This is a genomic window from Aquimarina sp. MAR_2010_214 (genome assembly GCF_002846555.1).
Lineage (GTDB): Bacteria > Bacteroidota > Bacteroidia > Flavobacteriales > Flavobacteriaceae > Aquimarina.
The window spans coordinates 2,825,901-2,941,243 of sequence record NZ_PJMS01000001.1; the positions used below are offsets into that span (position 1 = coordinate 2,825,901).

The 115,343-nt window shown below is 32.1% G+C and carries 107 protein-coding genes (1 of these 107 only partly in view); 29 read left to right on the forward strand and 78 right to left on the reverse strand.

Annotated features, from left to right (window positions below):
- The first annotated feature begins 69 nt into the window (after nt 1-69).
- A complete protein-coding gene (locus ATE84_RS11950; RefSeq protein WP_101448176.1) occupies nt 70-306 on the forward strand; it encodes a hypothetical protein in 237 nt (78 codons plus the stop codon).
- A 13-nt stretch (nt 307-319) separates the two neighbouring features.
- Here ATE84_RS11950 and ATE84_RS11955 read toward each other — a convergent pair whose 3' ends face one another.
- The 3 genes from ATE84_RS11955 to ATE84_RS11965 form a co-directional block, all read right to left on the reverse strand.
- Nucleotides 320-1,789, reverse strand: coding sequence for a DASS family sodium-coupled anion symporter (locus ATE84_RS11955; protein ID WP_101448177.1), 1,470 nt, complete (start codon nt 1,787-1,789; stop codon nt 320-322).
- A gap of 191 nt (nt 1,790-1,980) precedes the next feature.
- On the reverse strand, nt 1,981-2,343 hold the full coding sequence (locus tag ATE84_RS11960; protein ID WP_101448178.1) for a hypothetical protein: 363 nt from the start codon (nt 2,341-2,343) through the stop codon (nt 1,981-1,983).
- Nucleotides 2,344-2,608: 265 nt separating this feature from the next.
- The gene (locus ATE84_RS11965) at nt 2,609-4,078 is read right to left on the reverse strand and encodes a M28 family peptidase (protein ID WP_101448179.1); all 1,470 of its coding nucleotides are present in this window, start codon (nt 4,076-4,078) and stop codon (nt 2,609-2,611) included.
- 210 nt (nt 4,079-4,288) lie between these two features.
- Here ATE84_RS11965 and ATE84_RS11970 point away from each other — a divergent pair, with 210 nt between their 5' ends.
- The 3 genes from ATE84_RS11970 to ATE84_RS11980 all read left to right on the forward strand — a co-directional run bounded on the left by ATE84_RS11970 (nt 4,289) and on the right by ATE84_RS11980 (nt 9,813).
- Nucleotides 4,289-5,419, forward strand: coding sequence for a VWA domain-containing protein (locus tag ATE84_RS11970; RefSeq protein ID WP_101448180.1), 1,131 nt, complete (start codon nt 4,289-4,291; stop codon nt 5,417-5,419).
- A gap of 45 nt (nt 5,420-5,464) precedes the next feature.
- Complete coding sequence (locus tag ATE84_RS11975) at nt 5,465-6,928, forward strand: sigma 54-interacting transcriptional regulator (protein WP_101448181.1); 1,464 nt, start codon at nt 5,465-5,467, stop codon at nt 6,926-6,928.
- A 230-nt stretch (nt 6,929-7,158) separates the two neighbouring features.
- The gene (locus tag ATE84_RS11980) at nt 7,159-9,813 is read left to right on the forward strand and encodes a T9SS type A sorting domain-containing protein (RefSeq protein ID WP_101448182.1); all 2,655 of its coding nucleotides are present in this window, start codon (nt 7,159-7,161) and stop codon (nt 9,811-9,813) included.
- Nucleotides 9,814-9,836: 23 nt separating this feature from the next.
- Here the strand turns inward: ATE84_RS11980 and ATE84_RS11985 are convergent, their stop codons facing one another.
- The 6 genes from ATE84_RS11985 to ATE84_RS12010 form a co-directional block, all read right to left on the reverse strand.
- A complete protein-coding gene (locus ATE84_RS11985; RefSeq protein WP_101448183.1) occupies nt 9,837-10,661 on the reverse strand; it encodes a DUF1853 family protein in 825 nt (274 codons plus the stop codon).
- Between the two features lie 7 nt (nt 10,662-10,668).
- Nucleotides 10,669-12,744: a transporter substrate-binding domain-containing protein gene (locus ATE84_RS11990; protein WP_101448184.1), complete on the reverse strand. Its 2,076-nt coding sequence runs from the start codon at nt 12,742-12,744 to the stop codon at nt 10,669-10,671.
- A 160-nt stretch (nt 12,745-12,904) separates the two neighbouring features.
- Nucleotides 12,905-14,971 carry a transporter substrate-binding domain-containing protein gene (locus ATE84_RS11995; RefSeq protein WP_101448185.1) on the reverse strand — a complete coding sequence of 689 codons (2,067 nt, stop codon included), beginning with the start codon at nt 14,969-14,971 and terminating at the stop codon, nt 12,905-12,907.
- Nucleotides 14,972-15,066: 95 nt separating this feature from the next.
- A complete protein-coding gene (locus ATE84_RS12000) occupies nt 15,067-16,077 on the reverse strand; it encodes a pirin family protein (RefSeq protein WP_101448186.1) in 1,011 nt (336 codons plus the stop codon).
- A 4-nt stretch (nt 16,078-16,081) separates the two neighbouring features.
- Nucleotides 16,082-17,578 carry a S10 family peptidase gene (locus ATE84_RS12005; RefSeq protein WP_101448187.1) on the reverse strand — a complete coding sequence of 499 codons (1,497 nt, stop codon included), beginning with the start codon at nt 17,576-17,578 and terminating at the stop codon, nt 16,082-16,084.
- A gap of 173 nt (nt 17,579-17,751) precedes the next feature.
- Complete coding sequence (locus ATE84_RS12010; RefSeq protein WP_101448188.1) at nt 17,752-18,327, reverse strand: YdeI family protein; 576 nt, start codon at nt 18,325-18,327, stop codon at nt 17,752-17,754.
- A gap of 132 nt (nt 18,328-18,459) precedes the next feature.
- On the opposite strand from ATE84_RS12010, the gene ATE84_RS12015 reads away from it, so the two are divergent.
- The 5 genes from ATE84_RS12015 to ATE84_RS12035 all read left to right on the forward strand — a co-directional run bounded on the left by ATE84_RS12015 (nt 18,460) and on the right by ATE84_RS12035 (nt 23,874).
- Nucleotides 18,460-20,097 (forward strand): ABC-F family ATP-binding cassette domain-containing protein, encoded by a 1,638-nt coding sequence (locus ATE84_RS12015; protein ID WP_101448189.1) that lies wholly within the window; start codon nt 18,460-18,462, stop codon nt 20,095-20,097.
- Nucleotides 20,098-20,273: 176 nt separating this feature from the next.
- Nucleotides 20,274-21,134 (forward strand): response regulator transcription factor, encoded by an 861-nt coding sequence (locus ATE84_RS12020; RefSeq protein WP_101448190.1) that lies wholly within the window; start codon nt 20,274-20,276, stop codon nt 21,132-21,134.
- Between the two features lie 147 nt (nt 21,135-21,281).
- Entirely contained in the window at nt 21,282-22,586 is a 1,305-nt protein-coding gene (locus ATE84_RS12025) for a hypothetical protein (protein ID WP_101448191.1), read from the forward strand.
- 89 nt (nt 22,587-22,675) lie between these two features.
- Nucleotides 22,676-23,017 (forward strand): VOC family protein, encoded by a 342-nt coding sequence (locus tag ATE84_RS12030; protein ID WP_101448192.1) that lies wholly within the window; start codon nt 22,676-22,678, stop codon nt 23,015-23,017.
- A gap of 227 nt (nt 23,018-23,244) precedes the next feature.
- Complete coding sequence (locus ATE84_RS12035; protein ID WP_101448193.1) at nt 23,245-23,874, forward strand: GyrI-like domain-containing protein; 630 nt, start codon at nt 23,245-23,247, stop codon at nt 23,872-23,874.
- Nucleotides 23,875-23,926: 52 nt separating this feature from the next.
- On the opposite strand, the gene ATE84_RS12040 is transcribed toward ATE84_RS12035, so the two are convergent.
- On the reverse strand, nt 23,927-24,694 hold the full coding sequence (locus ATE84_RS12040) for a hypothetical protein (protein ID WP_101448194.1): 768 nt from the start codon (nt 24,692-24,694) through the stop codon (nt 23,927-23,929).
- 292 nt (nt 24,695-24,986) lie between these two features.
- On the opposite strand from ATE84_RS12040, the gene ATE84_RS12045 reads away from it, so the two are divergent.
- Complete coding sequence (locus ATE84_RS12045) at nt 24,987-25,697, forward strand: DUF4386 domain-containing protein (protein WP_101448195.1); 711 nt, start codon at nt 24,987-24,989, stop codon at nt 25,695-25,697.
- A gap of 114 nt (nt 25,698-25,811) precedes the next feature.
- Here the strand turns inward: ATE84_RS12045 and ATE84_RS12050 are convergent, their stop codons facing one another.
- On the reverse strand, nt 25,812-26,222 hold the full coding sequence (locus ATE84_RS12050) for a hypothetical protein (RefSeq protein WP_101448196.1): 411 nt from the start codon (nt 26,220-26,222) through the stop codon (nt 25,812-25,814).
- Nucleotides 26,223-26,560: 338 nt separating this feature from the next.
- Between ATE84_RS12050 and ATE84_RS12055 the strand changes: the two genes are divergently transcribed.
- The gene (locus ATE84_RS12055; RefSeq protein ID WP_101448197.1) at nt 26,561-27,244 is read left to right on the forward strand and encodes a class I SAM-dependent methyltransferase; all 684 of its coding nucleotides are present in this window, start codon (nt 26,561-26,563) and stop codon (nt 27,242-27,244) included.
- A gap of 172 nt (nt 27,245-27,416) precedes the next feature.
- On the opposite strand, the gene ATE84_RS12060 is transcribed toward ATE84_RS12055, so the two are convergent.
- From ATE84_RS12060 to ATE84_RS12085, 7 genes are all read right to left on the reverse strand, one after another.
- The gene (locus tag ATE84_RS12060; RefSeq protein ID WP_233195792.1) at nt 27,417-28,142 is read right to left on the reverse strand and encodes an acetolactate decarboxylase; all 726 of its coding nucleotides are present in this window, start codon (nt 28,140-28,142) and stop codon (nt 27,417-27,419) included.
- 193 nt (nt 28,143-28,335) lie between these two features.
- Nucleotides 28,336-29,313 (reverse strand): permease, encoded by a 978-nt coding sequence (locus ATE84_RS12065; protein WP_101448198.1) that lies wholly within the window; start codon nt 29,311-29,313, stop codon nt 28,336-28,338.
- Nucleotides 29,306-29,458, reverse strand: a complete 153-nt coding sequence (locus tag ATE84_RS26570; protein ID WP_233195793.1) for a hypothetical protein — start codon at nt 29,456-29,458, stop codon at nt 29,306-29,308. The genes ATE84_RS12065 and ATE84_RS26570 overlap by 8 nt, the downstream gene beginning before the upstream one ends.
- Nucleotides 29,459-29,469: 11 nt before the next feature.
- Nucleotides 29,470-29,712, reverse strand: a complete 243-nt coding sequence (locus tag ATE84_RS12070) for a thioredoxin family protein (protein ID WP_369828517.1) — start codon at nt 29,710-29,712, stop codon at nt 29,470-29,472.
- A 295-nt stretch (nt 29,713-30,007) separates the two neighbouring features.
- Nucleotides 30,008-30,199: a hypothetical protein gene (locus tag ATE84_RS12075; RefSeq protein ID WP_101448199.1), complete on the reverse strand. Its 192-nt coding sequence runs from the start codon at nt 30,197-30,199 to the stop codon at nt 30,008-30,010.
- Nucleotides 30,200-30,273: 74 nt separating this feature from the next.
- The gene (locus ATE84_RS12080; RefSeq protein WP_101448200.1) at nt 30,274-30,675 is read right to left on the reverse strand and encodes a hypothetical protein; all 402 of its coding nucleotides are present in this window, start codon (nt 30,673-30,675) and stop codon (nt 30,274-30,276) included.
- Between the two features lie 13 nt (nt 30,676-30,688).
- Complete coding sequence (locus ATE84_RS12085; protein ID WP_101448201.1) at nt 30,689-31,552, reverse strand: alpha/beta fold hydrolase; 864 nt, start codon at nt 31,550-31,552, stop codon at nt 30,689-30,691.
- Between the two features lie 71 nt (nt 31,553-31,623).
- On the opposite strand from ATE84_RS12085, the gene ATE84_RS12090 reads away from it, so the two are divergent.
- Nucleotides 31,624-32,238 (forward strand): TetR/AcrR family transcriptional regulator, encoded by a 615-nt coding sequence (locus tag ATE84_RS12090; RefSeq protein WP_101448202.1) that lies wholly within the window; start codon nt 31,624-31,626, stop codon nt 32,236-32,238.
- 721 nt (nt 32,239-32,959) lie between these two features.
- On the opposite strand, the gene ATE84_RS12095 is transcribed toward ATE84_RS12090, so the two are convergent.
- From ATE84_RS12095 to ATE84_RS12140, 10 genes are all read right to left on the reverse strand, one after another.
- The gene (locus ATE84_RS12095) at nt 32,960-33,538 is read right to left on the reverse strand and encodes a hypothetical protein (protein WP_101448203.1); all 579 of its coding nucleotides are present in this window, start codon (nt 33,536-33,538) and stop codon (nt 32,960-32,962) included.
- A gap of 151 nt (nt 33,539-33,689) precedes the next feature.
- Nucleotides 33,690-34,295, reverse strand: a complete 606-nt coding sequence (locus ATE84_RS12100) for a hypothetical protein (RefSeq protein ID WP_101448204.1) — start codon at nt 34,293-34,295, stop codon at nt 33,690-33,692.
- Between the two features lie 185 nt (nt 34,296-34,480).
- Nucleotides 34,481-35,047 carry a hypothetical protein gene (locus ATE84_RS12105; RefSeq protein ID WP_101448205.1) on the reverse strand — a complete coding sequence of 189 codons (567 nt, stop codon included), beginning with the start codon at nt 35,045-35,047 and terminating at the stop codon, nt 34,481-34,483.
- 59 nt (nt 35,048-35,106) lie between these two features.
- A complete protein-coding gene (locus ATE84_RS12110) occupies nt 35,107-36,288 on the reverse strand; it encodes an integrase core domain-containing protein (RefSeq protein ID WP_101448206.1) in 1,182 nt (393 codons plus the stop codon).
- A 272-nt stretch (nt 36,289-36,560) separates the two neighbouring features.
- The gene (locus tag ATE84_RS12115) at nt 36,561-36,932 is read right to left on the reverse strand and encodes a hypothetical protein (protein ID WP_101448207.1); all 372 of its coding nucleotides are present in this window, start codon (nt 36,930-36,932) and stop codon (nt 36,561-36,563) included.
- Nucleotides 36,933-37,211 (reverse strand): barstar family protein, encoded by a 279-nt coding sequence (locus tag ATE84_RS12120; protein ID WP_101448208.1) that lies wholly within the window; start codon nt 37,209-37,211, stop codon nt 36,933-36,935.
- Nucleotides 37,212-37,377: 166 nt separating this feature from the next.
- The gene (locus ATE84_RS12125) at nt 37,378-37,959 is read right to left on the reverse strand and encodes a hypothetical protein (protein ID WP_101448209.1); all 582 of its coding nucleotides are present in this window, start codon (nt 37,957-37,959) and stop codon (nt 37,378-37,380) included.
- Between the two features lie 2 nt (nt 37,960-37,961).
- A complete protein-coding gene (locus ATE84_RS12130; RefSeq protein ID WP_158237239.1) occupies nt 37,962-38,456 on the reverse strand; it encodes an RNA polymerase sigma factor in 495 nt (164 codons plus the stop codon).
- On the reverse strand, nt 38,449-39,324 hold the full coding sequence (locus ATE84_RS12135; protein ID WP_101448211.1) for an alpha/beta fold hydrolase: 876 nt from the start codon (nt 39,322-39,324) through the stop codon (nt 38,449-38,451). The genes ATE84_RS12130 and ATE84_RS12135 overlap by 8 nt, the downstream gene beginning before the upstream one ends.
- A gap of 308 nt (nt 39,325-39,632) precedes the next feature.
- Nucleotides 39,633-40,397, reverse strand: a complete 765-nt coding sequence (locus ATE84_RS12140) for a hypothetical protein (RefSeq protein ID WP_143273616.1) — start codon at nt 40,395-40,397, stop codon at nt 39,633-39,635.
- 235 nt (nt 40,398-40,632) lie between these two features.
- Between ATE84_RS12140 and ATE84_RS12145 the strand changes: the two genes are divergently transcribed.
- From ATE84_RS12145 to ATE84_RS12155, 3 genes are read left to right on the forward strand one after another with little or no spacing between them, the layout of a single operon-like run.
- Nucleotides 40,633-41,370, forward strand: coding sequence for a DNA cytosine methyltransferase (locus ATE84_RS12145; protein ID WP_101448213.1), 738 nt, complete (start codon nt 40,633-40,635; stop codon nt 41,368-41,370).
- Nucleotides 41,360-41,749, forward strand: a complete 390-nt coding sequence (locus ATE84_RS12150) for a DNA cytosine methyltransferase (protein ID WP_101448214.1) — start codon at nt 41,360-41,362, stop codon at nt 41,747-41,749. The genes ATE84_RS12145 and ATE84_RS12150 overlap by 11 nt, the downstream gene beginning before the upstream one ends.
- A 2-nt stretch (nt 41,750-41,751) precedes the next feature.
- Nucleotides 41,752-42,780 (forward strand): XcyI family restriction endonuclease, encoded by a 1,029-nt coding sequence (locus tag ATE84_RS12155; protein WP_101448215.1) that lies wholly within the window; start codon nt 41,752-41,754, stop codon nt 42,778-42,780.
- Between the two features lie 108 nt (nt 42,781-42,888).
- On the opposite strand, the gene ATE84_RS12160 is transcribed toward ATE84_RS12155, so the two are convergent.
- Complete coding sequence (locus tag ATE84_RS12160; RefSeq protein WP_101448216.1) at nt 42,889-43,263, reverse strand: hypothetical protein; 375 nt, start codon at nt 43,261-43,263, stop codon at nt 42,889-42,891.
- Nucleotides 43,264-43,968: 705 nt separating this feature from the next.
- Here ATE84_RS12160 and ATE84_RS12165 point away from each other — a divergent pair.
- Nucleotides 43,969-44,667 carry a hypothetical protein gene (locus tag ATE84_RS12165; RefSeq protein WP_101448217.1) on the forward strand — a complete coding sequence of 233 codons (699 nt, stop codon included), beginning with the start codon at nt 43,969-43,971 and terminating at the stop codon, nt 44,665-44,667.
- 227 nt (nt 44,668-44,894) lie between these two features.
- On the opposite strand, the gene ATE84_RS12170 is transcribed toward ATE84_RS12165, so the two are convergent.
- The 24 genes from ATE84_RS12170 to ATE84_RS12280 all read right to left on the reverse strand — a co-directional run bounded on the left by ATE84_RS12170 (nt 44,895) and on the right by ATE84_RS12280 (nt 71,742).
- On the reverse strand, nt 44,895-46,016 hold the full coding sequence (locus ATE84_RS12170; RefSeq protein ID WP_101448218.1) for an aminotransferase class I/II-fold pyridoxal phosphate-dependent enzyme: 1,122 nt from the start codon (nt 46,014-46,016) through the stop codon (nt 44,895-44,897).
- Nucleotides 46,017-46,020: 4 nt separating this feature from the next.
- Nucleotides 46,021-46,977, reverse strand: a complete 957-nt coding sequence (locus ATE84_RS12175) for an NAD(P)-binding domain-containing protein (RefSeq protein WP_101448219.1) — start codon at nt 46,975-46,977, stop codon at nt 46,021-46,023.
- Nucleotides 46,961-47,920 (reverse strand): pyridoxal-phosphate dependent enzyme, encoded by a 960-nt coding sequence (locus tag ATE84_RS12180; protein ID WP_101448220.1) that lies wholly within the window; start codon nt 47,918-47,920, stop codon nt 46,961-46,963. The genes ATE84_RS12175 and ATE84_RS12180 overlap by 17 nt, the downstream gene beginning before the upstream one ends.
- 265 nt (nt 47,921-48,185) lie before the next feature.
- On the reverse strand, nt 48,186-48,623 hold the full coding sequence (locus ATE84_RS12185) for a hypothetical protein (RefSeq protein ID WP_101448221.1): 438 nt from the start codon (nt 48,621-48,623) through the stop codon (nt 48,186-48,188).
- A gap of 158 nt (nt 48,624-48,781) precedes the next feature.
- Nucleotides 48,782-49,558, reverse strand: a complete 777-nt coding sequence (gene speB / locus ATE84_RS12190; protein ID WP_101448222.1) for an agmatinase — start codon at nt 49,556-49,558, stop codon at nt 48,782-48,784.
- A 13-nt stretch (nt 49,559-49,571) separates the two neighbouring features.
- Nucleotides 49,572-50,444, reverse strand: a complete 873-nt coding sequence (locus ATE84_RS12195) for a ketopantoate reductase C-terminal domain-containing protein (RefSeq protein WP_101448223.1) — start codon at nt 50,442-50,444, stop codon at nt 49,572-49,574.
- Nucleotides 50,445-50,918: 474 nt separating this feature from the next.
- On the reverse strand, nt 50,919-51,524 hold the full coding sequence (locus tag ATE84_RS12200) for a hypothetical protein (RefSeq protein WP_101448224.1): 606 nt from the start codon (nt 51,522-51,524) through the stop codon (nt 50,919-50,921).
- Nucleotides 51,517-52,011 (reverse strand): RNA polymerase sigma factor, encoded by a 495-nt coding sequence (locus tag ATE84_RS12205; RefSeq protein ID WP_101448225.1) that lies wholly within the window; start codon nt 52,009-52,011, stop codon nt 51,517-51,519. The genes ATE84_RS12200 and ATE84_RS12205 overlap by 8 nt, the downstream gene beginning before the upstream one ends.
- Complete coding sequence (locus tag ATE84_RS12210; RefSeq protein ID WP_101448226.1) at nt 52,004-52,843, reverse strand: alpha/beta fold hydrolase; 840 nt, start codon at nt 52,841-52,843, stop codon at nt 52,004-52,006. The genes ATE84_RS12205 and ATE84_RS12210 overlap by 8 nt, the downstream gene beginning before the upstream one ends.
- A 187-nt stretch (nt 52,844-53,030) precedes the next feature.
- Nucleotides 53,031-53,486: a nuclear transport factor 2 family protein gene (locus tag ATE84_RS12215; RefSeq protein ID WP_101448227.1), complete on the reverse strand. Its 456-nt coding sequence runs from the start codon at nt 53,484-53,486 to the stop codon at nt 53,031-53,033.
- Between the two features lie 97 nt (nt 53,487-53,583).
- Nucleotides 53,584-54,690: a helix-turn-helix domain-containing protein gene (locus tag ATE84_RS12220; protein ID WP_101448228.1), complete on the reverse strand. Its 1,107-nt coding sequence runs from the start codon at nt 54,688-54,690 to the stop codon at nt 53,584-53,586.
- Between the two features lie 53 nt (nt 54,691-54,743).
- The gene (locus tag ATE84_RS12225) at nt 54,744-55,445 is read right to left on the reverse strand and encodes a hypothetical protein (RefSeq protein ID WP_101448229.1); all 702 of its coding nucleotides are present in this window, start codon (nt 55,443-55,445) and stop codon (nt 54,744-54,746) included.
- 231 nt (nt 55,446-55,676) lie between these two features.
- Nucleotides 55,677-56,030, reverse strand: a complete 354-nt coding sequence (locus tag ATE84_RS12230; protein WP_143273617.1) for a hypothetical protein — start codon at nt 56,028-56,030, stop codon at nt 55,677-55,679.
- A 108-nt stretch (nt 56,031-56,138) separates the two neighbouring features.
- Entirely contained in the window at nt 56,139-56,666 is a 528-nt protein-coding gene (locus ATE84_RS12235) for a GNAT family N-acetyltransferase (protein WP_101448231.1), read from the reverse strand.
- 157 nt (nt 56,667-56,823) lie between these two features.
- Nucleotides 56,824-56,997 (reverse strand): hypothetical protein, encoded by a 174-nt coding sequence (locus tag ATE84_RS26170; protein ID WP_158237240.1) that lies wholly within the window; start codon nt 56,995-56,997, stop codon nt 56,824-56,826.
- 144 nt (nt 56,998-57,141) lie between these two features.
- Nucleotides 57,142-57,867, reverse strand: coding sequence for a sulfite exporter TauE/SafE family protein (locus ATE84_RS12240; RefSeq protein ID WP_101448232.1), 726 nt, complete (start codon nt 57,865-57,867; stop codon nt 57,142-57,144).
- A 9-nt stretch (nt 57,868-57,876) separates the two neighbouring features.
- On the reverse strand, nt 57,877-59,499 hold the full coding sequence (locus ATE84_RS12245; protein ID WP_101448233.1) for a M1 family metallopeptidase: 1,623 nt from the start codon (nt 59,497-59,499) through the stop codon (nt 57,877-57,879).
- A gap of 123 nt (nt 59,500-59,622) precedes the next feature.
- Nucleotides 59,623-60,960: a M28 family peptidase gene (locus ATE84_RS12250; protein ID WP_101448234.1), complete on the reverse strand. Its 1,338-nt coding sequence runs from the start codon at nt 60,958-60,960 to the stop codon at nt 59,623-59,625.
- 80 nt (nt 60,961-61,040) lie between these two features.
- Nucleotides 61,041-62,570 carry a nuclear transport factor 2 family protein gene (locus tag ATE84_RS26465; protein ID WP_199176876.1) on the reverse strand — a complete coding sequence of 510 codons (1,530 nt, stop codon included), beginning with the start codon at nt 62,568-62,570 and terminating at the stop codon, nt 61,041-61,043.
- 407 nt (nt 62,571-62,977) lie between these two features.
- Nucleotides 62,978-64,354: a DUF4302 domain-containing protein gene (locus ATE84_RS12260; RefSeq protein ID WP_143273618.1), complete on the reverse strand. Its 1,377-nt coding sequence runs from the start codon at nt 64,352-64,354 to the stop codon at nt 62,978-62,980.
- A gap of 13 nt (nt 64,355-64,367) precedes the next feature.
- A complete protein-coding gene (locus ATE84_RS12265) occupies nt 64,368-65,216 on the reverse strand; it encodes a putative zinc-binding metallopeptidase (RefSeq protein ID WP_101448236.1) in 849 nt (282 codons plus the stop codon).
- Nucleotides 65,217-65,244: 28 nt separating this feature from the next.
- Complete coding sequence (locus tag ATE84_RS12270; RefSeq protein ID WP_101448237.1) at nt 65,245-66,732, reverse strand: RagB/SusD family nutrient uptake outer membrane protein; 1,488 nt, start codon at nt 66,730-66,732, stop codon at nt 65,245-65,247.
- 12 nt (nt 66,733-66,744) lie between these two features.
- The gene (locus tag ATE84_RS12275; RefSeq protein ID WP_233195796.1) at nt 66,745-70,449 is read right to left on the reverse strand and encodes a SusC/RagA family TonB-linked outer membrane protein; all 3,705 of its coding nucleotides are present in this window, start codon (nt 70,447-70,449) and stop codon (nt 66,745-66,747) included.
- Between the two features lie 123 nt (nt 70,450-70,572).
- Complete coding sequence (locus tag ATE84_RS12280) at nt 70,573-71,742, reverse strand: FecR family protein (protein ID WP_101448238.1); 1,170 nt, start codon at nt 71,740-71,742, stop codon at nt 70,573-70,575.
- Nucleotides 71,743-71,944: 202 nt separating this feature from the next.
- Between ATE84_RS12280 and ATE84_RS12285 the strand changes: the two genes are divergently transcribed.
- Nucleotides 71,945-72,415 carry an RNA polymerase sigma factor gene (locus ATE84_RS12285; RefSeq protein ID WP_255412055.1) on the forward strand — a complete coding sequence of 157 codons (471 nt, stop codon included), beginning with the start codon at nt 71,945-71,947 and terminating at the stop codon, nt 72,413-72,415.
- A gap of 37 nt (nt 72,416-72,452) precedes the next feature.
- Here ATE84_RS12285 and ATE84_RS12290 read toward each other — a convergent pair whose 3' ends face one another.
- Nucleotides 72,453-73,607 carry an MFS transporter gene (locus ATE84_RS12290; RefSeq protein ID WP_101448240.1) on the reverse strand — a complete coding sequence of 385 codons (1,155 nt, stop codon included), beginning with the start codon at nt 73,605-73,607 and terminating at the stop codon, nt 72,453-72,455.
- A 4-nt stretch (nt 73,608-73,611) separates the two neighbouring features.
- Nucleotides 73,612-74,406: a sugar-binding protein gene (locus ATE84_RS12295; protein WP_101450992.1), complete on the reverse strand. Its 795-nt coding sequence runs from the start codon at nt 74,404-74,406 to the stop codon at nt 73,612-73,614.
- A gap of 355 nt (nt 74,407-74,761) precedes the next feature.
- Here ATE84_RS12295 and ATE84_RS12300 point away from each other — a divergent pair, with 355 nt between their 5' ends.
- From ATE84_RS12300 to ATE84_RS12315, 4 genes are all read left to right on the forward strand, one after another.
- Nucleotides 74,762-75,217, forward strand: coding sequence for an OsmC family protein (locus ATE84_RS12300; RefSeq protein WP_101448241.1), 456 nt, complete (start codon nt 74,762-74,764; stop codon nt 75,215-75,217).
- Nucleotides 75,218-75,225: 8 nt separating this feature from the next.
- Entirely contained in the window at nt 75,226-75,618 is a 393-nt protein-coding gene (locus ATE84_RS12305; RefSeq protein WP_101448242.1) for an amino acid-binding ACT domain-containing protein, read from the forward strand.
- A gap of 11 nt (nt 75,619-75,629) precedes the next feature.
- A complete protein-coding gene (locus ATE84_RS12310) occupies nt 75,630-76,100 on the forward strand; it encodes a DinB family protein (protein ID WP_101448243.1) in 471 nt (156 codons plus the stop codon).
- 97 nt (nt 76,101-76,197) lie between these two features.
- On the forward strand, nt 76,198-76,887 hold the full coding sequence (locus ATE84_RS12315) for a helix-turn-helix transcriptional regulator (RefSeq protein WP_101448244.1): 690 nt from the start codon (nt 76,198-76,200) through the stop codon (nt 76,885-76,887).
- An 85-nt stretch (nt 76,888-76,972) separates the two neighbouring features.
- Here the strand turns inward: ATE84_RS12315 and ATE84_RS12320 are convergent, their stop codons facing one another.
- The 10 genes from ATE84_RS12320 to ATE84_RS12365 form a co-directional block, all read right to left on the reverse strand.
- Nucleotides 76,973-78,784: an acyl-CoA dehydrogenase family protein gene (locus ATE84_RS12320; RefSeq protein WP_101448245.1), complete on the reverse strand. Its 1,812-nt coding sequence runs from the start codon at nt 78,782-78,784 to the stop codon at nt 76,973-76,975.
- A 57-nt stretch (nt 78,785-78,841) separates the two neighbouring features.
- Complete coding sequence (locus tag ATE84_RS12325) at nt 78,842-79,201, reverse strand: four helix bundle protein (protein ID WP_101448246.1); 360 nt, start codon at nt 79,199-79,201, stop codon at nt 78,842-78,844.
- A gap of 41 nt (nt 79,202-79,242) precedes the next feature.
- On the reverse strand, nt 79,243-80,433 hold the full coding sequence (locus ATE84_RS12330; protein ID WP_024771023.1) for an acetyl-CoA C-acyltransferase: 1,191 nt from the start codon (nt 80,431-80,433) through the stop codon (nt 79,243-79,245).
- A gap of 40 nt (nt 80,434-80,473) precedes the next feature.
- The gene (locus ATE84_RS12335) at nt 80,474-80,821 is read right to left on the reverse strand and encodes a four helix bundle protein (RefSeq protein WP_101448247.1); all 348 of its coding nucleotides are present in this window, start codon (nt 80,819-80,821) and stop codon (nt 80,474-80,476) included.
- A 39-nt stretch (nt 80,822-80,860) separates the two neighbouring features.
- A complete protein-coding gene (locus ATE84_RS12340; protein WP_101448248.1) occupies nt 80,861-83,266 on the reverse strand; it encodes a 3-hydroxyacyl-CoA dehydrogenase/enoyl-CoA hydratase family protein in 2,406 nt (801 codons plus the stop codon).
- A 17-nt stretch (nt 83,267-83,283) separates the two neighbouring features.
- On the reverse strand, nt 83,284-83,739 hold the full coding sequence (locus ATE84_RS12345; protein WP_101448249.1) for a MarR family winged helix-turn-helix transcriptional regulator: 456 nt from the start codon (nt 83,737-83,739) through the stop codon (nt 83,284-83,286).
- Between the two features lie 194 nt (nt 83,740-83,933).
- Entirely contained in the window at nt 83,934-85,706 is a 1,773-nt protein-coding gene (locus tag ATE84_RS12350; protein WP_101448250.1) for a long-chain fatty acid--CoA ligase, read from the reverse strand.
- 335 nt (nt 85,707-86,041) lie between these two features.
- Nucleotides 86,042-86,599: an isochorismatase family protein gene (locus ATE84_RS12355; protein WP_101448251.1), complete on the reverse strand. Its 558-nt coding sequence runs from the start codon at nt 86,597-86,599 to the stop codon at nt 86,042-86,044.
- Nucleotides 86,596-90,270 carry a phosphoribosylformylglycinamidine synthase gene (gene purL / locus ATE84_RS12360; RefSeq protein ID WP_101448252.1) on the reverse strand — a complete coding sequence of 1,225 codons (3,675 nt, stop codon included), beginning with the start codon at nt 90,268-90,270 and terminating at the stop codon, nt 86,596-86,598. The genes ATE84_RS12355 and purL overlap by 4 nt, the downstream gene beginning before the upstream one ends.
- A gap of 251 nt (nt 90,271-90,521) precedes the next feature.
- On the reverse strand, nt 90,522-91,730 hold the full coding sequence (locus ATE84_RS12365) for an RsmB/NOP family class I SAM-dependent RNA methyltransferase (RefSeq protein WP_024771029.1): 1,209 nt from the start codon (nt 91,728-91,730) through the stop codon (nt 90,522-90,524).
- 84 nt (nt 91,731-91,814) lie between these two features.
- Between ATE84_RS12365 and ATE84_RS12370 the strand changes: the two genes are divergently transcribed.
- Nucleotides 91,815-92,879 (forward strand): oxidoreductase, encoded by a 1,065-nt coding sequence (locus tag ATE84_RS12370; protein ID WP_101448253.1) that lies wholly within the window; start codon nt 91,815-91,817, stop codon nt 92,877-92,879.
- A gap of 45 nt (nt 92,880-92,924) precedes the next feature.
- Here ATE84_RS12370 and ATE84_RS12375 read toward each other — a convergent pair whose 3' ends face one another.
- From ATE84_RS12375 to ATE84_RS12415, 9 genes are all read right to left on the reverse strand, one after another.
- Nucleotides 92,925-93,371, reverse strand: a complete 447-nt coding sequence (locus tag ATE84_RS12375; RefSeq protein WP_101448254.1) for a sensor of ECF-type sigma factor — start codon at nt 93,369-93,371, stop codon at nt 92,925-92,927.
- A 108-nt stretch (nt 93,372-93,479) separates the two neighbouring features.
- Nucleotides 93,480-94,004 (reverse strand): hypothetical protein, encoded by a 525-nt coding sequence (locus ATE84_RS12380; RefSeq protein ID WP_101448255.1) that lies wholly within the window; start codon nt 94,002-94,004, stop codon nt 93,480-93,482.
- 31 nt (nt 94,005-94,035) lie between these two features.
- Nucleotides 94,036-94,584, reverse strand: coding sequence for an RNA polymerase sigma factor (locus ATE84_RS12385; RefSeq protein ID WP_101448256.1), 549 nt, complete (start codon nt 94,582-94,584; stop codon nt 94,036-94,038).
- A 1,530-nt stretch (nt 94,585-96,114) separates the two neighbouring features.
- Nucleotides 96,115-98,673 (reverse strand): GEVED domain-containing protein, encoded by a 2,559-nt coding sequence (locus ATE84_RS12390; RefSeq protein WP_101448257.1) that lies wholly within the window; start codon nt 98,671-98,673, stop codon nt 96,115-96,117.
- 489 nt (nt 98,674-99,162) lie between these two features.
- The gene (locus tag ATE84_RS12395; RefSeq protein WP_101448258.1) at nt 99,163-100,989 is read right to left on the reverse strand and encodes an ABC transporter ATP-binding protein; all 1,827 of its coding nucleotides are present in this window, start codon (nt 100,987-100,989) and stop codon (nt 99,163-99,165) included.
- Nucleotides 100,990-101,020: 31 nt separating this feature from the next.
- On the reverse strand, nt 101,021-102,748 hold the full coding sequence (locus tag ATE84_RS12400) for a phospho-sugar mutase (RefSeq protein WP_101448259.1): 1,728 nt from the start codon (nt 102,746-102,748) through the stop codon (nt 101,021-101,023).
- A gap of 121 nt (nt 102,749-102,869) precedes the next feature.
- On the reverse strand, nt 102,870-103,817 hold the full coding sequence (locus ATE84_RS12405) for a glycosyltransferase family 2 protein (protein ID WP_101448260.1): 948 nt from the start codon (nt 103,815-103,817) through the stop codon (nt 102,870-102,872).
- Nucleotides 103,818-103,820: 3 nt separating this feature from the next.
- Nucleotides 103,821-104,342 (reverse strand): DUF4199 domain-containing protein, encoded by a 522-nt coding sequence (locus tag ATE84_RS12410; RefSeq protein ID WP_101448261.1) that lies wholly within the window; start codon nt 104,340-104,342, stop codon nt 103,821-103,823.
- Nucleotides 104,343-104,506: 164 nt separating this feature from the next.
- Nucleotides 104,507-105,034 (reverse strand): DUF4199 family protein, encoded by a 528-nt coding sequence (locus ATE84_RS12415; protein ID WP_101448262.1) that lies wholly within the window; start codon nt 105,032-105,034, stop codon nt 104,507-104,509.
- Between the two features lie 314 nt (nt 105,035-105,348).
- On the opposite strand from ATE84_RS12415, the gene ATE84_RS12420 reads away from it, so the two are divergent.
- The 3 genes from ATE84_RS12420 (at nt 105,349) to ATE84_RS12430 (ending at nt 108,192) form a co-directional block, all read left to right on the forward strand.
- The gene (locus ATE84_RS12420; protein WP_143273619.1) at nt 105,349-105,816 is read left to right on the forward strand and encodes a hypothetical protein; all 468 of its coding nucleotides are present in this window, start codon (nt 105,349-105,351) and stop codon (nt 105,814-105,816) included.
- A 134-nt stretch (nt 105,817-105,950) separates the two neighbouring features.
- The gene (locus ATE84_RS12425) at nt 105,951-106,202 is read left to right on the forward strand and encodes a type B 50S ribosomal protein L31 (RefSeq protein WP_024771186.1); all 252 of its coding nucleotides are present in this window, start codon (nt 105,951-105,953) and stop codon (nt 106,200-106,202) included.
- Nucleotides 106,203-107,010: 808 nt separating this feature from the next.
- On the forward strand, nt 107,011-108,192 hold the full coding sequence (locus ATE84_RS12430; protein WP_101448264.1) for a GlmU family protein: 1,182 nt from the start codon (nt 107,011-107,013) through the stop codon (nt 108,190-108,192).
- A 350-nt stretch (nt 108,193-108,542) separates the two neighbouring features.
- Here the strand turns inward: ATE84_RS12430 and ATE84_RS26175 are convergent, their stop codons facing one another.
- Nucleotides 108,543-108,707 (reverse strand): hypothetical protein, encoded by a 165-nt coding sequence (locus ATE84_RS26175; protein ID WP_158237241.1) that lies wholly within the window; start codon nt 108,705-108,707, stop codon nt 108,543-108,545.
- A 91-nt stretch (nt 108,708-108,798) separates the two neighbouring features.
- Nucleotides 108,799-110,388, reverse strand: coding sequence for an ABC transporter substrate-binding protein (locus ATE84_RS12440; RefSeq protein ID WP_233195911.1), 1,590 nt, complete (start codon nt 110,386-110,388; stop codon nt 108,799-108,801).
- Nucleotides 110,389-110,561: 173 nt separating this feature from the next.
- Here ATE84_RS12440 and mtaB point away from each other — a divergent pair, with 173 nt between their 5' ends.
- Nucleotides 110,562-111,875 carry a tRNA (N(6)-L-threonylcarbamoyladenosine(37)-C(2))-methylthiotransferase MtaB gene (gene mtaB / locus ATE84_RS12445; RefSeq protein WP_101448266.1) on the forward strand — a complete coding sequence of 438 codons (1,314 nt, stop codon included), beginning with the start codon at nt 110,562-110,564 and terminating at the stop codon, nt 111,873-111,875.
- 68 nt (nt 111,876-111,943) lie between these two features.
- On the opposite strand, the gene ATE84_RS12450 is transcribed toward mtaB, so the two are convergent.
- A complete protein-coding gene (locus tag ATE84_RS12450) occupies nt 111,944-112,246 on the reverse strand; it encodes a GNAT family N-acetyltransferase (RefSeq protein WP_199176877.1) in 303 nt (100 codons plus the stop codon).
- A 247-nt stretch (nt 112,247-112,493) separates the two neighbouring features.
- On the opposite strand from ATE84_RS12450, the gene ATE84_RS12455 reads away from it, so the two are divergent.
- The 3 genes from ATE84_RS12455 to ATE84_RS12465 all read left to right on the forward strand — a co-directional run bounded on the left by ATE84_RS12455 (nt 112,494) and on the right by ATE84_RS12465 (nt 114,822).
- Entirely contained in the window at nt 112,494-113,225 is a 732-nt protein-coding gene (locus tag ATE84_RS12455) for an alpha/beta hydrolase (protein ID WP_369828518.1), read from the forward strand.
- Between the two features lie 68 nt (nt 113,226-113,293).
- On the forward strand, nt 113,294-114,244 hold the full coding sequence (locus ATE84_RS12460) for a lytic transglycosylase domain-containing protein (RefSeq protein ID WP_101448269.1): 951 nt from the start codon (nt 113,294-113,296) through the stop codon (nt 114,242-114,244).
- Between the two features lie 209 nt (nt 114,245-114,453).
- Nucleotides 114,454-114,822: a sulfite exporter TauE/SafE family protein gene (locus ATE84_RS12465; RefSeq protein ID WP_101450996.1), complete on the forward strand. Its 369-nt coding sequence runs from the start codon at nt 114,454-114,456 to the stop codon at nt 114,820-114,822.
- Nucleotides 114,823-114,825: 3 nt separating this feature from the next.
- Here the strand turns inward: ATE84_RS12465 and ATE84_RS12470 are convergent, their stop codons facing one another.
- A protein-coding gene (locus ATE84_RS12470; protein WP_158237242.1) for a redoxin domain-containing protein crosses the window boundary here: on the reverse strand, nt 114,826-115,343 show its 3' portion. Its footprint extends 286 nt past the window's final position; the window shows 518 of its 804 coding nt (coding positions 287-804); the start codon falls outside the window, past its right edge — the gene reads right to left on this strand; its stop codon occupies nt 114,826-114,828.

A 115,343-nucleotide genomic window follows, 5' to 3' on the forward strand; every position in this document is an offset into this window, starting at 1 on the left:
GCTAAAGTCTTAAAGGCATGTTAAGGTAAAATAAAGTAGATTTGAAAAGTTTTAGAAAACGGATTTATAATGAAATTTATAGAACTTACACTTAAGAATCATACTATTCTTCATGGCTTTGATGCTAGAAATCGCGAAGTTACAGAGAAAGTAGAAGTAGAAGAAGCTTCAAAAAAAATAGTAGCGGTTAGTAGAATTTTATCGATCAGCGAAAAGTTTATTTTAATAAAATATGCGTATGATAGAATTATATATTGGGAATATATGGAGGACTATGAGACTATAAAAAAGATGCTTGTACAATAGACGGTAATTATGTTTATTTAAATTCCTGTGGAAAAAATGACGGATCAAAATTCCAGAAATAAGGAAGTAGATAATAAGTGATTACTATAATCAGGATAATGGATATGATATTTAACCAAAATCCTTTTTTCATCATATCAGGAATGGTTAAATAACCAGAACCAAATACCACTGCGTTAGGTGGAGTAGCTACTGGAAGCATAAATGCACATGATGCTGCAATTGTAGCACCTACCATAAGAATAAACGGATGTACATCAAGTGATAGCGCCATCGATGCCAAAACAGGCAATAACATTGACGTAGTGGCAACATTTGATGTAATTTCGGTTAAGAAATTTACAGCAGTAACAATAAAAGCTAAAAGAGTAATCAAATAAACTCCTTGCAGCAATGTCATTTGCGTACCTATCCATACTGCTAACCCTGATTCTTTAAAACCTGCAGCCAAAGCAAGACCACCACCAAAAAGTAAAAGTACACCCCATGGCAATTTTACTGCAGTTTTCCAGTTCATTAGTGGTTTCCCTTTTTCTCGACTAGGTAGAAGAAAAAGAAGTAATGCTGCAGTAATAGCAATAATGGTATCATCTATAGCCGAAAAAATAGGTTGTAATAAAAAAGACCTTGTGATCCAGGCAAAAGCAGTGAATATAAATACTGCAAGTACTAGTTTTTCTTCAAAAGATATCTTACCTAATTCTTTTAATTGCCTTTTTACTTCATTTTTACCCCCTGGGAATTCTTTTTGTTTAAAAGAAAAAGCTATTTGAACCAAATAACGCCAACAGATAAATAACATCACTACAGAAATGGGCAACCCTATAACAATCCAATTGGTAAATGTTATTTCAAAATCATAGATTTCTTTAACAATTCCTGCTAGAATAAGATTAGTAGGAGTCCCGATAAGCGAGGCAACGCCTCCAATAGATGCGCTATATGCAATAGCAAGCATTAGGGCTTTTCCGAAGATTTTATTTTCATCTTCAATAGTATTTGGATTATCGGTAAGTTGAGTGATTATGGCAATACCAATGGGTAACATCATTACAGATGTTGCGGTGTTAGAAATCCACATCGATAAAAATGCTGTAGCAATCATAAAGCCAAGGATCATCGTTTTAACATTGGTGCCAATAACATTTATAATGCTTAATGCAATACGTTTGTGCAAATTCCATCTCTCTATTCCGATAGCTAATATAAATCCACCGGCATATAAGAAAACATTATGATTGCCAAATGCAGCAGTTGTCGTTTTGATATCCAAACCACCAGATAACGGAAATAAAACAATGGGCAACAGTGAAGTGGCAGCAATGGGAATAGCTTCTGTAATCCACCATATAGCAACCCACAATGTACTAGCCAGTATAGCATTGGCTTCTTTACTTAAACCATCAGGGTGAAAAAATAATAATACAAGAAAAAAAATTGTAGGGCCAGATATAGCGCCTATTTTTTTAATACTTACATTCATGCGATGACATTATTAAGAAATCATAGGTTTAGTAAATGATTGATAAAAGTATAGATAAAAGAATTAAATCTTTATCTCAAAGCATAGAAATATTATTCCAAAGGTATAAGGTACTAACCCGAAGTGGTGTCAATAAGTTAAATAAAAGAAATGTTAGAAAGAAAAAGAGTTTATTTTTTAATCGTTTGTTGTTACGGTATCATAACCTTTGATTTGTCACTATTTCGTGCAGAAATAAGATGAAAGTTTTTATCAACTTTTACAATGATTATTTTACCGGTGTGTAAATTTACCATTTTCCATCTAAAACCATAAGACGTTTCGAAAATCGCAGATCTCGCTGTTTTTCGCAAATCAATTTCATCAATATTTTCGACAATTTGATTGGCCAAAAGATCAAGTCCTCTTTCTTTAACTTCTTCTGTAGAAAGTTTACGATCACGAGGGTTTTGATTTTGATCAATAATAATTTCGTATAAATACGATTCAATACTACTATTTGGAAATACTAAAAATGAAAAAAATAAGAATAGAAAGGGTATGTAATTTTTCATAATCTAACGATTTTTTGAATTACATACTATATCAATGAATAATATGTAATTACATTGGGTTTACGTATATTATCATATGTATTTGTTATAGTGCTTTAACCAATATCTTAAAAAAGGGGTATTGTAAAATTAATACTTAAATCCCCTTTTTGTGATATTATTATGTTAAAATAATTATAATATCTCTTAAAATTCTAATTTTTTATTCCTTTTTATTGTGAAATTATCAAATATGGGAGATTTTTATATGGAGATTATATTATTCTCATTTCTTATACAGTTTCTTACCAGCTTCATAATATTTATCTCCTTCTACCCAAAAAGGAGTTGTTGCATTATTAGCGATGTTTCTGCATGCTAAAACATAAGACTGAAAAAACTTAAGTAAATAGTTATAATCTAAAGTGTCAGGATTATCGGTAACCTGGTGGTAGTACTTTGTGATTTCTTCATCAAAAGCAGTGAATCCCATACTAAAAGTGGGTGCAGGGATCCCCTTTGCGGCAAAGTGCACATTATCAGACCGATCGAATAATCCTTGCTCGGGAGCAGGGTCATCAATTGCTTTTAGTCCAAATTGGGCAGCAGCGTCTTCAATATCTTTTTGTGCAGTTGTTCTACTTAAACCGATAATAGTTGCCAACGTTGTATCATTATAACCTCCATTATCACTATTAAAGCAATATACCATTTGATGTAAAGGAATTACCGGATGATTTACATACCACTTACTTCCTAATAACCCTTTTTCTTCTCCTGTAAAAAGGATAAAAAGCGCTGATCTTTTGGTTGGATATTTCGCAATGTTTTCTGCCGCAGAAAGTACAGTAACTGTACCTACAGCATTATCGCGAGCTCCATTGTATATAGAATCATTTTCAACAGCCTTACCAATACCTACGTGATCGTAGTGAGCAGAATAAATGATATATTCATTTTTAAGTTTGGGATCAGTACCTTCTACATAACCAACAACATTTTGTGAGGTAACGGCGCTTTTTTTAATTCCTTCAATAGTAAATTCAATATCAATCTCCTTATTCGTTACAAAGAGTTTACTAATATCTTCATTTTGGTCATTTATCCATGTATGAGAAAAGGAGCCAGAATCTTTGTTTTGATCTGCAATAACCATCTTTTCTCCATTTAGATAATGTTCTAATCTCATCCATGTTGGATCATCAAAATTAGCAACTTCTATAATACCAATAGCTCCATTTTGTTTGGCGAGCTCAATTTTTTCTTTTGCTTTAGAAAAGGCGGGTCTGATATTTTTATCGTCTTTGGTTCCTATAATTGCAATTACATATTTTCCTTTTACATCAATAGTATTATAATCTTCTTCAAGACCGTGATTTAAGAAAATAGCTTTTCCTTTATAATTAGCATTTCCTGGTGTTACTGTAGCTATTTTATTTAGAACTAAAGCTCCTGTTTTAAATTCGGTTTTTGTAGCTCCCGATGTTTTCTGTAGATCTACATTTTGAAAATAACTAGTTGTTTCAGGAATTGGTTTTACCCCATACCCTCGTAGCATATTTGCTAGATATTGCGCAGCAATTTTGTTTTCAGGACTTCCGGTTTGTCTACCTTTTAGTTCATCTGAAGCTAGAAAATAAATATGCCCTTCGATTTCATTTTTAGAAACAGTAGATTTTACTTTTTCGACATCATCCTGTGCCGAAATAGAGATTGTAAAAAGAAAAAGTAACGTGAGTATAATAGATTTTTTCATGAGTGAGAATGATATAATTGTGAGATCAAATTAATGATACAGAATGTTATTAAAAACAACTACCTTCCTTTCAAAGATAACAATTGTTTGTACTTTGTTACAATACAAGAAGTTGTTTTCTAATAAGAGTTCTCAAAAACAAATGTTAATTCTCGGTTCTTCGATAGGTAATATGTTAGTATCTTTTATAAATTACACTAACTTTATCTAATGAAAAAAGAAAAAAAAGTATTTAGAAAAGGCTTTGCATTCAAAGTTTTTGAGGCACCAGAACAGTCTCCGTTTGATAAGCTTTTTGATATTTTTCAGGAAGTTATCACCCATACTTCAGGAGATTTGGATGAAGCTTTAGACTGGATGAAAGAACTGGATAGAGAATATCAACTTACTGATGAGAATTATACGCTGGACGATTTTGTAGAGGATTTAAAAAAGAAAGGATACATTCGAGAGGAGATAAAACCAGACGGTAAAGGAGGAATGTCTATTACAGCCAAAACCGAACAAGCAATTCGAAAAAGAGCATTAGATCAAATTTTTGGAAAACTAAAACGAAGTGGAGCAGGTAATCACAGAACAAATTATATAGGTAAAGGAGATGAACATTCTGGGGAGTTTCGTAATTATCAATATGGAGATTCATTAGAACAAATATCGATAACAGAAAGTCTTAAAAATGCGCAAATCAATCATGGAATCGGTGATTTAAATTTAACCGAAGATGATCTTGTCGTCGAAGAAACCCAGTTTAAAGCACAAATGAGTACGGTATTGATGATTGATATTAGCCACAGTATGATTTTGTATGGAGAGGATCGTATTACTCCTGCCAAGAAAGTTGCAATGGCACTGGCAGAACTTATCATTACCAAATACCCTAAAGATACATTGGATATATTGGTTTTTGGTAATGATGCATGGCCTATTGCAATTAAAGATTTACCATATTTACAAGTAGGACCATATCATACAAATACTGTAGCGGGTTTACAACTGGCAATGGATATGTTACGAAGAAAACGTAATACAAACAAGCAGATTTTTATGATTACCGATGGTAAACCAAGTTGTTTAAGAATGCCAGATGGGCAATACTATAAAAACAGTAACGGATTAGACCGGTATATAGTAAGCAAATGTTATATGATGGCTCAACAGGCTAGAAAATTACATATACCTATAACCACTTTCATGATTGCACAAGATCCTTATTTAATGCAGTTTGTAAGAGAGTTTACCCATGCGAATCAAGGGAAAGCATTTTATACAGGTCTTAATGGACTAGGTGAAATGATTTTTGAAGATTATGAAGCCAATAGAAAAAAGAGAATACGAGGATAAATTGAATTCGGATTTAGAAATTAAATTGTTAGAACGAAAAGAAAAATGAACATTTCAACGATAAAAACATTAGGCCAGTTAAAAGAGTCAGGATATAAGAGTATTTCAATAAAAGATGAATTAAGGAATAATTTAAGAGCTAAAATTAGTAATAACGAAGATACTTTTACAGGAATTCATGGGTATGAAAATACGGTGATTCCCGAATTAGAAAGAGCAATTCTTTCTAGGCATAATATTAATTTATTAGGATTACGTGGCCAGGCAAAAACTCGTTTAGCACGGCAAATGATTAATTTGCTGGATGAATGGGTTCCTGTAGTAGAAGGCTCAGAAATTAATGATGATCCGTTTCATCCTATTTCGAGATATGCTACTAATTTAATAGCAGAAAAAGGTGATGATACTCCCATTAGTTGGTTGCATCGATCAGAACGTTTTGCAGAAAAATTGGCAACTCCAGATGTTACTGTGGCTGATATAATAGGAGATGTAGATCCAATTAAGGCAGCTAACCTAAAATTAAGTTATGCAGATGATCGTGTGATTCATTTTGGAATGATCCCAAGAGCAAACCGAAGTATTTTTGTAATTAATGAATTACCAGATTTACAGGCTCGTATCCAGGTAGCATTATTTAATATCTTACAGGAAGGCGATATCCAGATTAGAGGATTCAAGCTTCGATTACCATTAGATATACAATTTGTGTTTACAGCAAATCCAGAGGATTATACTAATCGCGGAAGTATTGTAACACCGTTAAAAGATAGAATAGGTTCACAGATCCTTACTCATTATCCCAAAACTATAGAAATAGCAAAAACGATTACTCAGCAAGAAGCTAAATTAGATTCAAGACAGGCTGATTTGGTTTATGTACCAGATATGGCAAAGGACTTGTTAGAACAAATTAGTTTTCAGGCTAGAGAAAGTGAGTTTATTGATCATAAAAGCGGTATAAGTGCAAGAATGAGTATTACGGCCTATGAAAATTTATTAAGTATGGCAGAATATCGAGCATTAAGATCTGATGATGATCAAACCCTATTGCGATTAAGTGATTTTACAGGAGTTATTCCTGCTATTACAGGTAAAGTAGAATTGGTATATGAAGGAGAGCAGGAGGGAGCTGCCTCTGTAGCACATTCTTTGATTTCTAATGCTATCAAGACTTTATTTCCCGAATACTTTCCGAAAATTGAAAAACTAGAAAAAGAAGGTTATGAAAGCCCATATCAGAATCTGATAAATTGGTTTTTTGAAGAGAGCGGATTCGAATTACTAGATGATATATCAGATAAAGAATATAAAGAAAAACTAGATACTGTTACTCCTCTCAAGAATCTGATTAAAGAATATCAACCAGAAGTTAGTACAGAAGATAGCTATTTTATGATGGAGTTCTTATTGTGGGGATTAGTAGAATATAAAAAATTAAGTAAACATAGACTATCTGAAGGATTTCGTTTTAATGATTTGTATGGGAGTTATATAAGCGGATTATAGTTTTATAAATTATTTCAAAAACTAAATCAGATAAATAAAAGTCTTTAGTGTTCTCTTTTTAGAATACTAAAGATTTTTTTTGTAGGAATATAATTTTATTAGTGAAAATAGCTGATAATGTGTTGTTTTATGTCATTTAGATATTTTTTTTTACATAACCCTCACCTATCCATATCTTGTTAAGTATTCATAAATAATATACAAATATTTATTCTTTTAAAACTTAACACATGAAACACAAACTTAAATTTTTACTCACTACATTTTTGCTGGTAAACTTTTTTGTTTATTCACAAACATTTGTTCGAAATTATAGTGGAGAAACAACAGAACACCAAATAAAAATGGATTTTACACCAAAGTCATGGGGAGACGTTTACCTTGTTATTGAGGTAAAAAACACAGGGCAAAATGATATTAGCGTTAGAAACTCTAAAGTTCAATTTTTATCGGATGCAATACCCAGTTTGGAGAATTTTATTCCTAATGGAAGTATCTCTTATCCGAAAACTGTAAAAATGAAACGATCTCCGAATGGAGATCAATATCTTAATACTATTGAAATAGAACTTGCTAATGGAGCTTGGGTAGATCATAAGTTGTCTTCTAACGAAAGTTTTAAAGCTAAGATTAATCTGAAAGCTGTAACATCATCTTATGAGAGTTTGGCAGATGCAGTTCGGTTTTATCCAGAAAACGGAGACCCTTCATTATTCACAAATGTAATTACCACTGTAACGGGTAATGATTCTAATGCTGTTGAGGTTACATATAAGAATCCTGCTTTTAATACTCAGGTAACCAAAACAATTACTACTACAGAGACTAGTTTATTGAGAGTTAATAAACAATATCAAATATGGGCAAATGATTTTATTTTGGGTACTACTATTTATAAAAGTAAGTATTCTAAGGCATCGCCGTTATCTTTTTTGCCATCAGAGACTAATAACGCAATTTCTGTACCCTATACTAAGTCAACTATTAAAACAGAAAACTTGATAGTTAATGTAAGTGGACTTCCTAATGGGGTTTCTACAACAATTGATTTAAAAAATAAGGATATAGATAATGTTACCAAGAATGAAAACATTGTAGAAGGTAGCAATACGATCACTAAAGTTATGGAAGGAAACTATTCTGTAACAATTTCTTCTTATACCGATACAGAGAAAGATATTATATATGTACCAAGATATGATGACAATATAACAATATCTGCAGGTGAGTCTAACCAACTAAATGTTTCCTTTAAAAATTACCCTGTTAAAGAATTTACAGTAAAAGGATTTCCTAAATATTTATCACATGGTACGGTAACTAATGCCGCTCCTGCTATTGATGAAGATTTAAAAAAAGCTCCATTAAGTGTGCTGTTTAAGTATTCTGGTTTAGATGGAGCAGGAGATAGAGGCAAAATTCCTGATATGACTGCTACTGTAAATACGATTGAGCAAGCACGACGATTAGAAACTAGTCAAGAAGGAAAAATAGTACTTCCGGTAATGGTTCATTATACAGCCAATGCTAGTGGAGGTGGATCAGGAGAAGCTATTAAGGATATGGCCGAGAATCAGAATTTATATTTTCATTATAGAAATTTGATTCAGGAAATTAAAGTAATGCTGAGTTATGAAGATGCAGATCACCCTAATCCAGGAGCCTTTGTCATAAGCCCTGACCTAATAGGTGCCATTCAACAAGACGTAGTTTTCGGGCATGATCAAAATATACAAACAATAAAGATTGATGTGAATCAAGACATAAAAAAAGCGTTTACAGATGAGAGCTTAAATGTCAATGATATTCCTTCTTTTTCAGATGATTTAAAAGGTTACTTTCAGTCAATTAATTTTTTGATTCATCATGTAGGAGAATGTAAAATTCCGTTTGGATATCAACAAAATGTTTGGTCTGCTGGATCAGCTCGTTGGGTATATAAAAACGCAAATGAATATAACGACCCTGTAAGTGAAGCTATAGAAGTAGCAGATTTCATGAATGATTTAGAATTATATACGGGAAACTGGAAACCAGATTTTATTGCTTTTGATAGATATGAACGTGATTGTTTCGGACCCGTTTCTATAGATAGTTACGCATGGACAGCAAAACATTGGGACAAATACTTGGTTTTTTGTAAAGAAATAGCAGAACGAATAGGAAATGCCCCCATAATGTTATGGCAAATCCCCGGTGGGCATATGCCTACTACAGATGAGAATATCATCAATTTTGATATTGCTAACCATTCCTCTGCTTCAGCTCCATACTTTTTCGGGGATAATAGAATAGGAACAGATATTAATAAAGTGCATCCAGATCTAAAAAAGATAGTGTTAACACAACCGCATTATGCAGCTAAAAATATTGGAGAGCATTTGAGCAATGATAATGGATATGATTGGAGTATGTCCAATATGCAAAGATTGGCTGATATGAATGTCTTTACCGTTTTATGGGGAGGAGGATCTACTACTGGAGTAGCGCCTATAGGTACTAATGGAGATGATGACCAATGGCTGGCTTCAAAAATAGCAGACTATTATAAGAAACCTGTTTATAAAACGGTTTCGATTACACCTTATCAAGATGCAACATATTGTCAAAATAGCGTATTATCTTCTACTCAAAAAGATATAGAAAAGACATTAGATATAAAAATATTCCCTAGTCCTGTAAAAGATCAATTACAGATAGAAAGCTCTGTTTTAGATAAAGAGTTTGTTGTAACTATATATAATATATACGGTAAAAAAATAGTAGGTTATAAAAATCAAAAACTATTAGATGTTTCTAATTTATCTAAAGGAGCGTATATTATTAAATTACAATATATGAATTCGTTAGATAAGAGTATCTCTAAAATATTTTATAAAAAATAGAATTTCAATTATAGTTTGTCCTGTTACCACCAAACTATAAAAAAACGGTCATAAGAATCTCCATTACTTTTCATCCAAAGTAATGGAGATTTTTTTTGAGATAATGATACCTGGACCTTTTCTGTTATATCATTAAAAGAAAACCAGGTGTCACAATATTTTGGGTCAGTAGCCCAATCTTTTTTCTTCGGAATATTAAAATGATAAGTGCCATATTGCTCTGAAGTAAAAGCTTCTGATGTTACCCAAAAACCGACAATACATTGATTATTAACAATAGGAAAAAGTTTGTTTTTCATAGAAACAGGAACAAAAAGATTCGCCATATAAGATACTTTTTGATGAATGCTTTTGGAGTTTATTTGTAAGTTTTTCAGGATAGGTAAGGTTTCGCTTCTGTAGAGTAAAGGCAATTGTTTTGTTTTTAATTTCTCTATTTTTTGAAGTAAAGTATCTTTACGATTTGGGCCAATCCATTGTTGAAGCTCACCCTCAATCGATGGGTCATGCAGATAAAATTTGTATACAATTTCAATATGTAAAGTTTTATTATCTCGATGATCTTTTATTAGAAAATCTAATTCTCCGATTGTAATTTTGTCTTGGTATATCTGGATATTCTTTGCTATAACCTCATAGTGATCAGAATTGATAATACAGTATTCAAAATAGTGTTCTATACGCTTACCTAATACTTCATTATCCCGAATATTAATCTCTAATGTATTAGGGGATATATCGGTTTCAAATAGCTCTTCTATATTAAATTGCGATAAATTAAAGAGAGTTTTGTTTTTCCATAACGGTTTACTGTTTATGAAACCTAAATATTCATTTTTGATTGACATTCAAATTTTATGTAAGTTTTGATTTTGAAAAAACAGAAAAGTATTTATTGATAATAGGCTTTAGTATTTTCCTATCTACGGGTTTAGAAACAAAATCATCACAACCTGCATCCAAAGCTTTTTGGATATCGTCTTCTGTAGAATACGCTGTTTGTGCTATGATAGGTAATCTGGGTCTTAATTTTTTTATCCTTTTAGTAGCTGTATAACCATCCATTATTGGCATTCTTATATCCATCAAAACCAAGTCGATATAATCATTTTTTTTGCAAATATCTACTGCTTCCTTACCATTTTCTGCACGATGAATAACAAATTTATACCCTTTCATTTTAAGTAGCACCGTTTTAAGGAATAAAAAATTCACATCTCCATCTTCTACAATTAAAATAACCTGTTTTATAGGAATGTCTTGAGTTTTTTCTTTAGCTAAGTGATTATCTACTTGTGGGGTGACAATGGGATGATATGGCACTGTTAATGTAAATATTGAACCTTTATTTACCATAGAAGCAAATGAAATATCGCCTCCAATTAATTTAGCATTTTTCTGAGCAATCGATAAGCCTAATCCAAGTCCATCATAGCTTTTTGTTACTTCCTTTTCAGATTGAGAAAAGTTTCTGAAAATTAATTCCTGATCTTTTGGTTTGATACCTATTCCTGTATCTCTTATTGTTATTATTAAAGAATCACCCTCAATTTCACAAGAAATTTCAATCATACCTTTGGTTGTGAACTTAATTGCATTATCAATAAGATTTTGTAAAATTTTATTGATTTTTAGCTTATCCATAAGTATGATACTTTGATCATCGGTTAATTTGTTATTAAGATGTATTGCAATATTCTTGCTAATGGCTTTGCTCTGAAAACTTGAAAACAAGAATTGTAATACTTCGTTCAGGTTTATTTCTTCAAAACGAACTTCGACTTGATTGGTTTCTAATTTAGAGATTTCAATAATATCATCTATGATATTGATTAATTGATTGCTACTGTCAATAATGATTTTTGAATATTCTTTTTGTTGATTTGGAGTAATTTCTGGATCATTAAGTAATTCAGAAAAACCTATAATTCCATTCATTGGGGTGCGCACTTCATGAGAAATATTATGAATAAATGCAGTTTTTAGTTTATTACTTTCTTCTGCACGTTCTTTAGCAATATTTAATTCTTTTGTTTTTTGTTTAATTAAGTATTTGAGATATCTGTTAAGAAGAAGAATGATAACTAGTGATAATAGTATAATCCCAGTAAGCGTAATCCAGAAACTTGTTTTTTTATAAAAAGGGACAATAGCCTGATACAACCAATTATCAAAAACAATTTCTTTTTCATGATCCGTAATACTGCTGGCAGTCTTAGAGATAATTTCGTTAAGCTTAGTATTCTTTTTCTGAACTGCAAGACTTGGAGCATATATATATTGAGTTTCTGAAACAATTTTAAGATTATCAAGATTTTCTGTTTTTATGAGGTAATTTGCTACAGCCTTTGGTCCTATATAAGCATGATATTTTCCAGAACTAACTTTTCTTAAACAACTTAAATCGTCTATTTCGGTAGAAATATTGAGATTTTTTTCATGTTCTTTCAAGATCTCATAAATTCCATAATCTTTTGGAACCGTAATTACTTTGCCTTTATAGTCTTTTAAGTTTGTACCGTAATCTATATTTTTTTGAGTTACAATAGCGTGCCTAGATTCAAAAAGTTGAGAGTAGAAATTAAGATAGGTATTCCTTTTATTGGTTTGTTGAATTTCTAAAACGATGTCAATTTTATTATTTTTTACATCATTTAATAGCTGTTCCCAATTGGTGTATAATTTTCTTTGAAATTTATGATCTAGCTTATTTTCGATAAGAGAGAGATAGTCGATTAGGATACCATCTACTTTATCATTTTCATTAATGAATTGATATGGGGCATAGTATGGAAAAAGTCCAACAGAAATGCTATCGTTGTTTTGTAACCAATCTTTCTCTTTGTCACTTAGAATCGTTGATTCTGAACAAGAAAAAGAATTTATCAATACAATAAGGAAACAGAAAATATACAGTAATTTTTTTGCCATAGCTTTTTACTAGTTATCCCTTACTTTTCTTGCTCCTTATTAATAAAGATACTATTTAATAGTAAGACTTTCAAGAAACACCTGCCTTATTTATAGATTGTATCGATTAATGTAATTTTGTGTGTTATGGTTTTTTTTCAACCTAATGTGTTGTGCTATTTTAGATAGAATATATAGGTAAATATTTTTTAATTACCTTTTTTACAGCTGTAGGATCAACAGGTTTTGAAATAAAATCATCGCATCCTGCAACAAAAGCATTGAGGATATCTTCTTTGGTAGCATATGCGGTTTGTGCAATTATGGGAAGCTCAGGATGCAATTGTTTTATAAACCTTGTAGCATCGTACCCATCCATTTCGGGCATCTTAATGTCCATAAACACCATATCAATTGTATTGTTTTCTTTGCAAAATGCTAGAGCTTCTTTTCCGTTTTTTGCTCGATGAATAACAAAATGATAATTTTCTGTTTTTAGTAAGATTGTTTTAAGTACTAAGAAATTAACTTCGCCATCCTCTGCAATCAATACTACGTGTTGCTTAGCTTTTGTTTCTTTTATGAAGGTCGATGAAGAAGCATTATGGTTATTTGAAACTGTAATCGGATTATAAGGTAGTACGATACGAAATGTAGACCCTTTTTCGGGAATAGAAGAAAAAGATAATTGACCTCCCATTAAGTTTGTGTATTCTTTACCTATAGTAAGCTCTAATCCTCCATAGTTTCTTGAAATTTGATATTCTGATTGAGAAAAACTCTTAAATAAAAGCTGTTGATCCTTAGGATCAATTCCTATTCCAGAGTCTCGTACATTAATAATCAAAGCATCTTTTTGTACCATAACCGAAACAAGGACAGCTCCTTTTTGGGTGTATTTAATTGCATTTTTAACTAGACTATTTATACTTTTAAGAAACTTAGATTTATCAATAAACACATAACGTTGATCATCTAGCAAGTTGTTATTAAGTATAAGGGAGATTCCTTTTTTCTTTGCTTTTGTTTCGAAAGTCGAAAAAATAACATCAAAAACTTCGTATAGATCAGTTTCTTCATGGGTGAGAATGACCTGCCTTGTTTGTAGTTTCGAAATTTCGAGTATGTTATCCATACAATCGATTAATTGTTTACTGCTTTTGACTATGATTTTTGTGTATTCTGCTTTTTCATTATCTGTTACTTTAGGTTCTTTTAGCAGTTGCGAAAAACCAACGATACCATTCATTGGTGTTCGGATTTCGTGGGATATATTATGAATAAATGCTGTTTTTAATTGATTATCCTTTTCAGCATTATCTTTAGCTATTCGTAGTGCTTTTGTTTTGTGTTTTACGATGTACCCCAAATAAAAATTGATTCCTAAAACAATGAGCAGACCCAACAATATGAACAAGACAAAAGGAATCAAAAAATTAGGGTTTTTATAAAATGGTTTTGTTTTAATGTAAAGCCAGTTTTCTACAATATTTTGTTTTTCACTATCAGAAATATTGCTAGTTGCTTTTTGAATGATTTTATTTAAAACGGTATTGTCTTTAGCAACAGCAATACTAGGAACATAAGAATATTTAGTTTCAGCTATGATTTTAAGGTTGTCAAAATTTTTGGATTTTATTAAAAAATTAGCCACAGTTTTTGGGCCAAAATACGCATCGTGTTCCCCTATCTGCACCTTTTGTAGAGCGATACTTTCGTTGAGATAGGTTTTAAGATTAATTTCGGGATGTTTTTTTCTTAAGTATTCTTCTGAAGAATACCCAAGAGGAACAGTTATAGTTTTAGTACTAAAATCTTTTAAAGTAAGTCCATCGGGAGTATCTTTTGAAGCCACAAGAACAAAAGGAGTGTCAAAGAATTCGGTATAAAAGTTTAGATATTGACTACGGTCCCAGGTTTGTTGAGCTTCCAGAATTATATCAATATTTTGACTTTTGGCATCCTTAACCAGTTCGGACCAATCAGAATAATATTTTCGTTTAAATTTATGTCCTATTTTATCTTCAATCAGATTAAAGTATTCAATAAAAATACCCTCAATAGTCGTATTATTATTTATAAATTGATATGGTGGGTAATACGGAAATAAAGCTATTGTAATAGAATCATTTTGTTTTAGCCAATCCGTTTCAGCATTCGTTAATATTTTTTCTTTTGAGCAAGAAAAAAATAAAATTGAACACAGAAAAAACAGAAGGGGTAAAAGAAATGTTTTTCGATTACACATTTAAATCAAATCTTCTAAGGTAATGATAATGATGTTGTTAATACATGTTAGAATTAAAGATAAGCATTATTTCCCCACTATTAAGATAGGCTATGTTACTTTTTTATTTCTGTACCATCAGGATATAGAGCAAACCTGCCTTTAGAAGGAGAATGAACATGATCGTAACTACCCCAGGGCCAGCCTCCAAATTCTGTTTGTTGATATTCTTGTATCGCCTCTCTGATTTCTATCTGGCTATTCATGACAAATGGCCCATGTTTCACTATAGGTTCATTCATTGGTTTACCTTGTAATAATAATATATGGGCTTCTGTATTGCCATTTTTTAAGATGAATTCCTGATCTGCATTTAGAATGATTTCATGATGTACAGGAATAGTATATCCTTCACTCATAACTTCGGCTCCTTTAAAGAAATATAACGACCTGTTTATCTCTGTAGATGCTTTAGGAAATGTAAATGTTGCATTGGGAGCCATTTTGATAGTCCATATCGCTATTTCATTATTTGGATCTGCTGCCCAGGAATCGGGAGCAGAAGAGGGAGCTGTTACATCATCTAATTTCCCTGCAATTAAAGTAACCTCAGTTGTATACCCATGCTTATCCTGTTTCTTTATTTTAGGAACCTCTTCACTCCAAAGCATTTTAAAATGTGGCTCTACCATTTTTTTGTCTCTCGGAAGATTAAGCCAAATCTGAAATAATAAAAAAGGATTTTCTTTTTCGGTATGTAATAAAGGAAACATTTCAGAATGTTGTACGCCTTTACCAGCGGTCATCCATTGTACATCACCATTACCAAAACGTCCTGCAGCTCCAAGTGAATCAGAATGGTCCACTAATCCTTTTTGGACAACTGTAACGGTTTCAAAACCTCGATGAGGATGTGCGGGGAAACCAGGTATTTTGGTTCCATGATACATTCGCCACCCATCTTTAAGAGTGAAATCCTGACCAAGATTACGACCCTCTAATGATGCATTGGGACCTAATTTTCCATTTCCTTTTGGATATTGATCCTCATGATATGCACAAAATAAAAATGGATCACTGGTTTCCCAAGGGAAGCCTAACGGTTTGATTTTAATAATAGCAGCCATAAGCTTAATATTTTGATCCTTTATTGATATTAACAGACGATTTGGTAATAAATGCTCTAATATCATCATTAGCCTTAATCAGATCTTCATTACGCAGATACATCATATGACCACTGCGATATCCTTTAAAATTAAGGCGATTTGTAAGTTTTCCATTTGCGTTGAGTTGCCACATTACATATTTAGCATTAAAATACGTAGTAGCACCATCATAATAACCCGATTGAATCATAGTATGAAGGTTGGCATTCATAGCCATAGCTCTTCTTAAGTTTTCACCTGTATTATTACCTTTGGTTCTATCCCATGGTCTTACCGGACCAAACATATTATATTTTAAGTCGGTTTTAAATTTTAATTCCTGGCTATAGTAATAATTGATAGCTGGTGTAAATGAATGAAGCCAGGAAGTTAGCTCACTATTATAATCAGGATTATCTCCTGCATCCTTTATATCCATTCCTTTATATCGAGAATCCAATCGGCCAATCGTATACCCTTCTTTATCTCGTAAAAGATCTTTCCAGAAATATGATTTGGGTACTTCAAGATTATGCTGTCGTATTGTTTTCTTAGAAAGTCCAGAGTAGTAAGCCATCTTATTGATAACTTCTTCTTTTTTGGTAGTATCCAGATATCCGCTTTTTACAATTGCAGGAAGCAGTTCATTGATCGTATAGTTCTCTACTTCTGGAAGTACTTCGAGTAAGTCTTTATTCTGTAGTTCTGGCGGTAGCATTTTATGATACCATGCTGCTGCTGCAAAATAAGGAAGTCGATTTGCTACTTCTACAGGGCCATCAAATTTAAAACCTATTTCGGTAGGAGAGACTAATATCACTCCGTTAAGATACATCCATTGGTTATTTTGTAACTCAAGAGCTAATCCAGAAACTCGTGTGGTTCCATAACTTTCTCCGATAAGATATTTTGGAGATCGCCAACGATTATTTCGGGTTACAAACGTATTGATCCAATTGGCCAGGTATTTTACATCTGCTTCTACCCCAAAGAATAACTTTTTATCAGGCATTTTTCCGTCTTTTCCGGGGATCATTCTAGAATACCCCGTGTTTACAGGATTTACAAAAACAATATCTGCTACATCCAACACCGAATTAGGATTGGCTTTGACTCCATAAGGTTGTACAGGAAATCCTTCATTATCAATCTTAAGAATGCGAGGACCTGTATAGGCGATATGCATCCAAACTGAAGCTGATCCGGGACCACCATTAAATGAAATGAGTAAAGGTCGGTTTTCATCATTTTTGATATCAGATCTTTTGTAATAGGTATAACATAAAGAAGCTATAGGTATTCCTGTTTCATCCCAAACAGGTTGAAATCCTACTGTTGCTTTATACGCAACGGTTTTCCCTTTTATAGTAGTTGTATGATTTGTAACGATAGTAGTATCGATAGGAACTTTAACGTTTTGAGCTGATAATGAGGTTGTTATTGTGGTGTAGAAAATAGCAAGTAGTAGATGTTTATACATGATGAGTGATTTATATGATCCGAAAATAATGATTTATCATATAAAATCTCTTAAAGTGGTGTTAAGGGAGATAGAGGAGTAGATTTAAGCACTTTTATTATTTATAAATAAAGTTGTTTTTCATCCCAAAGTTTGCATTACCATTACATAATGAAGGTATTTAAACTGTTTTTTTACCAATTATCGCGGGACTTGATATTTGCTTTACAGAATTTAATAATTTCTACAATGCGTTTATCACGGGTTTCCTGTCGTTTGGCTTGATGAATCCAGTAGAGGTAGCTCTTACGATACCCTCTCGCAAAGTTTTGGTAGTTTTCAAAAGCTAGAGGGTTTTGATCAAATGCATGTTGTAAATCTTTGGGAATGATACCATTTTCTACATCATCAAGAGCTATCCATGAACCATTCTTTTTAGCTAATTCGATACTCATCAAACCACTTTGATGCATAAGATCATTTTTAATAAGATCTATAATATGAGTTTTATTGACTTTGCTCCAAACACTTTTGGACTTACGAGGGCAGAAGTATTGTCTTCGGCGCTGATCATCTAGCCTTTTTACCGTAGAATCTATCCAACCATAGCATAATGCTACTTTTACAGCTTCTTCCCACCGCATACTAGGTTGTTTACTTTCTACTTTGTAAAGTATAAGGTATACTCCGTGAGATAGGTTATGATTCTCATGAAGCCAGGAACGCCATTCCTGATCAGTTTTAAAGTATAATTCGGGTTTGTCAGACATAAAAAAACACCTTAGTGAAATTACGTTTTCAAGGTAGTAATTTTTTGGAATACAATATATATTCAAAATATAATCAGATTTCTTTATGATGACCTGCTTTTTTTTAGTTTTGCATTCTCAAATTAGAAAGATATGATTTCTGTAGATGGAATTGCTGTAGAGTTTAGTGGTGAAACATTATTTAGTAATGTTTCTTTTGTTATCAATGAAAATGATAAAATTGCCTTAATGGGTAAGAATGGTGCTGGTAAATCCACTATGATGAAAATTATTGCAGGAGCACAGAAAGCAAACAGAGGGCATGTTAGATGTCCCAAAGAAGCAGTAATTGCATATTTACCACAACATCTATTAACAGATGATGATTGTACTGTATTTGAAGAAGCATTAAAAGCTTTTGGCGATATTTTGGGGATGCAGGAGGAGATGGATCGATTAAATAAAGAACTTGAAACTCGTACTGATTATGAATCCAGCGAGTATATGGCAATTATAGAAAAAGTAACTGATCTGGGAGAGAAGTTTTATGCTGTAGAAGAAGTGAATTATGATGCCGAAGTAGAGAAGGCGCTAAAAGGACTTGGGTTTAAGAGAGAAGATTTTACACGACCCACCAGTGAGTTTAGTGGTGGGTGGAGAATGCGTATAGAGCTTGCCAAAATCTTATTACAGAAACCAGATTTAATCCTTTTGGATGAGCCTACTAATCATGTAGATATAGAATCTGTAATCTGGCTAGAGGACTTTTTGATTAATAAAGCCAAGGCGGTTATCGTTATCTCTCATGATAAAACGTTTATCGATACAATCACCAATAGAACTATTGAGGTGACAATGGGAAGGATCTATGACTATAAAGCAAATTATTCGCATTATCTGCAACTACGAGAAGAAAGAAGAGCAAATCAAATAAAAGCATACCAGGAACAACAAAAATTTATTGCAGATACCAAAACATTTATCGAACGGTTTAAAGGTACGTACTCAAAAACCAATCAGGTAAATTCGAGAGAACGTATGTTAGAGAAGTTACAGATTATCGAGATTGATGAGATCGATACTTCATCCTTAAAACTCAGATTTCCATCATCAGTTCGATCGGGAGATTATCCCGTAATAGCAAAAGATTTATCAAAAAGCTATGATGAGCATGTAGTGTTTAAAAATGCAAATTTATCGATTTCCAGAGGAGAAAAAGTGTCATTTGTAGGACGTAATGGTGAAGGTAAATCCACGATGATCAAAGCGATTATGGGAGAGATTGAGTATGAGGGAACTTGTGATCTGGGGCATAATGTTAAAGTAGGATATTTTGCGCAAAACCAAGCGGCATTATTGGATCAGAACCTTACTGTATTTCAGACGGTTGATGAGGTAGCAGAAGGAGAGGTACGAACACAGATCAAGAATATTTTGGGACAGTTTATGTTTGGTGGTGATGATATCGATAAAAAAGTGAGTGTTCTTTCAGGAGGAGAACGAACACGACTGGCAATGGTTAAGTTACTTTTAGAGCCGGTTAATCTTTTAATTCTCGATGAGCCAACCAATCATTTGGATTTAAAGTCAAAAGATGTACTAAAAGAAGCTTTACTAAATTTTGATGGTACCTTGATTTTGGTTTCTCATGATCGTGATTTTTTACAAGGGTTATCACAAAAAGTATTTGAATTTAAAAACAAAAGAGTAATCGAACATTTTGAAACCATAGACGATTTTCTTTCGAGAAATAAGATTGAAAACCTAAAAGAAATTGATCTTAAATCATAATAGAAGACTACAGCTTCATTATATAGAATACTAATACATTGTTCTCATTTGGGTGCAATAAATAATATACGATCTATCAAAAAATCTGTTAGATTTGTAGATCAATAATCTAAATGTAATCAGAGAAGGTTATTTTTTTGAATGATAAGAATATCTATGTCTAAAGTATATAACGAATGGAAGTATTAGAAATCATCTTATTGATTTTAGCGTATTCCCTAATCATCATCGCATTATTTTTGGAAGTTATATGCTTTAAAAAAAATATTGAAACGCTTGAAACTATATACTTTACAATTTCACTGCTTCTGTTAATTCTTGCGTTAACGATTACCTATTTTTTTAGACCTTTTAGCCATTCTGATAGCACTAATGTTTTTATTTTATTAGCGATGATATTGGTTGCACTTACTACTCCTTTGCATATTCTTGAAGAGAGGCGCCATACTATAAAACCTATTTTTAAAAAATTACTAATTGCTTTTTCGGGGATGCTAATCATACTCGTGATTACAGGGCACTTTATCAGAATATTGGGTTTTTTACAGTATGTAGTAGCACTTTTTTTAGGGATTTCTGTCGTTTTGTCAATGATTCTGGTAAGGGTTACCAAACCCAAAGTAAACATAGTACATCGTGAAAAAATGGAACGGTATATTGCAATTGCCGTCCTTATTATGATTCCACTTTCTTTACTTACCAATTATGTTGCAGACCTAAATGGTATAAATACAAAAATTGGGTTTACGCTTCCATTGATTTTTATTGTACTTGCAGGAAGTAAATTATGGAGTGATATAGAGCGACTGTCTCTTTTTAGGCCTAAAAATACTGTGAAAGAGCAAAACCTGATTAATTATTCCTTGACCAATAGAGAAAAGGAAATCGCCTTACTTCTTATTAAAGGAAATACATATAAACAAATATCAGAACAGTTATTCATATCAATTCCTACGGTAAAAACACATGTTTCCAATATTTACAGAAAATGTAAGATAAATAATAGGATAGAGCTTATTTCGTTGCTGTCTAACTGATTAATCTTATTTTTTATGCTTAAAACAAGTATCATACTTTTGTATGATATTTAGAATATTCTGCTTTATAGTACAAATTCCGTATTGCCACCGTCTCTTTTGTTATCCATTTTTGCGGTATTATTTTCATAACGTAATACTAAGATAATGAGACAAATTTTTCTAGTGGCTTTCGCCCTGTTCTATTCACTTAATGTATCTGCGCAAAGAGATACACTACCCGCTACAGGTAAAAAAAGATTAGATTTTGCCAAAACCTATTTTGAATTGGGAGCAAATTTGCTCCCATCATTTACAGGAAAACGACTTTCTGGAAATGAACTTATTAGTTTTAAGCATCCAGAAACTTTAAATACGACCTTATATTGGGGTGGTTTTCATTTTTGGGGGCATGCAGAATTCTATGTATCCTTTCCTTTAAAACAGTTTAATCTTAAATCGAATGACGAAACAGATGTAGAATTTACTCATTATACAGTTACGGGTGCGCGGTTTTTGCCGTGGGCATATCAAGAAAAGAAACTCAGGCCTTATGTTGGTATTGGTTGGTCTGCGTTAGATTTTAAGCAGGTTGTAAAGCCAGATGAAGATCAGCCTAAACTTGAGAAAAACTTTACGTGGACTGCCGATGCAGGAATATTGTATGGATATAAAAATTTTACTGGCAGACTGGGGGTTAACTATTACCCTGATAATACATGGAATTACCCCATATCTAAAACCGAATTCCAAAAAATTAAAACCCCAAATTTTAGTTTACAACTAGGGTTACTCTATGCTATGGATCTTACTAAAGATAATGGAGATTCTACTATAAATGAAAGATGGAATAGCTATCCTGAAGTTTCTAACTTGGGCATAAATGCTTCAAGTTTTGGTGATTTTTTTGCTGCTATAGGACCTTCTGTTTCTTTTTCTCTTGCAGAGTCTGAATACAACAATAGTGAATACCCATATTTAAATAAAAAGCAAGCATCTGGCGGCTATTTTGATATTGCTTTGGGATATCAATTAAATAAAGCTAATATGTTTACAGCAGTATCGTTTAGAAACCCAAAATTCGAACAACAAGCGTATGGAACTAGGCAAACCATTAAAAAAACTTCTGTAGCATTAGAAACAGCCAAATTTTTAACTGATTATACAGGTTTTGCCCCATTTATCGGTTTAAATGTAGCCTATGATCATATCAAATATTCAGAAATTACAGATGAAGGAAACAAAAAACTAACATTTAATAAAATTGAACCAGGTATCACTATCGGATGGGATATCGTTCCGGGAAAATCTGAAGAGTTTTTAATTTTAAGAACGAATTTACGTTGGTATCCCTTCTCTTCTTTCAAGGTAGATGGGAAAAAATTTAATCTAAATCAATTAGAATACAATTTGATACAACTCGTTTTTTATCCGGAACGACTTTTAAGATCTAAAAAAAATATTTTTAAGTAGCGTAATAAAATTTTTAGATTAAAATGTATACTGACATAGGGTTGTCATTACTCCACTTTATTTTTATTTCAAAATAAATAGAAGTAGAAATGAAAAATAATAAAATCAACTTTATAGAATTACAAGCATTAGATTTAGATGAAATCAAAAAATTCTATGGCAATACTTTTGGTTGGACTTTTACAGATTATGGAGATCAGTACTGTGATTTTCACCAAGCGGGAATTGATGGAGGATTTGCCAAAGTAGAAAAAATTAGTACTGGAGGTACTCTGGTCGTTTTATATCATGATGACTTATCACAGGCTTTAGAAAATGTACAAAAAAATGGTGGAAAAATCTCTAAGAAGGTATTTTCTTTCCCTGGAGGAAGTCGATTTGAATTTATTGATCCTAGCGGAAATAAACTAGCAGTTTGGACTAATAAGTAAACAAGATCAAAAAGTATATGCAAAACTGAAAGAGACTATGGCAAAGGAGTTTATTGAATCAATCCTTGAAAAAGCCATAGAAAAGAGAGCATAAAATACAATCATGTATATAAATACTGTTGACATAGGGTTGTCATAATTACACTTTACTTTTGTTTTATAAGATTAGAATATTACCAATTATGGTCAATTCGAAGTGTAAATGATATACTAAAAGAGGATGCGTTATGAAGCATGAATGGAGAAAAAAAGAAAAAGGAGTGTATATACCCAAAAATACACCCGAAATCATTGAAATTCCCGAATACAAGTTTCTTACTATCGAAGGAGAGGGTAATCCTAATAGCGAATTCTTTTCAGAATATATTGGTATGCTGTATGCGGTTTCATATGGGATAAAAATGGGATTAAAAAAAGGAACTGTACCCAAAGGATATTTTGATTATACCGTTTACCCGCTAGAAGGCGTTTGGGATATTACTGAAGAAGCAAAGAAAACATATGAAGGTACTATTGATAAAGATAACCTGGTTTTTAAATTAATGATCAGACAGCCCAATTTTGTTGATGATGAACTAGCGAAACATATGATTAATCAAACCAAGGAAAAAAAGCCTCATGTGTTATTAGAAAAAGTGAAATTTGAGAAAATAACAGAAGGTAAGTGTATTCAAATGATGCATCTGGGAAGTTATGACAACGAACCTGAAAGTTTTAAGGTGATGGAAGCATTTGCTGAAAAAGAAGATCTCTACAGACTGTCTAAAGTACATAGAGAAATTTACCTATCCGATTTTAGAAAAGTACCCACCGAAAAACTAAAAACAGTTTTACGATTTAAGGTAGTTTCAAAGTAATTAACAGATAATACAAAACATCACCTTCAAAATTTGAAAGTTTGGAGATACATTATGGAGTTATAATATAGTTTACTTTATTAACCCCTGTGTTTCCGGTTGCTGGGTGATAGGCATATACGACAAGCTCATAACTTCCTGTAGTATCTATATTGATTGTACCTTCAAACAGGTTAGGTGAATTGACTATAAGATCTATTTCTTCAATTTTAGCACCGTCTTTTTTTAGAATTCCTTTTACTTCTATTTGATTAGCATCCCAAAGACCACCATCACTAATTGTACAACCACACATCATTACAATATTAGATTGCACGGCAATGCTTTTTTTGTCGAGAGCTTTTAATGAGATAAACTGATGTGTTCTTGGAGTCAAAATGTCAACCACAAAACCAGGAATCTCGATAACAATTCCATCTCCCAAAATATCTTTTCCGGGAATTATCCATAATGCTGTTGATGCATTTACCGTAGCTTGTTTTTTATTTACAGGGGCAAATACTTCTATGGTTACAAAAACAGGTTCTGATATATCTAATTCTGCTAAAAACCCAGAGGTCTTATCATCTGTAATCCTTACATTTCTTTTTCTCGGTGTTTTCATGATCAGGGTTGTGTTTCCTGTGCCACCACTAGTTTTACCTTGAGAAAGAATCTCTCCTGTAAGCTGATTACGTATAATTATATAAGCACCTCCGATAGAGTTACCGATAAATTTGGCATCCTTTGCTTTTGCTCTTACCATGATTTTGGTAGGAGTAGCAAATGCAGTATAACTAAAAAGGGTTACTAAAACGGCCAATATTGTTTTTTGGATCATGATCATTTGTGTTTTGTAGTTAATGTAGGTATGGTTTCTTATAACTAATCAAAAATAATAAAGATTATAGGAAAACGATAGGTATAACAACTATAAAAATATCTTAAAATTATATCTCATTTGTCATAAGTGAAATCATTATATCAAGTATTTTTTTTGAAGTGTAGTTTATAAAAAAGCACTTCTACAGATCTGCTTTCGGTTTATCTAAACGCTATGCCACAGCGTATTTCGAGATGCAATTGTAACAAAATATGTAATGAATCGTCAATAATAATAAATCAAAAAATGTATGGAAACGAATTCAAATCAAAAAATTGGAAGAATTGCAGGGGCAGTATTTCTAATCATCATTGGAGCTGGTGTGTTTGCAGAATTTTTTGTTCGCCAAAAGATTTTTGTGACCGATGATCCCGTTGCTACTGTAACTAATATTGCTAATAATGGCTGGTTATACCGTTTAGGAATTGTTAGTGATTTGGTGATGATCCTTGCTTTTTTCTTCTACCCATTAGTTTTGGAAAGAGTGTTTAAACATGTTAATAAAAATCTATCCAAACTTATGGTGTTGTCGGTTATGATCTCTGTTGCGATATTATGTGTTACGATGCTTGCAATGATAGCACCATTGTTGTTAACTAGTGGAGCGGATTATATGGCTGGATTTACCACTGATCAGATAAACGGTTTGGTCACATTCTTTTTAAAACTACATACCAATGGTTATTTTATCTCACAGGTATTTTATGGATTGTATCTGCTACCGCTTGGATATATGATCTTTAAATCAGGGCTCGCACCAAAGATTATTGGGGTGTTGTTGATGTTGGGATGTATTGGCGATCAGATCGATGTGATCAGATATTTTCTTGTTCCAGATACCGATTCAGTACTATTACAAAATATTACTACTCCCGCAGACCTGGGAGAGATGTCACTATGCTTATGGTTGTTGATTATGGGATTACGAAATAAAAAGATAGAAACAAAAGTTGTTGCTTGATTATGATATATAGATGTGAGTTTTCGATCATCATACTTAAATAGAGGACAAGCTAATTTTCTCTGTTATTATATGAAAAACTACTCAAACTGATGAAGTATGCAATAGAAAGTGCTACTTAGAATCTAGTTTATATGCTGTTTTTAATTCAATGCTTATCAGTATAATTATAATAGTGATTTCTAATATAATATATGTCCAACCAAAAGCAGTTATTTTTTGAATATGTTGAAAGGCCACTCCTATTGAGATAAAGCAATATATGAGATTCATCAATGCAATAGCAGTTAAGAAATACTTCTGGTTTTTCTTAACTCTTAGATAGCAATAAAAGTCATAAAGCGCAAAAACGCATGGCAAAAACGCAAGAATATAAAGTACTTTCATAGGGATCCCAAAAATACTTTCGAGGCTCACTAAAACAACTCCTAATAAAAAAGCAGAAAGTAGTGCTCCTAAACCATCGATTAGAAAAAGTCGTTTAGGATGCATCACCATTTTATTTGTAATCTGTTGAAAAATCATAGTTTTCTCATAGTATTTAAATGGATATGAATACATTTAAGTATACAAAGAAATAAAGAAACCCTCAATAAGAGACCTTAGAACAAGTTATTTTATAACAAATCATGAGTTTTATTAATGATTACTGGTGTTGTAAGTGGTTCTAAATTAGTTGTATAATCGCAATTTAATCTCGAATAATACGATGTAATGAAATCAGTTTTGATCATTTCATCGTTGTATTCTGTTTTGTTGTATCATATAAGAAAACAACCTTTGTTCTGATATATATGTTTTAGTATTACATTTGAATATATATAATTATGCTTTTATAATTTGTATAGACGAATAGAGTGTTTATGAAGAAAAAAGACAATGAAATTAAAACTAAAAAAATAAAGAAGCCTTGGCCAACTAAAGATGCTATGGAACAGGTTTATGAAATGAAACTCTGGGGTGGTAATACATCTGATTTTTATTCAGGTTTAGGATCACATCATCCCGAGATAGTAAATCCATATATAGACGTTTTAACATCATTTTTAACCTCTTTTAAAAAACCTCTTGTAGTGTGTGATTTAGGTTGTGGGGATTTTAATGTAGGAAAAGAACTGGTAAAACATACTAAGCAGTATATTGCTGTAGATATAGTAAGAAATCTTATAGAACGTAATAAAGAAAAATTTAAAGAGGAAAATTTAGAATTCCGTTGTTTGGATATAGCGGTAGATGATTTACCTTCTGGAGACTGTGCTTTATTAAGACAAGTACTACAACATTTATCGAATGCTGAAGTACAAAATATAGTGGAAAAGCTAGCCAATTTTAAATATGTTATGTTAACCGAACATATACCTGAAGGAAATTTTATACCCAATAAAGAGATTATTTCTGGACAAGGAATTAGGCTAAAAAAGCAAAGTGGTCTAAATTTATTAGCTCCACCATTTAATTTTGAGGTTAAAGAAGAAAAACAATTATTGTCTGTTATTTCGAATGATTTCAGAGGGGTTATAGTAACGACATTTTATAAAGTGTTTTAACTACATCTATGTTGATTAACCAGGACTGTAGTCAAATTCTTTATAGCATTTCTGTTGTGATTACTTATATAGATTGGTACAAATCTGTATAAGTACATACCATGTAAAAAATCTACAAAAATAGAGTAGGTGAGAACAAGTGCTTATTAGCGGCCATTGTTGAAGAGAGCCTTTATTTTTTGGGTAGATACAATTTCATATTCTTAATTTCTAACTCATCCAAATGCCCCATTTTTTTCTCATCTTTAGTTATCAGATGCATATGCAAAAATGAGTTGTGATGTGTAAAAACCCCTTTATGATCTGTAGAGAAAAAACCAACAATCTCTACTTCGTCATCTTTTAGTCTGTAATTTATTTGCCCTTGATGAGCTTCATCTGGTGAAGAAACTTTTGTTCCTTCCGGTAGATTTTGTATGTGAATGATTGCTTTAGAAATCTTACCTGTCAGTTTGAATACAAATGGACGTTTAAATTCAGTAGTTTTTTCGTTAATAAATTTTTCAAGATCTTGAATTGTCTTAATATTTGAAGGAATTTCTATTTCAGTCCATTCATCTACATTTGCAGAAACAAAGAAAGGTGCTGAAACATTAAAATTCTTTTCAACTGTCATTGTTGAGTCTGAAGTTACTCTTGATACATAACTTTTTCCATCATTAATTAGCAGTTCTCCTGTCAAATAACTTTCAGGCCCAAGCCCATAAAGCCCTTTCTTATCAGAAATAGTATCTAGATTAATACTACTTCCTAATTGACCTCTCCACATTACATTTTTCATTGCTCCCACAATTTTAATGTTAGAATTTGATTGTTCTATTTGCGATTCTTTTTTAGTCGAATTACAACTTAAAAGCAAAACTGTAAGCAATCCTGATACTAAATTTTTAATTGTCATTTATTGTTATTCAATTTTGATGATATTAATACCATGCTAACTATACTTCTTTTATATAAGTAGCTAAAATAGTAAATCTTTAATGTTTTTACGGTTTGGTAAAGGAGGTATACTTTATGTTTTAACGAATTCGAGACTAGTGATCTGGGGAAGTGTTTTATATACCTTATTTGATACCTAAGGGTTTTTTTGTTTATAAAATTATATTAAATAAGTAACCTGAAATAATTATGCAGAGTGTTACTACTCCAAAAAAGATAGCAATCAGTTTTATAGTCATTACTTTTTTTAAAAGCATTGCTTCTGGTAACGATAAGCCAACAACGCCCATCATAAAAGCAATTGCAGTACCCAAAGGAATGCCTTTTGCAACTAAAACTTGAACTACTGGAAGTATACCTGATGCGTTTGAATACATTGGAATGGCTAAAATGGTAGCAATTGGCACTGCAAACAGATTGTCTTTGTCCATATATTTTTCAAAGAATCCTTCAGGAATATAACCGTGCATCAAACCACCAATGGCGATTCCTACCAATACATAGGGAACAACGCCTTTAAGAATTTTAAACACGTCATCCCAAATTAAAGGCAATCTTTGTTTTAAGGTTTGTTTCTCGGCAATAAAAGCGTCTTGTTCTTTTTGAGCAGTCATTAAAACTTCTTTTACCCAAGATGTTAAAAAAGATTCTAATTTTAATTTTTGAAGGATTACACCAGAAACAGTACCTAATAAAATACCACTAACGATATAAATAATAGTTGTTTTAATACCGAACAAACCAACAAAAAGTCCAATTGCAACCTCATTGACTAAGGGCGAAGTAATCAAAAACGAAAAGGTAACACCTAATGGGATTCCACCTCTCACAAAACCAATAAATAAGGGGACTGATGAACAAGAGCAAAAGGGGGTTACCACACCAAAAAGACTTGCCATTAAGTATTCTAATCCATATAATTTATTTCGTGATAGATAATTTTTAACCTTGTCTACAGGAAAGTAACTATTAACAATTCCCATTAAAAAAATGACGATAAAAAGAAGAATTAAAATTTTTACAGTATCATAAATAAAGAAATTCAATGCTTCAGCTAAATGCTGTTCCTTGTCTAAATTTAGGACATCATATACCAACCAATCTGCAATGTTTTGTAACCAGTCAAACATTGTCAATCGTGTTAATAGCAGCAAAAGCCTTCAAAAGTAATTCGACAGTAAAGGTAGTAATGCCAAAACCTTTATTAGATTGCTTTATATGAATATCAGTATCCTGATTTGAAAAAGATAAAGCTTTACTATGATCATTTAGCATATGTATTGTAATTAGTTTAAAAGTGACAATACCTCATCTTTTGAAGGTATTCTGCCTTTTATAGTAATAACATCATCTATTACCAAGGCAGGTGTTGTCATTACGTTGAATTTCATAATCTCGGTAATATCCTCGACTTTTTCAATTGTTGCATCAATATTGTTTTCAGAAACAACATCTTGAACAACATTCGTCATCTTTTTACATTTTGGACATCCTGTTCCTAGTATTTTAATAATAGCCATAATATTCATATTTCTTACGACGAATATAAGATTGTGAATTATGTAAAAATGTGATTTTTGTCACACTTGTATAAATATATTTTCAAAGGTGTTTTTGATTTGTTTTTTCAGCTTATAGGGCACAATTGTTGTGTGTAGCTAAAATAATATATCCATGCCCTTTTTTATTATGATGTCTGGTAACTTTGTAGGGGGACACTTTATACTTAAGCAAAGTCAGGAGACTTTACCAGACTAGGTAGGTTTTTTCTCGTTTACAAATTTGGGTAATTTCAAATTGTCAAATCTCTTTTTGTCAAGCTTTCTAATTTGAACGTATTAATTTAGATTTTCCAAAAGTTAATACGATTAGCAATATTCCTATTCCAATACCTGTAAATGAACCTTTGATTAGGTCAGATAATTCTACATAATGTGCAAATATTTGAGTTAATGCAATTATTAACATACCCACTGATAATAGAATTATTGATTTTTTTTTAGTAATGCTATTCATTTCTATCGTTTTTATTATTAGTATTTCAAAAACATTATTTGTTACAGATTTTGTTCCAAATTATTGTGGATCCGCTATTTCTTTTTCACCTTCCATTTTTTCAATCCACCCAAAAAATATAGAATACCTATTAGTGTTGCAAAGATTCCCATAGTTGGGAAAAAATTATTCAATATTGAATACACTAACTCTGAAATACCTCGCAATAAATAAATTCCGGCTATTAGAAATATACCAAATTTTAAGAATGGAAGTTTCTTAAATGTACTACTTGCTGAAAGTCCGTATAATCCAAATACAAAAAATACCATTGCCACCAAAAGAGTTGCTACATATGGAAAGGAAAAATGAATTTGTGATAATTCTTTCATTTTTTCCTCAATTCCAAAAATTCTAAAAACCTTTTCGAGCCAAAATAATCCGATTAAGTGGGCAATTGCTATTCCTATATTTAAATATCCTGCAAGTTTTAGCATATTTCCTCTTTTTTTAATTGATCCATTTTTTTATTTTTTGCTGAATTAAAGAATAACTGTCTTTTGAAGGCATATGTTTTGAATTTTCTAAAAGATAAACTTCTTTCAGGTTAGAGAATAATTCTTTACTCCTTTTAGCTACCTTCTCTCCTGGGAAATACACATCGTTTTTAGCTGCTATTATATAAACAGGCGCTTTAAAGTTTCTGGTTGCTTTAGGCTTCAATAATTTTGGTATCCTTGTGTCTAGTTTTATCCCTTTCATTATTAAACTCAACATTCTAATTAAAAAATCATCTTCAATAGGAACAAAAGCACTTAAGAATGATTTTAGATGTTTCTCATTTTTGGTGATACGCCATCTGATTAATGGAAATGTAAGTTTCTTAGTAGATTCCCAAATACTTCCATTCACAATACCACTGGGTACTACTAAAATACATTTTTCAATGGATTGAGGGCTGTATGCGATTAACTTTTCAGCTATAAATGCTCCGTAAGATATTCCAACAATATTTGCTTTTTGTATGTTTAATTTTGTCAAAATTTCATTTGCCCAAAGCGCAAAAGAATCATCTTTAATGTTTATCACTTTTTCTTCACTCTTGGTCGCTTGCCCAATGGTTTCTACAACATAAAAGCAATAGTCATTTAAAATTCCTTTAATAGCCTCTAGTGTTATAGGCGCTCCAGCATTGTAACCATGGAATAGCACAATCTTTTTACCATTTTCATTTCCTGCTTTAACAACTCTTGTTCTCCCAAATTTCGAATTTATATCAATATTACTATAATCAATGTTTAAACTTTGTAGTTTGAAATCATACAGATTCATTAAATCTATTTTTGCTTGATTATTCTTGTATATTGTTGACATAATTATATTGATTTATACAAATATATTTAATTTTTTTATAATTAGTCCAATTGGACTAATTTTGTGAAATAATGAAAACGAAAGAAAAGATTAAACATATCGCTAGAGAGCTTTTTAATAAAAAAGGTTTTAAAAACGTGACTTTGAGAGAAGTGGCTAAAAAACTGGCTATTAGCTATGGTAATGTTACTTATCATTTTAAAACCAAAAATCATTTGATTTTAAATTTATATGAAGACATGCTTTCTGAGACTTCAGAAATTCTAAAATCATTCGATTACAATAACCTATTTGAAGGTATATTAGATGCACCGAAACTTACTTTTGAAATCTCCTTGAAGTACTTGTTTTTTTATGTTGATTTTGTTGAAATTAAAAGAAATTATGCCAATATTTCTTTGAAAGTAGAACAAGACAATACAGATAGGAAAAAAGGATATTTACATATTTTACAAAAGTTACAAACTCAAGGTATTATCCGAAAGGAGTTATCAGATAACGATTTAGATTATTTAATGGATTTAAGTGGTGCAATGCGGACTTTCTTTTTTATAAATCTTAATCCTGAAAATTTTTCGGATGCAGATTTAAAAGATCGATATGTTGTTTATGTAAATAATTTGATCTTTCCATATTTAACTTTGAAAGGTATAGAAAAGTATAAATCTTACCTGTTGTGCATTTAGAAATTAGTAGCATAAAAAAGCATCAATTCGAGTGGTTTTTCGAAATAGCCTCTCGACTACGCTCGAGATGATATGAATAAAAATTGTACTTCGGCAGACTCAGCAGAACTATCGAGAATAGCTTTTTTAACTCAAAATTCTCGTCATCCTGAGCGTGTCGAAGGGCTCGATACACTTCTTCCTTTGGTCGAAGCACTTGAATTGACGAATTTCGAATTAAAAAATCTCAAATGCACAACGGGTAAATCTTATATATAGTAACTTATTGTTCCATCATCAAATGGTCTTACAAAAAAGCAAAAACAAAACCCGTCCCAACAAGGGGATACCCCCTTGTCGATATGGTGGTATCCCTATCAAGATATGGTTCGAGCAGATATTTTAATGCTTCGTGGGGTGATGATGACCCTTCGAAGGGATACAGTGAGGGTTCGAGCAGATATCAGATGGTCTAAAGGGCTTGGCAGGATGGATAAAAGTGATCCCTTTTGGGGTTCGAAGCCATAAGAGGAACCTTTGAAGGACTTCAGTAACACTTTGAAGAGTGTTTTTAAGGGGTAGAAGCATCTAGATAACGCTTCGAGCTATGTTTCTGGATGATTTTTTATAGAGTTTGTTTATTGTAGTAGTTTCTTACTCGTATTGCTACTAGTGAGACGCTAGTGGTAGGGGATAACCTAACGACCTCTGGACTTACCATAGGACACATTGTTAGCTGTTGTTATTTTTTAAGGTTCAATATTCTATTATGCCTTAAATTATAATTTGATCCACTATTGTTGAATGGACTAAAAAAATAAACTGTCCCAAAATCTACTTTTTTAGAATCAGTTATAATATTGCCATCATTTAATAGTCCAATTCTAAATTTATACGATTGAAATTCATTAATTAATAATGCAGGCAATATATATCCTTTCCTATTTTGCTCAAAATATCCATTTTTTATTTTCCCTCTAATAGTATAAGTCTTTAAGACGCTATTGTTGATTTTAAGTTTAGCTTTAATCTTATTTTTATTCAATACTGATAGAGTTATAAAAAATAAAGGTTCAATTCCAGATTTCTTTCTAATTTTATAAACTAACTTACTTTCTTTATTTGTACAAAAAGAACCTAAAAAATAATCTGAATATGAAAGGTATTTATTTTCATCGATTTTATATGTACCATCTATTAAATTCAAATTTTCCCTAGTCAATTCAACTTTGTTTTCAATTATTTCATTTTTTTTTAATGTAGCACAAGAATAATTTAGAAGTACAATACACAAATAAGTAATAATTTTATAAAATTTCATGAATGACTTTTTAAGAGGATTCTGATTCTTTAGTTTCGTGTTTTAATAACAGCTAACGTGATTGTATATGGTTTTTTGCGTGTTTTAAGTAGTGAATTTCGTAAATAAGCTAAAAGCAGCAATTAATTTTATACGGTGTTGGCAGTAGTATTTATTTTCCATTTCTCATTTTACTGAAAAAATCAGACATCATTTTTCTACTTTTCTCACTTGTTTTCAAATTTACTATCACTCCATTTTCATCAGTCGTAAAATGCCCTTTGAAAGCGTCTGGCATTTGGTTATATTGATTATTAACTTGATTTAATGTTTTAACAAAACAAGAATATCCATATTTTTCCACAAGAAAAGGTAAAGCGTGTTTTCCTCTTAAAAGTTCATATTCTTGATAGTTGTAAGGTGTTGATTTTTGTCTTTTTGCTAAAGTCAAATTAAATTTTTGTAATATTTTTTCAATCTCTTTTTCCGTTGCAAATTGGGAAATTCCACGTAGAGCATAAAGTTTCATATCTAAATAACGTTCTTTTTTATATGCCAAATTAAAGAAATCATTCAGTTCATGAAAGTCGAAATCATACAAGAGTTTTAAAACTCTATTTCGCAATTCAATATGTTTGGTTTTTGTGTAGATTCTAATTAAATGAACAATATTACTTTCGTTTATTGTTTTTTTATTTAATGAAAATAATGCGTTTCTAAAGTCCGCATTTCTTTCGTTTATCTTTTCATTAGTCAATATTTCGGGAAAGTCTGTCATTATTGGGTTTTACTCGTATTACTGCCAACGCCAAATATATGAATCGGAGCAAGGCAAGAAAGCCTGAACTAATCAATCTATTTGCGCATTTTTATTTCTTGTTTAATTTATAAAAATTTAGCGCCACTGCAAAAGGAAATGACCTTTCAATCTGGCATTAAATTGTTCTTATTTTATATATGATGTTAGAATTTGTTTTTATACTCTTTAATTATTGAATCATCCCATACTTGAGCTTCTATATATTTATCATATTTTAAACTTTCCTTAGCTCGAGATTTTTCATCAGATGGCAGTCCATACTCATTAATTAGACTACTTATTTCACTCAATAAGAAAACTCGTCCATTACAATCCTTTCTATAGGTTTCAAGTTTGGACTCATCATAAAATTGATACGATACCATACTGTCAGGATAGGTAAAACTTAGATGGTTAGCTTTGAAGTCAGTTAATGGTATTTTTACAACACCAGGATTTATATACCAGGACTTTACCCATTCACATTCTCCCAATGTAAAGTAGAAAGGGTCATTTCTATTAGGTTCTCCGCCTCTTAAAATAAACTGTTTCCTAATTCTATTTTCTAACGAGAATCTTAAATCAAGATAGTTATCAGGTCTTTTACTATTCCATCCTTCCGAGATTTTATTCTGAATACTCTCAGCTTTTTCGTAACCACATTCAGTAATATTTAAGAATGGTCCATTGTCAAGTTCGTAATAATGAAATAGAAATTCAGGTACATTCATTCAGTTTGTTATTAATGTTCGTTAAGATACATAGTTTACACAAGTTAAAGATTAGGTGTTTACACTAAGTTAGTTTCTAATCTTGTTGCTTGTTGTTTCTTTCTTAGGTTTCTTTGATCAAAGAAACCTAAAAATACATTTCTATAATAAACTTTCCAAATACCATTGCCTAACTCTTGTATACCTACATATTTCCCTTTTAATGCGGCAGTTAAATATACCCAATAATAAGACTTCCATCTAATAGCTCCACTCTTGGTTACTTTAAGTACTTTAAGGTTGGTGTCGTAATCAAAATTAGATATTTTTTCGGGGAATGGTCTACAGGAAAAGTCGTGTATATCAGCAGGTGTTTTCATTTCTAAAGCTTCATGTGGTCTGATAGTATTATACTCTTTTACGAAGTGATTTAAGCGCCGTTGTTGTGCTTTTAAATCGTAAGCTGAAGGTTTAGCACAAGCGGCTTTTAAATCACGATGCATTCGTTCATGTCTTCCATTTTGTTCTGGATGAGCAGGATCAGAAAATACAGGTGTGATTCCTAGTTCAATAAACCAATAAGATAATTGTGTATAGCGTTGAATAGCTCTTACAGATCCAAAAGGGCTTCCATTGTCTGTGTGTATTTGTTTAGGGATTCCATATGTTCTAAAAACCTTTGTAAACTCAGCTTTGGCTGCTTTTAGCGTTTCTTTATAATGACCTTTAGCAGTGAATAGAAATCGACTTTTAGAGTCCGCAATGGTTAGTGGATGACAATAGATTTTATTACCCATTAAAAACTTTCCTTTATAATCAGCACTCCATACTTCATTACAGGATTTTGGATCAAAAATGGGGAATACAGGTTTTACTCTTCGCATTCGTTTTTGAGGAGATACCAAACCATTTTTTCGAAGAATATTATGCACAGTAACCACAGAAGGGATTTGTTGTTCAGTAAACTCTTTAAACAATAATATTCTGATTTTTTTAGCTCCCCAAAGCTTGTGCTTTTCTTTTAATTTGATAATACTTTTAACGATATTTTCAGAGGTTGCATTAGGATGTTTACCTGGTACTCTGGATTGTTCTTTTAAGCCTTCATAGCCTTGATTTTCGAATCGCTGAATCAATTTGTAGGCCGTTGGTCTGGAGATTCCAAAGCTTTTAGATAATTCTGTGATGGTATATTTTCCTGTTCGCCATTCACAGATAAATTCAATTTTCTGTTCCATAGTTGTTGTGGTTTTCCAAGGCATGATAATTTGATTTTCCTCTCAAATTATGCCTTAAAAAGTGTAAACTATGTCCCTTTAACTTTGTAAACGATGTGCCTTTAACGTACCTAATAAAGCCTAACGTTAAATATATGTGTCGTAGCTGCGCAAAATGTTACCAAGCCATCGACGTTCTCTACACAGATTTTATACCTTATTCATCTTTAAAATCATTGCGCCTTCATAAATATGCAAGAACCATTCGATTGATCACTCAGCTGCTATGATCGCATATATCGTGTTGTGCTTAGTTTTTATTTTGTTTCATACCAGTTTTTATATTCCAGATATTCATCAAATTCCTCATCATTCATTTTAAGGAGAATTTTTGAAAAATTCCGATAATCAACAACGTCCTTTGTTTTTAAGAAATCGGTTAATAGAAAATGAATATAAGGGTTTTCAATATCGTCCATTTTTAAAGTCGAATATCTTTTTCGCGATTTCAGGTACTGTTTCCAAAATCTTTTATAATCACTATATATTCTGTCCGTTACTTTTGAAATTATCTCATTTAATAATTCCATCGGAATTTGATTATCCGAAATTCTAAAGTAATACTCCTTAATTTTCGAGTAAAAATCTCGTTTCGGTTCAATTCTATTTTCAGTTTTCCAGAATAGCATTTATGTCAATTGTAATTCTATATTTTCGTGTTCTTTGATTATTTCAATTATTCGGTCAAAATATTTTAGTTCAGATTTACTTTTTTCACTTCGATGCCATTTTAAGATATATTTCTCATCAACATTGTGAACTCCAAATCCGCCATATAAAACATCATTAAATGCGTTGAGATTTCGTCCTATTTTCCAATTCAGTCCAAAGGTCATTTTCGATTCTATCTCTCGATAAAAACCTTTCATATTTGAAAATTTATTTCCGTTTATCTCGATTATTCGCATTTTTGTAAATGAATGCTAACGGTTTTGTGTATGATTTCGTTGCGTGTTTAAGCACCTAATTTAGCAAATACAAACCGAATAGAAAATCTGCAAGGATTTTCCGAGTACACACAGAACAAGCAATGAATTATAGGACACGGTGTTATATGCTGACCATCTTTTTATTTTATAAATCGTTTTCTAAATCAGCAATTAACTTTAATGTATTCCTTTTATTCTTGTCTATTCTCATCTTATTAATAACATATGCAACAGCAAACAGTATTATTGTTGCTAGATGAAAAAACAATCTATTTTCATCATTAATTACAAAATTGAAAATAGTCCCTTTTTCATATAAACCAAGTAAGGCAAAATTTATTGAAACTATCATAACAGACATATAAATTAATAAGTGTTTTGTTTTGAAATCTATTTTTTTATTCAGTTTTTTAATAAAATATTGATTATTAAAATCTGATTCATTTGTAATAGCACTATATTTAGTTCTGTACAGTAGCACTAGTTTCATAAATGCACCAGTAAATGCCAGAATATATGATATTATATAAAATTTACTTACTGAAAGTTCTGCTATAAAAATTAAACTAGCCAAAGTAAGAATCACTAACGCAATAATTAAAAAAGTGCGCATAAACTTTGCATTTCTTTCCATTTGATTTAATCGCATAATTAATTCGTTTACGTTGAGCGAATTTGATTTTTGTTCTTGCCACATTTCTTTCCATTTTAGAATTTGTTCTTCCATAATTATTGTATTTTTTTAGACAGTATTTTTTTTATTCTGTTAATTTTTACGCCAATATTAGAAATATTAATTCCTGTTATATTAGCTATCTCTTTATAGCTATTGTCTTCTAATAGTAAACTAATTATTATTCTGTCAATTTCTTTTAATGAGGAAATAGCTTCATATAATTTCTTAGCCTTATCTTCTTGAAAAGAGTCGTTTACTTGACTAATTTCGTTTTTAAGATTATCAGTTAATAGGTTAGTGTGCTTGCTTTTAGATTTGTTAATTTTATTAAGAGACATTAAAGCAGTATTAGTAGTAATTCTATATACCCAAGTATTAATAGAGCTTTCTTCTCTAAAATTGTCTAAATTCTTCCAAACCTTGATTAAGACTTCTTGAAATAAATCATCTGCATCAGATCTATTTCCCATAAAACCTAAGCACAGACGATAAATTTTATCTTTTAAATCGTTATAGGTTTGTTCAAAAAATTGTTCTTTATTATTCATTTCCAGAAATAAATAGATTAATCTGCTCAAATGTCCAATTTGGTTCATCCAACATAATAAAATGTTTTGCTTTTTCTGCAATTTTTATTTTACAATTTTTTACCTTAGAATACTGACTTTCAAAAGCGTTTTTTACCATATCTTGAGAAATTCCATAATCTTTCAATCCATACCAACTTCCAAGGACTAAAACATCTGTTTTAATAGTTGCAATAGTTTGAGTTAAATCTTTTGTCATCATTTCAAATGTTGCTTGAGCAATCGTTTCTCTGTCTGATTCTAAAGCCCATTTCGTTGCTAATTTTACATTTGTAGTATCAGTTATCATTGAATATAATTTTACCTCTTGTTGCTTTGCAAATAAACTGTCTGTAGTTTCTAGAATAGTTGATTTCATTTGGTTTGCTTGCGGTAAAATGTTTGTTTCATTAATGTTTGGGTTATATGCAGATGGTAAGAAAGGATATGAATCAACAATTATTAATTTTTGTAATAAATTAGGTTGAGAACTTGCAATTGAAAGTGATAAAAAGCCACTAAAACTATGTCCAATCAATATTGGTTTTTCATTTAGTTCATTTTTAATATATGAAATGATTTCTTTTTGAATAATTGGGTAGTATCCTTTTTCGAGTGAAATTGGTTTTTGACCTGCAAATCCTGCCAAGGTTAAAATATGGCACTCGTAATTTTTTTCTAGTGTATCTGTAGTTTGTTGCCAAACTTTTCCTGAAGATGCTAACCCAGGAATTAAAATTATTGGTTTTCCTTTTCCTATAATTTCAACATTGAAGGAATATTTTTCAGTTTGAGAATAAATAGTTGTTTGAAGAAAAAGAAAAACTAATAGAATTGCTAAATTTTTCATTGTAAATGTTTTTATGATTTACTCTTTAGATTAGCAATAAAGTTTTTATTACACTTTTTTTTGATTTTTATTATTAGTTTGGTTTTTCAGCTTGCACCTAACAAAGATATATAGTTACCTTTAGTAAGCCGATGGCGCGGATTTGCAATCCGTGCTATTAATACTTTAAAATAAATTTAAAACAATCTTATCTATAACTGGATTATTATAATGTACTTTAACAAAAAAACAGTCACATTATAAGTGGCTGTTTTGGTATTTCCTTATGTTTCACGGATTACAAATCCGCGCTGTCGGGATTACTATTGTTAATGGTTATTTTTCTTCTCTGTCAACATTTTAATTTCATTCATTGGAAAGATATCGTTTATCTTTTTCTTTTGATCGTGAAAGAAAATAAAATTTCTTGTTTTACCAATGTAATAATAACTGCTGTCACTAACTACATTTCTATCAGAAAGTTTAAGTGTTGTGCCTAAATATTTTTTATTTGTTTTTACGGATTTAAAGTCTTGATAAGCTGAACTAATTGTAAGCCCAAGCAAAATAATAAAAAGTTTTGCAAGATTCGTATAAATCATTTTGGGGTGTTCCTTGAATTTAATGAACCATTGTCTACGAGTTTCATAGATTATTGTCAATAATAAAATTAGACAGAGAATTGGGTAGAAATAATATAAATAGGTTGTGAATGGTAGTTTAGAAAGCCAAAACCAAAATGGAATTCCAATAACCCAAATTAATGTTAATATTAATAAATTAATTCCATTTACAGCGTAAGCTAATATTCGTTTAAGCAGATTTTTTTCTGTTAAAGTATCGTGAAGTCCTTTGGATATATTTTCAAGTTCATTGTTAGGTTGCATTAAAAACATCAATAAGTTTACAATAAAAATTATTGCAATGAAATACAAAAGGTCATTTAAAAATAGTGTCAGGATTTCAGAGAATTCTAAATAAGATGCGATATTAACACCAAATAATGAATAGTAAATTGTCAACTTAGTAGCACCAAGTAGAATTAAAAGTGTCCCCAAGTAAGGAACGTAAAATTTATAATCTTCTTTTGTCATGTGGATGTTGTTTAAAATATCCGCTAACGTCTCTTGTATGTTGTGTTTGCTTCCCGAAGGGAGCATATGCAATATACAAATTGTTAGTATTTCATTTTTTAAATCAGTTTTTAGATAGTATTTAGGCTTTTTTGAAAGAATTTAGTTTGTTTACTTTTCTGTTCAAAAGTTAGAACTCCTTAGATGTTAAATTTGCCAACAATCAACTATCTTTACATTTTACTAGATTAAATATATGTCAAAAAAAATAATTAGCTTGTTCTCAGGAGCTGGAGGATTTGATATTGGAATGGAAAAAGCGGGATTTGAGACAGCTGTTCTTGTTGAAAAGGACTCTTCTTGCTGTGAAACTTTACGATTTAATTTCCCTAACACACCTGTAATTGAAGGTGATATCTGTAAGATTTCTACTATGAATATGCTCAAAACTGCTGGTTTAAAACCTTTAGAACCAGCACTGGTTATAGGAGGTCCACCATGTCAATCTTTTAGCTTGGCTGGTAAACGATTAGGAATGAATGATGAGCGAGGTATGTTAGTTTTGGAATTCGTTAGAGTTGTTCGTGAAGCTCTTCCAACTGGTTTTATTATGGAAAATGTAAAAGGAATGAAAAACTGGGATGGAGGACGTGCGATTAATGCTATTATTGATGAATTAAAAGATCCTGTAGTTTATAAAGGTAAAGAATACTCATACAATGTTTCAGTCAAAGTATTGAATGCAGCAGACTATGGAGCACCACAATTTCGTGAAAGAGTAATTCTTGTAGGTAATAGAATTGATAAACAGTTTGAATTCCCAAAACCTACTCACGGTTTAAAAAATATTAATCTTTTAAATGGAAGTGATATTAAACCTTATTCAACGGTTATGGATGCAATAGGATCTTTACCAGAAGCTGATGAGCCTTCTGAAACCGCAAAGAGAATTTCAGAAACTATAAAAGAAAGAATTGTTAATCATGGATATTAAGAACCACCAAATGACTGCACACTCTCCAACTACCTTGGAGAAAATTAAACTTGTTCCTATTGGTAGTAAGTTAAGTGATATTAAACAAACTTTTGGGTCCACCTATCGAAGATTAAGACCTGACAGCCCATCTCCAACAGTCACTAGAAGTGGGTATAGAGATTTTATTCACCCTTTTAGAGACAGAATGTTTACAGTAAGAGAGTTAGCATGTTTACAGACGTTCCCTGTTACTTGGGAATTCAAAGGAACTAGATTAGATTCGTATAGTAGTAAACGTAAAACCAATATGACTCAATTTGGCCAGGTTGGAAATGCTGTTCCACCTGTATTAGCTGAAGCGGTGGGAATTGAAGTTATGAAACAATTTTTTGATTAGTTATGGCAAAAATTCCAAAGGAAATTGAAGAAGAGAGTTATCTTTTGAAATCAACATTCTTTTTTAGAAAGCTCAATGATTTAAATTATGTAGGAATAGATGGTAGAGTTAAAAAAGCGGCTGCAAAACTAAAAGATGACTTAAATTGGGAGGGGCGTTCAAATTTAGGAATAAGTGAGGAAGCTTGGAGTATATTAAAATCCAATGAAATTAATCCTTGTCGAATATTTGTCCATCCCACGTTTCTTAGAACATATCCAAGTTTATTAAAATATTATCGTTGTCTAGCAATGATACCTCAAAAAGGTCTGATGAAACTTGTTGGAATTGGAAGTTTAAAGGATATAGAAGAAAAAAGTAAGGATATTCCTGAAAGTAAAATTTCTTCAACTGTAAAAACTCTTAATGAATTCATCTCATCTGTATTGACAATAAATGGATGGTATAAAGAAGAATGTCTTAAGGCAATGGTTTATAGTACAGCTGGAACTACAATAGATGGTTCTTGGAGAAATAAGATTGGAGAAGAAGGCGAAAGAGTTGTAAAAGAGATTTTAGTTAAGGCTCTATTGAAAAACAATGAAGTATCTTACTTCATTATGAAAAATGATGATAAAATTGAGTTTAATGAATTCGAACAGTTAGATAAAATAGACGAACTTCGGTCAATTTTTCTTACTAACAGTTATTCAATTGTTTTTAGATCTGAGCCAGATGGAACAATTTTATCCCCTTCCGGAGAAGTAACTGGTGGAATTGAAGTTAAGGCAGGTATTGATCCAGCCGCAGCTTTAGAAAGACTTGGTGCAATGTTTAAATCATTCGATAATATTAAGCAAACCTATCCTAAAGCCCAAACAGTTTTGGTAGCTTCTTGCCTTACTAATGAAGTAGAAGCAAGAATTAGAGAATCTCAAGCTGTTAATTTTACTTTTATGCTTACTGATATTACGATGAATAAACGTTCTGTTGAAGCTAGATTCGTAAATAAAATTCGAGAAATGTGTGGTCTAATACATAAAAGACTTTAATCAAGGTCAATTTACTTTTCTAGAATGAATGCTAACAAAGATATATAGTTACCTCTAGTAATTATATACCCGTTTGTACTTGTTTATCAATTATTTGTATACGTTTGTTTATACTATAAATTCTTGTCTATGCTTTCTGATACCGCTATCGGTTAATCCAATCTCATAGGCTTCGGCATATACCTCATCACGAGCTTCTAATTCGTTCCAGGCATCATTTAATAAACTCATTTCGATTCTATCGAGATTAAAGACATCATTATACTTTGTGGTTTGATTTAATTGTTTCTTTTGATTTGGTTCTTGTAGCAATGCGTTAATAATCTTTTTTTTGATGCCTTTAATGATATGTTGATCTTCTATGTGATGTTCATTGAGATTATATTTCACTTCGAGATGCTCTAAGATTCCTACTATTATTTTGTCTTGTTCGATATTCTTATACTCAGAAATTTCTCTGATTTTACGATCTATTTTTTTCATTTTTTAAGCCCTTGTTTTTTCCGGATATAGCTAGAAAAATATACCGAAGGTATATTTTTAGGTACTAAACTACTATTCCCTTTTTAGATATCTTTACGGGAATCCACAGGATGCTATAAAAGTTTTGTTTTATGATGTTTTGTTGATAGATTTTTTAGAAAATTTATATGAAGAACATAGACTATTAGGGGCATATTTGCATAAGTTTTAGTATATCATAAAAGGCGCACTCAAAGCCTATTAATTATCTTGATGATAAAAAAATAACCGACGGGTTTGCATTAGAAAATGATTTCATACCATCGACAACCAATCACATACACGACCGACCCAGCCCTCATAGGATAGAATTGCGAGAAGATCTAGAGGAGCTTTTACAAGGAATTAAGAATGATAATTATGCCTGGGGAAAGAGATTATAGAAGGAAAAACTGAAAAAAATCACTTAATAAGATACCCAAAAAAGTAAGATATCGTAGTACTTCTTTTTAAGAAGAAAAATTGCTTGTTACTAATCTAAAAAAATAACCAGAAATTAGATAAAATAAATACTGTTTCACTGAAAACAGGGTAGTGCAAATAGGGAGTGGTTATTACTTTTGAATTAAATAATTGATAATACATAAGCGTCTAAGTACAGTAGGTATGACTTATTATGTTTTGTATTATTTACAATCACACAATTAATTCTTAAAACAACAAACCATGAAAAAAACACTTTTTAAAGTAATCACTATTTTAACTTTGGCAATCTTTATTAGTAGTTGCGAAACTGATGATGGTACTCTTGATGGTATCGAAGGAAAATCAAAAGATGTATCTGTAGAGGCCTCTACAGCAGATAAGCCTACTACAAAAGCAGTTAATAATTGCCATAATTGGAGTATTATAAGCTATGAAGGCCCTGTGTGGATAGACATCAAAAACCGAAAAGAATATCCTTATGTAAATACCATTATAAATGCTGAAGCAACTTGTGACGGACTATGGGTTGCCTCTGGAGGTTTTAAAATTATTGATAATACCAAAAACAAAAGAAAAGTACGAGTTAAAAGAGTCAATAAAAATAAAGGCTATCTTACTTTTTTCACTAGTGATGGTCGCTATTCTACACGTAGTTTTGATGCTTTCATTTATCCAGATACTCCAGTTCCATGCCCTGATAATAAACATGTAACTATGCTTAGTTATGCCTATACTGTTATGGCCAGGGACTACAATCCAAAGTATACATATAATTGGAAAGTTATTAGTCCTAGTAAAAGAATCATTTATGGTACCGGAAGAAGAATTAGACTTGCTTATGGGCGTTACACAGCTACTCTAAGTGTTTCTAAACCGGGTTGTACTACTAAGACAGCAACTGAAACCTTTTTTCTTGAAAGTGATGAACTTCCAGAATAAATTGTTAAGCTAATCATTGACTCTAGTTCATAATTGGGTTATAAATGATTTTCAATTCTCACCCCATCCTAAATCCCTACTAAAAGGGAAAGGCTTTTGCCCCCTTTCCTCTGGGATGGGATTTGAATATTACATAAAAAATCAGCACTATTTAAAACTAGAGTCAAATCATCATATGAAAATTTAGTATGTAATTTATCATACTAAAAATTATGACAGATAGATTGCTATGATAAATTAAACCGTTCTTTAAGAGCTTGTTTAACGCGTTCTAAACCTGCCAGTATATATTCTTTGCGTTCTCCAATCCCTATTCTGAAATGATGGTCCATCCCATAACAATCTCCTGCCAAAATAAATACGCTTTTTTCTGTACGTAACCATTCTGCCAGTTCGGTAGAATTAATATCTAAATTGTATTTTATAAATAACATTCCACCACTCTTAGGGGGGACATATTCAAATAAATCCCCATATTGATCCAACCATTGCTTTACTACTTTTAAGTTTTCATTAAGCATGGTTCTGTTTCGGGTTAGTATTTCTTTACGTTTTTCGGGTCTTAATGCGATCTCACCAATATAATGACTCATAATACCCGCAGTAATAGAGGTATAATCATGATATGCCCATGTATCTGCGATCAATGCTTCGGGGCCTATTAACCACCCTAAACGTAATCCGGGCAGGGCATAGGCTTTAGATAATCCACCGTTAACCATAACCTTGTCATACATCCCAATAAAACTCTCTATAATTTCTCCGTCTAATTCGGCTCCACGATATACTTCATCACAATATACCCAGGCGTCTACACTCCGTGCGATAGCTACAATTTCCTGCATTTCTTCAGAAGAGAGCGTGTATCCTGTTGGGTTATTAGGGTTACACAGTGCAATCATTTTTGTTTTTGAAGTGACCAGAGTTTTTAATTCTTCGATATCTGGTTTCCATTTGTTTTCTTCACGTAAATGAAAAGCCTTGGGGATACATCCCATCTCTTCGGCAATACCCCAGATCTGCATATAATTGGGTACCATCATAACCACTTCGTCTCCTTTTTCTAATAAAGTATGACAAGCAATAAAATTCGCTTCAGAAGAACCATTGGTTACCAATACATTCTCCTCATTAGCATCATTATACATCGCGCTAATTCTTTTACGCAATGGGATAGAACCATTAGTTTGTCCGTACCCTAAAACAGTATTGGTAAGTGTATCTATCTGGTCTTTTTCTAACAATTCATTAAGCGTGTAGGGATGAAAACCACTTTCTGTTAGATTATAATCTACTGTGTTTTCAAATAAGGATTGTACTCTTTCGAGCTCAAAAATTGGAATATTCATTCTATTATATTTTAGTATTCATGTATGTTTTATAAACAGCTTTTGCAATCATTATATCTTGTACTGCAACTCCTGTAAGGTCTACTATTGTTATTTGATCATCATGGGTACGTTGCAAGGCAGGATCTTGAATTGCATTACCAAGTTCTACGATTTTTTCTTCGGAAATTGAACCGTCTTTAACAGCCCGATATATTTCGCCTCTACTTTTACTTTGCGAAATACTATCTGCAATGACGATATCTGCTTTCTGAAGCACTTCACTGCCAAGTTCTTGCTTATCTGAAGTATCAGAGCCTACTGCTGTGATGTGCGCACCTGGCAGGATATCTTTTGCATCAAGCAGTGCTATTTCAGATGGAGTAGTAGTAACAATTAAGGTACTGTTTTTTGCTACTTCGGCAGGAGTTTTGGCAATATGAATATCAAAATTAGTACTCAATTCCGTTTTAAACTTCTCTGCATTTTTGGGTGTTCTTCCCCATACCCATACGGTTTTACAAGGATTGTTTTTCTGCAGGAATTGCAACTGGAGTTTAGCCTGAATCCCGGTACCTATAATACCAATAGCATGTATTTTTTTAGGAGCAAAATATGTAGCTGCCAGAGCACCTGCTGCTGCAGTACGAATATCGGTAAGATACCCTTCATCTAATAAAATAGCTACGGGCTGCCCTGTTTTTTGATTAAATAAGAGTATCATTCCCTGGCTGGAAGCTATCCCTAATTTTGAATTATTATAAAAACCAGAGGCAATTTTGATTACATAAAAATCATCATTCTTTATATATCCATATTTTATATGTACATCTCCAGGAGGGTCCTCAAACAATAACTCGCCTACAGGAGGAACTACCGTTTTTTTATTACTATAGTGTATAAAACCTTCTTTCATAGCTGCAACGACATCTAATGATTTTATACTTTCTTTAATATCTTTCAGATTAATAATAGTTGCCATATTTCCCCATTATTTGAGTTAACAATTGATTATCTATTTTTTTTCCTGTTATTACCAGAACTACATTTTTACCTTGATACGCTTTACTTTGTAATAATGCTGCGATAGGTAGTGCTGCTGTAGGTTCGATTTCTACTTTATGATATTTCATCATAAAAGCCACAGCTTTTTTAATATCCTCTTCTTCGATAATCTCAAAACCAGACAAGTGTTTTTTACAAATATCAAAGGTGATCGCATTATCTTCAATTCCGCCAGCAGATGCATCTGCAATAGTTGATAAAGTACTCGGAGAAACAATACTATTATGTTGTATTGATAAATACATTTCTGAAGCATTTTTGGGTTGACAGCCAATAACCGAAATACTATCATTAGTGCCAAAATAAGTGCCTATCCCAGATGCCAGTCCGCCACCACCAACAGGAGTTAAAATAGTATCCACTTCTGGTACTTGCTCTTCTATTTCAATGGCAATAGTGCCTTGACCTTTAATAATTTCAGAGTCATTATACGGGTGAATTAAAATACCATCAATCCCTTTTGCATATGTTGCCGCTTTTTCTTCGGTTTCTAAGCTGTTTTCACCATAAAAAATAACTCTGATCGCGTATTGTTCAAGCGCTTTTATTTTTGTTTCATTTGTTTTTTTTGGAAGAAATAATACTCCATTAAATCCAAATTTTCCTGAAGCATATCCAAATGCTGCGGCATGATTTCCTGTAGATGCTGCAACAAAAGTTTTGTCAAAAACACTTTTGTCTAAACTGCGCATTTTAGTAAGAACCCCTCGTATTTTAAACGACCCCGTGTATTGCAAAAATTCCATTTTAAGAAAGACATTCGCCCCGGATATTTTACTTAACTCTGGAGAATGCGCCATAGGAGTTCTATGCAAATCAGACTTGCTAATTTTGTATGCATCTATGATATCTCTTTTCATATTAATAATGTGTTAATTAATAACAGGTGCAATAAAAAAACCTCCGTACACCAAACCAACTTTTGTTGATTAAGGTATACGGAGGTTTTCCGTAAGAAATTCACTTGTTTTTCCGATGTTCTTCCTTAAGCTAAAAAACAAGAGTGTAACATACTGTTACTATATTTCTATATATACAAAGATAGAAAAAATAATAATTAAGTGTGTATAAATTAGAATTATAGCTTTAGAGTATCAGTTTTGTCGACTAAAATTTTGAAGCATATCATTTCTTCTGAATAAAATAAATATCTACATAATCAGTGACTTCACTACACGGATTATCCATCTCCTGAAGTCTCCAGTATTTTCGATTTCCTTTTACTTTAAAATTGAATTCTCCTTCTCTTATACAAGGTTCTCCGTTATTTATAAAACCTACCTGGGTCTCAATAATACCGTTAAAAATCAGGTGTTTTGCGGAGATTGGAGTAAGAGTACCTTTAATTTTTAAGAAATCACTACTTTCTTTACTATTTTGATGGCCTTCTATAGTATATGTATTGGCTTTTTCTGATTTTATGATTTTGGCAGTTCCAAAATAATCCCATGAAATCCATTGAACAGATAGGTAGTGATTGCCTACCAGAGTTTGATCCAAGTTGTTTTGCGAAAAAGAAAATAAAGGCAAGGATACTAAAAGAATTAAAACTATTTTTTTCATGTGTTCTCACATTAATAATTGATATACCTCTTGATTACTACAAACATCTTTGAATCAAAGATAGATATCATAGGTAACTTATAGTACCTTGTTTTCAGTGAAGTTTAAATACTCAGCCATTTTGGGTTATTTTGTAATTATTTTCTATGACATTATCTTTATAACATCTTTCCTAAAATTTCTTTCATCATTTTGGCTGCCAAAAATGCTGTCATATTCTGAAAATCTCTATTAGGATTATATTCTACAATATCTGCCCCAATAACTTCGCCTTTTATATTATGAATTAAATCGATTACTTGCCTTGAAGAAAGACCTCCAGGCTCATGATGTGAAACTCCGGGTGCATATGCTGGATCAAAACCATCCATATCCAATGAGATATATACAGGATTATCAAATTGAGATATCTTGGTTAAGTCCAGGTTCTTCATTTGATGAATTTCGACATTAAATTTTTCGGCCTGCTCTGCCTGATGGGTATTTAATGTTCTAATCCCAACCTGAACTAATCTGGCTGCGAATCTGTTTTCCATAATTCTTGCAAAAGGACAGGCGTGAGAGTACTTGTCGCCTTCAAAGTTATCATACAAATCAGAATGTGCATCGATATGTAAAATATCTAATTTCGGATATTTTTTATGATGTGCCTTAATAATAGGAAAGGTAATGGAGTGATCCCCTCCCAAAGTAAAAACTTTTGTCTCAGATGCTAAATGATTTGAAGTAATGGTTTCAATGTCAAAATAATCAGAAATATCAAAATCTCCTTTATCAGTTATTCGAGAATCTTCGATTGTGATTCCGTTTTCTGTAAAAAGATTAAGCGAACCACAGTGTAATGCTTCTCTAATTAATGGAGGAGCTAGTCCCGGGCCTTGCTGAAAAGAGGACTTTTTATCAAATTGTATTCCTTGTATGATAATTTTACTCATTTATTTTTAGGTATTAATTCTGATTTATTTGCCTGAGTAATTTACAAATAGTATCATTAATTGGCGTTGCAATTTTATTTTGTGAAGCTACCTTTTCGATCGCTCCATTTTTTGCGTTAACTTCTATGATATTTCCTGTTAACCGATCTGATAGCATCGAGCTTCCTTTTGTTTTCGAGTACGTAGCTATTTTATCTAGCATTTCAGATTCAAAATTACCTTCAATTATAGCTCCGTTTGATTTGGCGACTTCAATTCCTTCTCTTAGCAGGTCCTTATACAAATCTATTACTTCAGGGTTTTCAAAAACAGAACATGTTCTTCCGGTTAAGCATAGTATAGATCCTAGCGCAGAGCTTTCTATAAGTTTTTTCCAATTTTCGGTTTTGTAATCTTGTACTTCTATTATTTGCACGTCATTTTTGGTGAAAAGCGCTCTAAATCGTTTTGCTAACTTGCTTTTTTCGACTTTAAGTATCGGTTTTCTATATTGTAAGTAATAATTATCTTCAATGGGTTGAGTCGGGCAATCAATCATACATTCCAAAATATTTTCATCTGTCGTAAAAGGTGTAATAGGTGCTTTTAATTCTATACCATTTCTTATAACAACAACTTTGGTGTATACTCCAATTAATTGAACCAGTTGTTCTTTAGCTGTTTCAAAATGATATTCTTTTAAGCATATAAGTAACCAATCGAGTTCTTCTGATCTTTCTTTTTTAGAATCGATAGGTATTTCTATTTTTTTATTTTGAAATTGTATTTTGATTTTCGATTTAGGAGTTCTGGTATAATAAAATATTTCGTTTTCAGGATGTGCTACTAATGCCCGTGACATTACAGAACCTATTGCACCAAGACCGAGTATTCCAATTTTTCTCATCTCATGATTATCTTCTACAGTTACAGTTTTCTATCCAATTCTCTTTATAATAGTTAAAATCAATTGTCATATTTTCTGCAAGTTTTCTTTTGGAATGTGTTCCCATATGAATGATAACAATTAAATAGTGACACCAATGTAATTATAATTTTTAAGTAGTATGAGGAGAGTAGAAGTATTGTAAGCAAAAATTCTCTTTATTAACTGTCATTTCGAGCGTAGTTGAGAAACAAATTACATTTCAACTACACTCGATGTGATAGCGCATGAGTTTTAAATCTGTAGAGAACTTCTTTAAAAATATTGCGATGTTTGTTGGATTGATGATGACCAATTTTAAAAAATAAATAGATACCTATATTACTTTAAAAAGATGATGCATACTCTACATCATCTTTTCTAAAGATACTATTATTTAAAGATTGTTACAGTTTTGCCGTTATAGATTGAAATAAAAGTTAAACAAGGAAGATTTTACTCCTCATTTTCTTCAATGATTTTATTTTTTAACTCAATAATTTCTAAAAGGGTTCGTATTTCTTTTCGAATACTATTTCTAACAAACGTAATAAAGATGATAGCACCAATAACATAGGAAACGTCGATCATCACCATTTGCCATGTGGTGAAGTATAAGCTAAATTCTGGAGTGATCATATAAAAACCAATAGTGTATAATGCTATTATGGTTATCGTGACTGGCCCATGAATACGTTTCCTGAACTTATAAAATGCTATTGTATTATTAGTTGTTTTTAGCACATCGTCTATTACATCGATTCTTTTTGATTTTAAGACACTAATACACTCGATTATTATTCTTAGTAGTAATCCTCCTATCATTAACGCTACTCCAATTCTGCTTAATATTTCTTTTACCGGAGCTACATAGTAGAAAAAAGCAGATATTCCTATTAATGTAATTGATAGTATTATGATGTTTCCGTAGTGAAAACGAACATTTAAATTTTTCTTAGACGTAATAGAAGATAATGTTTCTTCTAATATTCCAGAATTGCTCTCGATATCTTTTTTTCCTTTTTGCCACTTACGTTGCAATTCGTCAAATTCATTACTCATGATCTAATATTTTTTTAAGTCGTTTCTTTATTCTGTGAATTTTTACCCTAACATTGGTGGGTTTAATACCTAAAACATGTGATATAGTTTCATAGTCCTGTCCTTCTAACACCATCATAATAATTAATCTATCCAGTTCTTCTAATTGACCTATGGCGATATACAATCCTTGTTCTTGTTCTGCATCTTGGTTTTGTGACTCATCAACCAGTACATGTTCTATTTTATCAAAGGATAATCTCTTTTTCTTTTTTTCTTTTCTTATGTATTGCAGGCATGTATTTACCGTGATTCTATACACCCAGGTTTTATGAGTTGATTGTCCTTTAAAGTTTTCGAGAGCATTCCAGATATTAATGAATACTTCTTGCGAAAGATCATTGGCCAAATCTATATCTCCTTTCATAAAACCGAGACACATTTGCTGTACCATAGGATAACACTGGCGATATACAGTTTCGAAAAGTTGTTGATTCTTTTTACTCATTTGCCAGGAAAGCGTTTACTGTTGTATAAAACCATTCGGGTTGATCAAACATTATAAAGTGTTTACTGTTTGAAGCCATCTTGATAGATTTGTTTGCTAAAGTAGTATATTGTTTTTCATAATTAGACTTTGCAACCTCTACAGAAGGAAATGATGCTCCCAGAATTAAAGTTTTTGCAGTCACTTTGTTTAAAACCTTTCTTAAATCCAGTTTTAATAAATCGGTATATCCATAAACATAGGTTTCGCGATCAGCTTCCATAATCCAATTGATCAAGATATCTACTTTATCTTTGTTATTGGTCATATTTTGAGCCATCATAGTGGCTGTTTGTTTAAACTGCGTATCTTCTGTTTGTAGCATTTGCTTGTTATATGGGCTATCGTATTGTATTTGACTTTCTGGTACCCCCGGCATCATTAATTCTCTCATACAAGGGATAGAATCTACAATAACTAATCTGGTAATTGTATCGGGTAATGCTGCAGCAAGGTCAATAGCCAGGTTTCCACCCATACTGTGCCCTATAATTGTTACATTAGTTAGATTTTTATCTTTGATATATACAATCAACTCTTCTTTAATGGTATCATACCATGGCATTGCAATAGGAGGGTTACCATTAAAACCAGCGTAGGAAATAAGATGAGCTTCACTTTTTGTAGTTAAATGTTCAACGGTATCGTTCCATATTGATCCGGGAGTGGTAAAACCTGGTAAAAATAATACAGGATCTCCTTGCCCAGTTATTTCAATTTTGATAGCTGATGTTTGACTAAATCCTAAGTTTATAATAATTAGGGCTAATAAGGTAATTCTAAATGTTTTCATGTCTTTATTTTTATTGTATTTCTATTTTGATTTTCCCCTTTGATGTAGAAAGTTGTGAATTGTTACACGTGGGGTAAAAAAAATAAAAACAAATAAAAAAGACTTGTCAGAACTTAGTCAATAGCTGGTTGATAATGTACAGAAGGTATTAAAGTTATTGAATAGAACTTATATATAAGAAGAAGGATTAATGTTGGGATGAATCGTTAAATTGCCAAAGGACATTTACAATTTTCCATGTGCCATTTATTTTTACAATATGCATATAATCAATCCACTCATCGGCAATAAGTTTTACAGAAGCGGTCTTATCAAAAACATCTAATATAATAACCTCTTTTTTTGGGTTTTTGGGAAACTTATCCCCATTACTGTTATAAAACTCCGATAGAATTACCATAAAATCTGTAAACGTTTCTCGAAGGTATTCTTTGTTTGTAGCTTTATTTTTCCAAAAGGTTCTTTTTACCATTCTAGGATGAGCAGCTCGCTGAAATTGTTTAGGGTTTACATTGTGTTGTGCTTCGAGGTAATCAAGAGCTACTTGTTTAATATCTAGAGAATCTTGTTTGGATTGCGCATTTGTTTGGTAGGCTAGTAAACTGATACAGCATACTAAAACAATTTTAAGTATATAATTCATGATGGAGATCTTTTATTTTCACTTCTAAAAATATAAGATATCTAATAATTTAATTTGAAAATTTTCTTAAATGTTAACGAGCAATAAGTATTATTTTTTATTGCTGAGAAGTAAAATATTCTTTTGGTGACGTTCCCATCAATTTTTTGAAAGATTTATTAAATGTGGTTTTAGAATTAAAACCTGCTTCCTGGGCCAGCCCAAAAAAGGTGAAATTTTTGGCTTTATCTGTTTTTGTTAATTCTACAAACTCTTTAATCCGGTGATAATTAATGTATTCAAAGAAATTCATGCCGATATTTTCATTCAATAGTCGAGCTATTTCTGGGCTACTTACTCCCAGCATGTCAGCAAGTTCTGCTTTTAATAATTTTCTATTGAGATACGGTTTTTTCTCTACCATTAACTGATCTAATTTGGTTTGTAAATGATCTAGATCTGATTTAGATAGTTTGGATTGGGTATATTTTTTTTGAATTCCGACAGGGATGATTTTAAATAAATCAGGAGAAATCATACCATAATAAGCGATAAAAAGAATAATTAAAGCAATACTTAGCCAAATCGTCTCTCTTGCTGTTCTTTCTATCATTTCGAATCCAAAAATACTAATGAAATACACAATAACCCAGCATAGTAAGCAAATACCAATTGCAATAAGAAAATTAAAGAAAAACTGTGTCTTTACAGTATAACTTAATTCATTACGCAACCCTTTCCTAAAAGAAAGAAATAACTGAAGACTCATTACCCAATACGTAATGTTGAATAGTAGACCAATACCAATAAAAATAGTTATGGTACGAAATAATTCTCCGCTTTTAACTCTTGATCCAATAACCTCGTCTGTGGGAAGCATAAAGATAAAAACAACAAAAATGATATAGAAAAACCCAGGGATGTAGTGTAATAGGTCCTGATACGAAAAACGTTTGTTTAATAAAGAAGATTTGGTAAATAAGTAAATTGTAGATCCAAATAGGAGTGTTGCAAACTCAGAAAATGCAATCAACCGAAAGTTTTTACCAAAAATATCTGATATATACAGTACCCGGCCCGATAAACCAATCATAAGAACCAGTACTAAAAAAGCGACATACCCATTAATGTTTTTTCTGTTCTTTGGCGAAAAAAGGTAAATACAGAGTAAAAACAGACTCTGGAAATAACCAAAATATACGAGTTGATTCAAAAGTGTTTGCATAGGAGTGTATTAAGCAGGTTATCAAATAACCTGCTTTTATTGGTCTAAAATAGTTACTTAATATGAAACTGATTCACATGTTTCACCGAACTATGATCCATTTTTAGATTTTCTTTATAAAATTGATCAAAATCGGTTTTGTTTTTCCAGGAAGTAATGACCAAATAATCTGGATTATAGTGATATCCAAAAGGAGATGCACCTTCTATAAAATCCACTTCTATTTTACCTCCTGCCTTTTTCATTTTCTGTACCCATTCTTTTTTGAACTTTTGAAAAGAAGACTTGTCTTTATGCCAATATGCCGTAACAATATTAAATTTTTCAGGGTTAATACTAAAAGACAGATCTTGTTTTAATTCATAATAAGTAAGGTTAAAAGTAGACCAGATATTTCTTCTTTCTTCATGAAAATCAGGCATTGTTTTTTGAATATCGTGTAAGAATTTTTCTCTTCCATTAAGTGTGTCCCAATATCCAAAGATCATACTTTCGGGATGATAATTACCTTGAGTTGGACTTCCTTTTATACCTATCCCTGGTAATCTATGATATCCCATTTTTTCGGCTACAGGAAATGCAGTTTTAAAGTAATGCTGTAGTTTTTGTTTAGTATCAGGTTTAGTATTCAGAAATATGATATCAAATACATGTCCTTTTTTTAAGGTGTATGATTTTGTTTTTGATTGTGCATTAAGGGGAGCAAAATTGATAGTCAAAAAGAGTGTTAATAATGAGATTTTTAAAAGCTTCATATAGTTCTTCAGTTTTAATTAATGAATTTTTTTACAAGACAAATGTATATGCTATCACCTGGGAAACGAAGAATAATAAGGGGTTAAAGGTACATATACCGTATGTGTACCTTTATTTAGGAATAAAATAGTAAGAATTACTAGTGTAGAGATGATTCTATTATAATCGAGTAGCTTATAGAAGTAAATTATGAGAATTATATATAGAAAGTATAGATATGAGATGTATGCTTAATTGGTGTTTTTTTTGCTATTTATTTGATCAACCAAATTGCAGATGTACCGATTAAATTCAAGATTTCTTGCACCATAGCTGGCAAGCCCTATTAATTTTACTTCCTGATTCTCTTTAGAATGTAACTTTATGATAAATAAAGAGTAGCCTTCTCTGGTTCTAAACCTAAGCCCTTGTTTCTCTTTAATAATTTCATAATCACTCAACTCATCAGAATAAGGAGATTCTCTTATTAAAACATAGTTTTTATAATGAATACAATTAGATATTGGTTTTCGCTTATTTAAAAGAAAAATAAGAACAATGATAATACTAACGACTATGATACTCATTATTATTAAGATACTCATTTTTTTAGATTTTAATAATACATTATTGATGGCCAAATATTATCAATACATATAGAGTATTAAATCATTTTTCTATTCAAAAATCGACTTTTGAGAAATGTCTTTTGATTATTCATTTCTAGAAATAGAAAAGATAATATTGTCTAGATTATCGCTATCCTTTCTATACTCAATGTGAGTGAAGTTATTTTTTGATAATAGCTTTTTTGAAGGCTCATTGTTTTGATGGGTAAAAGCTTCTATGGTATCCAACTCTAAGACTTTAAATCCATAATTAAGAATACTTATCAATGCTTCATTCATAATCCCTTGCTTGTGAAACTTTGGATGCAAGTCGTAACCTACTTCTGCTATTTTTTTGTCTTCAGAGAAATTCCAAAGACAGATAGTACCAATAAGTTCGGGATTATCTTTTATTGTAATTCCCCAGAATAGCCAATCTTGCTCATCAATTCCTTTGTTAATTTTGTTAATAAAGTTATTAGCCTCTTCTATTGTATTCGTTTTTGGTCTTTTTACAAATGCATTAACTGCTTGATCAGATCGTAAGAAGAGAATTACCTTATTGTCATTTTCTTTTAATTGCCTTAAAAGTAATCTTTCGGTTTGTAATTTTGGTAAAGAGGTAATTTTCATTGTTTAGGATTCTTTTTTGGTCCTAATGTATTCAAAAAGAATTATACTCTCATATACATTTGAAATTACTAGCAATTATTTAATTATATACGATATAAAAACTGCCAAAGATTTAAATTCTTGGCAGTTTTGTGATTTTTTAAAATAATCTATTTACTTAACAATCATTTCTATGCGAAACACACGTTCCTGTTGCACAAGCAAAGTTGCAATTTGGAGCAATACTAGAATCACAATCTCCTGTACCAGTACCTCCTTTAATTTTTTGAGAATTAATTCTTGAAATAGTGTTCTTGTTAAGCTTAAGCTTTTTTAATTGCCTTTTTTTCATGATATATATAATTTGATTAATACTTAAATTTATCAAATTAGTAGCATTATTGTTTTTTTATCGCATTAATTAACTAAAAGTTTAACTATGAGTTATTAATCCATTAAATAAGCATGCTCTATAATTATTTAATAGCACTAGTGATTACTTAAATAAAATAACCAATCCTCCAATCGCTGTCATAATTAAAATGAATTTTCGGTATTGATGATCTTTAAACCGTTTTACTACCTTGAGTCCAATGACGAACCCCAGTATAACTCCCGGAATCAAATATAAATCCACAATTAATGTCTTCATATTTATAGTATCCCAGCTAAAAATATGAAATGGAAGTTTAAACAAGTTAATTATAAAAAATAACCAAGCAGCAGTACCGATAAACTCATTTTTTGGTATTCGGGTTGCCATGAAAAAAATATTGGTAAATGCACCTGCCAGGTTTCCAATCATTGTGGTGAAACCTGCAGCAAACCCAGTAGTGCTAATAAACCAAAGCCTATTAGGTATGTTTTTTTTATCGTACCGTTCCCAAAAAAACATGATAACCACACTAATAATGATAATCACGGCCATTCCTTTCTTAAATATATATTCAGGAAGATCTTTTCCTACAAAAACGGCTAATAGAACGCCACCTATCATCCATGGAAGGAATTGAAGGAGATATTTCCAACGAGCATGTCGGTTATAATACAGCACAGCCAAAACATCTGCGAAAATTAAAAGCGGTAATAGTATTCCTGTAGATGCTTTTGCACCATGTGCAAGTGCCATTAGGGTTACGACTACAATTCCCATTCCTTTGAGTCCTGATTTGGATACTCCTAATATAAAAGCAGCAGTAAATGGAATAAAGTAAGATGACATTTTATAACACTATAGTTCTGTTATATTTACATAGAAATTAGGGTCTACAGTAAGTTTTTCTCCTTTAAAATCTTTTGTCTGCCAATTGGCATTAGGTTGAATCCATTTTGGAGTACCATCTATAAAAAGGCGTATCGGCATATCAAATTTATCTACGATATTAGTGTAGCGATATTTTAATTCACCTTCTTTAAACTTGTATTCGAGAGTAGGTATTTTTACAGTTCTTAAGTATTGATTAAAAAACTGAGTTAAATCAATTTTGGTTTCCTTACTAATATAATCTTCAATCTGTTTTGTTGTTACGGTCTTATGATAAAAAGTAGAATTAAGCCCTCTTAGAACAGCTCTCCATTTTTTATCATCCTCTAGAAGTTGACGAAGTGTATGAAGCATATTTGCTCCTTTGTAATACATATCACCTGATCCTTCTTTATTAACATTATAGTGGCCAATAATTGGTCTATCATTTTGAATATTTCTTCTGGTACCTATTACATATTCTGAAGCTGCTTTTTTGCCATAATGATAATCAACAAACAGATTCTCAGAATAGGCCGTAAAACTCTCATGTATCCACATGTCTGCAATATCTTTATACGTGATATTATTAGCAAACCATTCGTGACCTGATTCATGGATAATAATAAAATCAAATTTTGTTCCCCATCCTGATCCAGAAAGATCATTACCTAGATATCCATTTAAATATTTGTTTCCATAAGTTACAGAGCTTTGATGTTCCATTCCTAAGTAAGGTACTTCAACCAGTTTAAAACTATCTTCATAAAAAGGGTAGGGGCCAAACCAATGCTCAAAAGCTTTCATCATCTTGGGGGCATCTTTAAATTGTTTTTTTGCTTTTTCCAAGTTATCTTTTAGTACATAATAATCCATATCAAGTTTACCTTTCTCACCTTCGTATTGTTCCCCAAAATGCACATAATCTCCGATATTGATATTCACCCCATAGTTATTGATAGGATTACTTACAAACCAATGAAATGTTTTGGTGCCATTGTCATGTTTTTCTGTTTTACGCAATCGACCATTAGATACATTCATAAGAGTAGATGGTACATTAACGCTAATTAATAAACTATCTACTTCATCATACATATGATCTTTATTGGGCCACCATATGCTGGCTCCTAATCCCTGACATGAAGAAGCTACAAAATGTTTTCCGTTTTGATCTTTTTTCCATGAAATACCACCATCCCATGGTGCACGAACAGCTTCTCGAGGTTTACCACTATAATACACTTCTATTTCATTTTTACTATTTTCTTTTTGCGCTGTTGATAGTGTTATAAAATGTGCATTACCTTCTGAAGTTACTTTTAGTTGTTTATTATTCTGAAGTACTTTTTCTATTTTTAGAGGTGACTGCAAGTCGATTTGCATTATGTTATGCTCTTTCAGTACTTTGTAATGAATTGTATTTTTTCCTGAAATAGTTTTTTTATCCGGATCAACAGCGATATCAAGATGGTAATAGGTTAAATCCCACCATTCTCGTTCTGGGGTTATAGAACCTCTAAGAGAATCTTGTCTTGTAAATTGTTGTTCTTGTGCAGATAATAAGGTGAAACTTAGAATACTGAATGCTATTGTATAGAATGTGTTCATCTATGATATGTTTGTTTTTTGATTGTTATACTTTAGGTCTACCTGTTTGTTAGATTGGTAGTATTAATATAGTAATTAGCTTTGTGTTAGTTTCAAAATTATTTACAGAAGCTTTTTTGTAATTTATCTAAAAACCTCTGATGGAAATACAACAGGACTTTCATGTCCATTTTTTCCAACGGTGGCGATTCCGAAGAAGAAATTATCAATAACAATACCATTTAGAATGAAGTTGTCTACATCACCAACAAATCTACTATGATCCCAGGTTGGAGATGTCGTATCTCTCCAGTAGATTTTATACCCTTTTACATTAGGATCATTGACTTTTTTCCATTTAAATTTTGCTGAAGGTTCTACAATACCTCCAATTTTCACTTCAGATGGAGCAGGAGGTGCCCAGGCAAGACCAGCCAGGTTAATAGCATTCACAGCAGTAAGTTTTGCGGCATACTCAAAATTAACATGTTCTACCACATCACCATATTTGATTCCGTTTTCTTCTCTGATATTTTGATGTTGTTGTGTGTAGTTTTCATGAGCTTCCATAATTCTGATTCCGGCATAGCCCAAATCATTAAAAGGTCTATGATGTCCACCACGACCAAAACGATCTAATCGATAGATCATCATTGGATTCATTTCTGGCATATATGTTTTTACACTTTTATGAACATATCTGGCTAATTGACGAGAAATACCATCAACCTCACCACCATAAAAACGTCTACGACGTACTTTCTTCTCGTCATCAGTAAGGTTGGTAGGTTCAGAAAATATTCTAAAAGCTCTATTATCGATAACTCCGTCTACTCCTTTAATGTTTCCGATCATATCATTATTAAGGATTCCTATAATATCCCATCCTTTATCTTTAGCATATTTTGCCAATCCACCACCACCAAAGAGCCCTTGTTCTTCCCCGGATAATCCAACATAAATAATACTATTTTCAAAAGTGTATTTTGATAATACTCTTGCAGCTTCAATTGTTCCTGCCATTCCGCTAGCATTATCATTGGCACCTGGAGCATCTGTAGTGAAATCCATAGTATCACTAGCCCTAGAATCGATATCACCACTCATAATGATATAGCGATTAGGATATTTTGTTCCTTTTTGTACGGCTACTACATTTACCACCCAGGCATCATGAGGAACTCTGGATCCCATATCTTTGGTTACAAAGTCTTTTTGATAAAATACATCTAAACAGTTTTTGCATTCTTTAGAAATAGTTTCGAATTCTGTTTTGATCCATCTTCGGGCCGCTCCAATGCCTCTGGTTTCAGAAATGGTATCACTAAATGTATTACGAGTTCCGAAGTTGGCTAATTTTTTGACATCGGTTTCAATTCTATCTGCAGAGACAGCATTGATGATATCGTATATACGTTGATCGGTTTGTGCAATTAAAATGGTAGATAATAGAAGTAGGGCAGCCGTGAAAAATGTTTTCATTTGTAAGAATTTGATCGCCTAATTTAAATAAAAGAGTCTAGTAATAATGGTCTCTTAACAAATTTATAAGATGATACAAGCTATTGAATAAAAATAACCTTAGCTATTTCCTTATTTTTCACTTCATAAATCGCTATAGCACTATAGTGTTGTTTATTGATGGTTAGGAACTCTTCATCAATAACTACATTACCCATAACAATTCTATTTTTGATTTTACAATTGAGATCAGGTGTGTTTTTAAAGAAATTGATATATCCTTTTTTAATTTTCTCATGACCTTCATATAAAAATTTGTACGGAAAATTATACACTTTTATATCTTTGGAATAAGTAGTAACAAAAGCATCAATATCTCTCGCATTATAAGCCTCGAGTTGTTTGTTAATAATGTTTTCAGAATTCTTTTCAATATCAGTATCATGTTGAGGCCTGATAAAAGTTACTTTGGCAATCTTTCCGTTTTTCACTTCATATATAGAAATCACTTTCACAATTCGATCACTATAAGTGACATATTCTTCATCAATTACTTTATTACCAAGTATGATACGATGCTTTATTTCACAAGATAAATTAGGTTCATCCTTGAATTTTTGGTCATAATAAGGGCGCATGGCTTCTTTACCTTTATAGCGTACTGTATTTGGATACTTATAAATTAACACATCGTCATAATATGTGTCTAAAAAGGCATCTATATCTCTTGCATTATAGGCATCTACTTGTTTTTGAACAATATGTTCTGGCGAGATATCTGATACCACGGCAAGCATACTACCGGCGGCATTTGTTGCTATTCTTGAGATATTACCAACTTCTTTATCCATGAAAGTGTAAAAGATACTCCAACCAGTATCTGTTTTTGGATTAAACCTAAAAATACGATTTTGTTTTCCCATAAGGATAGTGCCATCTGGTAACCAACACATATCTTCAGATTCAAAGATTGTGTTTATGATTTTTTTTGTGATTCCTGTTATAGGATCGATTGATTTAATTTCCCAATCTTTATTTTCTTTACTGATGTAGCTAATCAGGTTTGAGTTTGGTATTTTATGAAGTGATCGCCCTATTTTTTTTTGAAAAGTATGATTAGTCTCTTTTTTTATATTAGATACGACCAATGACATTGCATTATCTTCAAGCACTGATGAAACTAGTATGTTTTCATTAAACCAGGTATGATATCCAACTTTAAGGCCTTGTAATAAAACTTTAGACTTCCCGGTTTTGTAATCATAACGATAAAGGAGTTGTTTACCATCTTGATCCAGGCGGATGGCAGAAATCTGATCTTTGTTAGGGATTTTGGTGGGAGAATATTCACTTCCATTTTTAGTTTCTGTAATCCAATCTATTGTAGTGTTTTTACTATTGTATACAGCAATATCTGTTTGTTTGTTGCGGGTAGAAGAAAACAAAACGATAGTATCATTAAAAATTGAAGGTTGATTATCATATCCTTTGTTATTAGATATGTTCCTTTGGTTATTAAGAGTAATTGTTTTGTCTTTTTTAGTGATATCAAAAAGGTATATCTCGGTATCGGTTTGTGAAAAAGAGGGTATTGTAGTGAGTAATACTAAAAGAACAAATGGATGCTTCATTGTTTTTATTTTCTAAAATACATTGAAATTTTGATGTTATTCTTAAGTAAATGTTAATGTGGGAGGGGGTATGCTAATTCTGATGTATAAATACCCACTTAAAATTGCTCTTTTTGCCCTATACTTCAAAATAAAAATAAACCGTAGCTACGACTATGCTTGATTTTTGTTTTTCGTCTAGAACAAAAATCTTCTATTTTCTTTTGAGTACTTATACATCAGAAATGGTATTAGGTATTAGTTTTTTGAGAAATAAAAAAATATAATTAATCAAAAAACCCAGAGCATAAAGCTCCGGGTTTTCCAAAGTTGAGTTAGAAAGGCTATTGAGGGAACAATAGTTTGTTGTTTATGGCTAATTTTATGAATTTAAAATGTAATTACAATACGTCTTCTTAAGTGTTAAATTAATTTCCAAAGAAAAGACCATAAATTCTTAAAGCTGGATCCTCTAAACTGGTAAATGAAGCTGAACTATTACTAAAATTAGAAATATCAGTTTTAAAACTTCCATGATTTTCAAAGTACAATCCATCTGAACTTGCAAAAAAGTCAAGCATTGGCTGTACTTTAGCTTCATAATAATTACCATTAGGATTTCCTGTTCCTAAATAGGTTAGACGTAAAATTTTATCTATTATAATGGCTTCAAACCGATAATTGGCCCAAAAGCTAGTAGCTGCATTATTACCCCGCATATTAATCCAAAGGTTAATAATTCCTGGATTCCCAGTACCTGTTGTGTTTGTGTTTTCTAATAGTATTTCGAATCTATTGTAACTCTCATTATCGGGTATTAAGTTAGTGTTAATCTGTGTTATTAAGTTATTAAAACCTAAAGACGTACGAGGACTAGTACCCCATGAAACGCGGTGCGAGAATGTTCTGAATCCAACAGTTGTTAATTTATCAATATCATTACTAATAACTGTAGGTCGATCAATAAAACCAATGGTCGCTTTATTTCCTCCCACTTCAGAAACATATGATCCTGATGTAGCGTCAAAAATAAAGTTTTCATAACTATTACCTCCAATTTCTATTGCAGGACTTACCACAAGCCCTTCGGGAGTATAGGCTATACCATAGGAAACTTCTTTAATACTACCATCTGATTGATTTTGCGATTTAACAAAAAGACGTAAGCTATCGTAGTCAAACGAGTAAACTACTTTATTACCTGAAGCATCTTCAATGGTTAGACCTTGAAAAACTGAAGAAGTAACACTAGGTAAAAGACTAGATCTTCTTCCTAACGTAATATTAACGTTATCCCATTCTGCTGCTGTTACAGGTTCGAAAACTAGAGTAGCACCGTGTCTAGGCTCTCTAAATGTAATTTTCCCTCCTTCATTTTTGATATATTGAAAGTTAGAATTTCCTTTATATCCAGTTCCTCTGAGGCCAGTAAGATCATTATCTGATACTTTATGGATTTGGTTACGTGTAGTAAAAATTAATTCTACCGAAGTACCCAACTTTACTTCATAATTACCAGTAGTAACAGCAGTTTCAGTATCAACATCTGATGTCATATCTACTGTCCCATCACTCTTAAACTTCATATAAAAGGTAAATCCTCCAAATTCATCATTTTTTGTAAAATAAACAGCTTTATATCCATCAGGAGATGCCAAAAGTAAATTTTGAAGCTCTGTTATTTTTTGGTCTATTCTAGCACTAGGTGAGGTACCGAATAATTCTTCATTTTCATCATTACTACAAGAGAAAAAAGTCAGTAATAATAACCCGAAACATATTTTATTTAAAATTTTTATAATCATTTTCTTTGTTTTATTAATTAACAATGTCTAAAGTTTTTTGATTTACCAATTCTTGTAACTCATATAAATCAATGCCAAACTCGTCTGTAAAATATTTAACAACAAATTGTTCCTTTGTTCGTATAGAAGCTCTTGCTTCGTTACTTGTAATACCATCCACTAAGGCATCAAATTCAGTTTTAGAATTAGTTAGCATAACAGATACCATTTCTGCATAATCTTCGATAGCCGAACTTGATGCATATGGAGTGATATATCCTAACTCATTTGCTACCGAAAGGCTTCTGTTAAACCATTGAGCAGTATAATTTTTAGGATTTACTTCTCCAAAAGCAGGATCAAATGGTTTTGTCTGATTTAGAATATGGGTATATTCGTGTTGAATAGTTTTAAAGTACCTTTTTGTAAGAACAAGGTCAGTTAGATCTAATTGATCTACATTAAACAGTGTAATTTTGGTTCCTGCTTCTGCAAAACCCAAAGTGATTGTTGCTGATTGATTATAATTAAAACCACCAGCTAATGTGAATTGTCTTGGAGCAATATTTTTAATAAAATTCTCTCCTCCCAATTGTGTATATGGTTCTATCCATATTGCTTTAACAACTTCTAATAGTGGTTTTATATTATCAACTGTTGGAGGGTACAAATATCTATTTAGATCTACTTCATTTTCATTCCATTTATATTGGATTTCAATATTATATGGAGTAGTGAAATTGTTTCTTATCCATATGTCTAGTTCAGATAATTGAGGTGTTTCAGTATTGATTTGAGTAGGTCCAACACTATCGCCTTTGTCGCAACTCATAACTGTTATGGTAATTGCAACTATGGTTATCCATTTTATTATTTCTTTCATAATTATATAGTCTTAAAATTATTTAGTGTTATCTTGGATTTGATTGTAAACCAAAACTTTGTCCGTCTACAGGGATCTGTAACTGTTTTCTGTTGTCGGTTTTAGTAAGCGTACTTTTGTTATCGAAGAAATCTTCGTGAACAATTTCTAGATTAAACCTTCTAATATCAAACCAACGCAATCCTTCATTCTGAAATTCTCTTCTTCTATATTCTATAATACCATTTAATAAAGCAAGCTTTTCTGGTTCGATAGTGTAAAAAGGCTCATATATCCCTTGATCAACAGCATGTAAAGTATTCAGTTGATCAAGTGTTCGCACATCGGTAGCAGCATCATAGTCTCGTATTTTTTTAGATAAGAAAGCATTAATATCACTAACAGCGTTACCAGTTTGACCAAGCATAGTAAATGCTTCTGCCCTGTTTAATAAAACTTCATCTGTAGTTAGAAGAACAGAGTTTGTAAAAGCAAATCCAATACCTGCAGCAGCATTAGTAGTTCTAAAATATTCAATATGTTTTGGAGTATTTAAAAATAGATCAGAACCATATACCTTATAGCTCCATCTTTTGTTATTAATTTGAGAACCGTTAAAGAAAAGTGTATTTGCTAAATCTGTAGATAATTGATATCTGGCAGCGAGAAAATTTCCACCTCTACCGTAAAGCGACGCTCCAGAAACAATTAATAAATTTGCAACTTCTGCTGTAGAAGAATATTCGTTACGAACTTGACTATAAGTGAAACTTCTATACTTACCAGTCCAATCTCTTAAAAGATCAGCAGGAGCAGTACCTAATACTTGATTACTATACTGTATAACTTTTTCCCAATCTCCTTTAAATAAATAAAATCTAGATGCAAAAGCATTTGCAGCATTCTTATTGAAGTGAAATTTAGGGACCGTATATTTATTAGTAATCAGTGGTAACCCTGCTACAATATCGGCTTCTATTTTTTCATAAACTTCTTTTACAGTTCCTCTTTTATATTCTTTAATCACAACATTTTCTGGTTCTAATACGTAAGGAATCCCTAAATCAGATCCTGCAGTTGAAGGATTATAGGTTTTAGACCAAATATTTACTAACATAAAGTGAGCATATGCTCTGGCAATTAAAGCTTCTCCTTTTAGATAATTCAGTTCACTGCCACCACCTAAATCTTCAATGGCTTGTAAAGCATGATTTGCCTGCGAAATAGCTTTATAGCATTCATTCCAGTAATGAGTAGGGAAATCAGAATCATTGTCATTTACATCTCTCCAAAAATACATTTCTGTATTTACTCTGTTTTCACGTGCAGAAGGTCCTTTATCATCTGCATTATCAGTCATTGGGGCTAAAAAAGGTGAATAATTTGCTAGAGGATAGGCAAGTGTAAGTACTTCGCCAATTTTCTCTGCAGTATCAATTTGTGTTCTATTATCAGGCAGTTCATCTAATGAATCTTCACAAGAGAACATTAAAAATGTTAATAGACTTATACCAATTAATTTGATGTTTGTTTTCATAATCATTTCTTTTTAAAATCCAAGATTTAATGATACAGTATATTGTTTAGCGATAGGGTATGCAACACCTCCTGCTCTAAAAAATTCAGGATCCTGTCCTTTTAATTTGTCATCAGAATAAATTAGGAAAGGATTGGTTGATTGCATCGTCATTTTTAGATTTGATAGCCCTATTTTGTCAATTGCATCCTTAGGGAAAGTATAGGACAAAGAAATATTCTTCATTCTTATAAAATCTCCATCGGCAATTCTTTCTGTAGAGTAATTGTAGGCATTATAAGCTCTACCAATCGCATTAGTACCAACTTGGTTTATTAGTCTTCTTGATGGTATTACAGGAATGTTTGTAATGTTTTCATCTCCTGGAGATAACCATCTATTCTGAAATTCTGTAGGGAAAACGGATAGGTCATTATATGAAGAAGAATAATAACGGTCTAATCTAATTTTGTTTCCCCCAGAGAAGGTAACAAAGAAATTTAGACCCCAATTTTTATAGGTAAAATTATTTGCGAATCCACCTGTTAAGTTAGGCTCTACAGATCCTTCATACTTTAAGTATTCCTGAATATCTTCTATTTCCTGGAAATCAACACCAGAAACAGGATCTCTATCATCATTAAAAACATATGTTGGTAATCCTTTTTCATCTAGTTTGTCAAACTGGAACGAAAATAAAGACCCTCTTGGGAAACCAATTGCATTTCCTCCAGTATTTGCTACTAAATTAAATACGTTTGGTTTTTGCTCTAATTCTGTAATTTCCTGATCAAAATAGGCAACATTAATTGTTGTTTCCCATTTAAAATTAGGACTAACAATGTTTTGCGTATTCAACTGAATTTCTATTCCGTTAGTATTCATTGATGCATTATTAGCAAGTTTAATCGCTTCTCCACCAATTCCAGAAGTTCTAATTAGGTCAATCAAATCTTCCCCTTTTCTAAAATACACATCTGTAACAAGAGAAATTCTATTGTTGAAAAACCCTGCTTCTAATCCAAGATTAAGCTCATATGTCTTTTCCCAGGTTAACTCTGTGTTTTGTAAATCCTCAATGTTAATAGCATTTTCACGCGTGTTTGGATTTAAACGATCTGTTACAACATTTCTAAATACAGGTAAGCTGTTACTAACATTATCGGCAAGTAATCCAACTAATCCATAACTAGGTCTGAATGCAAGTTTAGATATCCAATCAATTCTTTGAATAGCCGGTTCTTGATCAATGTTCCATTTGGCACCAATATTATAGGTTGGTAACCATCTTGCATCTGATGATTTACCAGCTCTGTTTGATCCTTCATAGTTACCTGTAACATTTAAAATATACTTGTCGTTAAAAGAGTATGTTGCAGTAGCAAAGAAAGTAGCTCCTCTTTCTCTGGTTTGTTCTAAACCAAAATAGTTACCACCATCTAATATTATTTTATCAATTATATTAGGATCTGTGAATGGAGTACCTCCTTTATCAAACTGATAACCAAATCCTCGGCTAAGACTTTCTTCTCTATTAGTAAATCTAAATTCCTGACCTAGATATACTCTAATATCACTTCTTTCAGTTAAATTTTTAGTATAATCTAAAGTATTTCTAAAGTTATAAGAGATAATTTTATTGTCTCTTCTGGTATAGATACCTCCATAAGGTAATACTACTTGCGGTCTTGAATTAGGTTGTTCAGGATCGCGGAATAGGAAGGTATTTGCATTTTCAACAATCGTAGTTTCATTAGCTCTGTATGCTCCAGCAACGTTAGAATTTTCTGTTGCTTTATGTTCATTTGCAGAAGTAGCATATCTTGCCGTACCTAAGAAGTTATATTTTAAATTGTCATTGATCTTGGCTTCAAGCTCTCCTTGAACCTTTAAATCAAGTACAGTTAATTCTGTAGTGTTGTGCTCAATTTCATTTAAGATATTAAAAGGAGCCCAGTTATATCTAAAATATTCTAGATCACCATTATTATCCCTTGGTCTAAGTGCACGACTGGTATTAAGCGCATAACTAAAAGGGTTAATATCAAAATCTCTGTCAAACCCACCATTAACTACATCAGACAACCTGTCAAAGGCACCTGGTGCATTCTGATCTCTATAAGATCCCTGTACCAAAGTAGTTACTTTATAATTGTTTCCTAGATAATACGTATTTCTAATATTTCCCGTAAGTCTTCTTACACGGTCGGCAATAGTCCATCCCGGATCGGTAAAATACCCTATAGAAGAATAATGAGTAGAGTTTTCACTACCTCCAGAAAAACTTATAGAGTGATTTTGAGTTAAACTTTCTCTAAATAGTGTTTTAAACCAATCTGTATTTGCTAATTCGTATTGTTGCAAAAATTGAGCTCTGGCTTCAGGAGTATTTGCAAGTTGAAAAGAGTTCGTTTCTGTATCAAAATTATTAATTGCTCTATACATTTGATTATAAATACCTCCAAATCTTCCTTGTAAACTTCTTGCAAGGCTTAAATGTCCTTTGGATTCTAATTCTCTATAAATAGAAACAGTTTCCTGAGAATTAAGTAAATCAAATTGAGCGTAGGTAGGTCTAGACCTCACAGCATATTCTGCCGAGTAACTAACACTTGTTTTTTGATTTCTTTTCCCCGATTTTGTTGTGATAACAACTACACCATTTAGAGCTCTTGCACCATATAATGCTGTGGCAGAAGCATCTTTTAAGATTTCAATACTAGCAATATCAGAACCATTTAATCCTGCAACGGCAGAACTTAATAACGTACTTGAGTCTCCTGATACAAGGTCATTTAATGATACGTTTACTATTTCTTCTTGTATGGCACCATCGATAATCCAAATAGGTTTGGTATCACCAAGAATAGATGAAGATCCTCTAATTGTTATTCTAGGTGTAGCACCAAAAGTTCCAGTAACATTTTGTATGGTAACACCTGCAGCACGACCCTCTAAAGATCTAGAAATATCTGGTACACCTTCTAATTTTATATCTTCAGCTTTCAAAGATTGAGCGGCACCGGTAAAAAATTTCTTCTGAATATTTTGATAACCAGTTATTACTATTTCTTCAAGACCTTCAACATTTTCTTTTAGTACAATACTAAATTTTCTTTTATTCTTATCTGTAATTGTAATAGTTTGAGTTTCGAAACCTAAGTTTTCGATTTTAATTACATCTGATACCGAAACTCGCATCGTAAAATTTCCATCAAAGTCTGTTACTACTCCTTGAGTAGTTCCTTGGATAGATACTGTTGATCCTGGTACAGGAAGGCCATTTTTATCAACTACTTGCCCGCTAATTTCAAATCCTTTTTGGGGTTTGACCAGTGCAGACTGTCTTTTTTTGATTTTTGGTATATTAGATTTTACCGGTTTTTTAACCAGTACAATTTGTTTGTCTACTATTTTATAAGAAACATTGGTGTTCTTAAATATTCTATCCAAAATGTATTCTACTCTTTTGTTAGAAACCTTAAAAGACACCTTTCTTCTTGTGTTTACCTCAACATCTTTAAAAAACAATTTAAATTCTGTTTTTTGTTGTATCAGATCAAATACTTTCTCAATTGTATAATTTTTCACATCTAAGGAAATCTTGGTGTTTTGAGAATATGTATTTGCATTTATTCTAAATAGAGACAATATAATTAGGAGTATTGTTAGCCTCATTTTCAAATTAAATATTAATTTTGCCACACCATTAGTGTGGTTTTTTCTAATTATTTTCATATTTTTAATATGATTTAATGATTGAACCATTGTTAAATTACGCTTACTCTAAATCGGGAGATGTTGCAGCATTTCTCGATTTTTTTGTTTTATAGTCATTTTGAATGCATGTCTTTTTTTGTTTTAGGGATTAATAATTATTTCATTTTCTTTGATGGTGAAATTAAAAGAGGTATTGCTCTTAAATGTTTTTAATACATCTTCTATACTTTCTACATCAAACTGACCTGTGAATTTCTCTTCCTTTATTTTTTGGTAATTAATTGTTATTTTCTTGTCATAAGATCTCTCCAGTTTTTTAGCGATACTTTCAAAACTTTCGTTTCTAAATAGTAATATACCATCTACCCAAGCAATATAATTTTCTGTTTTTACTGTAGAAATACTCATATTCTGGTCGGATATTATAAGACTGGCTTTTTGATTAGGTTTTAGTATTTGATCGGTATCTTTGTTAAATCGTTGTTCATCCTTAAATACACCTACACTACCTTCAACCAAAACAACTTCAGAAAAAGAATCATCATCATAAGAAGAAACATTAAATTTTGTTCCTAAAACTTCTGTTTTAATACCATTGGTAGAAACAATAAAAGGAGCTTTTTCATTTCTAGCCACCTCAAAATAAGCTTCACCAGATAATTCTACTTCACGAACTTGCCCAACAGCAAATTGTACGGGAAATTTTAATGTAGAGCCGGCATTAACATGAACAGTTGTTCCGTCTGATAATACCAATTGAAATTTTTTCCCATAAGGAACCTTTAAGGTGTTAATTTTTGTTGATACTTCAGCAACGTTTTCCTTTTCATTATTATATACTATTTTACTTTTTTCTTGAACACCTACTACTGTACCGTCATCACTTTTAATTTCTTTAAATAATTCAGTACTCTGTATAGTTTCAAAACTACCATCACTAAGTTGTAGCGTTACTTCATTTACTATATCATCAGTGTTAAAAATATCTTTGTTAAGGTATATTGTAGTCCCAATTATGAGCCCAACAAAAACTGCCGCATATTTTAAATAATTATTGATTCTATTTTTGCGGGTTTTAGAGTGAGATTTTGTACTTTGTATATGTTTTTGGAATAGAGACAATGCTTTTTGATTATCAAAATCATTTTTACCTAATTGAATGTAATGATCAGTGATAATGTATTTTTTAAATTCATTTAAATTTTCATCATCATTCAATAACTTTTTGAACTTGATGAGTTCTCGTTCGGACATCTCATTATTTAAGTACCTAAGTATTTGATTTATATCCAAATCGTTGTCTTTTTTCATGCGAATTATTGGCTTATTTATAGTTAAGACTTAAAAAAAATATAAAACCCTTACTTTGGAAAGTATTTTTTTTATTATTTATGTAAAGTTTTTGTTAATTATTTTGCGATAGGGTTTAAAAATGAGTTAAAAAAAGAGTGCTATAAAGAACGAAATCCAAATAGAGGAACTTAAAAGAGGTAATGAATTTGTATATAGGCATCTGTATGAAATGCACTATAACGAATTGTGTTCCTATATATATAGTTTATCAAGGAATAAGCAACAAGCAGAAGATGTTGTTCAGAATGTAATGCTTAAGATTTGGAAAAATAAGAAAAAGTTAAATATTACTACTTCTATTAAAAATTACCTTTATAAGGCATGTTATTATGAATTAATAGATACTTATAAAAAGAATAAAAAAGAATTAAATTACAAAGAGCAAATAAAAAAAGATGCGTTACATGTTTTTGTAGAAGAGGATAACGATATTATCAAAAATAAGATAAACCGTGTTCAAGCTGAAATAGAAAAACTTCCTCCAAAGTGTAAAGAAGTTTTTGTTCTAAATAAAATTCAAGGATTTAAATATAAAGAGGTGGCAGAACAATTAGATATTTCTGTGAAAACTGTAGAAGCTCAGATGTCAAAAGCGATGTCAAGAATAAAGAAAGCATTAGAACCTATTTAAGTGTATTTCTTGTTAAAAAGAGGTTCGTTTCTTACAACTATTTTCGTAAAGTATATATTCCTAAAATTGGTCCTATGCTTAAAAATGTATAGAGCACAGTATTGTCTAATTTTCCTGTTAAAAAAGACAATAATTGAATACTAATTATAGTAATCGCAAACCCAATACAATTAATAATTGTAAGTGCGGTACCTTTTAATTCTGGAGGCACTGCAGCAGCTACCATTGTTGAGAATTGGGGTGAATCTGAAATTACTAACATTCCCCAAATACTCAAAGCAATTAAAAATAATTCGGGCGGTAATAGGAAAAGCAGGGGAGAGGCAAGACAAAATATTCCAGAGATCAATAGTGAATTATACGCTACTTTTCTACTTCCGGTTTTTAATGAAATCAAACCACCCAGAATGCAAGAAATAAAACCAACACCAATGATAATAAAAGACCAAAAAGATACCTGAAGTTGTATAGATTGTATACGAGAATAAGTTTTAAGAATGATAGGGACAAAGCCCCAAAAGGCATATAGTTCCCACATATGTCCAAAATACCCAAAAGCAGCTTTTCTAAAACTAGGGATGTTAAAAAGTTGGGTAACTATTCCGAGTTGAAGCTTAGAAACGAGTTTTCTGTATGGCCCATCCGGAACCAAATACCACATTGCTAATCCTCCAACAAATGCCAAGATAGATGTACTGATAATTACTGCTTTATAATCACTACTCCAGGAGAAGTGATTAATTAAGTGAGGAAAAGCTGTTCCTAGCACCAAAGCACCTACAAGATATCCGAGTGCTTTTCCGAGACCATCTTTATAATAATCAGAAGCTATTTTCATACCAATAGGGTATATCCCAGCAAGGAAAAAACCAGTACCAAATCGTGCCGTAAGTAAATTAAGTACTGTGATATCAGGAATAAGCAAAGATAAATTACTAAGCCCTCCCAAAAATGCACAAATCATGAATATACGAGAAGGAGAAAACCTGTCGGCTAATGTTAATAAAGCAAATGTAAGTGTTCCTACAATAAATCCAAATTGTACAAAAGATAAGAGGTAACCTAAAATATTAAAACCAACATTAAACTGGGAGGCAAGATCATCGATAACAGCATTACCGGCAAACCATAACGAAGTACAGAAAAACTGCGAAATGATAATTACTGGTAATATGTAGAATTTTGGCCTCAATACATTATTCTTCTAAAATGATTGTACCAAAAATATCAGCATTAATCCACCCCAGATTTTTTTCTTCTCCCGGGATAAAAACAGAGCCAATAAAATTTTCTCTTTCTTTACTACCATCATTATCATTATATGCAATAGCAAAACCTAGCTTCTGATCTTTTTTTAAGATCATCGGATCATTAACTTTTCCTTCTTTATAGGTGTGATCATATACAATAACTTCAAACTCCCATACCGATACATCACCTTTAGTAACTCGTTTAGAGCTTACATGATTATTATACAGTAATGGGTTTTTCTGTTCATCTAGATCAACAACATTTCCATCTAATGCTACATGATATGCAAATGCGTTATTAGAATATTGATGATTTCCACCAGAGTTATCTGCATCAATAAAAATTTCTACACAGTCATCATCCCACCATAAACTTAGAGGGTTTTTATTTTGATCATATAAAACATCATCTTTGATCTCAACCAATATATATAGAGCTTCTGGAGTCCACACTACTTTATATCTCCCAAAAAAGTCATTAAAAGTATAAGGAGCTCCTAACCATCTTTGATCAAAACCATACCAGGTAGCTTCTTTCCAAATAGGGTCATTCATCTCACCATCTAGTTTAGGAACGATTACTGCTTTTTTAACTTTTCTGATTTGATGATCAACTTTTACTTTCTGTTTTTGTAAATCTTTTTGATCTATGATAGCCAATACACCTTTAGTTGAGCCTGAAAGGCTTTTTTTGCAGCTTACTATAGATAATAAAATGAATAATAAAAGTATTCTTTTCATAATGAGATTTAGTGATATAATCATGATAAATGTAGTGAACAAAATTTTAAAAAAGAGGTGTTTGTAAATAATATAGATTATTATCTTACTTTCTTGTAAAAGAAATGATACAATGTATAAGTGATAATAAAGCTAAGTAAAATAGTGATGAAAAACTTATTATAATTGAAAAACAATTATTCCCATATTGTCATAACTGTAATGTATTACATCGTATCTCCATAGAGTGGTAGTCGAGGATTCATAGTTTTTATTCCCTGAAGTTATATTCTGGAATTTTCATACTTCATTTTAAAATGAAATAAAAAAAATAAAGCTGTTTTACTTTTGTGAAATACAAAAAGAAACAGGTAAAATGAAACATTCGGCGAGAGTATTTTGGAAGAAAAATCAACATGAATTATTTACAGATGGAAAATATAGCAGGGCACATATCTGGTATTTTGATGGGGGAGCAGAAGTACTAGCTTCTTCTTCTCCAGAAATAGTTCCTACTCCAATGTCTGATGCATCTGCGGTAGATCCTGAAGAAGCATTTTTAGGATCTGTTTCGAGTTGTCATATGTTGTTTTTTCTTTCTATTGCTTCAAAGAAAAAATATGTTGTAGAGTGTTATAAAGATCACCCCGTAGGAGAGCTAAATGAGATAAAAGGAAAAAAAGCAATCACTGCAATAACATTATATCCTAAAGTAATTTTTAAAGGAAACCAACCTTCAATAAAGAATATAGAGGAGATGCATAATCTAGCACATTCTAATTGCTTTATCGCAAACTCTATTATAGCAAATATTCAAATTAAATTAATATAAAATCAAGTATGAGAAATTTAGTAATTAGATTGGATAATAAACCAGGAGCTTTAGCAGAAATGGGAGAAATTTTAGGAAATGCAGGAGTAAGCCTTGAAGGGGGAGGTGTTTTTGTGCATAACAATATTGGAGTGGCTAATTTTTTGGTAGCCGATGCCGAAAAAGGAAAGAAAGCATTAGAATCTCATGGAGTTGAAGTGTTTGGGATCAATAAAGTGCTTATTCAAAAATTAAATCAAGAAGTACCCGGACAGTTAGGGAAGATTTGTCGTTTGATGGAAAAAAATGATGTTAACATACTAACACAATACAGTGATCATGATAATCAGCTAATATTGGTTGTAGATGATTATGAAAAAGGTAAAGTTATTTCAGAGAATTGGAGTAGAGGAATATATTAAAAATACACATAATGAATTCGATAGAAATTATTTTATTAAACTGTACAGAGACAAGAAGGCGAAGTATTAAACTATGGAAAGGAATACCAGAAGAATATTTTGATTGGAAACCAGATAAAAATGCTTTCTCAATTATTGAAATGATTAGACATGTGTTAGAAACTGAGCATTTATTTCATAAGATAATTGACAACAGAGGAAATCTGGGGGATTACCATTCTCCATGGCAAGGAATGAAGTATGTGGATCTGGAGTTTGAACTTGAGCTAGCAATGAACTATAGAAATAATTTTCTTGATATGATAGAAGGTTTAACAGAAACAGATCTTGAAAACATAAGAATAGAAAGAACAGAAGTAGGGCAGAGCAAAAAACTTGGTGATTATCTGAATAGAATTGTATTTCATGAAGCAGTACATATGGGACAAATGCTCGATTATTTAAGAACGCTTGGAGTAAAAAGACCTAAAATATGGGATTGAAAATGATCATATCGGTTATATTATAGTAAATTCATGGCGTAAATGGTATTACATTAGTTTTGTGTATTGAAACCAGATCATATTGTGATAATAGTTAATGGAAGAGTTTGAAAATAAATTTGCTCAGATCGCCTCTTTATTAGGAGATAAATCTAGATCTGTAATGCTGTGGTGTTTATTAGATGGTAGAGCATATACAGCTTTTGAACTATCGATATGTGCAAATATTTCTGCACAATCAGCAAGTAATCATTTAAAAAAATTAATTCAGGCTAATATATTGCTAGTAGAAAAACAAGGAAGGCATCGGTATTATAGGTATGCAACCTCTGAAGTAGCTCAGGTTATTGAGTCTATGGCGGGGTTAGTATCCATTAACGATGAATATACCAGGACTAAACAACCAGAACGTAATGGTATAACATATGCCAGAACTTGTTATGATCATTTGGCAGGAAAAATTGGTGTAAAAATTACTGATGCCTTGCTTGATAATGGTATGGTAGAGATTGTAGAACGAACTTATATAGTTACTTCTACAGGAAAGAGTTGGTTTCAAAATGTTGGTATTGATATCGATGATGTAATGTCACAAAAACGATCTTTTGCCCATCCATGCCTGGATTGGAGTGAGCGTAGACATCACTTGGCAGGTGCACTTGGAGCCTCTTTTCTTACGATGATGTTACAAAATGATTGGATACGAAGGAAGAAGGGTTCAAGAGAGATCTTGGTAACAGGAAAAGGAAAGCTAGAATTGAAAACAAAACTAAATTTGGAAATATAAAAACCGCCTTTTTAGTATTTAAAAGGCGGTTTCTTATAATTAAAATTAAACACATCAAAATGTTAAGTGTTTTTCTTTATAATTGCTACCCAATAAAATATCCGTTTTCTTTGGCAATTTTGTCAGCAATTTTAGTTCTTAAAGCAACTACATTTGGCTGGTTAGCATATTTAGTAAAGCGTTTAAGTCCCATTAGCATCATTCGTTGTTCATCTCCTTCAGCAAAAGAAACTATTCCTTCTTTTCCTTTTCTGATAATAATATCTACAGCATTGTATAAATATAATTGAGACATCGCTATTTGAGTTTCCTGAGCATCTTCACCAAAGCGTTTTGCATTTTTCTCGGTGCGTAAGATTGCAGATTCAGCCATGTAAATTTCAATTAAAATATCTGAAGCAGCTAGTAATAATTGTTGATGCTCCTCAAGTTGTGGTCCAAATTTTTGTACCGCAGCTCCCGCAACCATCAAAAATACTTTCTTAAGCTTAGCTATAACTTCTTTTTCTTCAGAAAACAATACTGAATAATCCGGAGTATCAAAAGATGGAATACCAGTAAGTTCATCTGCAACTTTCATTGCAGGACCAAGAAGATCTACATGACCTTTCATTGCTTTCTTTACTAACATTCCTACGGCAAGCATACGATTAATCTCATTGGTACCTTCGTAGATTCTTGAAATACGAGCATCTCTCCATGCAGATTCCATTGGGGTATCTGCAGAGAATCCCATACCTCCAAAAATCTGCACTCCTTCGTCAGTACAACTTTGTACATCTTCAGAAACGGCAACTTTAAGAATAGAGCACTCAATAGCATATTCTTCGACACCTTTAAGTTCTGCTTCCTGATGTGTATTTCCTTCCGCTTGACGGATAGCAATTCTATCTTCGATATTTTTTGCAGCTCTGTAACTAGCAGATTCATCGGCATATGTATTGGTAGCCATTTCAGCAATTTTAGCTTTAATAGCACCAAAGTTCATAATTGGTGTTTTGAACTGGATACGTTCATTAGCATATTTAGTAGCTTCACCAATCACACGACGTTGCGCATCAAGACAGGCAGCAGCAAGTTTAATACGCCCTACGTTTAGTGCATTCATAGCAATTTTAAACCCATTACCTCTTTCTGACAACATGTTTTCTACCGGTACTTTAGTATCGCTAAAGAATACCTGACGAGTAGAAGAGGAGTGAATACCTAACTTCTTTTCTTCGTCACCGAGAGAAATCCCATTAGATGGATCGTTTTCTACAATAAATCCTGTAATGTTTTTATCGTCTTCAATACGGGCAAAAACAATAAATAAACTACAGAAACCTGCATTGGATATCCACATTTTTTGTCCAGAAATCGAGTAATGTGTTCCATCTTCAGAAAGAACAGCTTTTGTTTTACCAGAATTGGCATCTGATCCTGCACCTGGTTCTGTTAGGCAGTATGCTCCAAACCACTCACCAGTAGCAAGTTTAGGAACATATTTTTTCTTTTGTTCTTCATTACCGTACAAAGTGATTGGCATGGTTCCAATACCAGTATGAGCTCCAAAAGCAGTACTAAATGATCCGGTAGCTCCAGAGATATAATCACAAACTAACATTGTAGATACGAATCCCATTCCTAGACCATCATATGCTTCGGGTACAGAAACTCCTAAAAGCCCAAGCTCACCGGCTTTACGCATACATTCTTCTGTATATGCATAGTCTTTACTTTCGAATCGTTCCCAATGAGCCCATAGCTCACGATCTACAAATTCTCTTGCGCTATCACGCATCATTCTTTGCTCCTCAGAAAAATCTTCTGGAGTAAATACATCTTCACATTTAGTTTCTTTAACAAGGAATTGTCCTCCTCTAAGAATATCTTTATTTATAGTTTTATCACTCATTTTTTTAGTAAGGTTTTAGTTTATAGAGAAAAGAAAATAGAAGAAAGATAAAAGACTTTATAAGTTTAATCCATTTTGGAATCCCATTGTCATTCTCTGCCATTCTTCAATTTTGTTTTCTAGGTTTTTTAAGGTATTATTATCAATATATTTTCTATGATTTGCTACTAAAAGTTGTGTTCCTAATTCGAATGAAGGGCTCAAAGAGTAATCAATAAAATTATTAAATGATTTATTGGATCTTCCTGAGCCTTCAGCTATATTACTTGGTATTGAAACAGAACATCTACTTATTTGTAAGCTTAAATCATATCTTTCATGTTTAGGAAAAGAGAGCAAAATATCAGATACGTCATTAGCAATTTCTAATCCTAATTTCCATATTTTCAGATTTTTATAATTATGTCTTTTCCTCAAAATCAGATTCTCTTTGTTCTTTTTTCTAGATTCTGTTTTTTTTAATTTAAAAATTCATAAATACCAGCAGCACCTTGTCCTGTACCTACACACATGGTTACCATTCCGTATTTACCTTTCATATCACGTTTACGCATTTCGTCAAATAATTGAACCGAAAGTTTTGCTCCTGTACATCCTAATGGATGTCCTAATGCAATTGCGCCTCCATTAACATTTACAATATCCTGATTAAGACCTAATTCTCTCATTACAGCAAGAGATTGAGAAGCAAAAGCTTCATTAAGTTCTATAAGTTCGATATCATCTTGTTTTAATCCGGCTTGTTTTAGAGCTTTCGGAATAGCTTTTACTGGTCCAATACCCATGATTCTTGGCTCTACACCTGCAGCTGCATAATTAACAAGTCTTGCTATTGGCTCAAGGTTTAGTTCTTTAACCATCTCTTCACTCATTACCATCACAAAAGCAGCACCATCACTCATTTGCGAAGAATTACCAGCAGTTACACTTCCTCCAGCTTCGAATACAGGTCTAAGTTTACCTAATACTTCTTTACTGGTTCCGGCACGAGGCCCTTCATCCTTAGATACAGTATATGATTTTGTAGCCTTTTTTCCATTTTCATCAACATAAATTTGTTCGACATTGATAGGAACAATTTGATCCTGAAAACGCTTTTCTGCTTGTGCTTTTAAGGCCTTCACATGAGAGTTATAGGCAAATTCATCTTGATCTTCTCGGGATACTTTGAATTGGTGAGCAACTGCTTCTGCAGTATTTCCCATTCCCCAATAATAATCTTCATGCCCTGATTTGGCTAAATCATAGTTAAGTTCTGTTTTATAACCTGTCATAGGAACAGAACTCATACTTTCTGCCCCACCGGCAATAATACAATCTGCCATTCCGGATTGTATTTTGGCTGTTGCAATACCAATGGTTTCTATTCCTGATGAACAAAATCTATTTACTGTTACTCCAGGAACATCAACAGAATTTAATCCCATTAATGAGATTAAACGTGCCATATTTAATCCTTGAGACCCTTCGGGCATGGCATTACCAACAATTACATCGTCGATACGTGCTTTGTCAAGGTTAGGAAGCTCTTTCATCATATGTGCTATGGTTTCGGCTGCCAATTCATCTGTTCTTTTAAACCTGAACACCCCACGAGGAGCTTTTCCTACGGCTGTTCTATATGCTTTTACTATATATGCTGTTTTCATTGTTTTATAGTATTGAGTATTGAGATATTAGTATTGAGATTCATAATCTTTTTTGAAATGAATAATTCATTTTCTGTATTTCAATACATAATTCAATAACTTGTTCTACTTTTTCTTTACTTATTATATTTAATTCTATTATTAATACTAATTGTGTATGGAGTTCATAACATGAACCATTTGCAATACTTAAAAAATGTTTAAATTCTTTACTTGAATTTCTTCCAGCACCTTCAGCAATATTGGAAGAAATGGAAATAGCACTGCGTTTTATTTGAGAAACTAAACCATATTTTTCATTAGAAGGAAGATGACTTGCTAGTTGATAGACAGATTTGGCTAAATCAATTGATTTTTTCCATATTTTTAAATCTTCAACTTTGTGCATTACTTTATAATCTAATTACTCAATACTAAATTCTCAATACTAATTACGTAATGGTTTTCCTTTCTTAAGCATATGTTCGATACGTTCAAGAGTTTTACGTTCTGTACAAAGTGATAAGAAAGCTTCACGTTCCAGATCCAATAAGTATTGTTCTGTAACCAATGTTGGTTCAGATAAATCTCCACCAGCCATTACATATCCTAGCTTATTAGCTATTTTATGATCATGCTCAGAAATATATTTACTAGCTTCCATAGAGTCGGTTCCTACTAAGAACATACCTAATGCTTGTTTACCTAGTACCTTAATATCTTTTCGAAGAGGTGGTTGTGTGTATCCTTGTTCTGCCATCAATTTCGCATGTGCTTTTGCTGTAGCAATTTGGCGATCTTTATTAACAACAACGATATCTTTTCCTTTTTGCAGTATATTAGTATCATATGCTTCATAAGCAGAGGTTGACACTTTGGCCATACCTATAGTTAGGAAATGCTCTTGTAGCACATTAAGTTCTACGTCGTTTTTCTTAAAAGTATCAGAAGCTCTTAGTGCCATTTCTTTGGATCCACCACCACCAGGGATAACACCAACACCAAATTCTACAAGTCCTATATAGGTTTCTGCAGCAGCAATTACTTTATCGGCATGCATAGAGAGTTCACATCCACCACCAAGTGCCATACCATGAGGAGCAGCAATTGTTGGGATTGCAGAATAACGCATACGCATCATAGAATCCTGGAAATATTTAATAGCCATATTAAGCTCGTCATATTCTTGCTCAACGGCCATCATAAATATCATTCCGATATTTGCACCTACAGAGAAGTTTGCTGCTTGATTACCAACAACCAATCCCTGAAAATCTTTTTCAGCAATATCGATAGCTTTGTTTAATCCGGCTAAAACATCACCACCAATAGTGTTCATCTTACTCTGGAACTCTACATTTAGAATTCCATCACCAAGATCTTCTACTACGACTCCGCTATTTTTAAATACTTCTGAAGATTTACGGATATTATCCAGAATGATAAATGCATCTTGTCCTGGTACTTTTACTTGTTCTTTTTTAGGAATATCGTAGAAAAATGTAGCTCCATTATTTACAGTATAAAAAGAAGTACTTCCTGAGGCGATCATATCAAGTACCCATGAAGCAGGTTCATACCCTTCTGCACGCATCATTTCGATTCCTTTTTCTACTCCAATAGCATCCCAGATCTGAAAAGGACCATGTTCCCATCCAAAACCAGCTTTCATTGCATCATCGATTTTATATAAATCGTCTGTAATTTCAGGAATACGATTGGAAACATATGCGAATAGTGCAGATAAATTTTTACGATAAAATTCTCCTGCTTTATCTTTTCCGGAGACTAATACTTTAAAACGATCAACTACTTTATCGATAGTTTTTGTCATTTCAAGAGTAGCAAAAGAAGCTCTTTTTTTAGCTTTGTATTCTAAAGTATCTAAATCTAAAGATAGGATTTCTCTTTTTCCATCTGCACCAACATTCTTTTTATAGAATCCTTGTCCGGTTTTACTTCCCAGCCATTTGTTATCCATCATAGTACCGATGAAATCCGGGAGTTTAAATAATTCGTGACGTTCATCATCCTTGCAATTATCTGCAATACCATTAGCTACATGAACCAAAGTATCCAAACCAACTACATCTACGGTACGAAAAGTTGCAGATTTTGGACGACCAATAACAGGGCCAGTAAGTTTGTCTACTTCTTCTATTGTTAATCCCATCTCTTTTACCATGTGGAATAAACTCATGATACTAAAGATTCCGATTCTATTCCCAATAAACGCGGGGGTGTCTTTTGCAACTACAGAAGTTTTTCCTAAATATTGTTCTCCATATCCATTAAGGAAATCCAAAACTTCCTGAGATGTATTTGGGCCAGGAATAATTTCGAATAATTTGAGATAACGAGCAGGGTTAAAGAAATGTGTTCCACAGAAATGCTTCTGAAAATCTTCACTTCTTCCTTCATTCATGAAATGAATAGGAATACCAGAGGTATTAGAAGTAATTAATGTACCTGGTGTTCTGTGTTTTTCAAGATTTTCAAAAACTATTTTTTTAATATCTAATCGTTCTACAACAACTTCTATAATCCAATCTACATCTGCAACTTTTGCGATATCATCTTCCAGGTTTCCTGTAGTGATACGATTTGCAAATTTTTGATGGTATATAGGAGAGGGTTTAGATTTAAGAGCAGCGGTAAGTGAATCATTTACTAATCGATTACGGACCACTTTGTTGTCAAGAGTAAGGCCTTTCGCTTTTTCTTTGTCATTAAGTTCTCGAGGGACTATATCTAATAATAGTACTTCGACACCAATATTAGCGAAATGACATGCAATACCAGATCCCATGATTCCTGAGCCGATAACTGCAACTTTTTTAATGATTCTTTTCATTTTTTAACTTCGGGTTGTTAAGGTTTTACAGATTCTTGTTTTGAGTAAATTTTTTTAGATGATATCAGATCATTTATGGTTTGAAAGACTTCTAAGAAAACATCTAACTTTTCTTGCGGAACATGTTTTCTTACCATAGTATCAAAAGTAAAAACTACTTCTTTTGAGAAATTTCTCATTTCTACCCCAAATGGAGTGAGATAGATTAATACACCTCGTCCATCTTGAGGATTTTTCTTTCTAAAAATTAATCCTTTTTCTTCCATGGTTTTCAAAGTGCGTGATAAACTTGTGGCTTCCATTCCCATTTTGGGTCCTAATGAAGTAGAAGGTGTACCGCTTTCTGGGTCTATGCTAAGTAATGCAAATCCAGTAGCCATTGTACTTCCTTTTTTGCTAGCTTCTTCATTATACATCTTAGCAACTGCCATCCAGGTAGCTCTAAGAGCATAATCGATTGTCTTTTCTCTCATTCAAAAAAATTGTTATGAATGTAAAGGTAAGAAAATTTATTATGCACGCATAATAAATGAAGTAAAAAATTGAGAAAAGTTAATGTAATTTACACTTTTTTGTTGAATTAATAAAAAAACTCCCCATAAAATGAGGAGTTTACTGATTAACAGTTAAATCTGATATGCATTTTATATACAATCAGCACATTGAATTAGCCATAAATTTTTGAATAAAGATCTTTGTATTTTTCTTTTATTACTTTTCTTTTTAGTTTCATAGTAGGGGTAAGGTGACCTGCATCAATACTCCATTCTTCAGGTGTAAGTTCAAATCGTTTTACACGTTCCCATTTTCCAAACTTTTTATTGTGTTCATCAACTTCTTCCTGGTAACGATCAATAATTGATTGGTTATTAAGAGCTTCTTGCATAGAGCTACCTATTTGTATGCCTTTACGATCTGCCCATTCTTTTAGAAATTCGAAGTTGGGTTGTATAAATGCTGCTGGCATTTTTTCTCCTTCTCCGATTACCATTATTTGTTCAATAAAACGAGATTGTTTCATGGCATTTTCTATTAATTGCGGAGCGACATATTTACCACCAGAAGTTTTAAACATTTCTTTTTTACGATCGGTAATACGCAAAAAACCATCATTATCGATTTCGCCAATATCTCCTGTATGAAAATATCCGTTTTTTAATACTTCATTGGTTTTTTCTTCATCTTTATAATATCCTAACATTACTTGAGGACCTTTCACCAAAATTTCACCATCTTCGGCTATTTTTACTTCGGTTTCAGGAATCATTCTTCCTACTGTACCTATCTTAAAACCTCCATTTTCTCTTTCATTTACCGAAATTACCGGTGATGTTTCGGTAAGACCATATCCTTCCATAACTCCTATCCCTGCAGCATTGAATATTCGAGCAAGCCTTGGTTGTAATGCAGCACTACCAGAAGCGATTAGCTTTAAATTGCCACCCAGAGCTTCTTGCCACTTGCTAAAAATAAGTTTTCTGGCAATACTTAACTTTTTTTCATACCACCAACCATTAGCACCGTAGGGTTCATATTTTAACCCAAGCTCTACCGCCCAAAAGAATAATTTCTTTTTAATTCCTGTAAGGTCAGCACCTTTAGCAATGATTTTATCATATACTTTTTCTAATAATCTAGGCACAGCAGTCATTACCTCTGGTTTAACTTCTTTTAAGTTATCACTTATAGTTTCTATAGACTCTGCGAAATAAATACTTACACCTCTATATTGGTATAGATACATTAGCATTCTTTCATAAATGTGGCATACTGGAAGAAAACTTAAGGCTTTGGTTTCTCCATCTACTATAGGGAATCTGCAGGAACTATTTATCGAATTACTTACTACATTTTTATGACTAAGCATGACTCCTTTAGGTCTTCCTGTTGTTCCTGAAGTATATATTAAAGTTGCAAGATCGTCTTCTTTTACAGAAGCCATGATTTCTTCTACTGTTGATTGGTTACTATCATCCTTACCCAATTCAAGAACTTCATTCCAACTTTTACAACCAGAAATATCATTATAGGAGTATACTTCTTTTAGAGAAGGAACATTAGCTTTAATATTTTCAACTTTTTGAAATACTTCTTCATCAGAAACAAAACAATATGTTGCTTCAGAATGGTTTAAGACATATTCATAATCTTCTTGAGAAATTGTTGGGTAAATGGGAACATCTTGCGCACCAATTTGAAGAACACCAATGTCAGTGATATTCCATTCTGTTCTGTTATTAGAAGAGATAATCGCTATTTTATCATTAGGTTTTACACCTAATCGTAATAAACCACGGCTAATTTGATTAGCTTTTTCTACATATTCTTCAGTAGAAGTTGCAATCCATTCACCATTATATTTAGTTATTAAAGCCTTGTCTAAATTAAATTTTTTTAATTGATAATGTGGGAAATCAAATAATCTAGTAATTTTCGTCATAAGTCGTTTTAAAATAATTTTTGTAGCATTCCAAAGCTCTTTCCAGATGGTTGTTTTTAAAAATAATTGGGTGATTAAATTTACGAATAAACAAAATAGAATACACCACTATTTAAGAACTTAAAAGAACTACTATGCGCGCATAGTTTTGCAAATTATAAAAAATCTTATAATACACAACTCTAAGATATAAAAAAAAGGAGCTGTAAATTGTTAACTCTTTAATATTTTATCGTTTTTAATAAAATATCCGTCATTTATAGATTTAAAACTAGCTTTATAATACATAAATAAGATCATCTCTTGATAAATAGAGAGGTATGTTCTATGTCTATTTAATGACTTGTTAGATTATTTTTTATCTGCTCAAAGTTTTTTACGTCTACTTTTCCATTGGTTGGGATCATATTTTGCCAGACCCAATTATAATGTTCGATTACTTTTTTGGCTTTTAAATGTGGTCTGTCCCCAGTGGTATGTCCATCTTCTATCACAGTTATATTATAGTCTTTTGTTAACCCTGACTGGACAGTTGATGCTACACAAAAGTCGGTTGCACAACCTGTAATAAATAACTCGTTGATATGTAAATCATTTAGTTTTGATTGTAGCTTTGATTTATAAAATATATCATTAGCATACTTATCTATAAAAATATCAGTAGTCTCTGTTTCCAAATCATCTAATAATTCCCATTCTGGTGTATTTGGTAAAAAATCATTCATTTTTGTACCATCATGTTGAATAAAAAATACAGAAAAACCAGATGCTCTGAATAGTTGAGCAAGCATATTGATTCTGTTCACAACTCCTTTTGTGTCAAATCGCGGAGTTTTTGGAGTAAAAGAACCCTTTTGCATATCAATTATTAAGAGCGCTTTTCTGTTTTTCATTCAGAGGCATTTTTCTCTAACCATTTTCTGGCGTTTACAAAGGCTTCGATCCATGGTGATACTTCGTCATGTCTATCTAGTGGATAGTTAGCCCAGTTCCATTGAAAAATTGAACGTTCTATATGAGGCATCATTACCAAATGGCGACCAGTTTTATCTGTCATCATAGCTGTGTTGTAATTTGATCCATTTGGATTAGAAGGGTATCCTTCGTATCCATATTTTGCTACAATGTTATATTGATCTTCTGGTAATGGTAAATCAAACTTTCCTTCACCATGAGAAATCCATACTCCCAGAGTGCTTCCTGCCAAAGTAGATAGCATTACAGAATTGTTATCCTGTACTTTTACAGAAGTGAAACTACTCTCATGCTTATGAGAATCATTGTAGGTTAGTTTACCGTGTTTTTCATGTTCCGGGTTAATAACCTCTAGTTCCATAAACAATTGGCAACCGTTACAGATACCTACAGATAGCGTATCTTCTCTTTTAAAGAATTTTTTTAATGCTGTATTTGCTTTTTCGTTATACAAAAAGGCGCCTGCCCATCCTTTTGCAGATCCTAAAACATCACTATTAGAGAAACCTCCTACGGCTCCAATAAACTGAATACCTTCTAATGTTTCTCGACCAGATATCAAATCGGTCATATGTACATCTTTTACATCAAAACCTGCCAGATACATGGCATTAGCCATTTCTCGTTCAGAATTACTTCCTTTTTCACGTATGATGGCTGCTTTTGGCCTTTTAGACTCACTAGAAATCACAGGTCGTTTACCATCAAAGTGTTTTGGAAAAGAATAGTGTAATGGTTGATTTGTATAATTTTGAAATCTATCTTTTGCTAAATCATTTGCAGTTTGTTTCTGATCTAATAAGAAAGAAGTTTTGTACCATGTATTTCTTAATTCTTCTATGGAAAGATCAAAGGAATCATTTTGATTTTTAATGGTTAAAGAAGCTTCTTCTTTTATAGTACCGATGTTGAAGAACTCAATATTGTTTTTAGAAAGAATAGATTCAACATCCGAATTTGAAGCACTCTGAAAAACAATCCCTGAGTTTTCTGCAAACAATAATTTGATTGAATCGGATTCTCCAATTTTGGTAAGATCAAGGTTTGCTCCAAGGTTAAGGTCTGCAAAACACAATTCTAATAATGTAGTGATCAAACCTCCTGAGGCGATATCATGACCCGCTACAATTTTATCTTCTCTAATTAGATTTTGAATCACATTAAAGGTGCTCTTAAAACTAGCAGCGTCCTTAATATTTGGTGCTTCAGAACCAATTCTATTTAACATTTGTGCAAATGAAGAGCCTCCAAGTTGGTGTTTGTCATTAGAAAGATTGATATAATAGATATTACCACCATTTTTTTGTAAAACGGGTTCAACAATTTTGGTGATGTCATTACAATGTGCAGCTGCAGATATCACTACAGTTCCGGGAGCAATAACTTCTTCATTTGGGTATTTTTGCTTCATAGATAGTGAATCTTTACCCGTAGGTACATTGATTCCTAAATCAATAGCAAAATCTGAAATTGCTTTTACAGCTTTATATAATCTAGCATCTTCTCCTTCATTTTTACAAGGCCACATCCAATTTGCAGATAATGAAACGGATTGCAATCCTTCATTAAGTGGTGCCCATATAATATTAGTCAATGCTTCTGCAATAGAATTTTTACTCCCTGCTTCTGGGTTGATTAGGCCTGAGATAGGAGAATGTCCAATACTAGTTGCAATACCTTCTTTACCATTATAATCTAGCGCCATTACCCCACAATTGTTTAAAGGTAATTGTAATGGCCCTGCACATTGTTGTTTAGCAACTTTTCCTCCTACACATCGATCTACTTTATTGGTTAACCAATCTTTACAGGCAACAGCTTCTAGCTGTAGTACCTGTTCGAGGTAGTTTTGAAAATTTTCTTTGTTATAAGAAATGTTTTCATAATTACGCTCAATGGTTTTATCGTTCATTATAGTTTTAGGAGAACTACCAAACATATCTTCTAATGCAAGATCCATTGGTGTATCTCCTTTGGTTTTGGACTGAAAGGTAAAACGGTGATCTCCGGTAACATCTCCTACTTCATACATAGGGGAGCGTTCGCGCTCAGCAATACGTTGTAGTGTATCTATATTTTTTTGCCCGATAACTAATCCCATACGTTCTTGGGATTCGTTACCGATGATTTCTTTTGCCGATAATGTTGGGTCTCCTACAGGTAGTTTATCCAGGTCAATTTTTCCACCAGTCTCTTCTACCAGTTCAGAAAGACAGTTAAGATGGCCTCCTGCACCATGATCATGTATGGATACAATTGTATTTTCTTCATTCTCTACCATACCTCTAATTGCATTAGAAGCACGTTTTTGCATTTCTGGATTAGAGCGCTGTATCGCATTTAATTCGATACCGCTGCTAAATTCTCCGGTATCTGCAGAAGATACAGCAGCACCTCCCATACCAATTCGATAATTTTCTCCTCCCAAGATTACAATTTTATCTCCTTTTTCTGGAGTGGCTTTGATAGCTTGTTCGGCTTTACCATATCCAATCCCACCTGCCTGCATAATTACTTTGTCGAAACCAAGTTTTCGGGCGTCTTCTTCATGCTCAAAAGTGAGTACAGATCCTGTGATTAAAGGTTGACCAAATTTATTTCCAAAATCAGAAGCTCCGTTAGAGGCCTTTATTAATATGTCCATTGGAGTTTGGTATAACCAATCTCTTTCTGTCATAGCTTTCTCCCATGGACGGTTATTTTCTAATCGCGAATATGAGGTCATATATACTGCTGTCCCAGCAAGAGGCAAGGAGCCTTTTCCTCCGGCAAGGCGATCTCTGATTTCTCCTCCAGATCCTGTAGCAGCGCCATTAAATGGTTCTACTGTGGTCGGAAAATTATGTGTTTCCGCTTTAATCGAAATCACACTATTGAATTCGGTTTCCTGATAAAAATCAGGCTTATCAGCAGTTTTTGGAGCAAACTGAGTAACTCTTGGCCCTTTTATAAAGGCTACATTATCTTTATATGCAGAAACAATATCGTTTGGATTTACCTCTGATGTCTTTTTTATTAACTTAAAAAGTGAAGTAGGTTGTTCTTCTCCATCAATAACAAAGGTTCCGTTAAAGATTTTATGACGACAGTGTTCAGAATTTACTTGCGAAAACCCAAAAACTTCTGAGTCTGTAAGTTGTCGTCCTATTTTTTTACTAACTCCTTCGAGGTATTCAATTTCTTCGTCATTAAGAGCTAAACCTTCGGCGATATTATAAGCAGCAATATCATCAATCTCTATGATCGATTCTGGCTTTATATCAATAGTATAGATATCCTGATTTAGCAGATCATACTTTTGAGAAAGCATAGGGTCGAAATCAATGTAATCTTTTGTAACGGTTCGAAATTCTTCTATTCTAACAATTCCTTCTATACCCATATTCTGAGTGATCTCTACGGCATTAGTACTCCACGGAGTAATCATTGCGGCACGAGGACCAACAAAAAAAGCGTCAATAGACGCCACAGATAGTTGAGGTTGGTTGCCAAATAACCATGTTAATTTTTTTATGGTTTCAGGAGAGATTTCATTGTTTGTTTGAACTGCAAATACTTTCTCGTTTTGGTTTCCGAAGAAATGGATCATACTTCGATTATTTGTGTTGATTTTTATTAAGCTGCAAATTTACTACTTTCTTACTAAAATTAGGTATAAAACTAAGATAGAATCCCAGAGTTATTCACTGAATTTTAAACAATAGCAAAGAGATAAAATGTAATAATTGAATTTTGTGATATTACAGTATGAATGTTTCGATAGTTTTTAGAAGGTTTTGCATCTTTGCAAGAGTGAAATTTTTATATAACTGTATACATATTATTGTATACAGATACGTATTATTTTCTTTCTAATAGGGCCATATAAAACCCATCATATCCTGATTTATGTGAAAGTACTTTCTTGTCTTTGATCAAGGTGAAATCATTTCCGATTTCTTTAGAAAGGAAACTTTTTACCTGATCTTGATTTTCTGATGGTAAAATAGAGCAGGTAGCATATACTAATTTTCCTCCAGATTTTACCATTTTAGAATAATTCTCAAGTATTTCGGCTTGTGTATGCTTGATTTTATCTAAAAATTCTGGTTGTAATTTCCATTTGGCATCTGGGTTTCGTCGTAAAACACCCAAACCACTACATGGGGCATCGATAAGAACACGATCTGCTTTGCCATATAATTTTTTGATGTCTTTTGTGCTTTCTATGACTCGAGTTTCGATATTATGGGCACCATCTCTACGAGCTCTTCTTTTAAGCTCTTTTAGTTTATTACCATAAATATCCATAGCAATAACCTGTCCTTTATTTTGCATCAAGGCTGCCAAATGAAGACTTTTACCACCTGCACCTGCACAAGTATCTACAACACGTTGCCCAGGTTGTACTTCTAGAAAATCGGCTACCAATTGAGAAGAAGCATCTTGTACTTCAAATAATCCGTTTTTGAATGCTTCTGTGGTAAATACATTGGTTCTTTCGACAAGCTTAAGCGCATCTGGATATCCTTTAATGAATTCGGTATCGATATTTTCGTCTTCCAGTAGACTTCTAAGTTTTTCTCTTGATGTTTTTAAGGTATTTGCACGAAGAATTACAGGAGCCTGCTCATTAAGTGCGGTAATTTCTTTATCCCACAGTTTACCTAGTTCTTGTTCCCCCAATTGATCCATCCAATCGGGGATAGACTCTTTAAATTTTCTTATTTTGCTTAATTCATCAAAACGTCCTTTGATACGACGGGTAGGCGTAGGGCCAATTTGTTTCCAATCGGGCAAAGAAATTCCTCTTAGAGTGGCCCAAACTGCAAAAACTCTCCATAAGTTATCTCTGGAGAAAGGTTCTTTTACTTCGGCTATTTCGGTATATAAGCGTTTCCATCTTACGATTTCGTATACGGTCTCTGCAACAAAACTACGATCACGTGATCCCCATCTTTTGTCTCGTTTCAGTAATTTCTGAACCACTTTATCTGCATAGCTTCCTTCATTAAATATTTCATGTAATCCATCTATAACAGCAAAGACAAGATTTCTATGTAAACGCATTGTATTTTTTTTTAAGGTGTGCAAAGGTAGACCTTTGTGATCAAATACTATTATATTTGACTATAATTATTGATATCAAAACCTATGAAACTAATCTGCACCCTATTATTTGTTTTGACTTTTGTTTTTTGTACCACAGAAGAGAAAGTAGTTACTCATAATTTTTCTAAAGTTGAAATAGAAACTATTTTAAAAGATTCTATAAGTATACGAGCCTTAGATATATATAATGATACTTTGATTGGTTTTGGTTTTAATAAAGGGTATGGATTTATAAATCTTGCTACAGAAAAGAAGACTATTATCGAGTTTTCTGAGTCTGATACTAAAGAAAAAAAAGAAAACTGGATTGCAGAACAACGTGCTGTTAGTTTTACTGATAAGTCGTTTTTTAGTTTAGGAGTAAGTTCTCCTGCAAGATTAAGAAAGATTGATAGAGAGACTAAAGAGGAAAAAATAGTATATACCGAAATGCATAAAAAAGTATTTTATGATGCAATAGCATTTTGGAATGCTAAAGAAGGAATTGCAATGGGAGATCCTACAGATACTTGTTTGTCTATAATTATTACAAGAGATGGGGGAGAAACCTGGAAAAAGGTTTCTTGTGACGATCTACCTGAAACTTTTGTTGGAGAAGCTGCATTTGCTGCTAGTAATGGAAACATTTCAATTGTAGGCGATAAAACATGGATAGCTACAGGAGGAATGAAGTCCAGAGTGTTTTTCTCTCCTGATAAAGGAAAAACATGGGGAGTTTATGATACTCCTATCATTCAAGGAAAAGAAACCACAGGAGCGTATTCTGTTGATTTTTATGACGAGAATAATGGAATCATTTTTGGAGGAGATTATACAGCTCCAAAAAGTAACGAGGCAAATAAAGCGATTACAAAAGATGGAGGAAAAACGTGGGAATTGGTATCAGATGGTAGTGGAGCAGGGTATAAGAGTTGTATACGATATATCCCTAATGGTGGTGGTAAAGAAATGGTAGCTGTTGGATTTACAGGAATATCAATTTCTAACGATCTTGGAAGAAGTTGGAAAGAACTAAGTAAAGAAGGTTTTTATACAATAAGATTTATAAATGATAGTGTTGCAATAGCGGCAGGTAAAGGAAGAATTGCTAAACTGATTTTTAAATAAAAAAGAGGTGTATAACACCCTCTTTTTCTGTGTTCTTATAATATTTTAATGTCTTTTTCTTCGTTCTTTAATTCTTGCCAGCATACGTTTGTGAAAATCGGCTTCTGCTTTTATGAGTTTTAGAATTTTCGTATTAGGCATGACTTTCTTTAAATCTAGGATTAAATTTTTTCGGGATTGTGATTTCTGTTCCTCTACTTCAAGAAAGTTGTTTATAGCATCTTTGGCTTGCTTATCACTTAAACCAGTAGGGGTGTTGTTGGCTTCTTTTATACTTTTAATCAACTTACGTTCTCGACGTCTAAGTTTTTGAACAGTCTCTTCATGGACATTATAAACAGGCCAGAATTGCTGAGCTTCTTTACTGGTTAAATCTAGTTTCTCAGTAATATATGCGATTTTAAATGCTTTAATTTTTTCTCTTGGCCCGTGTTGAGCAAAAGCACCTATAGAAAACCAGGCAAAGCAAATAAGTAAAACTATCTTTTTCATGTGTTTGTTTTATTGTTTTAGAGGTCAAATGGAATCTTTGGCGATTAAAAGAATGATAGATTAATGTTTTAATAATTATTTTGATCGAGTCGGTTTCATGTGTTTGTTTTATTCTGTAAATATAATTTCATCATCTAAATCCTCTTCGGATAAATACTCTAATAAAGTTTCATCATCAATTAATTCTTTTTCGAATGTTTCTGAGTATATAATATCTTCATCTAATAGCGCTGCGATTTCTGAAGTACTGAGTTCAATATCTTCTTCATTAAAATAAGCGTGTATATCGGCAACTTCAATAGAGTTAAAATTTAATTCTGATTCTTTAGGTATGGATACAGATATAATAATAGCAATCATTGCAGCAATACCCGAGATATATAAAATATTTTTACTGACTCGTAATGAGATAAGTTTCCCTTTGGGTTTATCATCATCAATTTTTTGCATTATAGTATCTTCCAAAGTTGTGAAATAGTCTTCGGGAACTTTGAAACCCGAATCCATTTTGGAACTCAGTTGGTCATCTTTATCAGAAGCTATTTTTTCAAAAAGCTTACTTTCGAAACTTTCAAAATAACCTTCAGGTACTTTAAAACCGTCATTGTTTTTATGTGATTTATCTTTTTTCACTGATAGTATGACTTTTTTATTATTAAAAGGTTTAATCTTTTTTTAAAAAATCTTCAATTTTTTTTGAAGCTAAATGATAAGAAGCTTTTAATGCTCCTTCGCTGGTCTCTAGAATTTCTGACATCTCACGATATTTAAGTTCCTGAAAATATTTCATATTAAAGACCTGTTGTTGTTTTTGTGGTAAAGTGGCTATAGCCTTTTGCAACATGAGTTGTATTTGATCTCCTTCATAATAGACATCTGCCTCGAGATTCTGAATTAATTGTAAACTTAACTCTTCATTACTAATATTATATTTTTTTGCTTTTTGATTTAGAAAAGTAATAGACTCATTTGTGGCTATACGATATAACCAGGAGTATAATTTACTATCTCCTTTAAACTTTTTTATATTCTTATATACTTTAATAAACACATTTTGTAGTATATCATCTGTATCGTCATGATTTTTTACCATATTTCTGACATGCCAATAAAGGCGCTGTTGATATACAGCAACAAGCTTACCAAAAGCGGTATTTATATCCTTGTCTGATTGTAAGGCAATAAGTAGGTCTTGTTCTTCCCGAGTGTTCAAAGGTAAAATTAGTTTTATTGAAATGATCAATTATTTGATCTTGGTACTACTATATGACTAATGTACATAAAAAAGGTTTAATCATGTTTTAAATAATATTTTGTAGGAATTTTGTAGGATTAAATGTTAAATATAATGCTTATTTGCCTTTTTTATAGATAAAATACACTTTTTGTTTGGTGAATTGAAAATAATTTCTATCTTTACAGTGTAATAATGATTGAGTTCTTTCATTTCCCCCAAGATGAAAGTTTTTTATAAAAGTGAGTTTTAATTTTAGAGTAAGCCCCTAAATTAAGATGATTTGTGTGAAGAGAAAGAGTGCGAAAGCACTCTTTTTTATGTTTAATACTTTTTGATAGGGACTATTTTTAAACGTTAACATTTGTAAGTATAAGACTACATTTTTTAATATTTTGTTTATTATAAAAAGTTAAAAAACACAATTTATAGATAAAATACACTTTTTTATTTGGTAGATTAAAAATAATTGCTATCTTTACAGTGTAATAATGAGTGAGTTCTTTCATTCCCCCCAAGATGAAAGTTTTTATAAAAGTGAGTTTTAATTTTAGAGTAAGCCCCTAAATTAAGATGATTTGTGTGAAGAGAAAGAGTGCGAAAGCACTCTTTTTTATGTTTAATACTTTTTGATGAGGATTATTTTTAAGTAGTAAGATTTGTAGGTAAAATACTACACTGTTTGTGTGTTATGTAATTTTTAAAAGTTAAAAAGCATTATTATTAGGTAAAATACAATTTTTATTTGGTAGATTAAAAATAATTACTATCTTTACAGTGTAATAATGAGTGAGTTCTTTCATTATCCCCAAGATGAAAGTTTTTATAAAAGTGAGTTTTAATTTTAGAATAAGCCCCTAAATTAAGATGATTTGTGTGAAGAGAAAGAGTGCGAAAGCACTCTTTTTTTATTTTATACTTTTTGTTTTATAGTATGATGAAAAAGTTAAGCTATGTTTAAGTAATTATTATTTGTAGGATTTAAACTACATAAATATTTAATTTACTATATAAATATTGATAAAATGTATTTTTTATAGATAAAATTCGTTTTTGTTTTGGTGGTCTCTAATTTTTGCTTTATATTTACACCATAATAATAAAGTTAATTCTTTCATTTCCCCCAAGATGAAAGTTTTTTATAAAAGTGAGTTTTAATTTTAGAATAAGCCCCTAAATTAAGATGATTTGTGTGAAGAAAAAGAGTGCGAAAGCACTCTTTTTTATGTTTTATACTTTTGATAGTTTTAATTTAAATAAAATTTTTTATAGATAAAGTATAGTTTTATGGGGTTAAAATCAATTTTTGATTTGTGAAAATATCTTGTCAGTCAGAAATGTAAAATTCTTCCATTTCTAACATCTTTGAATAGATATCGTTCTTTTTTCCAAAAGAGCTATAGTTAAGCTCGTTTTGAGTTTGTATTGTTATGAAATACATGCATCCAACAATAACCACAAAAAAAGGCCATCCCTAGAGATAGCCTTTTATAACTATTAATTAGACTATTATTGTTTTATGAATCTTTTGGTAACAGCCAACCTTTTAGAAACAAATCTTACAAAATAGACACCTGTGGTAAATTGTGAGACATCAATATCATGAGAACCCACACTTGGCTTTATCTTTTTAATGATTGCTCCTGTGGATGCAAAAATTATGATCTCATCAAAATCACCTCCCAAAATATCAATAGTCAACTTTGAATTTGTTGGGTTAGGATGCATTTTAATATTTCTTTTTGAGTTTTGAGTGAATGACCTCAATGTTTCTACATTGTTATTAGCAGTGACTCCAGTTCCAAGATTAATTGTGTAGTCTTCCACTTCACCATAAGTGAAAGATTCACAAGAGGTTGGAATTCCATTATACTTCATTGAAACTCTCATTCTAACCGAAGTTTTAGAAGTTCCACTAGGAACTGTAAAAGATCCACTATTAGAAGTATTAGTCGAAGCGGCTTTGGACCAAACTAATTCGCCTGTATCATTAAAATCTCCATTATTATTGTAGTCAATCCAAACGGCATATGCTTCTGGGTATTTGGTTCCTGTCCAAGTAGGAACAACCGTAATAGTATATGCTTGACCTTCGTTTAAATCTGTAGAAATTGAAGTAAAATCTGAATAAAATTGTGCATCAGAACTCTTGTTGATTGTATTTAACTGAACATTGCTAATAAATTCGTCGTTTACATTTGTACTCGCAGAGCTACAATAAGTAACAACGGTTCCAGTTGTAGTGAACGAAGTAGTTGCATTTCCTGAAACATTCCCAGCAGCGTCTTCAGCATTTACTGAAGCGTTATAGGTGGTTGAAGGAGAAAGCCCTGTAACGTTAAAAGTAGTAGTTGTAGAAGTGCCAACAACAGTACCTCCTATAGAGATATTATAACGAGCTACACCTACATTATCTGTAGATGCGGTCCAATTAAGTACTGATCCACTAGATGTGATGTTACTAGCAGCCAAATTAGTTGGGTTCGTCGGTGCTTCAGTATCAGGAGTACCAGCTTGAATTTGAAATTTTCCAACAACACCTTTTCTACCACTTTTCATATACTCGGTAATAAACCAAAATGAAGAATCATCAGATGGATCTACATCAATCTTGCTATAATCCCCATATCGTTTACCACTAAAATTTTCAGTTCCATTTGCGATGAGTCCTTCTGTACTTGTCATTGTTCCTAATGGGTCAGAACTCAATCTACCTGTAAAATAAGAACTTACCCTAACTGTTGTTGAAGTTGTAGGTCCTGACATAGATGTATATCCCATTCCTATATTGCCGTTTCCATCCATTGCAAGACTTGCGTTCCAGGCATGTCTTCCATCTGGTGCGGTATAAGTACCCTCTTGATATAAAGACCAAGGTTGATTATCCCCGCTCTGTCGAAACTCGTACCAACGTACTCCTGCCAGTTTACCTGAGCCAGCGTCTGTATCGACTACAAAATTGAAAAGCGCCGAATTATGAGTTGCAAATTTTCTAAATTGAGCTTGATTCATGATAGTTGCTTGCAGCGCATCAATTGCAGAACCGCCTCCTGGTTGAGTTAAATTAGTAAAACTTCCATTATCAAAAACACTAATAAAGGGTGTTGTATTGATTTCCTGAGGGTTTGAAACTGTCGAGTTTGCTGGAGTAGTCCAATTTATATTAGCAGTCCAAACTTTAATATGATCCACAGATACTCCGCTCCATGCATTGTCCTGTAAATAGACTATGGTAGCACCTCCAGCAGCAGGTAAATTGCCATTAGTAACATTTAAAGCTTGCGGACTATGAAAACCACTGGTAACAATCCCCGGAAGTTTAAATCCAATAATTTGAGCCGCAGAATTTCCTGCCAACATAGCAGTTCTTTCTAATACCCAAAGTTTATTAGTACCTCCCGTATTTTCGGTAATATAGTATCCATCACTCCAGACAGATAATTTTTGATAATCCTTTATACCTGGGATATTGTATATATACCATCCTGCTGTTAATGGATTAGGGCCATCTGAAACCGCCACTTGTGCTCCGGATCCCAGAAATGAAAGTACCCATCTATCTGCTGCATTATCATAGGATGCCGTAAGATCACAACAGCCACCCGAAGGGAAAATAGCAGGATTAGGAGCGGTTTGACCTAACAATTGGTTACCAGATTTATCATAAATCATAAACCCAGTATTATAAACCACCATCACATGATTAGGGCCTATAGCCATAGAAGGATCTGTGGGTTGGGAATTTGATGTATAGGTATCAAAAACAAGGCTGGCAGGAGCTCTCTGCATACTTTGTTCTTTTTCATGTTTATTTCTTACAAAATAATCATTTTTCTTTTGCGGGTCTTTGCTAGATATAATTTGATTTCCTAATGATTTTTTATCTTTTGCCTCCCTAACCGAATTGTCTGGGGGGACAAGATCATTGGGTCTTGATTCTATAGATGATACATACTCTACAGAAGATATTTTTCCATGATAGAAAGCTTTGGTGTCATTTTCTTGTGCGCGAGTCATAAAAGAAACGGCGAACAATAGCGGTAATAATAATAATTTTTTTAGTTTCATTAAGTTAGTTTTAAGAGATTTAATGTCTATAAATTTAGATAAATAACATCGGTAATTATAGTTTAAATACGCCTTTTTTTAATTGAATGGTAAGCCCATATTATCAATATGTGCTTACCTTCGTTTTATACCTTTTTGACCATCTAGTCAAGTAATTTATGTCAAAATTTTACGATTAAATACTTTAAACTCTCATCATTTTTTAGATAAATTAGGGATCGTAGTTAGGAATACAGAAAACATAACCGATGAGATAATCAATGAATATTTGGAATACCGCAGATGAAGAAATGATGGCAATTACAACTTATACCATTTCAAAGTTAAATTGGTAGGTAATAATATTGGAAAACAAGCAGAGGGGGGAGATATCAATTCTACTTGTTTTTATGGAGTAAATTTAGCTAGAAATAGTTCTTAGTAAAATAAAAACCCCTGTACTTAATAGTTACAGGGATTTTTGTTGTTTTATTATTGATTATAAATTCTTTATTGATCTAATGATTGCATATTCACCAATTTTTGATAAACGCCATCTTTAGAAATAAGCTCATCATGTGTACCTTGTTCAACAATTTTTCCTTTTTGCATTACAACGATTAAATCTGAATTTTGTATTGTAGATAACCTATGAGCGATTACAATACTCGTCCTATTCTTCATCATGTTCTCTAATGCAGATTGTACTAATCGTTCACTCTCAGTATCTAAGGCAGAAGTTGCTTCATCCAAAATCATGATTGGAGGATTTTTTAGTACAGCACGTGCTATAGATAAGCGTTGCTTCTGTCCGCCACTAATTTTATTACCGCTATCTCCAATATTTGTTTCAATTCCTGCTGGTAGATCCTTTACAAACTCCCATGCATTGGCAACTTTTAAAGCTTTTATAATTTCTTCTTCAGATGCGGTCGGATCTCCAACCAGTAAGTTATTTTTTATTGACTCATTAAATAAAATAGAATCCTGAGTAACCAGCCCCATTAAATCTCTTAATGAGTGTTTGGTTAGATCTTTTATATCTACACCGTCGATCTTTATACTTCCTTTATTTACATCATAAAAACGAGTAACCAGATTGGCGATGGTGGATTTACCACTACCAGACTGACCAACTAGGGCAACAGAACTACCCTTTGGTACTTTTAAAGAAAAATCATTTAGAACATACTCATCTTCATATTTAAAAGAGATATTCTCTAGAGTAATATCAGTGGTAAACTCTTTTTTCTCTTTTGCATCTGGATGATCTTGTAGAGGGGAGGTTGTATTTAATATTTCTAGTACACGTTCTGCCGCTGCATTACCTCTTTTTACTCCATAACTTGCTTTAGAAATGGCTTTCGCCGGAGTAAGAATATTATAGGCAAGGCCCATATACACAATAAAAAGCCCTGGATCCAACGATTTCTCGACCAATACCATTTGCCCTCCATACCATAATAAAATAGAAATAACAGTTATACCCAGAAATTCACTTGTTGGGGATGCCAGATTTTGTCTGTTAAGTAGTGTATTTGAAAAATTATAGAAACGAGAAGTAGACTTTTGGAACTTTTTGCCAAATATTTTTTCAGCATTAAATCCTTTGATAACTTTTAATCCACCAAGAGTTTCCTCGACAATAGAAAGAAAAAACCCTTGTTCTTGTTGTACTTTATCAGAGTGTTTTTTCAACTTCTTTCCAATTAAAGAAATTAAAAACCCAGATATCGGAATAAAAATAAATACAAAAATTGTCAATTTTAAACTTATCAATAGCATGGTAAGTATCGTAAATAGAATCATCAAAGGTTCTCTTACGATAAGTTCTAATATGGATAAAAAGGAATGTTGTATTTCTAAAACATCTGTAGATATCCTTGCGATAGTATCTCCTTTTCTTTTTTCTGAAAAATACGATAGCGGTAATTCTACTGTTTTTTTGTATAATTCATTACGGACATCCTTTAAAACACCGTTTCTCAAGAATGTAATAAAGTACATTGCCAGATAATTGAAAATATTCTTAAGAAAGAACATACTTATCACAAGAACGACCATAAAAATCAAGACATCTTCATTACCCTGATCGGCTTTTTGTGTTACAAAATAATTAAGATAATCTTCACCATATTCTTTAGCTTTTAATATTCCATTCCATTCTGGTTTAATCCTAATCCTTTCAGTTTTGTCAAAAAGAACTTTTAGCATAGGAAATAGAGACACCATAGATAGTGTTCCGAAAAGGGCATAAAAAATATTAGAAATTATATTTAATATAGCATATACTTTATAGGGTTTCGCAAAGCGAAGGATTTGTTTAAAATAATTCATTAAAAATATACTGAACAGCTATCACTGTTATTTAAGTTAATTGTAAATCTTTTTTGATGGTTTCAATTTTACCATCTAATTGTTGTTGTACGGTATTAAAGTCAGCACTTGTATGAAGTGATTCCTGTACACTGATATAAAATTTTATTTTTGGTTCTGTTCCACTTGGCCTGGCAGCAATTTTGCTTCCAGCTTCGGTATAAAATATCAAAACATTTGATTTTGGGATATCAATACTATGTTCTGTATGATCCTGAACGTTTTTGGCAATACCAGTTTGGTAGTCTTCGATTAGTACTACTTTTTCTTCATTAAGAGATTTTGGAGGATTATTTCTTAAATCTACCATAGTTTGCTTAATCTCTGCAGCACCGTCCATTCCTTTTTTTACCAATGAAACCAAATGCTCCTTGTAAAAACCATGTTTTGTATATAAATCTAATAAAGTACTATAAAAAGAACTACCATTTGCTTTAGCAAAAGCAACAATCTCACAAGCGAGTAGGGTAGACGTTACTGCATCTTTATCTCTAACAAAATCACCTACCATAAACCCAAAACTTTCTTCACCACCACCAATAAAATGTTGGTCAGGGAAATCTTTGATTAATTTGGCAATCCATTTAAAACCGGTTAATACTTCTTTGTATTCTACACCGTAGGCCTGGGCCAGACTTTGCATCATAGGAGTAGATACTATGGTAGAGGCAATAAATTCATTGCCTGTAAATCCTTGTTTTTTATAATTTTCTAACAAAAACCAGGTCATTACAATCATGGTCTGATTTCCGTTAAGCAATTGTAATTCTCCTTGATCATTACGAATAGCTATTCCTAATCGATCACAATCAGGATCAGTACCAATTACAATATCTGCATCAACTTTGGTAGCGAGCTCCATTGCCATAGCTAAGGCTTCAGGTTCTTCTGGGTTAGGAGATTTTACGGTAGGAAAATTACCATCGGGTTCTGCCTGTTCTTCTACAATATGTACATTTTTGTATCCTGCTTTTTCAAGAGTTTCGGGAACGGCAGTAATAGAAGTACCGTGTAAAGAAGTAAAAACAATTGTTGTATTGTCTTTTGCTTCCTGCGTAGCTGCAAAACTTCCGTTTTTTACACTTTGTTCAATAAAAACAGTGTCAATTTCCTGATCTATTTTTTGAATAAGACTTGGATTTGTATCAAATTGAATACTTGAATATTTTAATGCATTTATTTCTGAAATAATCTCACCATCTTGCGGAGGAACCAATTGTCCACCATCCTGCCAGTATACTTTATATCCATTATATTCTGGTGGATTATGACTTGCGGTGAGTACAATACCGCAATGGCATCCTAATTCTCGTACAGCAAAAGATAATTCTGGAGTAGGACGAAGGCTGGAGAATAAGTAGACTTTAACTCCATTGGCAGAAAATACATCTGCAACTATTTGCGCAAGCGTATCACTGTTATGTCTACAATCATAAGCGATAACTGCTTTAGGTTGTTCTCCAGGGAATTGCTTGATTAGGTAATTACTTAATCCTTGTGTGCTTTTTCCCAGGGTGTATTTATTGATTCGATTGGTTCCCACGCCCATGATACCACGCATACCTCCGGTACCAAATTCGAGATCTTTATAAAAGCTCTCTTTTAGTTCTTCTGAATTGGTATCCTGTAAATTTTTAATTTCTTTTTGAGTAGCGGTATCAAAAACTGGCGTTAACCACTCGTCAACTCTTAGGTTTATATCAGAATCTGTGATTTGCATGCTTGTGATTTTAGTGCAAAAATACTATTTAATTTTGGTAAAAAAGTTTCGAAATACGCATAAACTGCTTCGATATTTAATTCATCTTGACTTTTTATATCTACAAGATGAATTGTGTACATTAAAGATGTATTTTTTCTGCAATGCTATATCGTTCTTTATCTCGTTTACTGGTTAGGATAATTTCACCCAGAAACCCTGCTAGAAAGAACTGTGTTCCTAAAATCATAGAGGTTAGTGCTACATAAAATTCTGGGCGTTGTGCGATAAGTCTCCCTTTGGTTTCTATAAAAAGTTTATCGATCCCCAGGTATAATGAAAAGCAGAATCCTATAATAAAAAGTAAGGTACCTATAAGGCCAAAAAAGTGCATGGGTCTTTTGCCAAAACGCGACATAAACCAAATGGTGATTAAGTCTAGGAAACCATTAATAAAACGACTCATCCCGAATTTGGTTTTACCATATTTTCTAGCCTGGTGTAGTACTACTTTCTCACCGATTTTTGCAAAACCGGCATTTTTGGCAAGTACAGGGATATAACGATGCATCTCACCATGTACATCTATGTTTTTTATTACGATATTTTTATACGCCTTTAACCCACAATTAAAATCATGTAATTTAACCCCAGATGTTTTTCTGGCCGCGGCATTAAATAATTTTGAGGGTAGATTTTTGGCAATAACAGAATCGTATCGTTTCTTTTTCCATCCGGAAATGAGATCATAACCTTCTTTGATGATCATGTCATACATCTCTGGAATTTCTTCTGGATTGTCCTGTAAATCAGCATCCATAGTAATTACTACATCGCCCATTGCTGTACCAAATCCAGCATGCAATGCCTGAGATTTGCCAAAGTTTTTTAAGAAACGAATTCCTTTTACCTGTTGGTCTTTTTTTGATAATGCAGAGATCGTATCCCACGATCCATCGGTACTACCATCATCGATAAAGATAATTTCATAAGAAAAAGAATTGGATTGCATAACTTTTGCAATCCAATTGTATAATTCGTTAAGTGATTCCTGCTCATTAAGCAGTGGTATGATCACAGATATATTCATATGTTAATATAAGTCTTGTTTCTTTTGCATGATTAAACCTCCAATAAGAGAATATATAAAGCCAAAAAAGACACTTAATAATATAAAAAAAGCACCTCCTATAATCGGCCCTCCAAGTTTCTTTGCCCAGTTTATACTCATTTCAATCTGTTCTTCTGTCATATTAGGGTTCTCCATCATCTTTTCTCTTGTGACTTCCATCATTTGATCTATGAAATCGGGTTCAATAAAAAAATTGAAAATACCATTATATACTGCATACACAAGACCACTAAGTGCGGCAATACTAATCCCTATTTTTATCGCTTGCCCTAGACTTAAAAAACTATTATTCTTTTTCTTATATGAATGTATTGTTGAAAATATAAAAACTGGAAATATTAAATAGTATAAATACATCGGCCATTGTTTACCTTCTAACAACATTCCACTAACATACATTAGTACGTGAATTAGAATTAGAATTATACCTAATATAATACCATAATTAGAGCTGAATTTCGCTGTAGGAATTTGATTTTCCATATATAAAATAGTTTTGGTTATTATAAACCATAAGTACACAAATATAGTAAATTGTTACAGGTATGGGTAATAAATTTATGGTATTGGTGATTAATGTCTACTAATGGATTTATATACAATATAGGTAAGTTTTAGAGTAATAAGTAGATAAGTATGCTTATAGATCAAAAAACATCTTTTTTCTTTTGTATTATGGCTCCACCAATTATAGAAATAATAAGGCCTAAAAATAGATTCCAGATAATTACAATAATCGACATTACAGGAAGGGAACTATATGTTTTTATCACAGCCATATCCTGATTGACTTCCTCTGGAGACATACCTGGATTACGATCAATTATTTGTTGCTTCTGTGTATTGAACTTTTGACTAATCATATCGGGTTCTATAATAATGTTTAGTATAATATTCCAAATAACAGCCATAATCCCAGCGATCAAAACTATACCAAGCCCAATTTTTATTGCTTCACTTAATTTTAAAAAACCATTATTAGCTAGTTTATATGCTTTTATTCCAAAAATAATTATACCAATACGTATTGATAAATCGATAACAGTATGAATCCAATTTCGATTTATTGTACCATTACTAATATAAATAATCACATTATATGTAACAAATAGGATCCCTAGAATTATCCCATAAATCAAGATATATTTTTTGAGTGAAATAGTAGTTTCTTCCATAATACAAAATTATTTTCCGACTGTTTGTAAACATAAGTGTACAAATATAATAAAATGTTACGGCTACGGTAAAAATAGCACTTTATCGATAGAATTCATATTTTTATCGTATATTTACTAAAATATTACGGTTTTACCGTAATGCAAATATGGTGTCAACAGGCGTAAAATAAGGGATTCGCTAAAAATGATTATAAATAATTAATCTGTTGATATCTTGTGTTTTAGGAGTGATATTATTGATGAAACAAACTTTTTTAGAATTACTTACCCCAATTGAATTACATAAAAATATATTAACGAAACTAGTATTTATGAGAAAACTATTACTTTTTACATTTATTCTTTCTTTCATTACTGTTGTGTCCTGTTCAAAGGATGAAGAAGATACAAAAGTTTCTCAGGACGAAAAAGAATATCTGGTCAAACAAACTATTATTGAATTTAATAACAGTGCCATTAAAACTGGGAAGTATGAGGCATTTATTAAAGATGTATCTCAAAAATCGGCTACAACACCATTGAATAAAGCTGAATTGAAAATGTTAATTCAGAATTTTCTTGGGGATCAAACCCAGAAATTTTTAGATGTGTATTATCAATTAGAAGCTTTAGAACTTACTTCAGAAGAGTTTTATGGTATTGCTCATCAATTTGAATACCTCCGACTAACTGGAATTTTGGATAAGACACAAGGAGGGTGCTGTGGAATAGCTAATAATTCGGGAGATAGTCTTTTTAAAGATTTTCTCGGTTTTACATGTGGTTGTGATGCAGCTTGATGTTTTAATATTTATCTTATCACTAACAGGTGTTTACAGATTAATTAATTTACATTTCTTTATTTGCAAAATAATTTTGCATTTCAAAAAATAGTTGTAAATTTGCACCTCGAAAATAGAAAAGAAATACTACAATGAGAAAAGATATTCACCCAGAAAATTATAGATTAGTTGCTTTTAAAGATATGTCTAACGATGAAGTTTTTTTAACTAAGTCTACAGCCAATACTAAAGAAACTTTAGAAGTAGAGGGTGTAGAGTATCCGTTAGTGAAATTAGAAATTTCAAGAACATCACATCCTTTCTATACCGGTAAGTCAAAACTTATCGATACTGCAGGACGTATTGACAAATTCAAAAACAAATATGCTAAATTCAAAAAGTAATTTAGTAGTATACTATAATAGAAAGCCTTTCCAAACGGAAAGGCTTTTTTTGTGCTAATTAAAACCATCCCCAAAAATTCACATTAATTAGAATTCGAGTTCGACATAAGAAAATTTACGTCAGTCAGAGTGATTTTCGATAGAAAATTGTATCGAAGACAAGTGAATTTTTCATCAAAAGCCTAATTTCGATACAATTTTTCTCCGTTTCACTATGAAAAACCACTCAATTTGACGGCTTCTGATTTGCTTAAAAATTATATTGAACTCATGTTAAATTATAATGTTTAAAAAAGCTTCAATTCGAGTGGTTTTTCAGAATGATCTTTAGACTATGCTCGAGATGAGATGGAGAAAAACTGTATCGAGAATAGCTTTTTGAAAGCAAATCACTATTCTCGATACACCACGCTCAAAAACGTGGCGCTCGAATCGACGTGATTTTTAGGTAAAATCAACGTTTAAGTATTGATCTATTAAAGAGTCTGTCGTCTGGTTGATGCTTTATTAGGAAAAATAATTCTATTTCATATTAATCCATTTTATTGTTTTAACGTGAATAATGGATAAGAAATTTTTGTCAGTTTGAGTGCTAAACCTCTGATTTGGTGTATCGAAAAAAGAAAATTTATAACTAAAAAGTACTTCTCGATACTAAATTCTTACAGAATTTCACTCGAAGTGACGTATCTGCTCTTAAATATTATTTATGTTATTTTACAAATAAATTCGCCAAACAGCACTATTTTTAATATTAACGTCTTTATTTTTGCAGCCTTATAACTAACTAATTTTTTGAAATCAAAACATGAATTATATTCTTTTTGACGGTGCTTCACGTAATGCGTTATTGCCATTCACTTATACACGACCAGTTGCCGAGATTCGAATTGGAATACTAACCATTCGCGAGAAATGGGAGAAATATTTGGGATCTACTACTTCTACAGTCACAGAAGAATACCTAAGTGAAAAATATCCAATGGTAGAGTTAGCAGAGAATGTAATGATCAATGCTTCTTATTTACCATCAGAACAGCTGGTAACAGCAATTAAAAACCTGAAACCTGAACAGGCTATTTTTTGCGATGATGAACCCGTTGCTTTTTATGTCAAAGAAGATCAGGAAGTAGATTTTGAAACTTATGAAATAATAGGATATGATGCCGATGTGTTTACGGTACAACATACCTGGGATATCTTCTCAAAAAATGAACAAGCGATTACTGATGATTTTAAATTGCTAACACAGGATAGGGTAAGTCAACCTATTCCTGAAAGTAATAATATCATTGCGCCCGAAAATATTTTTATTGAAGAAGGAGCAAAACTCGAATTTACAACGCTTAATGCTAGTAAAGGACCTATATATATAGGAAAAGATACCGAAATCATGGAAGGTTGTTTGGTTAGAGGACCTTTTGTGCTTTGTGATCGTGCTGTAGTAAAGATGGGAGCAAAAATTTATGGAGGTACTACTATAGGACCGCATTCTAAAGTAGGAGGAGAGATCAATAACTCTGTAGTGTTTGGGTGTTCGAATAAAGGGCATGATGGGTATATGGGAAGCTCGGTAATAGGAGAATGGTGTAACATAGGAGCAGATACCAATACTTCTAATCTTAAAAATAATTATGCAGAGGTTCGTTTATGGAATTATGAGGCAGAAAGCTTTACAAAGACAGGATTACGATTTTGTGGTTTGATGATGGGAGATCACTCTAAGTGCGGTATCAATACTATGTTTAATACAGGAACTGTTGTGGGGGTAAATGCTAATATTTTTGGCACAGGTTTTCCTCGCAATTTTGTACCTAGCTATAGCTGGGGAGGAAGTGCTGGTTTTACAACCTATTTGACCAAAAAGGCTTTCGAAGTTGCTAATGTAGTAATGTCTAGAAGGAATATTGAATTTACAAAACAAGAAGAGCAGATTCTGGAACAGATCTTTGAAGATACAAAACAGTGGCGTAAGAGTTATGAAAAATAGTTCTTTTTTATCTATCTTATTTCATCATGTACCGTTTTAATTATCTCGATAAAATATGAGAAGACTATATAGTACTATGTCTGTTATAAATGAATACAACGAAAGTTATTAGGGAAAATAACTTTTGTTGTATAGATAATAATTAACGCGAGTTCGATGTAGCATAATTTATGTCAATCAGGATTCTATGTTTTAACCAAACTATTTTGATAGAAAACTATGTCGATAACAAATAAGTTTTCTGCAAAAACATTACTTGAATATAATTTTCTTAATTTGACTATACAAGATCACTCAATTTGACGTTTTTTAAATTATGTCCTTACATCGAACCCGGGTTATTTAGTTTTTTAGCAATAGATAAATCGACCTATCCAACCAATAGGAGAAAAAATACTTGTTATTCTAGAGGCTGCGCATTCTCCTGCGTAAGACTCAAGTCTTCCTCCATTTAATTGCGATTGCTGCTTCTTGTCTAATTTTTGTATTCCTTTAATGTTTAAAATAGATTTCATACTTAATTTGTTTATATTAATATAATTATATATTTCTGCTAAGATATAATTATATCCGATATAAAGCATATTAAGTCGATAAAAAGCGGAATTACTTTGTTTTCTCTTTCCAAACTCGTTTTAGTATCAGGAAGTTTTGAGGGTTATTAGTGAGTCCTTTTACGTTTTTTTGAGTAAATCGAACTACCTGATCATAATATAGAGGGACGATAGGGGCATTGGCAATAATAATAGAGTCCATTTTTGCATAATGCTGTTCTCTTATTTTGATATCGGTTATTAAGAAACTTTCTTCGTATAACCGATCAAAAGTTTCATTTTTGAAATGTGTATAGTTAGGGCCATGAGGAGTAAAGTTTTTACTGTAGTATGGCGATAGAAAATTTTCGGCATCTGGGTAATCTGCAATCCAACTGGCACGAAATGATTCTAATTTTCCTTTCCATTTCTTTTGGCGTATCGTAGTAGATGGCATTACGTCTACTATGATGTTTAATCCAACTTTTTCGAGCTCTCTTTGTATGAATTCACAGATGCTTTGGTAATTTGCATCTGTAGCAATTCGTATCGTTGGGTTGTTGTCTCCTGTTTGTTTTTTGTAGGTTTCGACTAATCTACGGGCTTTTTCCGGATCATATTCATATCCAGGAATACTATTAAACCCGGGGATACCCTTTGGGATAAAACCATGTGTTGCAGGAGTTCCTATACCATTCTTTAGATAGGTGATCATTTTTTTTCTGTCGAAGCCATAATTAATGGCCTTTCTCAGTACTTGAGACTGTATTTCCTTTTTGTCTGTATCCAGATAAAAGCCCAGGTATTCAGAATTCAGATAAGAACCTTTGCTAATGTTAATACGGTCTTGGTATTTCTCTCGTAACTTGCCGCTAGGGGTTAATAATTCATCTTTATATGAAGCGTCCAGGCTGTTTAGTAAATCGATATTTCCTTTGGCAAACTGCAAAAATTCACTTTGCTTATCTGGTAAAAAGGTAACAGCTACAGCTTCGAGATAGGGGAGTTGCTTACCATTTTTATCTTTTTCAAAATACAATTCATTTTTGCGTAAAACGAGCTTGATATTTTCTTCCCATAATTTAAACTTAAAAGGACCTGTGCCAATGGGGTTAGCTCTAAATTGGTTACCATAAAATTCTACAATTTCCCTGGGAACTACAGAGCAATATCGCATACTCATTAACCCTAAAAATGCAGGGAAAGGTTTTTTTAACTTAATTTCGAAAACAGTATCATTAACGGCCTTGTAGGTGTCTACAGTCTTAAGAACCCAATTACCAGGAGATGCTACTTTGGGATCAACCAATCTATTAAAACTATACACAAAATCCGCTGCAATAACATGGCGGGTGCTGTCTTTTGTTTTAAATTGTTCATGTTTGTGAAATTTCACATCATTTCGAAGTGTAAAAGTGTAGGTGAGTGCATCTTCAGAAATTCTCCATCTTTTTGAGATATCTGGCTTAATATGTAAAGAGTCGTCTAGTTGTATCAAACTGTTAAACAGTTGATTTGTAGACCAGATATTAGGGACATTCCGTGCAAATGCAGGATCTAATGAACTTATATTTTCATATTGATTATACCGAAATACCAAATGATCCTTGTTTTCTTTAGAAGAATCTCCACAAGATATCAGTGTGAATAAAATATAAGTTATTGTTAAATAACGGATTATGGAAAAATAATGAATACACTTCAATTTTAGTAAACGAATTATTGTTGGTATATTTGCACCCTGAAAATTTATTCTAGAGTGACTCAATATTTTTGAGTTTAGTATGGGTAAATATAATGAGATTTCTGCCCCTGCGGAAATGACACTTATGTTTTATGAGAAAAAAAGTTGCTTTTTATACATTGGGTTGTAAGCTGAATTTTTCGGAAACCTCTACAATAGCTAGGGATTTTATCGATGAAGGGTTTGATCGTGTAGATTTTTCTGAAAATGCAGATATCTATGTAATTAACACATGTTCTGTTACTGAAAATGCTGATAAACGATTTAAAACCATAGTTAAGCAAGCTCAAAAAGGGAATCCTGATGCTTTTGTAGCTGCTGTGGGATGCTATGCCCAGTTAAAACCGGAAGAATTAGCTGCTGTTGATGGTGTAGACTTAGTTTTGGGTGCTACAGAGAAATTTAAGATTACCAATTATATTAACGATCTTTCTAAGAATGATTTTGGAGAAGTGCATTCTTGTGAAATCGAAGAAGCTGATTTTTATGTAGGTAGCTATTCTATCGGTGATCGTACTCGTGCATTTTTAAAAGTACAGGATGGTTGCGATTATAAGTGTACCTATTGTACAATACCACTTGCTAGGGGAATTTCAAGAAGTGATACCCTGCAAAATGTATTGCAAAATGCTAAAGAGATTTCTGAAAAAGGGATTAAAGAGATTGTACTTACCGGGGTTAATATAGGAGATTATGGTAAAGGAGAGTATGGGAATAAGAAACATGAGCATACTTTTTTTGAATTGGTACAAGCATTGGATGAAGTTGAAGGGATAGAGCGATTACGAATTTCATCTATAGAGCCAAATTTACTTAAAAATGAAACTATAGATTTTGTATCAAGCTCCAGAACTTTTGTTCCTCATTTTCACATTCCTTTACAGTCTGGGAATGATGATATCTTAAAATTGATGAGACGCAGATATCTTAGTGACCTTTATATAGACCGAGTACATAAAATTAAAGAAGTAATGCCTCATGCGTGTATAGGGGTGGATGTTATTGTTGGTTTTCCTGGGGAAACCGATGATCATTTTTTAGACACTTATAACTTTTTATCTCGATTAGATATATCGTATTTACATGTATTTACATATTCTGAAAGAGATAATACTGTTGCAGCGGATTTAGAAGGAGCGATTTCTCAGGAAGTTAGAAAGAAAAGAAGTAAAATGTTACGGGGATTATCTGTAAAGAAGAGAAGAGCATTTTATGAAAGTCAATTGGGAACAGAACGAACAGTTTTGTTTGAGTCTGAAAATAAAGAAGGATATATACATGGTTTTACTGAAAATTACGTAAAAGTAAAAATGCCATGGAATCCATTGTATGTAAATACCTTGCATAAGGTTAAACTAACGACTATCGATGAAGATGGTATGGTGAGATTTGATTTTATTGCATAAAAACGATATATAATATTACTAAAAAAGTCTGCTGTACAGCAGACTTTTTTAGTTTAAAACAATAGAGACTATATGTTTATTCCTACAGGAAGTAAATCTTTATATTTCCTTCGGTTTTTTCGCATAAATTTTGCAATAATTGGGCAAGTAGGAACTAATCTGATATTACGTTCTTCAATTACATTAAATACTGCAATAATGAAATCTTGTTCATAGCCTTTTTCAATGTGTTCTTCACTCATGATAAGTTTAGTAAGAAAAATTTTTCTTTCTTGTAGCGCGTATTCGATCTTTGTTTTTTGACCGTCAATTGTAGTTTCGAATTGTCTTAGAAATTCATTATCTGTAATTTCTAATTCAACAGCACTCATGTTCTCCATATTTTTTTTAATTATTGAGGTATGTAATCAAATGTCTAGAAGGAGTTAACCTTACTGATCATAACTACCTTATTAGATAGGATTTTATAGGTATATATGCCTAAAATAAAGGTCATTAACTTAAAAAACATAAGGTTTGACCTGATCCTGTCTAACTAAGATTAGTTAGTTCTAAAATTCCCTTTTGCAAAAATTTAACTCAATATTTCCTTTTTTCTAACAAAGGAATACTATAATTTTGATATGCAAAGATAAGAAAATTAGAGTTTTAAATTTAATACCCACTGTTAAAATACCTATGTCGCAGGAAGTTAGCCATGTTTACTTTGTTCCAGGAATGGCAGCAGATGTTTCAATTTTCGAATATATTAAGCTTCCCAAGGATAAATTTGTTACTCAAACACTACCTTGGAAAATCCCTGATAAGAAAGAATCTATAGAGAATTACGCTAAGCGTATGTGTGAGGAAATTGAATATAAAAACTGTATTTTGATTGGAGTATCATTTGGGGGAGTAATGGTACAAGAAATGAGTAAATATTTAAATGTAAAGAAGCTTGTTATTATTTCGAGTGTTAAGAACAAGTTTGAATTACCTACTCGAATTAAAATCGCTAGAAAAACCAAGGCTTATAAATTATTGCCTACCACACTAGTTTCTAAAATTGATAATTGGGAAAAACTTGCTTTTGGTGATTTTGCAAAAAAACGTGCAGCTATGTATCAAAAATATTTATCAATAAATGATAAAAGATATTTAGATTGGGCTATTGAAAAAATGGTATGCTGGGATCAGGAAAAAACATTAGATAAACTTATTCATATTCATGGAGATAAAGACATTGTTTTTCCTATCACGAATATAAAAAACTGTATAACAGTTGATGGGGGAACTCATGTTATGATTGTAAATAGAGCTAGGTGGTTTAATAAGTATTTGCCAGAAATAATTAGCGATAACTTGCATTGATCCAACTTTTTGAGCTATATTGTAAAAATATGTTTTATTCCCCAATAAAATCAAAATCTACTTAAATAATGAAAACGATTAAGAAATTTTTAGTTCTTTTAGGTGTATTGTTCACCTTCGGAATTTTAGTAAACGCTACACAAGACCATCAGCCAGAAAAACCATTGGCTCAAGAGATGCTGGAAGAAAAATTAGTAAATGATTATAATGTATATGCTATTGCAATGCCAGATAATCTTAATTTTTCTGGAGAATTAGTTCCTATAGAAAATCCAGATATAAGAGAACGAATGGACAGAGAATTGTTGGTTAACACTTACTGGCAATCTAATGGTTTACTTCTTTTTAAGAGAGCTAATAAGTATTTTCCTATTATAGAACCCATTCTTAAAGAGCAGGGTGTTCCTGATGATTTTAAATACCTGGCAGTAATAGAAAGTAGTTTAACTCAGGCTGTATCTCCTGCAAGAGCAACAGGGTTTTGGCAAATATTAAAAGGTACTGCTAAAGAATATGGACTAGAAGTAAATGAAAATGTAGATGAACGTTACCATATCGAAAAATCTACAATGGTAGCTTGTAGATATCTTAAGAAAGCAAAAGAGAAATTTGGTTCCTGGACTTTGGCAGCAGCAGCTTATAATGCTGGTAGAGCAGGGGTTAATAAACGACTCGAAAAACAAAAAGTGACTTCGTATTATGATCTCTTATTAGGAGAAGAAACTGGAAGGTATGTGTTTAGGATCGTTGCTGTAAAAGAAATCTTGAGCAACCCAAAGGAATATGGTTTTAATTTTAGCAATGAAGATTTATATACTCATATCCCTACATTTAATGTTTTGGTAGATGAACCTATTGCTGATTTTACTACTTTTGCCGAGCAATATGATATCAATTATAAAATCTTAAAACTACATAACCCCTGGCTTAGAGAAGCTCGTTTAAATAATCATTCTGGTAAAGAGTATCTTATAAAAATACCAAGAGAAGGGTATTATAAAACTACAACCGGGCAATAAAAAATTGAGATTTTTTATCTAAGTTAGCTACTTGTTTTAAAGTAGGATAAAACATGACATTTAGAAAAATACATTATGTCGGTTATTGTTTAAACTTCTTGTGAAAACAGATATTTGAAACTACTTTTAATTAATGAACGTGGTAATCAAACGTTCTTGATTTGATAATTAGTTATCAGTGCTAGATGATTACTAAAATTTAAATGTGTGTGAATACTTCAGTACTTATTTCGTTAATCTTAATTGGATTATTAGCAGGATTTTTTAGTGGTACATTGGGGATAGGAGGTAGTGTTATTATGATTCCTCTTTTGATTTTGTGGGTGAATTTTTCTCAACACGAAGCTCAGGGAACCAGTCTTGCGGTATTGGCAGTTCCTGTAACATTATTAGCAGCATATAACTACTATCAAGAAGGATTTGTAAACTGGAAATACGCAGTTGTAATAGCGGTAACCTTCATTATAGGAGGGTATTTAGGAAGTAAATTGGCAATTTCTATAAATCAAGCATTACTAAAAAAAATATTTGGAGGAGTACTTTTGTTAGTAGCAATAAAGATGATTTTTGGTAAATAGAGACTAATTGTCCTTTTTATTTATAGAATCGCGTTCTTGCTTGTATCTCTCATATTCTTCATCAATATTTCGTTCTTTATCCGTTCGTTGATCTTCATTTTCTTTTTCTTCAGACTCAGCGTTTTTTGTTTCAGTATTTAAATCTAAATCAGCAATTAAAAGAGAAACCCCTTTGGATAATGAATTGAAATGAATATTGTATGAGTTACTTAGTGTTTCACTTGAGTGATGAGTGACAATTTTTCTAATATCCAGTATCTTTTTATTTCCATCTATAAAATACATCATAGGAAAGCCTAATGCATGTTTTAGCTTATTGATGATATATGAATCCTGGTTCGTCTTTTCATCAATATGCACTAAGTGGATGTTACTATTGTATTCTTTTACTTTTTCTTTTAATTTTACTTTATTATCCCAGAAGAGTACTACAAAATCAATCTGATCATGAAATCTATCGGCTAAATCGTTTAGGGCAGGGATTTCTCCAATACCGGGAACACACCAGGAAGCATATGTAA

What these genes read in the sequence shown, in the direction of transcription:
- ATE84_RS11950 (WP_101448176.1), top strand. Translation starts at nt 70, where the DNA reads ATGAAATTTATAGAACTTACACTTAAGAATCATACTATTCTTCATGGC.
- ATE84_RS11955 (WP_101448177.1), bottom strand. Translation starts at nt 1,789, where the DNA reads ATGAATGTAAGTATTAAAAAAATAGGCGCTATATCTGGCCCTACAATT.
- ATE84_RS11960 (WP_101448178.1), bottom strand. Translation starts at nt 2,343, where the DNA reads ATGAAAAATTACATACCCTTTCTATTCTTATTTTTTTCATTTTTAGTA.
- ATE84_RS11965 (WP_101448179.1), bottom strand. Translation starts at nt 4,078, where the DNA reads ATGAAAAAATCTATTATACTCACGTTACTTTTTCTTTTTACAATCTCT.
- ATE84_RS11970 (WP_101448180.1), top strand. Translation starts at nt 4,289, where the DNA reads ATGAAAAAAGAAAAAAAAGTATTTAGAAAAGGCTTTGCATTCAAAGTT.
- ATE84_RS11975 (WP_101448181.1), top strand. Translation starts at nt 5,465, where the DNA reads ATGAACATTTCAACGATAAAAACATTAGGCCAGTTAAAAGAGTCAGGA.
- ATE84_RS11980 (WP_101448182.1), top strand. Translation starts at nt 7,159, where the DNA reads ATGAAACACAAACTTAAATTTTTACTCACTACATTTTTGCTGGTAAAC.
- ATE84_RS11985 (WP_101448183.1), bottom strand. Translation starts at nt 10,661, where the DNA reads ATGTCAATCAAAAATGAATATTTAGGTTTCATAAACAGTAAACCGTTA.
- ATE84_RS11990 (WP_101448184.1), bottom strand. Translation starts at nt 12,744, where the DNA reads ATGGCAAAAAAATTACTGTATATTTTCTGTTTCCTTATTGTATTGATA.
- ATE84_RS11995 (WP_101448185.1), bottom strand. Translation starts at nt 14,971, where the DNA reads ATGTGTAATCGAAAAACATTTCTTTTACCCCTTCTGTTTTTTCTGTGT.
- ATE84_RS12000 (WP_101448186.1), bottom strand. Translation starts at nt 16,077, where the DNA reads ATGGCTGCTATTATTAAAATCAAACCGTTAGGCTTCCCTTGGGAAACC.
- ATE84_RS12005 (WP_101448187.1), bottom strand. Translation starts at nt 17,578, where the DNA reads ATGTATAAACATCTACTACTTGCTATTTTCTACACCACAATAACAACC.
- ATE84_RS12010 (WP_101448188.1), bottom strand. Translation starts at nt 18,327, where the DNA reads ATGTCTGACAAACCCGAATTATACTTTAAAACTGATCAGGAATGGCGT.
- ATE84_RS12015 (WP_101448189.1), top strand. Translation starts at nt 18,460, where the DNA reads ATGATTTCTGTAGATGGAATTGCTGTAGAGTTTAGTGGTGAAACATTA.
- ATE84_RS12020 (WP_101448190.1), top strand. Translation starts at nt 20,274, where the DNA reads ATGGAAGTATTAGAAATCATCTTATTGATTTTAGCGTATTCCCTAATC.
- ATE84_RS12025 (WP_101448191.1), top strand. Translation starts at nt 21,282, where the DNA reads ATGAGACAAATTTTTCTAGTGGCTTTCGCCCTGTTCTATTCACTTAAT.
- ATE84_RS12030 (WP_101448192.1), top strand. Translation starts at nt 22,676, where the DNA reads ATGAAAAATAATAAAATCAACTTTATAGAATTACAAGCATTAGATTTA.
- ATE84_RS12035 (WP_101448193.1), top strand. Translation starts at nt 23,245, where the DNA reads ATGAAGCATGAATGGAGAAAAAAAGAAAAAGGAGTGTATATACCCAAA.
- ATE84_RS12040 (WP_101448194.1), bottom strand. Translation starts at nt 24,694, where the DNA reads ATGATCCAAAAAACAATATTGGCCGTTTTAGTAACCCTTTTTAGTTAT.
- ATE84_RS12045 (WP_101448195.1), top strand. Translation starts at nt 24,987, where the DNA reads ATGGAAACGAATTCAAATCAAAAAATTGGAAGAATTGCAGGGGCAGTA.
- ATE84_RS12050 (WP_101448196.1), bottom strand. Translation starts at nt 26,222, where the DNA reads ATGATTTTTCAACAGATTACAAATAAAATGGTGATGCATCCTAAACGA.
- ATE84_RS12055 (WP_101448197.1), top strand. Translation starts at nt 26,561, where the DNA reads ATGAAGAAAAAAGACAATGAAATTAAAACTAAAAAAATAAAGAAGCCT.
- ATE84_RS12060 (WP_233195792.1), bottom strand. Translation starts at nt 28,142, where the DNA reads ATGACAATTAAAAATTTAGTATCAGGATTGCTTACAGTTTTGCTTTTA.
- ATE84_RS12065 (WP_101448198.1), bottom strand. Translation starts at nt 29,313, where the DNA reads ATGTTTGACTGGTTACAAAACATTGCAGATTGGTTGGTATATGATGTC.
- ATE84_RS26570 (WP_233195793.1), bottom strand. Translation starts at nt 29,458, where the DNA reads ATGCTAAATGATCATAGTAAAGCTTTATCTTTTTCAAATCAGGATACT.
- ATE84_RS12070 (WP_369828517.1), bottom strand. Translation starts at nt 29,712, where the DNA reads ATGAATATTATGGCTATTATTAAAATACTAGGAACAGGATGTCCAAAA.
- ATE84_RS12075 (WP_101448199.1), bottom strand. Translation starts at nt 30,199, where the DNA reads ATGAATAGCATTACTAAAAAAAAATCAATAATTCTATTATCAGTGGGT.
- ATE84_RS12080 (WP_101448200.1), bottom strand. Translation starts at nt 30,675, where the DNA reads ATGCTAAAACTTGCAGGATATTTAAATATAGGAATAGCAATTGCCCAC.
- ATE84_RS12085 (WP_101448201.1), bottom strand. Translation starts at nt 31,552, where the DNA reads ATGTCAACAATATACAAGAATAATCAAGCAAAAATAGATTTAATGAAT.
- ATE84_RS12090 (WP_101448202.1), top strand. Translation starts at nt 31,624, where the DNA reads ATGAAAACGAAAGAAAAGATTAAACATATCGCTAGAGAGCTTTTTAAT.
- ATE84_RS12095 (WP_101448203.1), bottom strand. Translation starts at nt 33,538, where the DNA reads ATGAAATTTTATAAAATTATTACTTATTTGTGTATTGTACTTCTAAAT.
- ATE84_RS12100 (WP_101448204.1), bottom strand. Translation starts at nt 34,295, where the DNA reads ATGACAGACTTTCCCGAAATATTGACTAATGAAAAGATAAACGAAAGA.
- ATE84_RS12105 (WP_101448205.1), bottom strand. Translation starts at nt 35,047, where the DNA reads ATGAATGTACCTGAATTTCTATTTCATTATTACGAACTTGACAATGGA.
- ATE84_RS12110 (WP_101448206.1), bottom strand. Translation starts at nt 36,288, where the DNA reads ATGCCTTGGAAAACCACAACAACTATGGAACAGAAAATTGAATTTATC.
- ATE84_RS12115 (WP_101448207.1), bottom strand. Translation starts at nt 36,932, where the DNA reads ATGCTATTCTGGAAAACTGAAAATAGAATTGAACCGAAACGAGATTTT.
- ATE84_RS12120 (WP_101448208.1), bottom strand. Translation starts at nt 37,211, where the DNA reads ATGCGAATAATCGAGATAAACGGAAATAAATTTTCAAATATGAAAGGT.
- ATE84_RS12125 (WP_101448209.1), bottom strand. Translation starts at nt 37,959, where the DNA reads ATGGAAGAACAAATTCTAAAATGGAAAGAAATGTGGCAAGAACAAAAA.
- ATE84_RS12130 (WP_158237239.1), bottom strand. Translation starts at nt 38,456, where the DNA reads ATGAATAATAAAGAACAATTTTTTGAACAAACCTATAACGATTTAAAA.
- ATE84_RS12135 (WP_101448211.1), bottom strand. Translation starts at nt 39,324, where the DNA reads ATGAAAAATTTAGCAATTCTATTAGTTTTTCTTTTTCTTCAAACAACT.
- ATE84_RS12140 (WP_143273616.1), bottom strand. Translation starts at nt 40,397, where the DNA reads ATGACAAAAGAAGATTATAAATTTTACGTTCCTTACTTGGGGACACTT.
- ATE84_RS12145 (WP_101448213.1), top strand. Translation starts at nt 40,633, where the DNA reads ATGTCAAAAAAAATAATTAGCTTGTTCTCAGGAGCTGGAGGATTTGAT.
- ATE84_RS12150 (WP_101448214.1), top strand. Translation starts at nt 41,360, where the DNA reads ATGGATATTAAGAACCACCAAATGACTGCACACTCTCCAACTACCTTG.
- ATE84_RS12155 (WP_101448215.1), top strand. Translation starts at nt 41,752, where the DNA reads ATGGCAAAAATTCCAAAGGAAATTGAAGAAGAGAGTTATCTTTTGAAA.
- ATE84_RS12160 (WP_101448216.1), bottom strand. Translation starts at nt 43,263, where the DNA reads ATGAAAAAAATAGATCGTAAAATCAGAGAAATTTCTGAGTATAAGAAT.
- ATE84_RS12165 (WP_101448217.1), top strand. Translation starts at nt 43,969, where the DNA reads ATGAAAAAAACACTTTTTAAAGTAATCACTATTTTAACTTTGGCAATC.
- ATE84_RS12170 (WP_101448218.1), bottom strand. Translation starts at nt 46,016, where the DNA reads ATGAATATTCCAATTTTTGAGCTCGAAAGAGTACAATCCTTATTTGAA.
- ATE84_RS12175 (WP_101448219.1), bottom strand. Translation starts at nt 46,977, where the DNA reads ATGGCAACTATTATTAATCTGAAAGATATTAAAGAAAGTATAAAATCA.
- ATE84_RS12180 (WP_101448220.1), bottom strand. Translation starts at nt 47,920, where the DNA reads ATGAAAAGAGATATCATAGATGCATACAAAATTAGCAAGTCTGATTTG.
- ATE84_RS12185 (WP_101448221.1), bottom strand. Translation starts at nt 48,623, where the DNA reads ATGAAAAAAATAGTTTTAATTCTTTTAGTATCCTTGCCTTTATTTTCT.
- speB (WP_101448222.1), bottom strand. Translation starts at nt 49,558, where the DNA reads ATGAGTAAAATTATCATACAAGGAATACAATTTGATAAAAAGTCCTCT.
- ATE84_RS12195 (WP_101448223.1), bottom strand. Translation starts at nt 50,444, where the DNA reads ATGAGAAAAATTGGAATACTCGGTCTTGGTGCAATAGGTTCTGTAATG.
- ATE84_RS12200 (WP_101448224.1), bottom strand. Translation starts at nt 51,524, where the DNA reads ATGAGTAATGAATTTGACGAATTGCAACGTAAGTGGCAAAAAGGAAAA.
- ATE84_RS12205 (WP_101448225.1), bottom strand. Translation starts at nt 52,011, where the DNA reads ATGAGTAAAAAGAATCAACAACTTTTCGAAACTGTATATCGCCAGTGT.
- ATE84_RS12210 (WP_101448226.1), bottom strand. Translation starts at nt 52,843, where the DNA reads ATGAAAACATTTAGAATTACCTTATTAGCCCTAATTATTATAAACTTA.
- ATE84_RS12215 (WP_101448227.1), bottom strand. Translation starts at nt 53,486, where the DNA reads ATGAATTATATACTTAAAATTGTTTTAGTATGCTGTATCAGTTTACTA.
- ATE84_RS12220 (WP_101448228.1), bottom strand. Translation starts at nt 54,690, where the DNA reads ATGCAAACACTTTTGAATCAACTCGTATATTTTGGTTATTTCCAGAGT.
- ATE84_RS12225 (WP_101448229.1), bottom strand. Translation starts at nt 55,445, where the DNA reads ATGAAGCTTTTAAAAATCTCATTATTAACACTCTTTTTGACTATCAAT.
- ATE84_RS12230 (WP_143273617.1), bottom strand. Translation starts at nt 56,030, where the DNA reads ATGAGTATCTTAATAATAATGAGTATCATAGTCGTTAGTATTATCATT.
- ATE84_RS12235 (WP_101448231.1), bottom strand. Translation starts at nt 56,666, where the DNA reads ATGAAAATTACCTCTTTACCAAAATTACAAACCGAAAGATTACTTTTA.
- ATE84_RS26170 (WP_158237240.1), bottom strand. Translation starts at nt 56,997, where the DNA reads ATGAAAAAAAGGCAATTAAAAAAGCTTAAGCTTAACAAGAACACTATT.
- ATE84_RS12240 (WP_101448232.1), bottom strand. Translation starts at nt 57,867, where the DNA reads ATGTCATCTTACTTTATTCCATTTACTGCTGCTTTTATATTAGGAGTA.
- ATE84_RS12245 (WP_101448233.1), bottom strand. Translation starts at nt 59,499, where the DNA reads ATGAACACATTCTATACAATAGCATTCAGTATTCTAAGTTTCACCTTA.
- ATE84_RS12250 (WP_101448234.1), bottom strand. Translation starts at nt 60,960, where the DNA reads ATGAAAACATTTTTCACGGCTGCCCTACTTCTATTATCTACCATTTTA.
- ATE84_RS26465 (WP_199176876.1), bottom strand. Translation starts at nt 62,570, where the DNA reads ATGAAGCATCCATTTGTTCTTTTAGTATTACTCACTACAATACCCTCT.
- ATE84_RS12260 (WP_143273618.1), bottom strand. Translation starts at nt 64,354, where the DNA reads ATGATTATAAAAATTTTAAATAAAATATGTTTCGGGTTATTATTACTG.
- ATE84_RS12265 (WP_101448236.1), bottom strand. Translation starts at nt 65,216, where the DNA reads ATGAAAGAAATAATAAAATGGATAACCATAGTTGCAATTACCATAACA.
- ATE84_RS12270 (WP_101448237.1), bottom strand. Translation starts at nt 66,732, where the DNA reads ATGAAAACAAACATCAAATTAATTGGTATAAGTCTATTAACATTTTTA.
- ATE84_RS12275 (WP_233195796.1), bottom strand. Translation starts at nt 70,449, where the DNA reads ATGAAAATAATTAGAAAAAACCACACTAATGGTGTGGCAAAATTAATA.
- ATE84_RS12280 (WP_101448238.1), bottom strand. Translation starts at nt 71,742, where the DNA reads ATGAAAAAAGACAACGATTTGGATATAAATCAAATACTTAGGTACTTA.
- ATE84_RS12295 (WP_101450992.1), bottom strand. Translation starts at nt 74,406, where the DNA reads ATGAAAAGAATACTTTTATTATTCATTTTATTATCTATAGTAAGCTGC.
- ATE84_RS12300 (WP_101448241.1), top strand. Translation starts at nt 74,762, where the DNA reads ATGAAACATTCGGCGAGAGTATTTTGGAAGAAAAATCAACATGAATTA.
- ATE84_RS12305 (WP_101448242.1), top strand. Translation starts at nt 75,226, where the DNA reads ATGAGAAATTTAGTAATTAGATTGGATAATAAACCAGGAGCTTTAGCA.
- ATE84_RS12310 (WP_101448243.1), top strand. Translation starts at nt 75,630, where the DNA reads ATGAATTCGATAGAAATTATTTTATTAAACTGTACAGAGACAAGAAGG.
- ATE84_RS12315 (WP_101448244.1), top strand. Translation starts at nt 76,198, where the DNA reads ATGGAAGAGTTTGAAAATAAATTTGCTCAGATCGCCTCTTTATTAGGA.
- ATE84_RS12320 (WP_101448245.1), bottom strand. Translation starts at nt 78,784, where the DNA reads ATGAGTGATAAAACTATAAATAAAGATATTCTTAGAGGAGGACAATTC.
- ATE84_RS12330 (WP_024771023.1), bottom strand. Translation starts at nt 80,433, where the DNA reads ATGAAAACAGCATATATAGTAAAAGCATATAGAACAGCCGTAGGAAAA.
- ATE84_RS12335 (WP_101448247.1), bottom strand. Translation starts at nt 80,821, where the DNA reads ATGCACAAAGTTGAAGATTTAAAAATATGGAAAAAATCAATTGATTTA.
- ATE84_RS12340 (WP_101448248.1), bottom strand. Translation starts at nt 83,266, where the DNA reads ATGAAAAGAATCATTAAAAAAGTTGCAGTTATCGGCTCAGGAATCATG.
- ATE84_RS12345 (WP_101448249.1), bottom strand. Translation starts at nt 83,739, where the DNA reads ATGAGAGAAAAGACAATCGATTATGCTCTTAGAGCTACCTGGATGGCA.
- ATE84_RS12350 (WP_101448250.1), bottom strand. Translation starts at nt 85,706, where the DNA reads ATGACGAAAATTACTAGATTATTTGATTTCCCACATTATCAATTAAAA.
- ATE84_RS12355 (WP_101448251.1), bottom strand. Translation starts at nt 86,599, where the DNA reads ATGAAAAACAGAAAAGCGCTCTTAATAATTGATATGCAAAAGGGTTCT.
- purL (WP_101448252.1), bottom strand. Translation starts at nt 90,270, where the DNA reads ATGATCCATTTCTTCGGAAACCAAAACGAGAAAGTATTTGCAGTTCAA.
- ATE84_RS12365 (WP_024771029.1), bottom strand. Translation starts at nt 91,730, where the DNA reads ATGCGTTTACATAGAAATCTTGTCTTTGCTGTTATAGATGGATTACAT.
- ATE84_RS12370 (WP_101448253.1), top strand. Translation starts at nt 91,815, where the DNA reads ATGAAACTAATCTGCACCCTATTATTTGTTTTGACTTTTGTTTTTTGT.
- ATE84_RS12375 (WP_101448254.1), bottom strand. Translation starts at nt 93,371, where the DNA reads ATGAAAAAGATAGTTTTACTTATTTGCTTTGCCTGGTTTTCTATAGGT.
- ATE84_RS12390 (WP_101448257.1), bottom strand. Translation starts at nt 98,673, where the DNA reads ATGAAACTAAAAAAATTATTATTATTACCGCTATTGTTCGCCGTTTCT.
- ATE84_RS12395 (WP_101448258.1), bottom strand. Translation starts at nt 100,989, where the DNA reads ATGAATTATTTTAAACAAATCCTTCGCTTTGCGAAACCCTATAAAGTA.
- ATE84_RS12400 (WP_101448259.1), bottom strand. Translation starts at nt 102,748, where the DNA reads ATGCAAATCACAGATTCTGATATAAACCTAAGAGTTGACGAGTGGTTA.
- ATE84_RS12405 (WP_101448260.1), bottom strand. Translation starts at nt 103,817, where the DNA reads ATGAATATATCTGTGATCATACCACTGCTTAATGAGCAGGAATCACTT.
- ATE84_RS12410 (WP_101448261.1), bottom strand. Translation starts at nt 104,342, where the DNA reads ATGGAAAATCAAATTCCTACAGCGAAATTCAGCTCTAATTATGGTATT.
- ATE84_RS12415 (WP_101448262.1), bottom strand. Translation starts at nt 105,034, where the DNA reads ATGGAAGAAACTACTATTTCACTCAAAAAATATATCTTGATTTATGGG.
- ATE84_RS12420 (WP_143273619.1), top strand. Translation starts at nt 105,349, where the DNA reads ATGAGAAAACTATTACTTTTTACATTTATTCTTTCTTTCATTACTGTT.
- ATE84_RS12425 (WP_024771186.1), top strand. Translation starts at nt 105,951, where the DNA reads ATGAGAAAAGATATTCACCCAGAAAATTATAGATTAGTTGCTTTTAAA.
- ATE84_RS12430 (WP_101448264.1), top strand. Translation starts at nt 107,011, where the DNA reads ATGAATTATATTCTTTTTGACGGTGCTTCACGTAATGCGTTATTGCCA.
- ATE84_RS26175 (WP_158237241.1), bottom strand. Translation starts at nt 108,707, where the DNA reads ATGAAATCTATTTTAAACATTAAAGGAATACAAAAATTAGACAAGAAG.
- mtaB (WP_101448266.1), top strand. Translation starts at nt 110,562, where the DNA reads ATGAGAAAAAAAGTTGCTTTTTATACATTGGGTTGTAAGCTGAATTTT.
- ATE84_RS12450 (WP_199176877.1), bottom strand. Translation starts at nt 112,246, where the DNA reads ATGAGTGCTGTTGAATTAGAAATTACAGATAATGAATTTCTAAGACAA.
- ATE84_RS12460 (WP_101448269.1), top strand. Translation starts at nt 113,294, where the DNA reads ATGAAAACGATTAAGAAATTTTTAGTTCTTTTAGGTGTATTGTTCACC.